The organism is Jiangella mangrovi, assembly GCF_014204975.1.
Taxonomy (GTDB): domain Bacteria; phylum Actinomycetota; class Actinomycetes; order Jiangellales; family Jiangellaceae; genus Jiangella; species Jiangella mangrovi.
The window spans coordinates 3,019,731-3,133,445 of the sequence record NZ_JACHMM010000001.1 but is presented as its reverse complement, the minus strand read 5'-3'; the positions used below and the strand labels follow the sequence as shown (position 1 = coordinate 3,133,445).

Annotated in this window: 104 protein-coding genes (2 of these 104 running past the window's edge); 47 read left to right on the top strand and 57 right to left on the bottom strand. The window is 72.9% G+C overall.

Features of this window, described 5'->3' with window-relative positions; genetic code table 11:
* The 6 genes from HD601_RS14665 to HD601_RS14640 form a co-directional block, all read right to left on the bottom strand.
* A protein-coding gene (locus tag HD601_RS14665; protein WP_221440991.1) for a CocE/NonD family hydrolase crosses the window boundary here: on the bottom strand, positions 1–582 show its 5' portion. Its footprint begins 1,164 nt before the window's first position; 582 of the gene's 1,746 nt are visible here — the first part of the coding sequence; it begins with the start codon at positions 580–582; its stop codon lies off the left edge, out of view.
* Positions 583–658: 76 nt separating this feature from the next.
* Positions 659–2,140, bottom strand: coding sequence for a glycoside hydrolase family 3 protein (locus HD601_RS14660; protein ID WP_184822985.1), 1,482 nt, complete (start codon positions 2,138–2,140; stop codon positions 659–661).
* A 1-nt stretch (position 2,141) separates the two neighbouring features.
* On the bottom strand, positions 2,142–2,981 hold the full coding sequence (locus HD601_RS14655) for a carbohydrate ABC transporter permease (protein WP_221440990.1): 840 nt from the start codon (positions 2,979–2,981) through the stop codon (positions 2,142–2,144).
* Entirely contained in the window at positions 2,978–3,835 is an 858-nt protein-coding gene (locus HD601_RS14650; RefSeq protein ID WP_246401199.1) for a carbohydrate ABC transporter permease, read from the bottom strand. Before HD601_RS14650 ends, HD601_RS14655 begins: the two co-directional genes overlap by 4 nt.
* Before the next feature lie 145 nt (positions 3,836–3,980).
* Positions 3,981–5,276 carry an extracellular solute-binding protein gene (locus HD601_RS14645; protein WP_184822981.1) on the bottom strand — a complete coding sequence of 432 codons (1,296 nt, stop codon included), beginning with the start codon at positions 5,274–5,276 and terminating at the stop codon, positions 3,981–3,983.
* A gap of 508 nt (positions 5,277–5,784) precedes the next feature.
* Positions 5,785–6,718 (bottom strand): IS5 family transposase gene (locus HD601_RS14640; protein WP_425503369.1). Its coding sequence is split into 2 segments (ribosomal slippage): positions 5,785–6,337 and positions 6,336–6,718, totalling 936 coding nucleotides; the frame shifts between segments, so codons are not numbered across the junction.
* A 306-nt stretch (positions 6,719–7,024) separates the two neighbouring features.
* Between HD601_RS14640 and HD601_RS14635 the strand changes: the two genes are divergently transcribed.
* On the top strand, positions 7,025–8,245 hold the full coding sequence (locus HD601_RS14635; protein ID WP_184818979.1) for an IS110 family RNA-guided transposase: 1,221 nt from the start codon (positions 7,025–7,027) through the stop codon (positions 8,243–8,245).
* A 431-nt stretch (positions 8,246–8,676) separates the two neighbouring features.
* On the opposite strand, the gene HD601_RS14630 is transcribed toward HD601_RS14635, so the two are convergent.
* Positions 8,677–9,876 (bottom strand): ROK family transcriptional regulator, encoded by a 1,200-nt coding sequence (locus HD601_RS14630; RefSeq protein ID WP_184822979.1) that lies wholly within the window; start codon positions 9,874–9,876, stop codon positions 8,677–8,679.
* Positions 9,877–9,954: 78 nt separating this feature from the next.
* On the opposite strand from HD601_RS14630, the gene HD601_RS14625 reads away from it, so the two are divergent.
* The 7 genes from HD601_RS14625 (at position 9,955) to HD601_RS14595 (ending at position 17,731) form a co-directional block, all read left to right on the top strand.
* Complete coding sequence (locus tag HD601_RS14625; RefSeq protein WP_184822977.1) at positions 9,955–10,674, top strand: SDR family oxidoreductase; 720 nt, start codon at positions 9,955–9,957, stop codon at positions 10,672–10,674.
* A gap of 43 nt (positions 10,675–10,717) precedes the next feature.
* Positions 10,718–11,923 (top strand): hypothetical protein, encoded by a 1,206-nt coding sequence (locus tag HD601_RS14620; RefSeq protein ID WP_184822975.1) that lies wholly within the window; start codon positions 10,718–10,720, stop codon positions 11,921–11,923.
* Between the two features lies 1 nt (position 11,924).
* Positions 11,925–12,473 carry a hypothetical protein gene (locus HD601_RS14615; RefSeq protein WP_184822973.1) on the top strand — a complete coding sequence of 183 codons (549 nt, stop codon included), beginning with the start codon at positions 11,925–11,927 and terminating at the stop codon, positions 12,471–12,473.
* A complete protein-coding gene (locus HD601_RS14610) occupies positions 12,470–13,150 on the top strand; it encodes a hypothetical protein (RefSeq protein WP_184822971.1) in 681 nt (226 codons plus the stop codon). The genes HD601_RS14615 and HD601_RS14610 overlap by 4 nt, the downstream gene beginning before the upstream one ends.
* Positions 13,147–16,197: a coiled-coil domain-containing protein gene (locus tag HD601_RS14605; RefSeq protein ID WP_184822969.1), complete on the top strand. Its 3,051-nt coding sequence runs from the start codon at positions 13,147–13,149 to the stop codon at positions 16,195–16,197. The genes HD601_RS14610 and HD601_RS14605 overlap by 4 nt, the downstream gene beginning before the upstream one ends.
* A complete protein-coding gene (gene pip / locus HD601_RS14600; RefSeq protein ID WP_184822967.1) occupies positions 16,194–17,165 on the top strand; it encodes a prolyl aminopeptidase in 972 nt (323 codons plus the stop codon). Before HD601_RS14605 ends, pip begins: the two co-directional genes overlap by 4 nt.
* Before the next feature lie 134 nt (positions 17,166–17,299).
* A complete protein-coding gene (locus HD601_RS14595) occupies positions 17,300–17,731 on the top strand; it encodes a CoA-binding protein (RefSeq protein WP_184822965.1) in 432 nt (143 codons plus the stop codon).
* On the opposite strand, the gene HD601_RS14590 is transcribed toward HD601_RS14595, so the two are convergent.
* Positions 17,728–18,534, bottom strand: coding sequence for a TrmB family transcriptional regulator (locus HD601_RS14590; RefSeq protein WP_184822964.1), 807 nt, complete (start codon positions 18,532–18,534; stop codon positions 17,728–17,730). The two genes, HD601_RS14595 and HD601_RS14590, sit on opposite strands and share 4 nt — an antisense overlap.
* Before the next feature lie 268 nt (positions 18,535–18,802).
* On the opposite strand from HD601_RS14590, the gene HD601_RS14585 reads away from it, so the two are divergent.
* Positions 18,803–23,221: a S8 family serine peptidase gene (locus HD601_RS14585; RefSeq protein ID WP_184822962.1), complete on the top strand. Its 4,419-nt coding sequence runs from the start codon at positions 18,803–18,805 to the stop codon at positions 23,219–23,221.
* 82 nt (positions 23,222–23,303) lie between these two features.
* Here HD601_RS14585 and HD601_RS14580 read toward each other — a convergent pair whose 3' ends face one another.
* From HD601_RS14580 to HD601_RS14565, 4 genes are all read right to left on the bottom strand, one after another.
* Positions 23,304–24,233, bottom strand: coding sequence for a serine protein kinase RIO (locus tag HD601_RS14580; RefSeq protein ID WP_184822960.1), 930 nt, complete (start codon positions 24,231–24,233; stop codon positions 23,304–23,306).
* A gap of 372 nt (positions 24,234–24,605) precedes the next feature.
* Positions 24,606–25,679, bottom strand: coding sequence for a type IV toxin-antitoxin system AbiEi family antitoxin domain-containing protein (locus HD601_RS14575; protein WP_184822958.1), 1,074 nt, complete (start codon positions 25,677–25,679; stop codon positions 24,606–24,608).
* A 312-nt stretch (positions 25,680–25,991) separates the two neighbouring features.
* Positions 25,992–26,516 (bottom strand): 5-(carboxyamino)imidazole ribonucleotide mutase, encoded by a 525-nt coding sequence (purE, locus tag HD601_RS14570; protein WP_184829870.1) that lies wholly within the window; start codon positions 26,514–26,516, stop codon positions 25,992–25,994.
* A 25-nt stretch (positions 26,517–26,541) separates the two neighbouring features.
* Positions 26,542–27,699, bottom strand: coding sequence for a 5-(carboxyamino)imidazole ribonucleotide synthase (locus HD601_RS14565; protein WP_221440986.1), 1,158 nt, complete (start codon positions 27,697–27,699; stop codon positions 26,542–26,544).
* Positions 27,700–27,827: 128 nt separating this feature from the next.
* On the opposite strand from HD601_RS14565, the gene HD601_RS14560 reads away from it, so the two are divergent.
* Positions 27,828–28,349, top strand: a complete 522-nt coding sequence (locus tag HD601_RS14560) for a GtrA family protein (RefSeq protein WP_221440985.1) — start codon at positions 27,828–27,830, stop codon at positions 28,347–28,349.
* A gap of 18 nt (positions 28,350–28,367) precedes the next feature.
* Here the strand turns inward: HD601_RS14560 and HD601_RS14555 are convergent, their stop codons facing one another.
* The 8 genes from HD601_RS14555 to HD601_RS14520 are packed head-to-tail and all read right to left on the bottom strand — an operon-like array spanning position 28,368 to position 36,216.
* A complete protein-coding gene (locus tag HD601_RS14555) occupies positions 28,368–29,276 on the bottom strand; it encodes a hydroxymethylglutaryl-CoA lyase (RefSeq protein WP_425503411.1) in 909 nt (302 codons plus the stop codon).
* The gene (locus tag HD601_RS14550) at positions 29,269–30,060 is read right to left on the bottom strand and encodes an enoyl-CoA hydratase/isomerase family protein (protein ID WP_184822957.1); all 792 of its coding nucleotides are present in this window, start codon (positions 30,058–30,060) and stop codon (positions 29,269–29,271) included. The genes HD601_RS14555 and HD601_RS14550 overlap by 8 nt, the downstream gene beginning before the upstream one ends.
* Before the next feature lie 22 nt (positions 30,061–30,082).
* Complete coding sequence (locus tag HD601_RS14545) at positions 30,083–30,811, bottom strand: nucleotidyltransferase family protein (protein ID WP_184822955.1); 729 nt, start codon at positions 30,809–30,811, stop codon at positions 30,083–30,085.
* Positions 30,812–30,821: 10 nt separating this feature from the next.
* Positions 30,822–31,226 carry an NUDIX hydrolase gene (locus HD601_RS14540; protein ID WP_184822953.1) on the bottom strand — a complete coding sequence of 135 codons (405 nt, stop codon included), beginning with the start codon at positions 31,224–31,226 and terminating at the stop codon, positions 30,822–30,824.
* Entirely contained in the window at positions 31,223–32,254 is a 1,032-nt protein-coding gene (locus tag HD601_RS14535) for an adenylate/guanylate cyclase domain-containing protein (protein ID WP_184822951.1), read from the bottom strand. The genes HD601_RS14540 and HD601_RS14535 overlap by 4 nt, the downstream gene beginning before the upstream one ends.
* Positions 32,251–32,760, bottom strand: a complete 510-nt coding sequence (locus HD601_RS14530; protein ID WP_184822949.1) for a PH domain-containing protein — start codon at positions 32,758–32,760, stop codon at positions 32,251–32,253. The genes HD601_RS14535 and HD601_RS14530 overlap by 4 nt, the downstream gene beginning before the upstream one ends.
* Before the next feature lie 46 nt (positions 32,761–32,806).
* On the bottom strand, positions 32,807–33,553 hold the full coding sequence (locus HD601_RS14525; RefSeq protein ID WP_184822947.1) for a biotin--[acetyl-CoA-carboxylase] ligase: 747 nt from the start codon (positions 33,551–33,553) through the stop codon (positions 32,807–32,809).
* Positions 33,554–33,558: 5 nt separating this feature from the next.
* Positions 33,559–36,216, bottom strand: coding sequence for a phosphoenolpyruvate carboxylase (locus HD601_RS14520; RefSeq protein ID WP_184822945.1), 2,658 nt, complete (start codon positions 36,214–36,216; stop codon positions 33,559–33,561).
* Positions 36,217–36,342: 126 nt separating this feature from the next.
* On the opposite strand from HD601_RS14520, the gene HD601_RS14515 reads away from it, so the two are divergent.
* From HD601_RS14515 to HD601_RS14500, 4 genes are all read left to right on the top strand, one after another.
* Positions 36,343–37,929 (top strand): acyl-CoA carboxylase subunit beta, encoded by a 1,587-nt coding sequence (locus tag HD601_RS14515; RefSeq protein WP_184822943.1) that lies wholly within the window; start codon positions 36,343–36,345, stop codon positions 37,927–37,929.
* Positions 37,930–38,007: 78 nt separating this feature from the next.
* Positions 38,008–38,946 (top strand): metallophosphoesterase, encoded by a 939-nt coding sequence (locus HD601_RS14510; protein ID WP_184822941.1) that lies wholly within the window; start codon positions 38,008–38,010, stop codon positions 38,944–38,946.
* An 18-nt stretch (positions 38,947–38,964) separates the two neighbouring features.
* On the top strand, positions 38,965–39,174 hold the full coding sequence (locus HD601_RS14505) for an acyl-CoA carboxylase epsilon subunit (RefSeq protein ID WP_184822939.1): 210 nt from the start codon (positions 38,965–38,967) through the stop codon (positions 39,172–39,174).
* A gap of 59 nt (positions 39,175–39,233) precedes the next feature.
* A complete protein-coding gene (locus HD601_RS14500; RefSeq protein ID WP_184822937.1) occupies positions 39,234–40,901 on the top strand; it encodes a DUF885 family protein in 1,668 nt (555 codons plus the stop codon).
* 529 nt (positions 40,902–41,430) lie between these two features.
* Here the strand turns inward: HD601_RS14500 and HD601_RS14495 are convergent.
* From HD601_RS14495 to HD601_RS14485, 3 genes are read right to left on the bottom strand one after another with little or no spacing between them, the layout of a single operon-like run.
* Positions 41,431–43,599: an acyltransferase family protein gene (locus HD601_RS14495; RefSeq protein WP_184822935.1), complete on the bottom strand. Its 2,169-nt coding sequence runs from the start codon at positions 43,597–43,599 to the stop codon at positions 41,431–41,433.
* A complete protein-coding gene (locus HD601_RS14490) occupies positions 43,596–45,752 on the bottom strand; it encodes a bifunctional polysaccharide deacetylase/glycosyltransferase family 2 protein (RefSeq protein ID WP_184822933.1) in 2,157 nt (718 codons plus the stop codon). Before HD601_RS14490 ends, HD601_RS14495 begins: the two co-directional genes overlap by 4 nt.
* Positions 45,749–45,913, bottom strand: coding sequence for a hypothetical protein (locus HD601_RS14485; protein ID WP_184822931.1), 165 nt, complete (start codon positions 45,911–45,913; stop codon positions 45,749–45,751). Before HD601_RS14485 ends, HD601_RS14490 begins: the two co-directional genes overlap by 4 nt.
* A 315-nt stretch (positions 45,914–46,228) precedes the next feature.
* Here HD601_RS14485 and HD601_RS36260 point away from each other — a divergent pair, with 315 nt between their 5' ends.
* From HD601_RS36260 to HD601_RS14475, 3 genes are all read left to right on the top strand, one after another.
* Positions 46,229–46,306, top strand: coding sequence for a putative leader peptide (locus tag HD601_RS36260; protein WP_425503483.1), 78 nt, complete (start codon positions 46,229–46,231; stop codon positions 46,304–46,306).
* A gap of 125 nt (positions 46,307–46,431) precedes the next feature.
* Positions 46,432–47,853, top strand: a complete 1,422-nt coding sequence (locus HD601_RS14480) for a dicarboxylate/amino acid:cation symporter (RefSeq protein ID WP_184822929.1) — start codon at positions 46,432–46,434, stop codon at positions 47,851–47,853.
* A gap of 130 nt (positions 47,854–47,983) precedes the next feature.
* Positions 47,984–48,667 (top strand): Maf family nucleotide pyrophosphatase, encoded by a 684-nt coding sequence (locus tag HD601_RS14475; RefSeq protein WP_184822927.1) that lies wholly within the window; start codon positions 47,984–47,986, stop codon positions 48,665–48,667.
* 778 nt (positions 48,668–49,445) lie between these two features.
* Here HD601_RS14475 and HD601_RS14470 read toward each other — a convergent pair.
* Both HD601_RS14470 and HD601_RS14465 read right to left on the bottom strand, forming a co-directional pair.
* Positions 49,446–50,975, bottom strand: a complete 1,530-nt coding sequence (locus tag HD601_RS14470) for a carboxyl transferase domain-containing protein (protein WP_184829862.1) — start codon at positions 50,973–50,975, stop codon at positions 49,446–49,448.
* Between the two features lie 25 nt (positions 50,976–51,000).
* Positions 51,001–52,167, bottom strand: a complete 1,167-nt coding sequence (locus tag HD601_RS14465) for an acyl-CoA dehydrogenase family protein (RefSeq protein ID WP_184822925.1) — start codon at positions 52,165–52,167, stop codon at positions 51,001–51,003.
* 87 nt (positions 52,168–52,254) lie between these two features.
* Between HD601_RS14465 and HD601_RS34805 the strand changes: the two genes are divergently transcribed.
* Positions 52,255–52,641, top strand: coding sequence for a MerR family transcriptional regulator (locus tag HD601_RS34805; RefSeq protein ID WP_184822923.1), 387 nt, complete (start codon positions 52,255–52,257; stop codon positions 52,639–52,641).
* Positions 52,642–52,653: 12 nt separating this feature from the next.
* Here the strand turns inward: HD601_RS34805 and HD601_RS14455 are convergent, their stop codons facing one another.
* Together HD601_RS14455 and HD601_RS14450 are read right to left on the bottom strand one after the other, a co-directional pair.
* Positions 52,654–53,988: a hypothetical protein gene (locus HD601_RS14455; RefSeq protein WP_184822921.1), complete on the bottom strand. Its 1,335-nt coding sequence runs from the start codon at positions 53,986–53,988 to the stop codon at positions 52,654–52,656.
* A complete protein-coding gene (locus tag HD601_RS14450) occupies positions 53,985–54,464 on the bottom strand; it encodes a SigE family RNA polymerase sigma factor (protein ID WP_221440982.1) in 480 nt (159 codons plus the stop codon). The genes HD601_RS14455 and HD601_RS14450 overlap by 4 nt, the downstream gene beginning before the upstream one ends.
* Before the next feature lie 240 nt (positions 54,465–54,704).
* Between HD601_RS14450 and HD601_RS14445 the strand changes: the two genes are divergently transcribed.
* Both HD601_RS14445 and HD601_RS14440 read left to right on the top strand, forming a co-directional pair.
* Positions 54,705–56,489 (top strand): ATP-binding protein, encoded by a 1,785-nt coding sequence (locus HD601_RS14445; protein WP_184829860.1) that lies wholly within the window; start codon positions 54,705–54,707, stop codon positions 56,487–56,489.
* Positions 56,490–56,576: 87 nt separating this feature from the next.
* The gene (locus tag HD601_RS14440) at positions 56,577–56,972 is read left to right on the top strand and encodes a PPOX class F420-dependent oxidoreductase (RefSeq protein WP_184822918.1); all 396 of its coding nucleotides are present in this window, start codon (positions 56,577–56,579) and stop codon (positions 56,970–56,972) included.
* Positions 56,973–56,975: 3 nt separating this feature from the next.
* On the opposite strand, the gene HD601_RS14435 is transcribed toward HD601_RS14440, so the two are convergent.
* Complete coding sequence (locus HD601_RS14435; protein WP_184822916.1) at positions 56,976–58,127, bottom strand: DNA glycosylase AlkZ-like family protein; 1,152 nt, start codon at positions 58,125–58,127, stop codon at positions 56,976–56,978.
* An 87-nt stretch (positions 58,128–58,214) separates the two neighbouring features.
* Here HD601_RS14435 and HD601_RS14430 point away from each other — a divergent pair, with 87 nt between their 5' ends.
* Both HD601_RS14430 and HD601_RS14425 read left to right on the top strand, forming a co-directional pair.
* Positions 58,215–59,453 carry a hypothetical protein gene (locus HD601_RS14430; RefSeq protein ID WP_184822913.1) on the top strand — a complete coding sequence of 413 codons (1,239 nt, stop codon included), beginning with the start codon at positions 58,215–58,217 and terminating at the stop codon, positions 59,451–59,453.
* 20 nt (positions 59,454–59,473) lie between these two features.
* Positions 59,474–59,947 (top strand): NUDIX domain-containing protein, encoded by a 474-nt coding sequence (locus HD601_RS14425; RefSeq protein ID WP_184822911.1) that lies wholly within the window; start codon positions 59,474–59,476, stop codon positions 59,945–59,947.
* Positions 59,948–59,956: 9 nt separating this feature from the next.
* On the opposite strand, the gene HD601_RS14420 is transcribed toward HD601_RS14425, so the two are convergent.
* Entirely contained in the window at positions 59,957–61,276 is a 1,320-nt protein-coding gene (locus HD601_RS14420) for a DUF222 domain-containing protein (protein WP_184822909.1), read from the bottom strand.
* A gap of 91 nt (positions 61,277–61,367) precedes the next feature.
* Positions 61,368–62,735 carry an NAD(P)H-quinone dehydrogenase gene (locus tag HD601_RS14415; RefSeq protein ID WP_221440980.1) on the bottom strand — a complete coding sequence of 456 codons (1,368 nt, stop codon included), beginning with the start codon at positions 62,733–62,735 and terminating at the stop codon, positions 61,368–61,370.
* A gap of 82 nt (positions 62,736–62,817) precedes the next feature.
* Here HD601_RS14415 and lspA point away from each other — a divergent pair, with 82 nt between their 5' ends.
* The 4 genes from lspA to HD601_RS14395 all read left to right on the top strand — a co-directional run bounded on the left by lspA (position 62,818) and on the right by HD601_RS14395 (position 66,080).
* Positions 62,818–63,348 (top strand): signal peptidase II, encoded by a 531-nt coding sequence (gene lspA, locus HD601_RS14410; protein WP_184822906.1) that lies wholly within the window; start codon positions 62,818–62,820, stop codon positions 63,346–63,348.
* A gap of 38 nt (positions 63,349–63,386) precedes the next feature.
* Positions 63,387–64,199, top strand: coding sequence for a purine-nucleoside phosphorylase (locus HD601_RS14405; RefSeq protein ID WP_184822904.1), 813 nt, complete (start codon positions 63,387–63,389; stop codon positions 64,197–64,199).
* 85 nt (positions 64,200–64,284) lie between these two features.
* Complete coding sequence (locus HD601_RS14400) at positions 64,285–65,262, top strand: ATP-binding cassette domain-containing protein (protein WP_184822902.1); 978 nt, start codon at positions 64,285–64,287, stop codon at positions 65,260–65,262.
* Complete coding sequence (locus tag HD601_RS14395) at positions 65,259–66,080, top strand: ABC transporter permease (RefSeq protein WP_184822900.1); 822 nt, start codon at positions 65,259–65,261, stop codon at positions 66,078–66,080. The genes HD601_RS14400 and HD601_RS14395 overlap by 4 nt, the downstream gene beginning before the upstream one ends.
* Here HD601_RS14395 and HD601_RS14390 read toward each other — a convergent pair.
* A complete protein-coding gene (locus tag HD601_RS14390; protein WP_184822898.1) occupies positions 66,049–69,261 on the bottom strand; it encodes an AfsR/SARP family transcriptional regulator in 3,213 nt (1,070 codons plus the stop codon). The genes HD601_RS14395 and HD601_RS14390 overlap by 32 nt on opposite strands.
* 64 nt (positions 69,262–69,325) lie before the next feature.
* Here HD601_RS14390 and HD601_RS14385 point away from each other — a divergent pair, with 64 nt between their 5' ends.
* Positions 69,326–71,020, top strand: coding sequence for a phospho-sugar mutase (locus tag HD601_RS14385; protein ID WP_184822896.1), 1,695 nt, complete (start codon positions 69,326–69,328; stop codon positions 71,018–71,020).
* Here the strand turns inward: HD601_RS14385 and HD601_RS14380 are convergent.
* The 4 genes from HD601_RS14380 to HD601_RS14365 form a co-directional block, all read right to left on the bottom strand.
* Positions 71,017–71,970 carry a fibronectin type III domain-containing protein gene (locus HD601_RS14380; RefSeq protein WP_184822894.1) on the bottom strand — a complete coding sequence of 318 codons (954 nt, stop codon included), beginning with the start codon at positions 71,968–71,970 and terminating at the stop codon, positions 71,017–71,019. The two genes, HD601_RS14385 and HD601_RS14380, sit on opposite strands and share 4 nt — an antisense overlap.
* A 67-nt stretch (positions 71,971–72,037) precedes the next feature.
* Positions 72,038–73,054 carry a LacI family DNA-binding transcriptional regulator gene (locus tag HD601_RS14375; protein ID WP_184822892.1) on the bottom strand — a complete coding sequence of 339 codons (1,017 nt, stop codon included), beginning with the start codon at positions 73,052–73,054 and terminating at the stop codon, positions 72,038–72,040.
* 5 nt (positions 73,055–73,059) lie between these two features.
* Positions 73,060–74,379: a histidinol dehydrogenase gene (gene hisD, locus HD601_RS14370; RefSeq protein WP_184822890.1), complete on the bottom strand. Its 1,320-nt coding sequence runs from the start codon at positions 74,377–74,379 to the stop codon at positions 73,060–73,062.
* Between the two features lie 94 nt (positions 74,380–74,473).
* Positions 74,474–75,418, bottom strand: a complete 945-nt coding sequence (locus tag HD601_RS14365; protein ID WP_221440979.1) for a formylglycine-generating enzyme family protein — start codon at positions 75,416–75,418, stop codon at positions 74,474–74,476.
* A gap of 42 nt (positions 75,419–75,460) precedes the next feature.
* Between HD601_RS14365 and deoC the strand changes: the two genes are divergently transcribed.
* The 3 genes from deoC to HD601_RS14350 are packed head-to-tail and all read left to right on the top strand — an operon-like array spanning position 75,461 to position 78,750.
* On the top strand, positions 75,461–76,423 hold the full coding sequence (gene deoC, locus HD601_RS14360; RefSeq protein ID WP_184822888.1) for a deoxyribose-phosphate aldolase: 963 nt from the start codon (positions 75,461–75,463) through the stop codon (positions 76,421–76,423).
* A 12-nt stretch (positions 76,424–76,435) separates the two neighbouring features.
* Complete coding sequence (locus tag HD601_RS14355; RefSeq protein ID WP_184822886.1) at positions 76,436–77,878, top strand: aldehyde dehydrogenase family protein; 1,443 nt, start codon at positions 76,436–76,438, stop codon at positions 77,876–77,878.
* Complete coding sequence (locus HD601_RS14350; RefSeq protein ID WP_184822884.1) at positions 77,878–78,750, top strand: aldehyde dehydrogenase family protein; 873 nt, start codon at positions 77,878–77,880, stop codon at positions 78,748–78,750. The genes HD601_RS14355 and HD601_RS14350 overlap by 1 nt, the downstream gene beginning before the upstream one ends.
* A gap of 126 nt (positions 78,751–78,876) precedes the next feature.
* On the opposite strand, the gene HD601_RS14345 is transcribed toward HD601_RS14350, so the two are convergent.
* Both HD601_RS14345 and HD601_RS14340 read right to left on the bottom strand, forming a co-directional pair.
* On the bottom strand, positions 78,877–79,947 hold the full coding sequence (locus tag HD601_RS14345) for an HAAS signaling domain-containing protein (RefSeq protein ID WP_184822881.1): 1,071 nt from the start codon (positions 79,945–79,947) through the stop codon (positions 78,877–78,879).
* Positions 79,944–80,279 carry a PadR family transcriptional regulator gene (locus HD601_RS14340; RefSeq protein WP_184822879.1) on the bottom strand — a complete coding sequence of 112 codons (336 nt, stop codon included), beginning with the start codon at positions 80,277–80,279 and terminating at the stop codon, positions 79,944–79,946. The genes HD601_RS14345 and HD601_RS14340 overlap by 4 nt, the downstream gene beginning before the upstream one ends.
* A gap of 66 nt (positions 80,280–80,345) precedes the next feature.
* On the opposite strand from HD601_RS14340, the gene HD601_RS14335 reads away from it, so the two are divergent.
* Positions 80,346–81,443, top strand: a complete 1,098-nt coding sequence (locus tag HD601_RS14335; protein WP_184822877.1) for a CapA family protein — start codon at positions 80,346–80,348, stop codon at positions 81,441–81,443.
* Here HD601_RS14335 and HD601_RS14330 read toward each other — a convergent pair.
* The 4 genes from HD601_RS14330 to HD601_RS14315 are packed head-to-tail and all read right to left on the bottom strand — an operon-like array spanning position 81,427 to position 85,221.
* Positions 81,427–83,658: a heavy metal translocating P-type ATPase gene (locus tag HD601_RS14330; RefSeq protein ID WP_184822875.1), complete on the bottom strand. Its 2,232-nt coding sequence runs from the start codon at positions 83,656–83,658 to the stop codon at positions 81,427–81,429. The two genes, HD601_RS14335 and HD601_RS14330, sit on opposite strands and share 17 nt — an antisense overlap.
* Positions 83,655–84,614, bottom strand: coding sequence for a hypothetical protein (locus tag HD601_RS14325; protein WP_184822873.1), 960 nt, complete (start codon positions 84,612–84,614; stop codon positions 83,655–83,657). Before HD601_RS14325 ends, HD601_RS14330 begins: the two co-directional genes overlap by 4 nt.
* Positions 84,615–84,638: 24 nt before the next feature.
* Positions 84,639–84,848: a heavy-metal-associated domain-containing protein gene (locus tag HD601_RS14320; RefSeq protein WP_184822871.1), complete on the bottom strand. Its 210-nt coding sequence runs from the start codon at positions 84,846–84,848 to the stop codon at positions 84,639–84,641.
* Between the two features lie 55 nt (positions 84,849–84,903).
* Positions 84,904–85,221 (bottom strand): metal-sensitive transcriptional regulator, encoded by a 318-nt coding sequence (locus HD601_RS14315; protein ID WP_184822870.1) that lies wholly within the window; start codon positions 85,219–85,221, stop codon positions 84,904–84,906.
* A 230-nt stretch (positions 85,222–85,451) separates the two neighbouring features.
* On the opposite strand from HD601_RS14315, the gene HD601_RS14310 reads away from it, so the two are divergent.
* Positions 85,452–86,054, top strand: a complete 603-nt coding sequence (locus HD601_RS14310) for a uridine kinase family protein (protein ID WP_184822868.1) — start codon at positions 85,452–85,454, stop codon at positions 86,052–86,054.
* 70 nt (positions 86,055–86,124) lie between these two features.
* Positions 86,125–86,340 carry a PspC domain-containing protein gene (locus HD601_RS14305; protein WP_184822867.1) on the top strand — a complete coding sequence of 72 codons (216 nt, stop codon included), beginning with the start codon at positions 86,125–86,127 and terminating at the stop codon, positions 86,338–86,340.
* On the opposite strand, the gene HD601_RS14300 is transcribed toward HD601_RS14305, so the two are convergent.
* Entirely contained in the window at positions 86,321–87,466 is a 1,146-nt protein-coding gene (locus tag HD601_RS14300; protein WP_184822866.1) for an adenosine deaminase, read from the bottom strand. The two genes, HD601_RS14305 and HD601_RS14300, sit on opposite strands and share 20 nt — an antisense overlap.
* Positions 87,467–87,528: 62 nt before the next feature.
* Between HD601_RS14300 and HD601_RS14295 the strand changes: the two genes are divergently transcribed.
* The 3 genes from HD601_RS14295 to pta are packed head-to-tail and all read left to right on the top strand — an operon-like array spanning position 87,529 to position 90,667.
* Complete coding sequence (locus tag HD601_RS14295) at positions 87,529–88,059, top strand: hypothetical protein (protein ID WP_184822865.1); 531 nt, start codon at positions 87,529–87,531, stop codon at positions 88,057–88,059.
* Positions 88,059–88,547: a DUF421 domain-containing protein gene (locus HD601_RS14290; protein WP_184822864.1), complete on the top strand. Its 489-nt coding sequence runs from the start codon at positions 88,059–88,061 to the stop codon at positions 88,545–88,547. The genes HD601_RS14295 and HD601_RS14290 overlap by 1 nt, the downstream gene beginning before the upstream one ends.
* A 53-nt stretch (positions 88,548–88,600) precedes the next feature.
* Entirely contained in the window at positions 88,601–90,667 is a 2,067-nt protein-coding gene (gene pta, locus HD601_RS14285) for a phosphate acetyltransferase (RefSeq protein ID WP_184822863.1), read from the top strand.
* Positions 90,668–90,690: 23 nt separating this feature from the next.
* Here the strand turns inward: pta and HD601_RS14280 are convergent, their stop codons facing one another.
* Positions 90,691–91,659: an LLM class flavin-dependent oxidoreductase gene (locus HD601_RS14280; protein WP_221440978.1), complete on the bottom strand. Its 969-nt coding sequence runs from the start codon at positions 91,657–91,659 to the stop codon at positions 90,691–90,693.
* Between the two features lie 44 nt (positions 91,660–91,703).
* Here HD601_RS14280 and HD601_RS14275 point away from each other — a divergent pair, with 44 nt between their 5' ends.
* The 4 genes from HD601_RS14275 to HD601_RS14260 all read left to right on the top strand — a co-directional run bounded on the left by HD601_RS14275 (position 91,704) and on the right by HD601_RS14260 (position 95,350).
* Complete coding sequence (locus HD601_RS14275; RefSeq protein ID WP_184822861.1) at positions 91,704–92,843, top strand: acetate/propionate family kinase; 1,140 nt, start codon at positions 91,704–91,706, stop codon at positions 92,841–92,843.
* Between the two features lie 98 nt (positions 92,844–92,941).
* Positions 92,942–93,085, top strand: a complete 144-nt coding sequence (locus HD601_RS14270) for a hypothetical protein (protein WP_184822859.1) — start codon at positions 92,942–92,944, stop codon at positions 93,083–93,085.
* Between the two features lie 97 nt (positions 93,086–93,182).
* Entirely contained in the window at positions 93,183–94,334 is a 1,152-nt protein-coding gene (locus HD601_RS14265) for a DUF5937 family protein (RefSeq protein ID WP_184822857.1), read from the top strand.
* Entirely contained in the window at positions 94,268–95,350 is a 1,083-nt protein-coding gene (locus HD601_RS14260) for an endonuclease/exonuclease/phosphatase family protein (RefSeq protein WP_184822855.1), read from the top strand. Before HD601_RS14265 ends, HD601_RS14260 begins: the two co-directional genes overlap by 67 nt.
* A 23-nt stretch (positions 95,351–95,373) precedes the next feature.
* Here HD601_RS14260 and HD601_RS14255 read toward each other — a convergent pair whose 3' ends face one another.
* Entirely contained in the window at positions 95,374–95,760 is a 387-nt protein-coding gene (locus HD601_RS14255; RefSeq protein WP_184822852.1) for a RidA family protein, read from the bottom strand.
* A 19-nt stretch (positions 95,761–95,779) separates the two neighbouring features.
* Complete coding sequence (locus HD601_RS14250) at positions 95,780–97,033, bottom strand: hypothetical protein (RefSeq protein ID WP_221440977.1); 1,254 nt, start codon at positions 97,031–97,033, stop codon at positions 95,780–95,782.
* A gap of 63 nt (positions 97,034–97,096) precedes the next feature.
* Here HD601_RS14250 and HD601_RS14245 point away from each other — a divergent pair, with 63 nt between their 5' ends.
* The 3 genes from HD601_RS14245 to HD601_RS14235 all read left to right on the top strand — a co-directional run bounded on the left by HD601_RS14245 (position 97,097) and on the right by HD601_RS14235 (position 99,070).
* Positions 97,097–97,930, top strand: a complete 834-nt coding sequence (locus HD601_RS14245; RefSeq protein WP_221440976.1) for a DUF427 domain-containing protein — start codon at positions 97,097–97,099, stop codon at positions 97,928–97,930.
* A gap of 102 nt (positions 97,931–98,032) precedes the next feature.
* On the top strand, positions 98,033–98,449 hold the full coding sequence (locus HD601_RS14240) for a helix-turn-helix domain-containing protein (RefSeq protein WP_184822849.1): 417 nt from the start codon (positions 98,033–98,035) through the stop codon (positions 98,447–98,449).
* 27 nt (positions 98,450–98,476) lie between these two features.
* Positions 98,477–99,070 (top strand): PIN domain-containing protein, encoded by a 594-nt coding sequence (locus HD601_RS14235; protein ID WP_184822847.1) that lies wholly within the window; start codon positions 98,477–98,479, stop codon positions 99,068–99,070.
* A gap of 62 nt (positions 99,071–99,132) precedes the next feature.
* On the opposite strand, the gene HD601_RS14230 is transcribed toward HD601_RS14235, so the two are convergent.
* Both HD601_RS14230 and HD601_RS14225 read right to left on the bottom strand, forming a co-directional pair.
* Positions 99,133–100,017 (bottom strand): phosphotransferase, encoded by an 885-nt coding sequence (locus HD601_RS14230; RefSeq protein ID WP_184822845.1) that lies wholly within the window; start codon positions 100,015–100,017, stop codon positions 99,133–99,135.
* The gene (locus tag HD601_RS14225; RefSeq protein ID WP_184822843.1) at positions 100,014–101,441 is read right to left on the bottom strand and encodes an NsdA family TPR-like regulatory protein; all 1,428 of its coding nucleotides are present in this window, start codon (positions 101,439–101,441) and stop codon (positions 100,014–100,016) included. The genes HD601_RS14230 and HD601_RS14225 overlap by 4 nt, the downstream gene beginning before the upstream one ends.
* Before the next feature lie 298 nt (positions 101,442–101,739).
* On the opposite strand from HD601_RS14225, the gene HD601_RS14220 reads away from it, so the two are divergent.
* Together HD601_RS14220 and HD601_RS14215 are read left to right on the top strand one after the other, a co-directional pair.
* Positions 101,740–101,901, top strand: coding sequence for a hypothetical protein (locus HD601_RS14220; protein WP_184822841.1), 162 nt, complete (start codon positions 101,740–101,742; stop codon positions 101,899–101,901).
* Between the two features lie 453 nt (positions 101,902–102,354).
* Positions 102,355–102,849 carry a hypothetical protein gene (locus tag HD601_RS14215; protein ID WP_221440975.1) on the top strand — a complete coding sequence of 165 codons (495 nt, stop codon included), beginning with the start codon at positions 102,355–102,357 and terminating at the stop codon, positions 102,847–102,849.
* 72 nt (positions 102,850–102,921) lie between these two features.
* Here HD601_RS14215 and HD601_RS14210 read toward each other — a convergent pair whose 3' ends face one another.
* Positions 102,922–103,062 (bottom strand): hypothetical protein, encoded by a 141-nt coding sequence (locus HD601_RS14210; protein WP_184822839.1) that lies wholly within the window; start codon positions 103,060–103,062, stop codon positions 102,922–102,924.
* A gap of 168 nt (positions 103,063–103,230) precedes the next feature.
* Positions 103,231–104,856: an amidohydrolase gene (locus tag HD601_RS14205; RefSeq protein WP_184829850.1), complete on the bottom strand. Its 1,626-nt coding sequence runs from the start codon at positions 104,854–104,856 to the stop codon at positions 103,231–103,233.
* Between the two features lie 141 nt (positions 104,857–104,997).
* Between HD601_RS14205 and HD601_RS14200 the strand changes: the two genes are divergently transcribed.
* Positions 104,998–105,660 carry an FMN-binding negative transcriptional regulator gene (locus HD601_RS14200; RefSeq protein WP_184822838.1) on the top strand — a complete coding sequence of 221 codons (663 nt, stop codon included), beginning with the start codon at positions 104,998–105,000 and terminating at the stop codon, positions 105,658–105,660.
* 283 nt (positions 105,661–105,943) lie between these two features.
* Here HD601_RS14200 and HD601_RS14195 read toward each other — a convergent pair whose 3' ends face one another.
* Genes HD601_RS14195 through HD601_RS14185 form a run of 3 tightly spaced genes read right to left on the bottom strand, consistent with a single transcriptional unit; the run spans position 105,944 to position 108,990 of the window.
* Positions 105,944–107,275 (bottom strand): aminotransferase class I/II-fold pyridoxal phosphate-dependent enzyme, encoded by a 1,332-nt coding sequence (locus HD601_RS14195; RefSeq protein ID WP_184822837.1) that lies wholly within the window; start codon positions 107,273–107,275, stop codon positions 105,944–105,946.
* 52 nt (positions 107,276–107,327) lie between these two features.
* Positions 107,328–107,681, bottom strand: a complete 354-nt coding sequence (locus HD601_RS14190) for a cupin domain-containing protein (RefSeq protein ID WP_184822836.1) — start codon at positions 107,679–107,681, stop codon at positions 107,328–107,330.
* Between the two features lie 10 nt (positions 107,682–107,691).
* Complete coding sequence (locus HD601_RS14185; protein ID WP_184822835.1) at positions 107,692–108,990, bottom strand: thymidine phosphorylase; 1,299 nt, start codon at positions 108,988–108,990, stop codon at positions 107,692–107,694.
* A 43-nt stretch (positions 108,991–109,033) separates the two neighbouring features.
* On the opposite strand from HD601_RS14185, the gene HD601_RS14180 reads away from it, so the two are divergent.
* Positions 109,034–109,669, top strand: coding sequence for a maleylpyruvate isomerase N-terminal domain-containing protein (locus tag HD601_RS14180; protein ID WP_184822834.1), 636 nt, complete (start codon positions 109,034–109,036; stop codon positions 109,667–109,669).
* Between the two features lies 1 nt (position 109,670).
* Here HD601_RS14180 and HD601_RS14175 read toward each other — a convergent pair whose 3' ends face one another.
* The 5 genes from HD601_RS14175 to HD601_RS14160 all read right to left on the bottom strand — a co-directional run.
* Positions 109,671–110,639 (bottom strand): hypothetical protein, encoded by a 969-nt coding sequence (locus HD601_RS14175; protein ID WP_184822833.1) that lies wholly within the window; start codon positions 110,637–110,639, stop codon positions 109,671–109,673.
* An 86-nt stretch (positions 110,640–110,725) separates the two neighbouring features.
* Complete coding sequence (locus HD601_RS14170; RefSeq protein ID WP_184822831.1) at positions 110,726–111,130, bottom strand: cytidine deaminase; 405 nt, start codon at positions 111,128–111,130, stop codon at positions 110,726–110,728.
* Complete coding sequence (locus HD601_RS33100; protein WP_221440973.1) at positions 111,127–112,419, bottom strand: ABC transporter permease subunit; 1,293 nt, start codon at positions 112,417–112,419, stop codon at positions 111,127–111,129. Before HD601_RS33100 ends, HD601_RS14170 begins: the two co-directional genes overlap by 4 nt.
* Positions 112,416–113,663 (bottom strand): ABC transporter permease, encoded by a 1,248-nt coding sequence (locus HD601_RS33095; RefSeq protein WP_221440972.1) that lies wholly within the window; start codon positions 113,661–113,663, stop codon positions 112,416–112,418. Before HD601_RS33095 ends, HD601_RS33100 begins: the two co-directional genes overlap by 4 nt.
* Positions 113,660–113,715, bottom strand: the end of a protein-coding gene (locus HD601_RS14160) for an ATP-binding cassette domain-containing protein (RefSeq protein WP_184822829.1). 1,621 nt of this gene lie beyond the right edge of the window; 56 of the gene's 1,677 nt are visible here — the last part of the coding sequence; its start codon lies beyond the right edge, outside the window; it ends in the stop codon at positions 113,660–113,662. The genes HD601_RS33095 and HD601_RS14160 overlap by 4 nt, the downstream gene beginning before the upstream one ends.

The following is a 113,715-nucleotide window of genomic DNA, read 5'->3' as shown; positions in this document are numbered from 1 at the left end:
CCCGCTGCTGAGCAGGCCGTTGTGGTAGGCCGCCTCTCGCAGCGACACGGTGACGTCGAACGGGAACACCGCACGCAGGTGCGGCGGCCGCTGCGACGTCGCGGCCAGCTGGGTCATCGCGTAGTAGCTGATGCCGATCATGCCGACGCCGCCGTCGCACCCGGGCTGGGCCGCGACCCACTCGACCAGGTCGTACAGGTCGCGCCGCTCCTGGGAGTCGAAGGCTCCCCAGGTGCCGCCCGAACCGACGGTGCCGCGCAGGTTGGCGATGACGTGGCCGTACCCGCGCGGAACCCAGAAGTCGCTGGCGCCGGCCTCGATCACCCCCGCCGGTGCGCCGAGGTCCTGGAGCTGGCGCGGGTACGGCGCCGCCGACAGCAGCGCCGGGAACAGCCCGCCGGACGCGGGCCGGCGGATGTCGGCCCGCAGCACGGTGCCGTCGCGCATCGGGACGCCGACGTCGTACTGCACCACCATGTCGTGTTCGGCCGTCGACAGGTTCCGGTACTCCCTGCCGGTCGTCTGCGGACCGTTGAGCTGCCGCTGGCCGGGCGCCGTCCCGGCCGCCATGGGGTGTGCCATGGCCCCTCCCCCGTCGGACCTCAGCACCACCGTACGGCCGGACGGCGGTGCTGAGGGGTGCGACGGGGGCCCGGTTTCAGCCCGCGGTGAGGCCGGTTGCCAGCAGCTCGGCCGCCGCCTCCGCCGTCACCCGCGCGGCCCCGTGCGTCAGCACGTAGTTCTGGCCCAGCACCTCGGGCAGCGGGTTGACGTCGTGGTCGACGACGATGAGGTCCGGCCGGGCGGCCCGGGCGGCCTCGACCACCGCGACCTGCCACGGACGCCGCCGGACCCCGCGGACGCCGACGATCAGCCGCCGTGACGGCAGCGCGGCGAGGACTGCCGGCAGGTCCGCCGTCGACTCCGTGACCCGCGCGAGCACCGTCCCCGGCAACCGGTCGACCAGGTGCCGGCCGATGCCCCACGGGATGGGGCCGGCGGCGATGGTGGGGTCGTCGTCGAGCTCGACGACCAGCGGCGGCCCGTCGAGGGTGACGTCGCCGTGGACGGTGACGGCGCGCCGTGCGGCCTCGGCCGCCGCACCGTGCACCACCGCCGACGGCGAGACCTCGCGCAACCAGCGGCGCAGCGCGTGGACCCGGCCGGCCGCCTCGGCCAGCCGCTCTTCGGGCAGCCGGCCCGACCGCACGGCCTCGATGATCGCCGCGACGATCGCCTCGAGCGGCTCCGGCGTGACGGTGTCGCCGCCGACGCACAGCGCGTCGACACCGGCGGCCAGCGCCAGCACCGCGCCCTCGGGGTGCCCGACGGTGTGGCTGATGGCGTGCATGTCCATGCCGTCGGTCATGACCAGGCCGTCGTAGCCGAGCTCGTCGCGCAGCAGGCCGGTGATGATCGGCCGCGACAGCGTGGCCGGGCGGTCGCCGTCGAGCGCGGGGAAGCGGATGTGCGCCGTCATGACGATCTTCACGTCGGCCTTGACGGCGGCCCGGAACGGCGGCAGGTCGCGCGCCTGGATGACGTCGAGCGCGTCGTCGATGGACGGGACGGTGAGGTGGCTGTCCTCGCTGGTGCCGCCGTGACCCGGGAAGTGCTTCGCCGTGGCCGCGACGCCCTGCGCCTGCTGCCCCGCGACGAACGCCGCGACGTGCCGGGCGACGAGGTCGGGGTCGAAGCCGAACGAGCGCACTCCGATGACGGGGTTCAGCGGGTTGGAGTCGACGTCGGCGACGGGGGCGAAGTTGAGGTCGACGCCGCAGGCCCGCAGCCGGGCGCCGACCTCGGCCGCCGCCCGCTCCGTCGCCTCGGGGTCGTCCAGTGCGCCGAGCGCGGCGTTGCCGGGCAGCGTCGACCCCGTCGAGACGTCGAGCCGGGTGACGTCGCCGCCCTCCTCGTCGATGCCGACCAGGAGGTCCGGGTTGGCCGCATGCAGCGCGCCGGTCAGTGCGGCCACACCGGCGTCACCGCGGGCGGGGTCGACGTTGCGGCCGAACAGGACGACGCCCCCGAGCCCCTCGGCCGCCATGCCGGCGAGCCAGGACGGCACCTCGTGGGCGCCCAGGAAACCCGGGAAGAGCGTGGCGAGCGCGAGCTCGCGCAGGTCGTGAGGGTGGTTCATGTCAGCCCTTCACCGCCCCGGACACCAGACCCGAGGTCATGCGGTGCTGGACGAGCAGGAAGAAGATCATCACCGGCACCGCCACCAGGACGGATCCGGCCATGATACCGGCCCAGTCACTGATGCGATTGGACTCGGTGAACGAGCGCAGCCACAGCGGAAGAGTCATGTTCTCCGGTCTCGTCATGATCACCAGCGACAGGGTGAACTCGTTCCAGGCCTGCAGGAACGCGTACACCCCGCTGGCGACGAGGCCCGGCGCCAGCAGTGGGAGGGTGATGCGGAAGAAGGCCTGCAGGCGGCTGCAGCCGTCGACCAGCGCCGCCTCCTCCAGGTCGCGCGGGACGCCGTTGACGAACCCGCGCAGCATCCAGATCGTGAACGGCACGACCGCCGCGATGTACAGCAGCGACAGCCCGATGACGCTGTTCAGCAGCTGCCAGCCCTCGAGCAGCTTGAACTGCGAGATGAACAGGCCCTCGGCCGGGATCATCTGGATGATCAGCACCGCCAGGATGAAGCTGCGCCGGCCCTTGAAGCGGAACCGCGACAGCGCCAGAGCGGCGAAGAACGCGAACAGCAGCGCCGCCACGACGGTGATGCCGGTGACGGTCGCGCTCACCCGCAGCGTGTCGAAGAAGTTGCTGTCGAACACGCGGCCGTACGCCGCCGCCGTCCCGTCCAGCGGGAAGAACGTGGGGTCGGCCGCCCGGATCCGGTTGTACGGCAGGAAGGAGCTGTTCAGCATCCAGTAGACCGGAAACATCCAGATCAGCGCGATGACGACGGCGACGACGCCGAACGTGCGCTGCCGGGTGCGGACGCGGGTGCGCGTACTCACAGCTCCTCCTCGCGGACCAGGACCCGGACGTAGTAGAGGCTCAGCGCGACGGTGAGCAGCAGGACGAACCACGACGCGGCCGCGGCCAGCCCGAACTCCCCTTCGCCCAGCCCGAGCCGGTAGATGTAGGTGCCGATGAGGTTCGTCTCGGCCGTGATGCCGCCGGCGTCCTGCAGCACGAAGATCTGGGTGAACACCTTGAGGTCCCAGATGATCTGGAGCAGCGCCACGATGAGCAGCACCGGCTTCACCAGCGGAACGGTGATCTGACGGAACCGCTGCCACGCCGTCGAGCCGTCGATCTCCGCCGCCTCGTACAGCTCGCCCGGCACCTGGGTCAGGCCCGCGTAGACCGAGAACGCGACGAACGGCACGCTCATCCAGACCACGATCACCGTCGCGACCGTGAAGAACGAGAGCTGGTCGATCAGCCACGAGTGCCCGGCGAACTGGTCCAGGCCCAGGTTCGTCAGCAGCCAGTTGATGACGCCGTACTGCGAGTCGAACAGCCACTGCCACACTGTCAGCGACGCCAGGTGCGGCATCGCCCACGCCAGCAGCAGCCCGATCTGCAGTGTCAGCCGCGGGCCGCGGCCGACCAGCGTCATCAGGACCGCCAGCGCCGTGCCGACCACCATGGTGATCGCGGCGTTGACGATGCAGAACAGCACCGACCGGACGATCACCGTCCACAGGTAGGAGTCGGTGACCAGCGTGACGTAGTTGTCCAGGCCCACCCACTCCGGCGGCTGCCCGAACTGCTGCGCCAGCCCGTACTCCTGGAACGACATGACCGCCTGGCGGTACAGCGGGTAGCCGAGCGCGGCGACCAGGACCGCCAGCGCCGGCACCAGGAGCACGTACGGGAGCGGCGAACGCTTCGGCCGTCGGGGCCGGCGGGGTGCGACGTCACCCGCCGGCCCCCGGCCGGTCCTCGTGGTGGGCGGAGTGGGCCGGCCGGGTCCCTGGTCCCGGCCGGCCTGCTCCTCCGCTCGGGCGTCAGCCGAGCTGGTCGGCGATGGTGGCATCGGCTTCTTCGGCCAGCTGCTGCACGTCGCCGCCGTTGGCGAGCGCGACGAACAGGTCCTCGAGGACGCGAGAGCCCTCGACGGTGGCCCAGTTGGCGGCGGCGGGCGTGAGCTTGGCGTTCGTGACCGCCTCGATGGTCGCGGCGGCGAACTCGTCGGTGCCCAGGCCCTCGGCCAGCGAGACCTTCGCCGGAGTGAGGCCGTTCTCCGCGTACTGGCTCTGGAACTCGTCGCTCATGATCAGCTCGAGCAGGCTCGCGGCCAGCTCCTGGTTCTGCGACGTCGCCGAGATGGCGATGTTCGAGCCGCCGAGCAGGACGGGGGCCGGCTCGCCGTCGGTGCCGGGCAGGGCGAAGACGCCGATGTTCGCCATCATGTCCGGGCAGCCGATCGCCGGGTCCTCCAGGCTGCCGCGCAGCCAGCCCGGACGCAGCATCATGCCGACCTCGCCGGCGCACATCGGGACGTGACCGTCGGCCTCGTTGCCGTCCTTCGGCGCGCCGGAGGCCTCGGTGAACAGGCGCTGGACCAACGCCAGGCCCTCCTGCGACTCCGGGCTGGACAGGGCGCCGGACCAGGTGCCGCCGTCCTCGACGGCGAAGTCGCCGCCCGCGTCCCACAGGAACGCCGCGCCGTCACGCCAGTCCTGGCCGGGCAGCCAGAAGCCGGAGAAGTTCGGCGTGGCCGCGTTGTCCTGCTTGAGCTTCACGGCCGCGTCGACGAACTCCTGCATGTTCGTCGGGACCTCGAGGCCCGACGCCGCGAGCAGGTCCTTGCGGTAGAAGATGTAGGACGAGCCGGCGTACAACGGGACGGCGTACGTCTTGCCGTCCGCGCTGCCGGCGTCGACGAAGCCCTGCAGCAGGTCGTCGCCGCCCAGGTCCGGCACCAGGTCGGTGATGTCGGTGAACGCCCCGACGGTGGTGAAGGTGGGCGCCTGCGTGTTCCCCACCTCGACGACGTCGGGCGTCTCCGACTCGCTGCCCAGCGACGTGGTGAGCCGGTCGACCAGGCCCTCCCACTGCTGCTCCTCGATGGTCAGCGTCGAGCCGGGGTTCTGCTCCTCGAACTCGGCGACCAGCCAGTCGCGCATCGACTGGGGCGTGTCCGGGCCGTTGAGCCACAGCCGCAGGTCGGCGGGCTCCGGCGTGCCGGCGCTCTCGCCACCGGCGGCGGGTTCGGTGCTGTCGTCGCCGTCGCCGCCGCATGCGGAGAGGGCGAGCGCCGCGGCGGCCAGGCCGGCGGTGAGGCGAAGTGCTCTGTTCACGGCGGTTCCTCCGGTTCGGCCCGAGCAGGGCGCTGACGGTGAACTGGAAGCTAACCTTCCAGTAATTGAGCCTACTGTAAGGTTTCTTGCCAGTCTTGTCCGTCACGGTTCCGTAACTTCGGGCCATGGAGGTCTGCCGGGGCGCTGAGGTTCTGCCGGGGTGATGAGGTCAGCTCCCCATCCCCTTGCCGCCCAGTCTCTTAGCCGCGGAATCGCGCCTCAAGCGGACCGAACGGGGCGCTTCGCGCCAAGGAGGACCGCTTGACCCGCGCTCCCGCGGCCAAGAACCTGGCAGCTATCAGGGGGACGGGGAGACCCTGGGCACGCCTCGCCGTTCTGCACCGGTTCCGCCGGGATCATGGATGTCCGCGGCCGCGTCCTGGTCTGGTGTCACGGCCACGGACCCCATTCGGCCGTTTCGCGTGACGGCAGACCAGCACGTGACACCAGACCAGGACCTACGGCCGCGACTTCACTACGCGGAGCCGACCTGACTAGAGCGTGTCTCCTATATGCGCGCCCATGTGATGCAGGCGGACAGCACGACGGCGGCGCGGTAGGTGATCGCGAGCTTGTCGTAGCGGGTGGCCAGTCCTCGCCATTGCTTGATCAGAGCGAAGGAGCGTTCGACGACGTTGCGCTGCTTGTAGGTCTGCTCGTCCAGGGCCGGAGGTCGCCCGCCGGCCGAGCCCTTGCGTTTGCGGGCGGCGATCTCGTTCTTCTTCTGCGGGATCACGGCCTTGATGTGCCGGGCTGCGAGCATCTGGCGGTTGACGCCGGAGGTGTAGGCGCGGTCGGCGATCACCGCGTCCGGGGTGGTGCGGGCCCGGCCCGGCCCCAGGCGAGGGACGCGGATGTCGGCCAGCACCTCGGTAAGCATCACGCCATCGTTGCGCTGCCCGCCGGTGATGACCGCGGCCAGCGGGCGGCCGTGTCCATCCACCGCAAAGTGGATCTTGCTGGTCAGTCCGCCACGCGACTTGCCGATACCGTGACCTGCAGGTTCACGTTCCCCGCCGATCGGGCTAGGAACGAACCCGTCAGGCTGACTCGTGTGATTCGCCCGCGCCCCCCGTGTCCCGCTCCGGGCGCGTGGTGTTCGTGGCGTGCTGGTGGGCACGGTTGATCGTGGCGTCCACCGACACCGTCCAATCGATCTGACCAGCGGCGTCCGCCTGGGCAAGCAGCCCGGCCAGCACCTTGTCCCAGGTCCCATCCTCGGCGTATCGGCGGTGCCGCTTCCAGACCGTCTTCCACGGCCCGAATGGCTCTCGGGGCAGGTCCCGCCACGGGATCCCGGTCCGGTACCGGTAGACGATCCCCTCCACCACCCGCCGGTTATCCCAGAACGGGTGGCCCCGCCGCCCCGCGTTCGACGGCAGCAACGGCTCGATCTGCTCCCACTGAGCATCGGTCAACGACTCAAACCGAGACGAACTCACACTGCGATCATGCAGCGCGACTCATCACAGATATGGGAGACACACCCTAATGGGGATCGACCGGCGTTTCTGCGTTGGCTGTTGTGCGTCGATGGGAAGGCTGGTCGTCGAGCCGCCGGCCGGTGAGCACTGCCACGCCTCGGAGATGGTTGATTCCTAGGGCTAGATCGTGCCCCGGCCGGTCGGTGAGGGCTGTCGTAGCGCTGATGGGGTGTCGTGCCGTGCGAGCACTGATCCATTAGGTCGCCGCCGAGGCCCTCGTGGCTCCGACCTGTGTCACGACATCGAGAGGGCTGAGGCGATGTGATGATCTTCGTGGGTGATGACTGGGCCGAGGACCACCACGACGTGCATGTCATGGACGAGGGCGGGACCCGGTTGGCGTCGCGGCGGCTTCCCGAGGGGCTGGCGGGCATCGGCGGGCTGCACGAGCTGATCGCCGGGTATGCCGACGAGCCGGGCGACGTGGTGATCGGGATCGAGATCGACCGGGGCCTGTGGGTCGACGCGCTGACCGCGGCCGGCTACCAGGTGTATGCGATCAACCCGCTGGCGGTGACCCGTTACCGCGACCGCCACCATGTGTCCGGTGCCAAGTCCGATGCCGGGGATGCCAAGCTTCTGGCCGATCTGGTCCGCACCGATCGGCACAACCACCGCCCGGTCGCCGGCGACACTGGCCAGGCCGAGGCGATCAAGGTGCTCGCCCGCACCCACCAGAGCCTGATCTGGGCGCGGAACAAGCACACCAACGCGCTGCGCTCGGCGTTGCGGGAGTACTACCCGGCCGCCCTGCAGGCCTTCGACGACCTGCATGATCGTGACGCGTTGGCGGTGCTGGGCCGTGCCCCGGCTCCAGCCGACGGCGCCCGGCTGACGATCGGTGCGATCCGTTCCGCGCTCAAGCACGCCGGGCGGCGCCGCAACCTGGACCAGCGGGCGGCGCAGATCCAGGCCGCGCTACGCACCGAACAGCTCACCGCGCCCGGCCCGGTGACGGCCGCGTTCGCTGCGACCACCCGCGCCACGGCCGGCATCATCGTGGAGTTGAACCGGCAGATCAGCGAGCTGGAAACCCAGCTCAACGACCATTTTGAGCAACACCCGGACGCCGACATCTACCTCTCCCTGCCAGGACTCGGTGATGTGCTCGGCGCCCGGGTGCTCGGTGAGTTCGGGGACGACCCCGACCGCTACACCACCGCCAAGTCTCGCAAGAACTACGCCGGCACGTCACCGTTGACCATCGCCTCGGGCAAGAAACGTGCCGTGCTCGCCCGCCACGTTCGTAACCGCCGCCTCTACGACGCGATCGACCAGTGGGCATTCTGCTCACTCAGCGCCAGCCCCGGATGCCGAGCGTTCTACGACCAGCACCGCGCCGCCGGGGACCTGCACCACCAGGCACTACGCGCCCTGGGCAACCGACTCGTCGGCATCCTGCACGGCTGCCTACGCCACCACACCCACTACAACGAACACACCGCCTGGGCCCACCGGGGCCAAGATCAACCAGAGGCCGCTTGACAAGTTACGCCCCTGGGATGTCTAGCCAGAACCGTCTTCCGCGCCCCAACGCGAGCTCAGAAGACGACTTCCGATAGTGAAGTCGGCTCTGCGTAGTGAAGTCGACCTACCGCGCCCACACCCTCCTGGGGGGTCTGACGCACGTCTTGGGTCTGCGCCGCACCAACCGGCCGAATCGGGCCCAGAAACGCGGCGCAAACCCAAGACGCCACACAGACCCAAGACCAAGCAGTCCGGCGACCACCCACCCGTCGCCAGACTCCCCCCGTCCGCCTGATAGCTGCCGAGTTCTTGGCCCCGGACGGGCGGGTCAAGCGGACCCCAACGGCGCGCAGCGCCCAAGGGTCCGCTTGAGGCGACCGGCCGGGGCTAAGACACTGGGCAGCAGGGGGACGGGAAACCCAACCCCACCCCACGAACCACAGCGAACCTCACTCCGTCGAAGTGAAGAGGGTCTGGCGAGCCAGGTCCACCGCGGTCAGCACGGCACCACGCAGCACCGGCGCGTCCGTCACCGTCGTGGGAACCACCTGAGGATTGACCGGGGCGATGCGCCGGACGTCCTCGCCGACCATCTCGCAGAGCCGTTCCCCGCCGGCCGCGCCGATCGAGCCGGCCACCACGACCAGCGCGGGATCGACGACGGTGCAGACGGCCGCGACGCCCAGCGCCAGCCGGTGCGAGAACACCTGCAGGAACGCCTCGGCCGCGGCACCTCCGCCGGCCAGCGCCGCACGCACCGCCGCGGCCGCGCCGTCGGCCGACACGCCGTGCTCACGCGCCAGCTCGTCGACCGCGCCGGCGCCGACCAGGCCCTGGAACGCGCCCTGCGCCGGCCGCTCGACCGTCGCCGGCGAGCGGACGCCGCGCACCGGCAGGTAGCCGATCTCGCCGGCCGCCCCGGTCGCGCCGCGGTGCAGGTGCCCGCTGAGCACCACCGCGAGACCGACGCCGCGCCCCACCCACAGCAGCACCATGTCGTCGACGTCGCGGCCGGCGCCCTCGGCCCGTTCGGCGACGGCGGCGAGGTTGACGTCGTTCTCGAAGGTGACCGCGCAGCCGAGGTCGTCGGCCAGTCGTTCCCGCAGGCCGCGGTGCCAGCCGGGCAGGTCGAAGGAGAGCTGGATGTCGCCGGTGGACGGTTCGACGACGCCGGGCATGCCGATGACGAGGTCGTCGACGTCGGCCAGCGCGATGCCGGCGTCGGACGCCGCGGCCAGCGCCATGTCGTGGATGAGCCGGCGCGCGTCGGCCCCGCCTGCGCCCATCTCGGCCGACACGTCCGCCGTCGCCGACCCGATGACCGCGCCGGTGACGTCGGCCACCGACGCCTTCGCGAGGTCGGGGTTGAGCTCGACACCGACGGAGTAGGAGCAGCCGGGCCGGACGGCGTACAGCTCGGCGTTGGGCCCGCGCCCGGCCGACCGCGTGCCGACCACCTCGACGAGGTCGCGCTCCTGCAGCCGCGCGAGCAGCTGCGACGCCGTCACCTTGGAGAGGCCGGTCATGCGGCCGAGGTCGACCCGTGTCAGCGGCCCGGCGGCGAGCAGCAGCTCGAGCGCGCTGCGGTCGTTGATCGCCCGCAGCAGGCTCGGAGTGCCAGGTCGTTGCGACACGTCTGCTCGCTCCATCCGGAAAGACGCCTTCCGATGAAAAGTATTACCGCATGCGCAAGCGAGGCGCGCGACACAACACCCTAGGGTCGCCGCATGACGCGACCCGTCCTGCTCATCACCGGCGCCTCGCGCGGCATCGGCGCGGCCGTAGCCCGGCGGGCCGCGGCGGCCGGCTACCGCCTCGTCCTCACGGCCAGAACAGCCGGCCCGCTCGAGCAACTCGCCGCCGAACTGGGCGACGACGGCGACGACGGCGGGGCCGACGGCGTCCTCGCCCGGACCGTCGACGTCACCGACTGGACGGCGCTGAGCGGCCTGGTCGCCGAGATCGAGGAGCGGCGGGGACGCCTCGACGCCGTCGTCGCGAACGCCGGCGTCAGCGTCCTGACGTCGTTCTTCGGCGACGGCGGCGCCCCGCCCGAGGAGTGGCGCGACCTCGTCCTCACCAACGTCTACGGGCCGGCGCTGACCGCCCGCGCGGCCCTCCCCGCGCTGCGCCGAACGAGAGGTCACCTCGTCCTCACCGGCTCGACCGCGGGCCGGGGCATCCGCAGCGGCAGCCTGTACTCGGCCACCAAGTGGGCGGTCACCGGGCTGGCGCAGGCGATCCACGCCGAGTGCGCCGGCACCGGCGTGCGCGTCACGCTCTTGCAGCCCGGCCTCACCGACACCGGGTCGATCCCGCCGTCGCGCGCGAACGACCCCCAGCTCGAGCCCGACGACGTCGCCGCGGCCGTCCTCTACGCCCTCGGCCAGCCCCCGCACGTCGACGTGACCGAGATCGTCGTTCGGCCGATCGGTCACCACCTCTGACTCCGTTGGACAGCGGGCCCACCTCGGATGGCATGCTGTCCCGATGACCGCCGGGCCCGAGCTGACGCTGGACCAGCTGGCCGGCGATGCCGCCGTCGAGCGGCTCTACCGGCAGGTCTTCGCCGTCCTGGCCCGCGAGTCCGGGGCCATGATCAGCGACGTCGAGCTGCTCGACGTCGACGAGGCGATCCTCGACGCGTTCGCCGACGCCGGGCGCGACGGCCTCACCGTCGACCAGGCGGTCGCGGCCTGCCGGCCCATCGACCCGGGGCTCATCCACCGCCGCTTCGAGGTCCTGCGCGACTACGGCGCCATCAGCAAGGTCGTCGAGCGCCCCAACGAGCGCTTCCACCGGGCCGCGTTCGCGCCGTACGTCATGCTGCTGTTCCTGCGCCGGCTGGCCGAGCAGGGCGGCCAGGCCGAGCTGCACCAGCTGCTCACACTCGAGCACGTCAGCGTCACCGCGCCCGACGCCGAGCCCGAGACCGGGCAGACCACGATCAGCCGGCTGACCAGGATCTTCCGGCACCTCGGCAACGAGCTGGCCATCCTCGCCGCCGGCAGCACGGCCGAGCAGCTCGGCGACCACGCGCAGCTGCTCTGGGGCAACAAGGGCCTGATCAGCCAGGCCGAAGAGGTCCACACCGTCGTGCTGACCCGCTGGCCGCAGCTCGACCGCGAGTGCACCGCGCTGCGCATCGCCCTGGCCGCCTACGGTGACGCCGTCGAGAAGGCGGCCGGCCGGCTCATCGAACAGGCCGGCACGACGCGGGCGCTGGGACTGCTGTCGGTCGAGGCCTGGCTGAGCTTCGCCCGCTCGGCCTCCGAGGACGACCTCGCCGGCGTCCTCGACACCTTCGTCTTCGACGCGCCGGCGCCCTGGTTCTCGCCGAACCTACTCACCGAGGCGGTCGAGAGCGGCCGCAGCGCGACCACCGTCCGGCAGCCGCCGCCCCGGCCCGAGGGTGCGACGGCGCCGCCGCCCGACGACGTCCGCCCGGCCGACGACGCGACGACCTTGCGCGAGACGGCGGAACGACTCCTGAACGACGGCGACAGCGTGCCGGTCGCCGCTGTGCTCGACGGCGCCGGCGACTGGCTCGCAGCGCGGCGGGTGCTGGCCGACCTCACCGCCATCCACCACCATGCCGACCTGGAGTACGAGCTGACCTGGTCCGACGGGTTCCGGGTCGACCCCGAGCGCAGCCCGGCGTGGGCCTCCGACGGAACGTTCCGCAGGACCGCCTGACATGACCAGCGACGACGACACCACCCTCTGGTGGGCGCGCTACCGCGCGGCCGGACCCCAGCGCATCAGGCCCGCCGACGCCTACCCGGCCGGCATGACCCGCCTGGTCGAGCCCGACGCGAGCGCCGTCTGGCTGCTGCCGGAGCTGCCCGACAACGCCCGCCCCGACGTGCTCGACGAGCTGGGCCTGGCCGGGGTCGCCGTCGACCAGCCCAACGACACCGCCCGCGTGCTCGCCGCGTGCCTGCGCTGCTGCTGGGCCGAGCCCAGCGGCCCGGTCTGGCCGGCCGTGGCCGCGCCGTACGACCAGGTCGTCGGCGTCTTCCGCGGCATCACGGGCAACCGCGACGAGCGCGCACTGCACGCCGCCGCCATGGGTGCGGTCCGCCGCCTCGCGGGCGCCGGCTGGGTGCTGTTCGACGAGGACGCCCGCGTCGTGCGGCTCGGCCCGCGGGTCGCGTCGTGGAGCGCCGCCGAGCTGAGCACGCTGCGCGAGCTCTGGCGCTCGATGCCCCCGCCATCGGCCCCGCCGGCAGGTGGCGCGGCATGAGCACTCTCTTCGACACTGTCCTCGCCGACCTCAACGAGCGCCACCGCGACGAGGTCATGGCCGCGTTCGCCGCGCTCGAGCACGGCCGCGAACCGGTCCCCGAGGCGCACCTGCTGGCGCTGCGCGACGCGACCGTCCGCCGCGACCTGCAGCGACTCCTCTATCGCATGGGCCGCACGCTGGTCCGCGTCGGCAGCACGCACTGGACGTCCGGGTTCCGCGATGACGTCGCCGCGCAGCTCGCCGCCGAGGGCGCCACGGCCCAGTCCCGCATAGACCGCGCGGTGCTGGTGCTGGTGCTCGTCCACTCGGTCGCCATTCCGCGCAGCCAGGGGCTCATCGGCGGCGACTCGTGGACGTCGGGCCACCCGACCTCGGTCGACGAGCTGACCCGGTACACGCAGCTGCCACGCGGCGAGATCCGCCCGGCGCTGCAGCGGCTGCGCGCCGCCGGGCTGGTGCAGATCGCCCCGGCGCGCGGCCGGACCACCACGACCGACGGGCCTGCCTACCTGCCCGGGCCGGCGCTGCACCGGCTGACCAAACCGGCCCGCGAGCGGCTGGAGCACGAGCTGATCCTGGCGGCCGCGCCGGACAGCCCGCTGGCGGCGGCCATCCGCGCCCGCCGCCCGGCACCCGCACCGAGTACCACCGTGGAGAGGAACGACGACACGTGAGCGCAGCCTTCGACGTCGTCGGCGAGCGCGTGCTCGTCGGCGTCCAGGTCGTCGACATCTCCCGGCTGTCCACCCACCCGGTCCCGATGATCGGCCAGGGGCTGGTCACCGTCGCCGGGCAGGGGCCCAAGGACTCCAACGGCGCCGGGAAGTCGTCGTTCATCGCCGCGCTCAGCCTGCTGCACGCCGACGAGCAGTGGCGGCTGGCCAGCGGGGCGGCGGGGGCGGCCGAGCTGCTGTTCACCGCCGAGCTGGCCGCCCAGGAGGGCCGCTGGTCCAACGTCGACCGCGGCTACGTCATCGGCGTGTTCGCGACCCCCGGGACGGCCTCGCTCACGGAGCTGACCAGCGACGTCATCACCGTCTGGCTGCGCGTCAACCGCAAGGCGCCCTACCTCGACCTGCGCTGGACCGCCGGACTGCATGTCCCCTACGGCGCGACGGAGTCCGAGCGGGCCGCGCGGGTCGACGAGCTGTGGCAGGAGCTGCCGCGCAGCAACGGCCGCACCGACTTCCACGCCGGCCAGCTGTCGCGGGTGCTGTTCGGGCAGAACGCGCGCTGCGTGTCGTTCCTGTCGACGTCGGTGCGCGCCAGCCAGGCGGCGAACCTGCTGGCCCAGCCGCTGAACGACCTGCCGCCGCACCGCATCTTCGACGCCATCGCGACGCTCACCGGGCTCGACCGCGAGCTCGAGCACGAGCAGGTCCTGCGCACGGCCGAGCACCGCCACCGCAGCGACGTCCTCGACGCCGAGCGCGACCTCGCCTCGTGGGAGAGCGAGATGGCCGTCGTCGAGGCCGGCATCGCCCGCCGGCTGGCGGCGCGCGAGCTGCTCGACGAGGCGCGCTCGGCCTGGCGCTCGCGCTGCGCCCGGCATCTGCTCGACGGCGTCGAGCGGGCGTCGGAGCTGCGCCAGGCGCTGGCCGAGCTGGACGAGACCGAGGCGGGACTGAAGCAGGAGATCGAGGCGGCCGAGGACCGGCTGGCCGCGCTGACCGACGACGACGAGTCCGCCCGCCGGTTCGAGGCGGCCCAGCGCAGCCGCAACGAGCTGATCGCGCGCGACCGCGAGCTCGAGGCCGCCCAGCTGGCCGCGGCCCAGCACATTGAAAGACTCAGCTCGGCTGTCCGATCGCTCACCGACGAGGCCCGCGGCGCCGACGGCCGCACCCCGCCGGTCGCGGCGGCCGAGCTGGACGACGCCCGGACGGCGCTCGAGGAGGCCATCGCCGCGCAGGCCCTCGCCCGGGCCGCCGCCACCGAGGCCCGCCGCAAGGTCACGGCCGCCGAGTCCGGCGACGACGTCGCGGCCGAGCAGGTCGAACGGCTGCGGGCGGCCAAGATCGAGGCCACGGCGCTGGTCGACGTCGTCGCCGTCGACCCCGGCGAGCGCGACGTGTGGGAGCCGCGGCTGGCCCCGTACCGCGAGGCCGTCGTCGTCGGGCGCAAGGACGCCGCGAAGGCGGCGAAGGCGCTGGCCGGGCTGCCCGGCTCGCTGCTGGTGCTGGCCGACGAGAAGAAGGGCGCGCCCGACCTCACGGCGTTCCTCGACGCCGTCGCCGCGCGAGCCGGGGCCGACCCCGTCGTCGATGAAGCGGCCGGAGTGCTGGCCATCGGCGGGTTCGCCGAGCCGATCACGGGTCAGCCCGCGCGCGTCGCCGCCGCCGAGGAGGCACACCGCGAGTCGACGACGGCGCTCGAGGCGGCCGCCGCGGTGGTCGAGCAGGCCCGGACGGCGCTCGCGCGGGCCGACGCCCGGGCCAAGGCCGCCGACGCCGCCGAGCGCGCCGACGCGATGCAGAAGGAGATCGGCGAACTGCGCGAGGCGAACACCGACCGGCAGGACCGCCGCGAGGCGCTCGCCCCCGACCTCGCCGCCGCCGAGGACGCCTACGCCCGCGAGCTGGGCGTGCACAACTCCCGCGAGGAGCGGGTGACCAGCCTGCGCGACACCCGAAAGCGGCTCACCCAGACGCTGCGCGAGAGGGAGGCGGAGCGGTTCGCGCTGACCGAGGAGCGCGACGGGCTCGTCCTGCTCGACCGCGAGAAGGCGTGGGGCGACTCCCCCGACGCCGCCCGCCGTCACCTCGTCTCGCTGCCGGACGAGGTGCAGACGCGGACCACCGCCGCCTGGGACGACGACGCCACGCGGCTGACCAACGAGGTCGCCGTCCGCTGCTTCCCGCCCGGCACGCCGCCCGAGGAGCTGACCGCCGAGCTGCGCGAGCTGCTGGTCACGCAGAACTGGACCGGCGGGACGCTCGAGACCCGGGTGACGCTGGTCGCGCCGCTGCTGCGGGCGCTCGACACGCACCTCGAGGACACCGAGGAGCACGATCAACACCAGCTGAAGCAGATCACCGAGCAACGCTCGCGGCGCACCGCGGACCTCTCCGCCGCCCGGCTCGGGCACGGCGAGGCCGAGCAGACCGCGCGAGCCCACCGCACCTCGCTGGCGTCGGGCATCAAGGCGATGCTCAAGAAGGTCGCGGCGGAGTTCGACCGGCTCGACCAGGAGTACGGCGGCTACGGCGCCGGCCTCGACTATCCCGAGCCGGAGCCGCCGTCGGAGCCGGACAAGCCGTGGCGCTGGACCGTCAGCCCCAAGTGGCGTCGCGCCGAGGGCCAGCGGATGTCCGCGTACACGCTGCGCAGCAACACCGCGCAGATGGACGAGAAGGCGGTCAAACTGGTCTGCGCCGCAGCGCTGGCCCGCGGCGGCGACCGGCCGCTGCTGCTGATCCTCGACGAGCTCGGCCGCAACCTCGGCAAGCAGCACCGCCGCGAGGCCGTCGCCCTGTTCGAGCGCATCGGCAACGACCACAACATCACCGTCGTCGGCGCCCTCCAGGACGACATGGAGCGCTACGCCATCGAGGCGTCCGGCCTCTACGTCAAGCTGCGCCGCCGGTCGGACACCATGGCGTACAACGAGGAGCCCGTGGTGGTCGGCAACGACGCGAACGCCGCCCGGGTCGAGTTGCTGCGCACCTGGATGACGTCGTTCCGCCCCGGCACGCTCGACGTCGAGTCCGGGGTCGCGTGATCGAGCCGTACGCGCACGGGCTGCTCGACGTCGGCGACGGGCACCGCGTCTACTGGGAGGAGTGCGGCAACCCGGCCGGTCAGCCGGCCGTGGTGCTGCACGGTGGGCCGGGCGCCGGCTGCGGCCCCGGTCACCGGACGCTGTTCGACCCGGACCGCTACCGGATCATCCTGCTCGACCAGCGCGGCTGCGGCCGGAGCACGCCTCGCGCGGGTTCTGACGCCGGGTTGGCCGCGAACCACACCTGGGCGCTGGTCGACGACCTCGAGCGGTTGCGGGCGGACCGCGGGATCGAGCGCTGGCTGGTGCTCGGCGGTTCGTGGGGCAGCACGCTCGGGCTGGCGTACGCGCAGGCGCATCCGTCGCGGGTGACGGCGCTGGTGCTGGCCAGCATCGCGCTGCTGCGCCGCGACGAGGACGACTGGCTCTACGGCGGCGGCGCGGCCCGGTTCTTCCCGGAGGCGTGGGCGGCGTTCAGCGCGGTCGTTTCGGACGCAGACGGCGCGGACGGCGCGGACGCCGCCGGCGGCGCCGCGGCCGTCTTCGAGGCGTATCACCGGCTGCTGCAGGACCCCGACCCCGCCGTGCGCGACCGGGCGGTGGCGGCCTGGTGCGCCTGGGAGACGGCGACCGTGAGCCTGCACCCGGACCCGCACGCCGCCGACGCGTTCGCCGACCCGGACTTCGCGGCGACGTTCGTGCGGATCGTGGTCCACTACTTCCGCCACGGCGGCTGGCTCGAGGACGGGCAGCTGCTGCGCGACTCCGGCCGGCTGGCCGGCATCCCCGGCGTGCTGATCGCCGGCCGCGGCGACGTGCAGACCCCGGTGCGGACGGCGTGGGACCTCGCCCAGGCCTGGCCCGACGCCCGCCTCGTCGTCGTCGAGGATGCGGGCCACGTCTCCGCCGACTCCGGCCTCGCCACCGAGCTCCGCCGCGCGACCGACGCCCTCGCGGAGCGAGGATGAACACGTCGAAGGTGTAGACGCTGATGCCAACAGCAGTTGGCGTCAGTGTCTACACGTCCGAGTTGGACATTCTCGCCCCGTCGCCGCGCGTCGGTCAGGGGGCGCGCAAGCCGTGACGGGCATACGCTCGAAGGGTGACCACGCACGTGAACGACCCCGGCACCGTTCGCCGGCTGCTGACCACCCGCGCCACCTGGGCGGTCGTCGGGCTGTCGGAGAACCGGGCGCGTGCTGCGTACGGGGTCGCGCGGTTCCTGCGCGACCGCCTTGGTATGGCGATCGTGCCGGTGAACCCGCGCGGCGAGGGCGCCCACGACGCCGTCGGCCACAAGAAGCTGGCCGACGTCCCGGGACTGGTCGACGTCGTGGACTGCTTCGTGAACAGCCGGCGGGTCGGTGAGGTCGTCGACGACGCCATCGCCGAGAAGGACCGGTTGGGCATCACGGCCGTATGGCTGCAGCTCGGCGTCGTCGACGAGGCCGCGGCCGAACGCGCGAAGGCGGCCGGGCTCGAGGTCGTCATGGACACCTGCCCGGCCATCGAAGCCCCTCGCCTCGGCCTCTAGTACGACCGCGCCGCCACCACGTCGTCGAGCGAGCGCGCCTGCGACCACAGGCTCTCGAACGCGATCTTCAGGGTCGCCGCCAGCGCTTCGTGCTGCACGACGAGCGTGGTGACGGAGCCGTCGCCCTCGGCGGGGTCGGGCATGTTGAACGCCACCGACCGGCCGTCGACGATGGTGAGCTTCAGCGGCAGCTCCGTCGTCAGCCGGATCTGCTCGCCCAGCGCCGCCCAGGTGCGCACCCGCTCGGCCATCTCGGCGTCGTCGAGGATCGACGTCTCATAAATCGAGCGCTGCACGATGCCGGCCGGCACCTCGGAGTTCGACGGCGTCGACGCGCCCAGGTAGGGCGGGTGGACGAACGTCAGTACCTCGTGCCGGGCGTCGGTCCAGAGGCGTTGCACCCGCTCGACGGCGTGCTCGCGGTCGCGCAGCACCTCGACGAAGTCGAACGGGTTCCCGTGGTCCTGGCCGCGCTGGTACAGCGAGCGTAACTGGCCCACCATGTCGGTGGTGGTGCGGGCCAGCCGCTCCAGCTCGCGCCGTCGCACCGCGATGAGCAGGTCGGTGACCTGGTCCGGCGGCTGGGCGCGGTAGCGCACCGCCTGCCCCGGCACCTGCTGGACAAGGCCGCGCTCGGACAGTGAGGCCAGCACGTCGTAGGCGCGCTGCCGCGGGATGGACGCCATGCGCGCGATCTCGGCGGGCGTGGCGTCGCTGCGGCCGATGAGCGCCAGGTAGGCCCGCGCCTCGTACCTGGTCAGGCCGAGATCGACCAGGCCGGCGACGTTCGCGGACGTGTCCATGCGGCTCACTTTAACCCCCTTGTCACCATTGACAGTGGTGACAGGGTTCGTCTAGTTTCACCGGGTACCGGGTGGCTCATGACAATGTGCATCTCCGCACGTCATCTGCCCGGGAACGCACCGCTTCGGGGAGGCCGGTGATGCCGACGCCATCGCGTTGTCACCGCGGCTGCCGCACCCCTGGAGCCGCCCGCAGTTCGTGCGAACCGCAGACCCGCCGCCACCACACCCCGGAGTGGCTGGCGGGTTCGTCGTTGAAGGAGCCCGCATGTTGCGTCGCAGCCTGACCCTCACGGCGGCGGTGGCCCTGGCCCTGGGACTCACCCAGGGCGCCGGCGCCGCTCCCGTGGAGTCGCCGAGATCCGATCCGCTCGAGGCGGTGACCGACCTCAGCCTGCATCAGCAGGAGAAGGGCGTCGCCCTCCGCCTCGGCACGGCGGCCGCGCCCGAGCTGTACATCGTCCAGCTCGAGGACGCCGCCGTTCCCGCCTACGACGGCGGCATCGAGGGTCTCGCCGCCACCGGCCCCGAGGCCCGCGGCGCCGCGCCGCTCGACGCCGGCAGCCGGGCCGCGCAGGCCTACGCCGGCCACCTCGAGCAGGAGCAGGCCACCCTGGTCGAGCAGATCGACGAGGAGATCGGCCGCACCCCCGAGGTCCGGTACACCTACACCTACGCGCTCAACGGCATCGCCGTCGAGCTGACGAAGGACGAGGCGCTCGCCGTCTCGGAGCTGCCGGGCGTCACCTCGGTGCTGGTCGACCAGATGCGCGAGCTGCACACCGACCGCGGCCCGGCCTGGATCGGCGCACCGGCCATCTGGGACGGCTCCGGCACGCCCGACACGAACGACACCGGCACCAAGGGCGAGGGCATCGTCGTCGGCGTCATCGACACCGGCATCAACCCGGCCAACCCGTCCTTCGCCGACGTGGTGCCGACCTCGGCCGGCGGCGACGGCTACGACCACACGAACCCGCGCGGCGCCGGCGTCTACGTCGGTGTCTGCGACCCGGCCAACCCCGGCTACATCGCGAACTGGGGCTGCAACGACAAGCTGATCGGCGCGTGGGACTTCGCCACCCCCGACGGCCCGAACCCGTACGACAACGACGGCCACGGCAGCCACACCGCCAGCACGGCGGCAGGCAACAAGACCGACGCCACGGTCTACAGCGCCGAGGGCACCGAGCACGAGTTCAGCGTCACCCGCAACATCCAGGGCGTCGCGCCGCACGCGAACGTCATCGCCTACGACGCCTGCGCCGCCGGCTGTCCCGGCGCCGCGACGCTCGCCTCGATCAACCAGGCCATCGCCGACGGTGTCGACGTCATCAACTACTCGATCGGCAGCCCGGACGCCTCGCCCGACCCGTGGACCGACACCGACGCCGTCGGCTTCCTGAACGCCCGCGCGGCCGGCATCTTCGTCGCGCAGTCGGCCGGCAACGAGGGCCCGGGCGAAGCCACCGTCGGCTCCCCCGCGGACATCCCGTGGACCACGTCGACCGCCGCCGCCCAGCACAACCGGCAGTGGCAGGCCGAGGTGCAGAACGTCACCGCCGACGGCGGCGCCACGCACGAGCCGGTCCGCGGTCTCGGCTTCAGCGCCCCGACCACCGGCGCGTTCCCGATCGTCTACGCCGGCGACCTCGGCAACCCGCTCTGCCTGACCGGCGCGTTCCCGGCCGGCACCGACTTCACCGGCGACATCGTGGTCTGCGACCGCGGCAACAACGGCCGGGTCGAGAAGGGCCAGATCGTCGCCGCGCTCGGCGCCGAGGGCATGATCCTCGCCAACGACGCCCCCAGCGGCGACTCGCTCAACGCCGACGCCCACGTCCTGCCGACCGTGCACATCACGTTCGACGACGGCGTCGAGCTGAAGGCGTGGATGGCGTCGGTCACCGGCGAGAAGGCGTCGTTGTCCGGCGGCATCGAGGTCGTCTCCGACTCCCTCGGCGACATCATGGCCTCGTTCTCCAGCCGCGGCCCGAACCGCGCCGTCGAGATCGTCTCGCCCAGCATCACCGCGCCGGGCGTCGACATCATCGCCGCCAACGGCACCGGCAACGAGACCAGCTGGGGCTTCATCTCTGGCACCTCGATGGCCAGCCCGCACATGGCCGGCTCGTACGCCCTGCTCAAGTCCGTCCACGGCGACTGGACCCCCGCCGAGGCGCAGTCCGCCGCCATGACGACGTCGAAGACCACCGTCACCGACAACGACGGCACCGTGGCCGACTGGTTCGACATGGGCTCCGGCCGGGTCGACCTCAACGTCGCCGCGAAGGCCGGCCTGGTCCTCGACGTCACGCCGGCCGAGTACGAGGCGGCCAACCCGGCCGAGGGCGGCGACGTCAAGGACCTCAACCTGCCGAGCATGGCCGACCGCCAGTGCCTGCAGACCTGTGAGTGGACCCGGACCGTCACCGGCACCTCGACCGGCGCCGGCACCTGGACGGTCAGCACCGAGTCCCAGAGCGACGGCATCACCGTCACCGCCGAGCCGTCGACCTTCACCATCGCCGAGGGCGAGGACGTCGAGCTCACCATCACCGCCGACGTCGCGGGCGCCCCGACCGACGCGTACCTGTTCGGCTCGGTCGTCCTGACGCCGGAGGCGGGTTCCGAGGCGCCGGCGGCGCACCTGCCCGTGGCGGCGCTGCCGTCGACCGGCGTGCTGCCCGACGGCATCGACATCGACACCCGCCGCGACGCCGGCTCGCAGGAGTCCGCGCCGATCGAGGCGATCGAGATCGAGGACTTCACCGCGACGGTGTCGGGCCTGGTCCCGGTGCAGGAGCAGCAGCTCTCGATCCCCGAGGACACCACCAACACCGACCCGTACGACGGCAACGGCACCCAGACGATCCTGGTCGACGTGCCCGAGAACGCCGCACGGCTGATCGCGGACCTGTCCGACTCGACGGCGCCGGACCTCGACCTGTTCGTCGGCACCGGCAGCACGCCGAGCGCCGCGACCGAGGTCTGCTCCAGCGCCACCGGCACCGCCGACGAGTTCTGCGACGTCGGCAGCCCCGAGGCCGGCACCTGGTGGATCCTGGTGCAGAACTGGGACGCCTCGACGCCGGGCGGCACCGACACCGTCACGCTGGGCACCGCCGTCGTGACCAGTGGCCAGGGCAACCTGACGGTCGAGGGCCCGGAGACGCAGCCGGCCGGCGAGCCGTTCACCGTCCGCGCCTTCTACGACGAGGACGACCTCGACCCGGGTGAGACCTGGTACGGCGCCATCGCGCTGGGCTCCGCGCCGGACTCGCCGGGCGACATCGGCGTCATCCCCGTCACCGTCGAGCGGCACGCCGACGACGTCACCAAGACGGCCTCCGTCGACACCGCCGGGCCGGGCGACACCATCCGGTACACGCTGACGGTCGCGCCGAACGTGACGCCCGAGGACCTCGCCTACACGATCACCGACACCCTCCCCGAGGGCACGACGTACGTGGAGGGCTCGGCGACCGAGGGCGCCACCGTCGAGGACGGCGTGCTGACGTGGGAGGGCACCCTGCCCACGCCGGTCGGCGCGGAGGGCTCGTACAGCATCACCACGAGCGCCACCGACGCCCAGTGCGTCAACCCGTTCACCGGGACGCAGGAGTACACGAACCTGCAGGACTTCGGCATCCTGGCGCAGGCCGGACTCGAGGGCGACGGCATCGTCGTCACCGCGCTCGGCACCCGCACCTACGGGTTCTACGACCGGCCGTACGCCGGTGTCGGGCTCGCCGACGACGGCTTCCTCGTCTACGACTGGGCCAACAACGACGGGCCCCGCCCGGCCACGCCGCAGACGCTGCCGTCGGCGACGCGACCGAACAACCTGGCCGCGATGCTCTGGCAGGACATGGAGATCGTCTACGACCAGGCCGCCAACTCCGGTCTCTCGGTCGCGACCGCCGGTGCCGCGCTCGCCGTCGTCGAGTACGACGACCTGCGGCTGGCCGGCGACCCGACCGGTGCGCAGGGGACGTACGACATGGAGGCGTTCCTCATCACCGGCAGCAACGACCTGGTGTTCGCCTACGACAACCTCACCGGGCCGCTGGCCGGGCCGATCACCGTCGGCACCGAGAACGCCACCGGCACGGCGGCGTCGTCGCTGGTGAACGCGGGCAGCGCGGCCGGTGTCATCGCCAACGACACCATCGTCTGCGCCAGCTACGAAGGTCCGGACCTCGACCCCGTCGTCATCACCTACGACGTCACCGTCGACGGCGACGTCGCGGACGGCACGGTGCTGACGAACTCGGCGGTACACGTCACCGACAACCCGGGTGCGAAGGAGGTCACCGTCACCGACAGCGTGACGGTCTCGCTGCCGGCCATCACGGTGGCGGCGACGGCGGACGCGGTCGAGCCGGCGACGGACGGCACGCTCACCTTCACCCGCCCGGCGGGGTCGGTGGCAGGCTCGCTGACGGTGAACTACTCGGTGGCGAACAGCCGGTACACCAAGCCGGGTCGCGACTACGAGGCGCTGGACGGCACGGTCACGTTCGCGCCCGGCCAGGCCACCGCCGTCGAGACCGTGGGCGTCATCGACCGACGCGGGCCCAGCCCCCAGCCGCGTTCGGTGACGGTCACGATCGAGGACGGGGCCGGCTACCAGGTCGGTGACCCGGCCTCGGCCACGGTCGACATCGTCAGCGACGGTCGCTGACGGGTCTGATCCGCAGTAGCGCCGGCGCGGCGGGCTCCCTCCAGGGGTCCGCCGCGCCGGCGTTCTTCGTGTTGCGGGTGTGTCAGGCGAGGCGGGCGTCCCGGGCGAGGGCGTCGCTGAGGTCGTCGACCCGGGCGGGGTCGAGGCCGCGGGCGACGAACCAGGCGCCGACGTTGCGGACGTCGCGGTCGAGGAACTCGCGGCCGTGCGGGTTCCCGACGACGTCCACGATCTGCGGCACGTCGATGACCACCAGCCGGCCGTCCTGCACCAGCAGGTTGTACGCCGACAGGTCGCCGTGGGCGAAGCCGGCCAGCGCCAGCAGCTCCAGGTTGTGCGCCAGCTGGTCCCAGAGGTCGTCGCGCTCCTCCGGTTCCGGCCGCAGCTGGGCCAGTCGCGGCGCCGCCACCCCGTCGCCCTCGCCGATGAACTCCATGAGCAGCTCGGTGCCGAGGATCTGCACCGGGTACGGGACGGCGACGCCTGCGGTCCACAGGGCGTTGAGCGCGTCGAACTCGGCGCGCGCCCACTGCCCGGCGACCGCCTCGCGACCGAACGCGCTCCCCTTGGCCATGGCCCGGTTGACCCGCGACTCGCGGTCGCGGCGGCCCTCGCGGTAGCCGTCGTCGCGGTGGAACATCCGGTGCTTCGGGTCGCGGTAGCGCTTGGCGGCCATGATCGTGCCGCGGTCCTCGTTCGGGACCGAGCGCTCGACCAGGAAGACGTCGGCCTCCTTGCCGGTCTTCAGGATGCCGAGCTCGGTGTCGACGGCGCCGAGCTCGGTGACGACCCAGTCCGGGTACGGCTGCGGGCCGCGTTCACCGGCGGTCGAGTCGTCCCAGGTGGTCCACCGATCCCCGTACGGCGGGTCGTCGGTGACCGCTTCCTCTCCAGGGGGCGTGAGGCCGTACTTGGCGGCGTAGTAGGCGAACGTGTCGTCGCCATGGCGGTTGGCGACGAGTGCTGCGCGGTCCTCGCGGGTGCGTTGGCCCGGGCGTCCGCGGGTGCGCATGGGTTGGAACTCATCGTGGTTCGGCACTGCGGTGGTCTCCTGACGAGGAGGTCCCCACCGCGGCCGGTTGCCGGTCGTTCGGATTCAGGCGGTGGGAACGGGAAGGTGAGGTCGCTGTGGCGCGCACGCGAAGTCGCGCCGCCTCGAGTCGGCAGCCATCGGGTCACGCCTCCCTTCACCAACGCCGGGCACCTCATGGGCTCCGGCACACCTGTGCGTCGTCCAGCCAACCGGTTGCCGGCCGTGCATCGCAACCGAATTTCCGCGGTCGCGACGCCCCTGATTCCGGCTGACGCTCGGGAATCCGGCGCTTGGCGAGCGTTCCGGCCCCGGACGCGTCGGTTTCCCGAGCGTCGACCTGATTCCCGGGCGTCAGCGGTCCCACCCGGCCGGCAGCACGATCCCCACCGATCCCGGCGACGGCCAGTCCGCCGGCTCGGGGTCGACGGCGCCTCTGCCCGGAACGTGCTTCCACCAACGGATCGGCCCCTCACGCCGCGCGCTGTTCCGCAGCAGAGCCGCGAACCGCGCGGCCAGCTCGGGACGGTCACGCCAGGCCAGGTCCCACCCGAACCGCACGATATCCAGGCCCATGCGCCGCAGCCGCCACTCGCGCTCACCCTGCCGCGCCACGATCTGCGAGGCGTCGGGCCGGTTGTCGTACTTCAACGCACCATCGGCCTCGAACGCGGCGTGGTGATACGGCCACAACCCATCGACCCGATACTCGGGTTCACTCTCACCCACCCACGCGTTGCAGACCGGCAGCGGCAGATCGAACTGCAAGCAGGTGAACCGGCCCAGCGTCTCCAGCGGCGACTCCGCACCGGCATCAGCATGCTCGGCCACCCACCGCGCCCGCGCCACCCCCGGCCAGTGCCGCATCTGAGCAGTCGCCCCGTGGACGTCGAAGCCGGCTCGGGCGACCGCGTCGGCGACCATCAACGCTTCGACGACCGGCGCCGTGCGGGCGACGTCGGCCGCGGCCCACGGCTGGCTGACGACAGGGACCGCGGCCGCACGACGTCGATGAGCCGCGGGCACCTCGGCCACCAGGACGCGACCGAACGCCATGACCGTCGGCCCCAAACCGGGTGCCTTGCGCCGCACGACGATGGGCAGCCGCGGCGGCACGCGGATGGTGGGCAACGCCCAGGCCCCAACCGCGGACCAACCGGTCAGCATCGCCTCGTCATCGCCGCACGACAATGCGAAGGCTCGGGCACGGAGCAGGTGCCCGGTCCAGTCGTCGGCGGCGGCCAGCTGCTGCGCCGATGCGTAGACGCCGGCCGCGACCCGAACCAGCTCGCCGGCATCGACCAGCCGGAGCAGCCGGTCGATGCCGACGCCGGCCGCCCTGGCCGACTGCACGTCGATCAGGCCGTCGCCTCTGTGCAGCAGGTCGACGATGGCGGCCGGTAGCGCGCGAGCTCGGAGGATCGTCACATCACCAGCGTCCGCGATCGCCCGCCCCGGGCGAGGGGCCGACTCCACGATTTGTGGACAACTGAGCCAACTCGGCCAGCCTGTGGATGCCGCCGCCTGACCGACTTCGATGGCGTCAGCCGTCTTCAATAGCGCCAGCCGTCTTCTGCGGAGATTTCCGGGCGCAGAAGACGGTTCTCGCTATTGAAGACGGCTCGCGATGTTGAGGACGGCTGACGCCATCCAAGACGGCTCGCGGTATCGAAGTCGGGTCGCGGAATCGAAGGCGGCTGGGGCTAGTGAAGACGGCTCGCGGTATCGAAGGTGGGTGGGTCAGGGCTCGGGGGTGGTGAGTTGGGCGCGGAGGGCGGCGCCCTTGTCGGTCGCGGCCTGTTCCAGGGAAGCGCGGAAGGCGTCGAGGCGCTCGCGCAGAGCCACATCCGAGGCGCCGAGGATGCGGGCAGCCAGGAGCCCCGCGTTCCGCGCCCCGCCCACCGACACCGTCGCGACGGGGACGCCGGCCGGCATCTGGACGATCGACAGCAAGGAGTCCATGCCGTCCAGGTACTTGAGCGGCACCGGGACCCCCACCACCGGCAGCGAGGTCACCGAGGCGAGCATGCCGGGCAGGTGCGCCGCCCCGCCCGCCCCCGCCACCAGCACGCGCAGCCCCCGCCCGGCCGCCGCCGAACCGTACGCCAGCATCGCCTGCGGCATCCGGTGCGCCGACACGACGCCGACCTCGTAGGCCACGTCCAGTTCGTCCAACGCACCAGCCGCCGCCGACATGACCGGCCAGTCGGAGTCGGAGCCCATGACGATGCCGACCAGCGGCGTCCCCGAACCCCGCGCCGTCACCAAGTCGCCGACGCCGGCGCCGCCGTCACTCATCGATGTCCCCTCGGATGTAGTCCGCTGCGTGCCAGGCCCGCGACCGCAGGTCCTCCACGTCCGCCCCATAAGCCGTCACGTGCCCCACCTTCCGGCCCGGCCGGACGCCCTTGCCGTACCAGTGGACCTTCAGCTCGGGGTCGCGCGCCATGATGTGCCGGTAGGTCGAGTAGACCTCGGGCAGGTCGCCGCCCAGCAGGTTGACCATGACGGTGTACGGGGCGCGGGCCGCCGGCGAGCCGAGCGGGAGGTCCAGCACGGCCCGCAGGTGGTTCTCGAACTGGCTGGTCACGGCACCGTCGATGGACCAGTGACCGGAGTTGTGCGGCCGCATCGCGAGCTCGTTGACCAGCAGCCGCCCGTCCGTGGTCTCGAACAGCTCGACCGCCAGCACCCCGACCACGTCCAGAGCGGCCGCCACCGTCAGCGCCAGCCGCTGCGCCTCGACCGCCAGGTCGCCGGCCAGCCCCGGCGCGGGCGCCACCACCTCGACGCAGATGCCGTCGCGCTGGACCGACTCGACGACGGGGTAGGCGACGGCCTGGCCGTGGGGGGAACGGGCGACGACGGCGGACAGCTCACGCGCGTAGTCGACCCGCTCCTCGGCCAGGACGGGGACGCCGGCGCGGAACGGCTCCGCGATCACCTCGGCGGGCGTGTCATCGGAGACCAGCCAGACGCCCTTGCCGTCGTAGCCGCCCCGTGTCGTCTTGAGGACGACGTCGCCGCCTGCCGACGCGGCGAACGATGCGACGTCGGACGGCTCCGGCACCACCGCCCACCGCGGGCACGGAATCCCGAGAGCAGTCAGCCGCGCCCGCATGACGCCCTTGTCCTGGGCGTGCAGCAGCGCGGAGGAGCCGGGCCGCACCAGGACGCCGTCGGACTCCAGCGCCTCGAGCCAGGCGGGCGGCACGTGCTCGTGGTCGAACGTCAGGACGTCGCAGCCGGCGGCGAACGCGCGCAGGTCGGCCAGCGCCTTCTCGTCGGCGATGACGGGGTCGTTCACCACCTGTGCCGCCGACTCCGTGGGCGACGCCGCGAGAACCTTCAGCCGCACGCCGAGGGCCACCGCCGCCGGCTGGGTCATTCGGGCCAGCTGTCCGCCGCCGACCATGCCCACCACGGGCCACGTCGCTTCATCACCCACGAGCCACGAGCGTACGGCACCGCCCGGCGGCACCCGCACAGCCACGTCGTGAGACGAACGATCAACCGCTGACCTGGGGAAACACGGTGGAATGCGACGATCCGGGCAGCGTGCCTTACCCTGGGGCCGTGCTCGATACCGCACCACAGAAGCGCCGCACCCCGCGTCTGCCGGGTGCGGTGTCCCGACTCTGGTACGGGTTGCACCACCTGATCCGCGAGGCCGCCAAGTTCGCCACGGTGGGCGGCATCGGCTTCGTCGTCGACCTCATCATCTTCAACGCGCTGCTGTTCTGGGGCGACGACGGCATCGGCCCGCTGCACGACTCCCCGCTGTGGGCCAAGACCATCGCCGTCGTCGGCGCCACCTCGGTCACTTACACCGGCAACCGGCTCTGGACCTTCCGGCACCGCGCCCGCACCGGCCTGGCCCGCGAGTACACGCTGTTCTTCGTGCTCAACGGCATCGGCCTCGGCATCGCGCTGGCGTGCCTCGGGTTCTCGCGCTACGTGCTGGGGCTGTCCGGCCCGCTGGCCGACAACATCGCGGCCAACGTGGTGGGGCTGCTGCTGGGCACGCTGTTCCGGTTCTGGTCGTACCGCACCTGGGTCTTCCCGGCGCACGCCCAGCCCCAGCAGCAGACGACGTAAGCCCGCGCAGACCAGCCCTCAGCGCACCGCCGGCCCGGCCCGCAGCACCTGCGAGTCCAGCTTCCGGCCGACCAGCTGCTCGGCCAGGCCCGCGGCCCCGATCATCGCCTGCAGGTCGATGCCGGTGTCGATGCCCATGTCCTCGAGCAGGTAGACGAGCTCCTCGGTGGCGATGTTGCCGGACGCGCCCGGGGCGTACGGGCAGCCGCCCAGTCCGCCGACCGACGCGTCGAAGTCGTCGACGCCCAGTTCCAGCGCCGCGTAGACGTTGGCCAGCCCGGTGCCGCGGGTGTTGTGGAAGTGCAGTCCCAGCGGCAGCTCCGGGTGCGCCGTCCGCGTCGCGCCGACCAGCCGCGTCACTCGCGGCGGCGTCGCCATGCCGGTGGTGTCGCCGTAGACCAGCGAGTCGACGCCCGCGGCCACCCCGGAGTCGACGACCGACAGCACCCGGTCGACCGGCACGTCGCCCTCGTACGGGCAGCCCCACGCCGTCGACACGATCAGCTGCAGGGTCCCGCCGGCCCCATGCACCAACGACGCCAGCGCGGGCAGCTCCGCCAGTGACTCCGCCGTCGTCCGGTTGATGTTGCGCTGGTTGTGGGTGTCCGACGCCGACACGACGACTTCCAGCTCGGTGAAGCCGGTCGCCAGCGCCCGCTCGGCGCCGCGCAGGTTCGGCACCAGCGCGGAGTACCGCACCGACGGGTCGCGCGTGACCTTCGCCCACACCTCGTCGGCGTCGGCCATCTGCGGGATCGCCTTGGGGTGCACGAACGAGACGGCCTCGATGCGCCGCACGCCGGTGCGCGACAGCGCGTCGATGAGCTCGACCTTCGCGACGGTGGAGATCGGGTCCTCGTTCTGCAGCCCGTCGCGCGGCCCGACCTCGCGCACGCTCACGCTCGTGGGGAACGACACGTCACTCACCTGGCCAATCCGGGCGCCGTTTCTCGTTGAACGCCGCGACGCCCTCCTTTCTATCCCCGCTGAACGCGGTGGCGCGCCAGGCGGCGTCCTCGATGTCGAGCCCGGCGGCCAGCGGGGCGTCGAAGCCCTGCCGCATGGCCCGCTTGGCGTTGTGGACGCCGACCGGCGAGTGACCGGCGATCGTCGTGGCCAGCTCCAACGCGGCCGCCCGCGCCGCGCCCGCCCCCGCCGGCACCAGCCGGTCGGCCAGCCCCAGCCGGTACGCCTCGGCGGCGTCGAGCCGGCGGGCGGTGAAGATCAGGTCGGCGGCCCGGCTCCAGCCGAGGCGACGGGTGAGCAGCTGCGTCCCGCCGCCGCCCGGGATGACGCCGACGGAGACCTCGGGCAGCCCGACGACGGCGGTCTCCTCCAGGACGATCAGGTCGCACGAGAGCGCCAGCTCCAGCCCGCCGCCCAGCGCGTACCCGTGCACCGCCGCCACCGTCGGCACCGGCAGCTCGAGCAGCCCGGTGAACATCGCCCGGAAGACCACCCGCTGCGCGCGCAGCCCGTCGTCGTCGATGTCGTTGCGCTCCTTGAGGTCCGCGCCGACGCAGAACGCCTTCGGCGAGGACGACGAGAGCACGACGGCGCGCACCTTCGGGTCCGCGGCCAGCTCGCCGACGGCCGCGACGATCTGCCGCGCGTGGTCCGTGGAGAGCGCATTGTGCGCCTCGGGCCGGTCCAGCACCAGCTCCATGACACCCGGGGCACCATCCGGCTGGTTGATCGTCACACTGCCCATGCGCACAACCTACCGGGCGCGCTCAGTCCCCCAGCGACGACCGCAGCGCCTCGAGCTCCTTCGCCGCCTCGGCGAGGTCCTTGGCGGTGTCGATGGCCCGCCAGTACCCCTCGATGGGGTAACCGGCCAGCAGCCGCTCCTTGGCCAGCGACGGGAACGTGGTGCGCTCGTGGTCGCCGACGTCGGGCAGGAGGTCGAGGATGCGCGGCGAGAACGCGTAGACGCCGCCGTTGATGGGGTACGGCGACGGCGGCGACTCCACGAAGTCGGTGACCCGGCCCAGCTCGTCGAGCTCGACGACGCCCCACGGCATGCGCGGCCGGGCCAGTCCGATGGTGGCGACGGCCTGCCGCTCGCGGTGGTACGCCGTCATGCCGCGCAGGTCGAAGCGGGTCCAGATGTCGCCGTTGAGCGCGTACCAGCCCTCGTCGGGGGCGGGCAGCTGCTTGCCGGCGTACTTCAGCCCGCCGCCGCGGCCCAGCGGCTGGTCCTCGACGACGGTGCGCACCCGCACCGGCAGCTCGCGCGAGGACAGGTGGTCGATCAGGACCTCGCTGAGGTGCCCGGCCGACACGACCACGTCGGTGACGCCGGCCTCGGCCAGCCAGTCGAGCTGGTGGTCGATGATGCACCGGCCCGAGATCTCGATCATCACCTTGGGCACGGTGTCGGTGTACGGCTTGAGCCGCGACCCCTGCCCACCGGCGAGGATCACAGCCTGGCGCACGATCACCGCGCTCGAGCTGCTCATGGGGCGGACCCTACACGCCAGGGGTGACGAGAACGCGGCGCAGCAGCTCTGGGTAGCGCGGGTCGGGCAGCGTCAGCTCCAGCGCCTCGGTGAGGCCGAACCAACGCACGTCGTCGTGTTCCTCGGGGGCACAGTTGGACGGCGTGCCGGTCCAGCTCAGCAGCTGGATGAAGGTGATGTCCTCGTCGCCCTCGACCCAGCGCGCCAGCTCGCGGTGCGCCGCCCCCGCGTCGATGCCGAGCTCCTCGCCGCACTCGCGCCGGGCGCAGTCGGCCACGGTCTCGCCGTCCTCGATGTGCCCGCCCGGGAAGTCCCACACGTCCGGGTACCAGGTGCGGTCGGCGCGACGGTGGCACATCAGCACGCGGTCATCGCGCACCAGCACGGCGACCGCGACCCGGTGCTCGACCGTCATGCCGGCGACGCCGGCGACGGCGGTTCGCGCCGCGGCGAGACGGTGAACGCGTTGACGGTGCCGAGGCCGCGCACCGTCGTCGGCGGCAGCGCCCGCAGCAGGAACTCCGGGGTGTCGGCCAGCTCCTTCGCGGTCAGGTCGTCGACCAGGACGGTGTTGCGCTCGGCCAGCGCGGTCAGCCGGGCGGCGAGGTTCGTCGGGGTGCCGAAGACGTCGCCCAACCGGGCGACCACCGGGCCGGTCGCGATGCCGACGCGGATGTCGGGCAGGTCCTCGTCCTCGCCGATCTCCTCGACCAGCCGGCAGCCGATGCGCGCCGCCGTCTCGGGGTCGTCGGCGGTGAACACGACCTCGTCGCCCAGGGTCTTGATGACCCGCCCGCCGGTGCCGAAGATGACGTCGTTGGTGGTGGCCTCGAACTGCTCGACCAGCTGGCCGAGCTCGTCGACGCTCAGTCCGCGGGACAGCCGGGTGAACGAGACCAGGTCGGCGAACCCGACCGACGCGGGCGCGGCCAGCAGCGGCGCCTCGCCGATGCGCCCGATGGCGACCAGCCGGTTGACCGACGCGCCCAGCTTGCGCCGCCACGCGTAGATGAGCAGCCGCTCGAACTCCGGCAGCAGCTTCTGCGCCACGAGGTAGGCCGACGTCAGCCGGCTGCCGGTGCCGCGGCCCTCGGCCTCGTTGTCCTCGATGATCTCGGCGAGCGTCTCGACGTGCCACTCGGCCAGACGGCCGGTCATGCGGCCCAGCGCCCGCACCATCTGCACCGCGGTGGCCTCGTCGACCACCTCGTCCTGGACCAGCTCGGTGACGCCGCGCAGCGCCTCCATGTCCCAGACGGTGAACGCCTGCTCCTCGCCGACGTCGGGGAAGCCGAGCGCCCGCCAGTACCGCGTGACCTCGTCGACGCTGAGGCCGGCCCCCTCGGCGATCTGCTCACGGGTGTACCGGCGGGACGCGCCGAGCAGCAGCCGCTCGAGCTCGTCGGCGGTGGGTCGCCGCGGCGGCTCGGGCGGCAGTGTCACGCGCGCTCGTCCAGGTCGTGCGCCTCGCGCACGAGCTCGCTCAGCCGCAGCTGGACCTGGTGGACCCGCGGGACGTCGTGCAGGCGCACCTGGCCCTGCTCGCTGGCGGCCGAGACCACCAGCGTGCCGCAGCGCAGGATGCGGTCGGTGAGCTGCATCTCGTACGCGACGTCGTTGATGACGGTGTGCGGGATGTCGCGGCCGGTGCGGGTGATGATGCCCTGCCGCGTGATCAGCCGCTCGCTGGTGATGGTGTACGTCGTGGTCAGCCAGGTGAGGAACGGCCAGATGACCCAGACGCCGAGCACCACGACGCCGACGATGACGATGGCCCAGCGCCCGACGGTGCCGACGAGCTCGCCGTCGGGCAGGGCGCTGAGCCCGAAGCCCACCCCCGCGGCCAGGACCAGCAGCACGAGCACGGGCACGATCAGCGCCTTGACGTGCGTGTGCAGGTGGTAGATCACCTGCTCGTCGTCGCTGAGCTGCTTATCGGAAAACCCCATGGCGTGAATCCTGGCACGTCATGCCACAGGAGAGAACCAGGCTCTCTCACCGCGGACGCAGATGGACGACGTCTCCGGCGCCGACGGCGACGGGGTCACCGCCCGCCGGGGTCGCGATGAGCAGCCGCCCGGACCCGTCGACGCCGGTCGCTCTGCCCTCGACGGCGTCGCCGCCGGGCAGCTCGGCCCGCACGTCACGGCCGACGGTGTCGCAGCGGCTCGCGTAGTCGGCGGCCAGCCCGCTGGCGAGCGGATCGCCGCCGGCCGCGCGCCAGCCCGCGTAGCGCTCCCCCAGGGCGGGGGCGACGGCGTCCAGCACGGCGTCGGGCGCGGCCCCCGCGCCCGCGGACGCCAGCGAGACCCCGCCCGGCGGCAGCTGGTCCGCCGTCTGCAGGACGTTGAGCCCGATGCCGACGACGGCGGCCGGTCCCGACGGCGTGTCGACCCGCTCGGTGAGGATGCCCGCCAGCTTGCCGCCGTCGAGCAGGACGTCGTTGGGCCACTTGAGGACGGCGGACGCCCCGGCCGCGGCAGCGACCGCCTCGACGACCGCGACCCCGGCCAGCAGCGGCAGCCACGGCCAGCGCGCCACCGGGACGCCGTCGGGCCGGAGCAGGAACGACATCGCCAGCGCCGTGCCGGGAGGGGCCTCCCAGCGCCGGTCGAGCCGCCCGCGGCCCGCGCTCTGGTGGTCGGCGACGACGACGTAGCCCTCAGCGGCGCCGGACCGGGCCGCCGCCGCGACGTCGGCGTTCGTCGACCCCGTCGTGGCGACCCGGTGAACGGTCCACACGAGCGTCAGCCGGTGTTCTGCAGGCCCGCGGCGACGCCGTTGACGCTGATCTGCAGCAGCCGCCGGGTGGCCGCCTCGTCGGCCGAGCCGGACTCGACCTCGTCCTGGCGCAGCGCCCGCAGCGCGCGGACCTGCAGGTACGACAACGCGTCGACATAGGGGTTGCGCAGCGCCACCGCGCGGCCCAGGACGTGGCGGTCCTCGAGCAGCCGCGTGTGGCCGGTGACGTCGAGGACCCAGCGCGTGGTCAGCGCGTGCTCGTCGAGGATCTGCCGGGTCAGCTCGGGCCGGTCGCCCAGCGCGAGGTAGCGCGCGGCGATGCGGCGGTCGGACTTCGCCAGCGACATCTCCGCATTCTCCATCATGACCGTGAACAGCGGCCACTCGTCGTACGCGCGACGCAGCAGGTCGAGGTCGCCGACGGCGGCCAGCCCGGAGCCGAGGCCGTACCAGCCGGGCAGCGTGACGCGGGTCTGCGACCACGAGAACACCCACGGGATGGCCCGCAGGTCGTCCAGCGACGACACCGTCAGCCCGCGCCGGGCCGGGCGCGAGCCGATGGGCAGCGAGCCGACCTCTTCCAGCGGCGTGACCCGGGCGAACCACTCGGGGAAGCCGTCGGTGCGGACCAGCGCGTGGTACGTCTCGCGGGCGGCGGCGTCGAGCGTCGCCGCCACGCCCTCGAACTCGACGGCGGCCGCGCGGGCCCGCTCCTCGACCGCCGGCGTGGACGCCAGCAGCACGGCCGACGCGACCTGCTCGATGTGCCGCCGGGCGATGGCGGGGTCGCCGTAGCGGGCGAAGATGACCTCGCCCTGCTCGGTGAGCTTGAACCGGCCGTCGACCGAGCCCGGCGCCTGTGCCAGCACCGCCCGGTTGGCCGGCCCGCCGCCTCGTCCCAGCGCCCCGCCGCGGCCGTGGAACATCGTCAGCGTGATCTCGTGCTCGTGCGCCCACGCGGTGAGCCGGTCCTGCGCGTCGTACAGCGCCAGCGTGGCCGACACCGGGCCGACGTCCTTCGCGGAGTCGGAGTAGCCGAGCATGATCTCCATGCGCCGGCCGGTCTCGGCCAGCCGCGAGCGCACCTCGGGCAGCTCGAGCACGCCGTCGAGGATCGTCACGCAGGCCGCGAGGTCGGCGCCGGTCTCGAAGAGCGGCACGACGTCGAGCTCGACCGGCCGGCCGTCGAGGGCGTACCGGGCCAGCTCGTACACCGCCGCGACGTCGTCGGTGGACTGGGTGAACGAGACGACGTAACGGCGGCAGGCGTCGGGGCCGAACCGGGCCTGGATCTGCGCCATGACCCGGATGGTCGCCAGGACCTCCTCGGTGCGGTCCGACAGCACGCCGCCGGCCCGGATGTCCTCCAGCGCCGCCCGGTGCACGGCGCTGTGCTGGCGGACCTCGAGCTCGGCGAGGTGGAAGCCGAACGACTCGACCTGCCAGATGAGTCCCTGCAGCTCGCCGTAGGCCTGCCGCGCGGCGCCGGCCTCGGCGAGGCTGGCCTGGACGGCGCGCAGCTCGGTCAGCAGCTCGCCGGCCGACGCGTAGGAGAGGTCAGCGTCGCGCCGGCGGGTGGCGCCGATGCGGGCGGCCGCGTACAGGACGGCGATGCGGTGCGGCTCGTTGGGCGAGCGCGAGGCCAGCTCGGTGTAGAGCTCGGGCTGGGCGGCGCGGGCGTCGGCCAGGATGCGGCGCAGCTCGGTGGCCGGCGGCGTGGACGCGGCGTCGAGCGTGAGCCCGCGGCCGACGGCGGCAGCGGCCGCCTCGAGCGCTCGCAGCACGTGGTCGGACTGGACGGTCATGGCCTGACGGGTGACGGCGCTGGTGACGTGCGGGTTGCCGTCGCGGTCGCCGCCGATCCAGGAGCCCAGCCGGACGAATGCCGGCACCTGCGGCGCTGCCACCGTCTCGGCACCGCCGGCCAGCGCCATCTCAGCGCGTCGGTAGACCTGCGGCACCACGTGGAAGAGCACGTCGTCGAAGGCCGACATGGCGGTGCGGACCTCGTCGAGCGGACCGGGGCGGTCGACCCGCAGCGGGGCGGTGCGCCACAGCACGTCGATCTGCTCGAGCAGCATGCGCTGCGTCTCGGTGTCCTCGGACGCGCCCAGACGGGGGTCGTCGCGCCGCTCGAGCAGGCCGGCGATGCGCCGGATGGACGTGACGACGGCGCGGCGGCGGGCCTCGGTGGGGTGCGCGGTGAGCACCGGGCGGAACTCGAGGCCGTCGAGCAGGTGCTTGGCCTTGTCGTGGCCGGCGAGGCGGGCGACGTCCTCGACGGCCTTGGCGACGGTGCCGGCCAGCGGGTGGTCGGCGCGGTCGCCGGCCCGCAGCGACCGGACCCGGTGGTACTCCTCGGCTGCGTTGACGAGATGGAAGTAGACGGTGAACGCCCGGGCGACCTCGTCGGCCCGGTCGAGCGTCCACGACGCCACCAGCTGCTCGGCCTGGGCGGCGGCGTCGTCGGCGACGGTCTGGTCCTCATGGTGCGAGGCGATGGTCAGCTCGCGCAGCCGTTCGACGTCGGCCAGCAGGGCGTCGCCGCCGTACTCGCGCAACACCTGGCCGAGCGCGTCGCCGAGCTGCCGGACGTCGGCACGCAGCCGTTCGGGCATCTCGAAGCGGGCCGCCTCGCGGGATCCGGTGGCAGTGGAAGCCATGCGCCCAGCGTAGACAGCGGACATGGAACGCCGGGCCCGCGCCCCACAGTGCGAGACGCGTGTCACTGCTGCTTCGTCCGGTGTGCTCTACCCTGCTAGGGCTTCACCCGACGACGGAGGCCACGCATGACGACGCACGACGTTCCGGACATCCACACGACCGCGGGCAAGCTCGCCGACCTGCGGCAGCGGATCGACGACGCCGTGCACGCCGGCTCCGAGCGGGCCGTCGAGAAGCAGCACGCCCGCGGCAAGAAGACCGCCCGCGAGCGCATCGCCATGCTGCTCGACGAGGGCTCGTTCGTGGAGTTCGACGAGCTGGCCCGGCACCGCTCCACCACGTTCGGCATGGAGAAGAACCGGCCCTACGGCGACGGCGTCGTCACCGGCTTCGGCACGGTCGACGGCCGCCAGGTCGCGGTGTTCGCGCAGGACTTCACCGTCTTCGGCGGGAGCCTCGGCCAGGTGTTCGGCGAGAAGATCGTCAAGGTCATGGACTTCGCGCTGAAGACCGGCTGCCCGATGATCGGCATCAACGACTCCGGCGGCGCGCGCATCCAGGAGGGCGTCGTCTCGCTGGGGCTCTACGGCGAGATCTTCCGCCGCAACGTGCACGCGTCGGGCGTCATCCCGCAGATCTCGCTGATCATGGGCCCGTGCGCGGGCGGCGCGGTGTACTCGCCGGCCATCACCGACTTCACCGTCATGGTCGACCAGACGTCGCACATGTTCATCACCGGCCCCGACGTCATCAAGACCGTCACCGGCGAGGACGTCGGTTTCGAGGACCTCGGCGGCGCACGGGCGCACAACACCAAGAGCGGCAACGCCCACTACATGGCCGGCGACGAGGCCGACGCCGTCGACTACGTCAAGGCGCTGCTCTCGTACCTGCCGCAGAACAACCTCGACCCCGCGCCGTCGTTCCCCGACACCGTCTCGCCGCTCGAGGTCAGCGACGACGACCGGGCGCTGGACACGCTGGTGCCGGACAGCGCGAACCAGCCGTACGACATGCACACCGTCATCGAGGCCGTGCTCGACGACGGCGACTTCCTCGAGGTGCAGCCGCTGTTCGCGGGCAACATCATCGTCGGCTTCGGCCGCGTCGAGGGGCAGTCCGTCGGCGTCGTCGCCAACCAGCCCATGCAGTTCGCCGGCACCCTCGACATCGACGCGTCGGAGAAGGCGGCCCGGTTCGTGCGCACCTGCGACGCGTTCAACATCCCGGTGCTGACCTTCGTCGACGTGCCCGGCTTCCTGCCCGGCACCGACCAGGAGTGGAACGGCATCATCCGGCGCGGCGCCAAGCTCATCTACGCCTACGCCGAGGCGACCGTCCCGCTGGTCACCATCATCACACGCAAGGCCTACGGCGGCGCCTACGACGTCATGGGCTCCAAGCACCTGGGCGCCGACGTCAACCTCGCCTGGCCGAGCGCGCAGATCGCCGTCATGGGCGCCCAGGGCGCGGTCAACATCCTGTACCGGCGCGAGCTCGCCGACGCCGAGGACCCCGCCGAGCGGCGCGCGCAGCTCGTCACGGAGTACGAGGACACGCTGGCCAACCCGTACGTCGCGGCCGAGCGCGGCTACGTCGACGCCGTCATCGAGCCGTCGCGAACCCGGGTGTCGATCGTCCAGGCGCTGCGGGCGCTGCGGACCAAGCGCGAGACGCTGCCGCCGAAGAAGCACGGCAACATCCCGCTCTGACCCGGAGTCATCCCGAGTTCATACGGCGTTCCCGCCGGCTTCCGCCGTCCGCCCGGTCGGCTCGGTTGGCTGATCGACATGACCGAGACGACTTCCGCGCGGCTCAGCCGCCGAGGCTTCCTGGGCGCGTCCGCAGCCGGCGCCATCGCCGTCCCCCTCGCACTGGGCGGGACGGCGACAGCTGCGGCCGCCCGCGACGACCTGTTCCGGTTCGGCGTCATCGCCGACTGCCAGTACGCCGACTTCCCCGACACCGGCACCCGCTACTACCGCTCGTCGATCGCCAAGCTGGCCGAGGCCGTCGACACGTTCAACAACGCCGACCTCGAGTTCATCACCCACCTGGGCGACTTCGTGGACCGCTTCGAGCGCAGCTTCGCCGAGCTGCTGCCGACGTTCGAGAAGGCGCGGCGGGCGAAGTACCACGTCCTGGGCAACCACGACTTCCAGCTGCCCACGGCCGAGCTGCTCGACGTGCTGGACATGCCGGCGCCGTACTACCACTACCGCCGTCGCGACTGGCGCTTCGTCGTGCTCGACACCAACGACGTCAGCACCTACGCCAACCCGGCCGGCTCGGAGAAGCACGCGCTGGCCCAGGAGATGTACGCGGAGCTGGTCGCCGCCGGCGCCCCGAACGCGCAGACCTGGAACGGCGCCGTCGGCCAGGAGCAGCTGGCCTGGCTGCGCACCGTCCTGACCAACGCCCGGCGCCGCGGCGAGAAGGTCGTGCTCAGCTCGCACCACCCGGTCTTCCCGAAGAACGCGCACAACGCCTGGAACGACGACGAGCTGCTCGAGCTGATCGACGGCTTCGACAACGTCATCGCCTACGTCAACGGGCACAACCACGCCGGCAACTACGGCTTCCGCAACGGGGTCCACTACGTGACGTTCCGCGGCATGGTCGAGCTGGACACCAACGCCTTCTCGATCGTCGAGGTGCACCCCGATCACCTCCGCGTCGACGGCTACGGCCGCGAGCCCGACCGGCTGCTGCCGTTCCGGTCGCAGTGACGCGTTAGGGTCGACGGCGTGAGCGATGCGCCGCCGCTGTTCCGGGTCGTCCGAGGGACGCCCACCGACGAGGAGCTGGCTGCCCTCGTCGTCGTGCTGACGGCGAAGGCGGCGGCCGGGCGCGCGCCGTCGGCCCCGGAGCGCTCGTCGTGGGCGTCGTACTGGAACCACCGGGCACCGCTGGCGCCGGGCGCGGGCGCGTGGCGGGCCAGCGCGCTGCCGCGTTGACGAAGATCTGCCTGTCAACTGTCCTTCTCGCCGCAAAGGTGCCCGGATAGGGTCGCCGGGTGACGACCCAGCAGCCACCGCGCGCCGTCGACGAGATCGCTGACGCCTACGTCGACGAGTACGCCGCCCTCGACCCCTACACCGCCACCTACGCCGGGCTGAGCGGCTACGACGCCCTCAGCACCGACCTGTCGCCGGACGGGTTCGCCGAGCGCCGGGCGCTCGCCGAGCGGACGCTCGCCGCCCTCGGGACGGCCACCGCCGCCGACGAGCGCGAGCGGGTCGCGGGCGAGGCGATGCGCGAGCGGCTGTCGCTCGACCTCGAGATGGACGACGCCGGGCTGAACCGCAACCTCAACGTCATCGAGAGCCCGTTCCACTGGGCCCGCGAGACGTTCGACCTCATGCCCACGGACACCGAGGAGCAGTGGGCGAACATCGCCGCCCGCATGCGCGCCGTCCCTACGGCGCTGGAGCAGTACCGGCACACCATGGACGCCGACATCGCCGCCGGCCGCCCGTCGCCGCGCCGCCAGGTGCTCGCCGTCGCCGATCAGGCCGGGCGGGTCGCCGGCACCTTCTTCACCGGGCTGGCCGCCACCGGGCCCGAGTCGATGCGCGCCGAGCTCGACGCGGCCGCCGCGGCGGCGTCCGAGGCGTACCGCGCGTTCGGCGGCTACCTCACCGAGACCGCCGCACCGGCGGCGCGCGAGCAGGACGCCGTCGGCCGCGACGCCTACGCTGTCGCCTCGCGGTACTTCCTCGGCGCGGCCGTCGACCTCGACGAGACCTACGACTGGGGCGTCGCCGAGCTGGCCCGCATCGAGACGCAGCTGGCCGAGGTCGCGCAGGACATCGTCGCCGGCGGCGCCGTCGACGACGCCGTCGCCGCCCTCGACGCCGACCCGGCCCGCAAGATCACCGGCACGGCCGGACTGCAGTCGTGGATGCAGAAGCTCTCCGACCGCACCATCGAGGCCATGAACGGCGTGCACTTCGACATCCCGGAGCCGATCCGCCGGCTGGAGTGCCGCATCGCCCCCACCAAGGAGGGCGGCATCTACTACACGCAGCCCAGCGAGGACTTCACCCGCCCGGGCCGCATGTGGTGGTCGGTTCCCGAGGGCGTCGAGGAGTTCTCGACCTGGCGCGAGACCACGACGGTGTTCCACGAGGGCGTGCCCGGCCACCACCTGCAGGTCGCGCAGGTCATCTACCGGCGCGAGGTGCTCAACCGCTGGCAGCGGCTGCTGTGCTGGGTGTCCGGCCACGGCGAGGGCTGGGCGCTCTACGCCGAGCGGCTCATGGCCGACCTCGGCTTCCTCGACGACCCCGGCGACCGCCTCGGCATGCTCGACAGCCAGTCCTTCCGCGCCGCCCGCGTCGTCGTCGACATCGGCATCCACCTGGGCAAGGAGGTCCCGGCGTCGCTGGTCGCCTCCGACGGGCTGCCGACCGGCGTCTGGACCCCGGAGTCGGCGTACACGTTCCTGCGCAAGCACTGCCGCATGCCCGACGAGTTCCTCCGCTTCGAGCTCGACCGCTACCTCGGCTGGCCGGGCCAGGCGCCGTCGTACAAGATCGGCGAGCGCATCTGGCTCGCCGCCCGCGACGACGCCCAGCGCCGCCAGGGCGACGCGTTCGACCTGCGCGAGTTCCACCGGGCGGCGCTCGACCTCGGCTCCATCGGCCTCGACCCCCTCCGCGAGGCACTCGCCCGATTGTGACGGCTCACCGGACGTCGTCGCTGCGCGATTGGTGTGGCACAACTGTCGCCCCAACGACAGCTACGCCACACGGATCCGGCAGTGATGCCCCACCGTCGCGGGCGAACCCCGCCATCGGCGAAACGATCCAGGATCAGTGGGTCAGGACGCCAACCATCCTGGATGATCATGGCGGACCTGCCCACCGGGCCGCGCCGGAACGGTGCGGCATTGCTGCGCGATCGGTGTGGCATTGCTGCGGGATTCGTGTGGCACAACTGTCGCCCCAACGACAGCTACGCCACCCGGATCCGGCAGTGATGCCCCACCGTCGCGGGCGAACCCCGCCATCGGCGAAACGATCCAGGATCAGTGGGTCAGGACGCCAACCATCCTGGATGATCATGGCGGACCTGCCCACCGGGCCGCGCCGGAACGGTGCGGCGTTGCTGCGCGATTGGTGTGGCACAACTGTCGCCCCAACGACAGCTACGCCACACGGATCCGGCAGTGATGCCCCACCGTCGCGGGCGGACCGGCTGGCCGGCGGTCAGGGGGCGTCGTCGAGGACGTCCCAGAGCGTCGGGTCCTCGCCGCCCACACGCCAGAGGAACACGCCGCCGAGCCGCTGCTCGGCGGCCACCTCGAGCTTGGCGGCGAGGCTAGGCGCGTCCTCGAACCAGACGGCGCGCACCTGGCCGTCGTCGTCGGCATAGGAGAACCACGGGGTCTGGGCGTCGTTGCTCCACTGCACCTCGCGCCCGTGCTCCTCGGCGACGGCGATCGCGTCGGCGTACATGAGGTCCTGACCGCCGCCCTCGGCGCCGGAGCCGGGGTCCGGCCAGTCGTACCCGTGCGCCGCCAGGCCGAGCACGACCCGCTCGCGCGGCACGTACGTCACGACGTGCGCGACGGCGTCCTCGACCCAGTCGACGGGTGCGATCGGGCCCGGTCCGGAGCCCTCCCAGGCGTAGTCGTAGGCCATGACCCGGACCTCGTCGACCACGGCGCCGGCCAGCCGGTAGAGGCGCGCCAGCTCCGGCCGGTCGGCCGCCGTCCCGGCCGGCAGCGCCACCGTCAGGCGACGTCCGTCGGCGTGCAGCGCCGCGGCCAGGTCGTTCAGAAACACCCCGAATGCCGCGTAGTCGGCCGGCTCCAGCGCCTCGTAGTCGATGTCGATGCCGTCCCAGCCCTGGTCGCGGGCCGTCTCGGCGATCGCCGAGACGTGCGCGGACCGCAGGGCCGGCGAGCCGATCAGGCGGCGGACCAGCTCGGCGTCCCACTCACCCGAGCGGAAGTTGCTGATGGACGGCACGACGTCGAGGTCCAGCGCCCGCACCCGGGCCGCGACCGGCTCGACGGGCGAGTCGTCGTTGCGCACGAGGGCGCCGTCGTCGGCGGGCGTGTACCAGACGGGGCTGACGGCGCTCAGCGGTCCCGCGGCGGCGGGCAGCGAGGCCAGGCCGCGGTCGAGGTCCCACGGGACGAGGTAGGCGCTCACGGTCCAGGGCCGGTCCGACGCCACCGGCGTGCGGTCCGCCGCGGGCGCCGTCACCCATGAGGCCAGCACGACGGCGGCGAGCGCGGTCAGCCCGACCCGGCCGAACACCAGGCCGATGGCGCGCGCCCCCACCGGGCGGCGGGTCGCGGCCCGGCGCCGCAGCAGCCCGGGGAGCAGCCGCACCGGCCGCCGCGCGGCGAGGTCCTCGGCCCAGCCGAACAGCATGGTGGCCAGCAGCGTCAGTGCCGCCGCGACGAGGCCCGCCGCCCAGACGGCGGACACCCCGGCCCGCTCGCACAGCACCCAGGCGAGGTCGATCGCCGGGTTGTGCCACAGGTAGAGGGTCACGGCGCGCGCCGTGATGAAGTCGACCAGCCGGCCGAGCCCGGGCACGCGGTCCACCCCGCCCATCGGCGGCGCCCAGCGCAGGAGCAGCAGCACCACGCCCAGCGACCAGAGCGCCTGCGCGAGCGGGATCTCGTTGAGGTCGTAGCCGAAGTCCTCGGACGGGTGCGTCAGCGCCCACCACAGCCCGGTGGCCATCGCGGCGGCCGCGACCGCCACCGCGGCCGCGAGCGGCAGCCGGCGCAGCTGCCCGGTGCGGTGCGCGAAGCCGAGCAGCCAGCAGGCGCCGTACGTGGCGAAGTCGCGGACGGCGTCGCCCGGCGCGCCGAGGGCCTCCAGGTCCACCAGCCCGGTCCCGGCGGCCGCCACGACGACGAGCGGCACCAGCAGCGTCCGCACCGGCCACCGGCGGAACGCCCACATCAGCAGCGGCGAGAGCAGCACGAACCACAGGTAGGCGCGCACGTACCAGAGCGGCGCGACGATGTTCTCGGCCCAGCTGCCCCCACCGGCCGCGACGTCGCCCGGCGGGTCCGCCACCGGCACGATCCAGTGGATCAGCTCGCGCCACCGGCCCACGACGGCGCCGAGGCTGCCGCCGTCGACGATGATCATGCCCGTCACGACGACGGCGCCGAGCAGCCACAGCGGCGGCAGCAACCGGCGCAGCCGGCCGGCGACCACGTCGAACGCCGGCCGGCGCTGCAGCGAGCGCGCCGTCAGCGAGCCGGCCACGGCGAACATCACGCCCATGGCGGGGAAGGCGATCGACAGCCAGGCCCAGCCGGCCAGGTGGTAGATCATCACCCTGACCAGCGCGACCGCGCGGTACACGTCGATGTACCGCTCGCGCTCGGGGACGACGACGGTCATCGCCCGGCCCTCACCACGTCTGGCGCATCGCGCGCATCAGCGCCCTCCCCGATGCGCCGCAGCTTCTGCCAGCGCAGCCGGATCCCCACCAGCGCGGTGACGATCGACTGGATCACGACGGCGTACATGAGCTGCCGGTACACCAGCTGCTGGAGCGGCAGCAGCCACAGCCCGCGCATCGACTCGCCGTCCAGCCGGCACGCGTAGGCGCCGGCCACCAGCTGGCTGAGCACCAGTGCCAGCCAGCCGAGGACCGTGCGCACCGGGTCGAGGAACAGCAGACCGTAGATCAGGAACACGTCCATCAGTGGCGCCAGCAGCGGCAGCGCGACCTGGAACAGCGCCAGGTGCAGGATGCCGCGGCGGCCGAAGCGGCCGGCCCGGCCGGGCTCGAGGACGGCCCGCCGGTGCTTCCACATCGACTGGATGGTCCCGTAGCTCCACCGGTACCGCTGCCGCCAGAGCTGGCCGAGGTCGGTGGGGACCTCGGTGCGCGCGACGGCCTCCGGCTCGTACACGATGCGCCAGCCGGCCCGCGAGATCGCCATGGTGAGGTCGGTGTCCTCGGCCAGCGTGTCGGAGCTGACGCCGCCGGCGCCCCAGAGCGCGCGCCGCCGGAAGGCTCCGACCGCGCCGGGCACCGTCGGAATGCACTCGAGCACGTCGTAGGCGCGGCGGTCGATGGCGAACCCGACGACGTACTCGATGTGCTGCCAGGCGCCCAGGACGCCGGACCGGTTGGCCACCTTGGCGTTGCCGGCGACGGCGCCGACGCCCGGGTCGGCGAACGGCTGCACGAGCCGGCGGACGGTGTCGCGGGCGAACACGGTGTCGCCGTCCATCATGACGATGAGGTCGTGCTGGGCCTGCGCGATCCCGGTGTTCAGCGCCGCCGGCTTGCCGCCGTTGGGCCGCCGGAACACCGTCACGCCGGGCAGCCCGAGCCCGCGGACGACCTCGGCGGTCGCGTCCGTGGAGCCGTCGTCGACGACGATCACCTCGACCGGGTGGTCGCTGGCGACCAGGGACCGGACCGTCCGGGCGACGCAAGCCTCCTCGTTGTAGGCGGGCACGATCACCGACACCGGCTCGGTCACCGGCGGGCGGACGGGGGCGGAGCGGCCCCACGACGAGCCCTGCCGCGCGTGCCGGCGCGCGAGCACGACCAGCAGCAGCAGCCGCGAGATGACCAGCGCGCCGGTCACGCCCACCAGGACGGCCAGCACCGACGTCGCCGCCGTCGCGCCGCGCACCAGGATCAGCAGGGTGTCGCCGCGCAGCCGCTCGGACGGGTCGGCCGGCACGGTCACCGGCTCGCCGACGACGTCGCCGACGGTGCCGAACCGGTAGCCGCGGGCGCGCAGCTCCGGGATGAGCCGGTCCAGCGCCTCGACCGTCTGCGACCGGTCGCCGCCCGCGTCGTGCATGAGGATCACGCCGCCGGCGCCGTCCTCGGGGATGGCCCGGCGGACGATCTCGTCGGCGCCCGGCCGGGACCAGTCCTGGGTGTCGTGCGTGGTCAGCACCGTGACGTAGCCGGTGCGGCCCAGGTCGCGGACCGACGGCCAGCTGATGTCGTCGATCGCCTCGGCCGCCGACGAGTACGGCGGGCGCACCAGCGTCGACGTCACGCCCGCGGCGCCGGCGACGACCAGCTGGGTCTGCGAGAGCTCGAGCTCGCGCCGCCACGCCGGCACGTAGGCGAGGTCGGGGTGGGTGAACGTGTGGATGCCCAGCTCGCCGCCGGCGTCGTGGATGCGGCGGACGAGGTCCGGCCGCTGCGCCGCGAGGTTGCCGACGACGAAGAACGTGGCGGGCACGCGGTGGCGTTCCAGCACCTCGAGGATGCGGGGCGTCCAGACCGCGTCCGGACCGTCGTCGAAGGTCAGCACCACGGTGCCGTCGGGGACGTGCAGGGTCCGGGCCGTGCCGTGGCGCAGGTCGATGATCGGCCGGCCGGCCCGCACGACATCCGGGACGGTGTGCGCGTCCGTCGGCGCCGCGACCCGGTGGTCGGCCCCGAACTGCGCCATGACCAGGCCGTTCACCAGCAGCACGACGGCGAGGACGACGAGCATCAGGCTGAGCAGGAGCCAGTGCAGGCGAGGCGCTGTCGCGCGCGCGGCTCCGCGTCCGCGGCGCACGGTGGTCATTCGGGCGCGTCCGCCCCGGCGGGTGGGCCCAGATCGGCGGGCGGGCCCACGTCGGCCGGCTCCGATCGATCGGGCCGGACGGGCTCGGCCGCCAGGCTCGCGGTGAGCAGGGCGACGTAGAGCAGACCCAGACAGGCGACCAGCAGGCCCCAGTAGGTCATCCAGCGGCGTCTTCGTCCACGCCGGTCGACGAAGACCGGTGTGCCGGGCCTGTTCTCGTGTGGCGGGCGCGCCGCTCCCGCCGCGGCGAACTCGTGCATCATTCCCCCCAGAGAGCACGACTTCCGCTTTCGCACACCGCGCCGGGGGCCCACGACGGCGTGCGGTGAATACCGACGATGCTAGGCGCGGATCCGCGCCCCACTTAGGGTCGATGGTCCCGAGACTGCCCATTTCGCCCGATGTGACCCAGATCACCACGCGGTTCCGGGAGGACGGGAATACGGTCCGGTTCGCCCGCCGTTGGGCTCGACGGCATGGTGAACATCTGGGGCCTCACCGAGCGCCTGCACGTCGATCTGCGACGGCAGGCCAGCGCTGCCTGTCCGGCCTAGGACCGCAGCACCCGCGATCGCCCGGCACCCCCGTCACCAGCCTCTCTCTTGGCCGCCCGGTCGTGGTTCAGCGCGCTCGCGCCCTCTCTCTCGTTCCCTTCTTCCCCCGACCGGAAGGTCTTCGCATGTCCGAAACCGCGACCGCCGACGCGCCCGCGTCCCGCCGGCTGCGTCTGCCCTCGTTCTCCGTCCAGGTCCTCATCGGCCTGGCGCTGGGCGTCGTCCTCGGCCTGATCGCCCGCGAGCTGGGCCCGGCCGCCGACGGCAACCCGAACTGGCTCACCAGCACCCTCGACACCGTCGGCGGTCTCTTCGTCGACCTGCTGCGCGCCGCCGTCATCCCGCTGATCTTCACCGCGATCGTCGCGAGCATCGCGAACCTGCGCAACGTCACCAACGCGGCCCGCCTGGCCGGCCAGACGCTGCTGTGGTTCGCGATCACCGCCTTGATTGCGGTCGCCATCGGCATCGCGCTCGGCCTGATCCTGCAGCCGGGCGACCACACGTCCGTCACCCAGGACCAGGCGGCCGAGCCCGGCCGCACCGGCGACTGGTGGGCGTTCCTCACCGGCCTGGTCCCGACCAACTTCCTCGCCCTGACGGCGTCGACGTCCGTCGACCCCGAGTCCGGGGCGGCCGCGACGAGCCTGTCGTTCAACGTGCTGCAGTTCGTCGTCGTATCGGCCGCCATCGGCATCGCCGCGCTCAAGGTGGGCGAGAAGGCCGAGCCGTTCCTGGCCTTCAACCGGGCCGCGCTGTCGATCATCCAGAAGGTGCTCTGGTGGATCATCCGGCTGGCCCCGGTCGGCACTATCGGCCTGCTGGGCTACGCCGTCGCCGACTACGGCTGGGACGCCATCGGCTCGCTCGGCCGCTTCACGCTGGCCATCTACATCGGCCTGGCGCTGGTGCTGTTCGTCGTCTATCCGATCCTGCTGCGCGCGCACGGCCTGAACCCGGTCAAGTTCTTCACCGGCGCCTGGCCGGCCATCCAGCTGGCGTTCGTGTCGCGCTCGTCGGTCGGCACGCTGCCGGTCACCGAGCAGGTCACCGAGCGCAACCTCGGCGTCTCGCGGTCGTACGCGTCGTTCGCGGTGCCGTTCGGCTCGACGACGAAGATGGACGGCTGCGCCGCGATCTACCCGGCGATCGCCGCGATCTTCGTGGCGCAGTTCTTCGGCCTCGACCTGTCGGTGTCGGACTACCTGCTGATCGCGCTGGTCTCCGTGGTCGGCTCGGCCGCGACCGCCGGCACCACCGGCGCGACCGTCATGCTCACGCTGACGCTGTCGACGCTGGGCTTGCCGCTGGCCGGCGTGGGCCTGCTGCTCGCCGTCGACCCGATCCTCGACATGGGCCGGACGGCGGTCAACGTCGCCGGGCAGGCGCTGGTCCCGACCATCGTCGCCAAGCGCGAGGGCCTGCTGGACCTGGCGATCTACAACTCCGACCGGCGCGGCGACGTGTTCGCCGACGCCGGCGAGGACCGTCCGGCCACGGCCCCGGCCACGGCGACCCTGGCGCCGGCCCCGGTGTCCGCCCACTGAGCCATGACCGAGACACGGTGACCGACCACGGGTTAACCTCTCCGTGACCATGATCACCCCATGATCGTCGGCGGCCGATGCTGTTCCAGGCATCGACCGCCGATGATCATTTTCGGTAACGTGAGGTCTCGTGGTGCGCCTGCTGCTCGCTTCCCAGTCCCCCGCCCGGCTGGCGACCCTGCGTTCCGCCGGCATCGAACCGGTGGTCCAGGTCTCCGGCGTCGACGAGGACGCCGTGCTGGCCGACGCGCTCGCCCGCGGGCCGATCACCCCGCACGACGTCCCGCTCCTGCTCGGCCGGGCCAAGGCCGAACAGGTCGCCGGGCGCACGTTCGCGGGCATGATCGTCCTCGGCTGCGACTCCGTCCTCGAGATCGACGGCGAGATCCACGGCAAGCCCGCCGACTCCGTCGACGCGGTGCGACGCTGGCGGCGCATGCGCGGCCGGTCGGGCATCCTGCACTCCGGCCACTGGCTCATCGACCTGCGCGACCCTGAGGACGGCGGCACCGGCCGGGCCATCGGCGACACCGCCAGCACCACGGTCCACTTCGCCGACCTCTCCGACGCCGAGATCCGCGCCTACGTCGCCACCGGCGAGCCGCTGCGCGTGGCGGGCGCCTTCACCATCGACGGCCTCGGCGGCCCGTTCGTCACCGCCATCGACGGCGACCACCACGCCGTCGTCGGCCTGTCGCTGCCGTTGTTGCGGGTCCTGCTCGGCCGGTTGGGGGTCTCGATCACCGAACTGTGGCGCACCGACCCCGACCACGAGCCCGTCCGCCGCCGCGCCCGCCGAGCCGCCTCGTCCTGAGATTCTGCGGGGGTTCTGCCGGGGTGGTGAGGCGGGCTCCCCGTCCCCCTGCTGCCCAGTCTCTCAGCCGCAGGCACCCGCCTCAAGCGGACCGATGGCGCTTCGCGCGAAGGGGACCGCTTGACCCGGCCACCCGCGGCCAAGAACCTGGCAGCTATCAGGGGGACGGGGAGACCCTGGGCACGCCTCGCTGGCTTGGTTGCGGTCCGCCGGGACTGTGGACAGCGATGATCATCAACGATCCGCTACATCACCACGATTACCCGAGCCCCAACACGATTGCAGGCGTGTCGAGGCTCGGGTAATCGTGGTGGGCGGCCCAGCAAACACCCCCAAATCCCACATCGTGGACCCCACGGGTGGTCAAGGAAGAGTTACTACCGCCAGAGCAGCAGTAGCTCGCCCACGACACACGTCAGGAGGGAGTTCTCCCCGCCATAGCGGGAAGAAGTCCCTCCCCGCACCGCCACATCCTGGGTCTGACGCGCGTCCTGGGCGTGACGCGCGCGAAACAGCCGAATCAGCCCCGACAGCGCGACTCACACCCAGGACGCGCGCTCAACCCAAGACCAAGCAGGCCCCGACCACCCACCCGTCGCCAGACTCCCCCCGTCCCCCTGATAGCTGCCAGGTTCTTGGCCGCGGAGCCGCGGGTCAAGCGGACCCCCACCGGCGCGCAGCGCCCCAAGGGTCCGCTTGAGGCGCGGATACGCGGCTAAGAAAATGGGCAGCAGGGGGACGGGGAAACCCAACGCAACCACGCGAGACCCGTAAAACCTCACACCGGCGGAACGCCGTGGCGCCGCTCGGAAAACCTGCGGTCCTTGCCCGCAGCCGCCGCCAAGCGAGCGACCAGCTGGCCACGTAGCTCCTCGGGCTCGACGATCGCGTCGATGACCAGGTCCGACGCCAGCCGCAGGATGTCGATGTCGGCCTCGTACTCCAGCCGCAGCCCCGCGACGTACGCAGCCCGCTCCGCCTCGTCCGCTATCGCCGCGATCTTGTTGAAGTAGACGGCGTTGATCGCGGCCTCCGGGCCCATGACGGCGATCTTCGCGGTCGGCAGGGCGAGGCAGGCGTCGGGCCCGAAGCCGGGGCCGCACATCGCGTACAACCCGGCGCCGTAGGCCTTGCGGACGATGACCGACACCGTCGGCACCGTCGCCTCGGCGACGGCGGTGATCATCTTGGCGCCGTGCCGGATGATCCCCTCGCGCTCCACCACCGATCCGATCATGAAGCCGGGCACGTCGGCCAGGTAGATCAGCGGCACGTTGAACGCGTCGCACAGCCAGATGAACCGGGCCGCCTTGTCCGCGGAATCGGTGAACAGAACGCCACCCTTGACCGCGGGCTGGTTGGCGACGACGCCGACGACCTGGCCCTCGAGCAGGCCGAAACCGGTGACCAGCTCGGCCGCGAACAACGGCTTGACCTCGAAGAACGAGTCGTCGTCAACCAGCGCGTCGATGACGTCGTGGATGTCGTACCCCTGCGACTCCTCGGCGGGGACGAGGTCGCGGGTGAACTCGCGGGCCGCGGTGCCCGACTCGTACGACGGCGGCGGCTGGCGCCACGAGCCAGGCAGGTAGGAGAAGAACGCCTTCGCCTGCTCGATCGCCTCGGCGTCGTCGGCGGCGAGGTTGTCGCCGCAGCCGGACACCGTCGCGTGCATGCGGGCGCCGCCCATCTCTTCGAGCGACACCTTCTCGCCGACGACCATCTCGGCCATGCGGGGGGAGCCGAGGTACATCGACGCGTTGCCCTCGACCATGATCACGACGTCGCAGAACGACGGGATGTAGGCGCCGCCGGCCGCGCTGGGCCCGAAGAGGCAGCAGATCTGCGGCACCCGGCCCGACAGCGCGACCTGGTTGTGGAAGATGCGCCCGGCGCCGCGGCGGCCGGGGAACAGGTCGACCTGGTCGGTGATGCGGGCGCCGGCGGAGTCGATGAACCAGAACACCGGCAGCTCGTCGCGCAGCGCGGTCTCGGTGACCCGCACGATCTTCTCGACGGTGCGCGCGCCCCACGAGCCGGCCTTGACGGTGGGGTCGTTGGCGACCACCAGCGCGGGCCGGCCCTCGACCAGGCCGCGGCCGGTGACGACGCCGTCGGCCGGCAGCCCCGTCGCCAGTGAGTTGGCCAGCTGGCCGTCCTCGACGAACGTCCCGGTGTCGAAGAGCAGGCCGAGGCGGTCGCGGACGTAGAGCTTGCCCTGCGCGGCGAGCTTGGCGGCACCGGCGTCCGACGGGACCTCGGTGGCCTTGCGCGCCGCGTCGACTTCGGCGTAGTGGTCGCGCCCCACGTCGTCCCCTTCCCTCACACGCCGATCATGCCTGAACCGGCAGGCCCAGCCCGCGAGCCAGGACGAGTCGCTGGATCTCACTGGTCCCCTCGCCGATCTCGAGGATCTTCGCGTCGCGGTAGAAGCGCGCCACCGGGTACTCCTCCATGAACCCGTAGCCGCCGTACACCTGCGTCGCGACCCGGGTGGCGGTGACGGCGGACTCCGTCGCGTAGAGCTTGGCCGACGCGGCCGCCTGCTTGACCTGGTCGGCGGGGGCGCCGGCGTCGCGCAGGGCCGCGGCCCGGTAGGTGAGCAGCCGGGCGGCCTGCGCCATGACGTGCAGGTCGGCGATCTGGAACGCGACGGCCTGCTTCGCGCCGATGGGCACGCCGAACGACGTCCGGTCGTGCGCGTACTCGAGGGTGGCGTCGAGCATGGCCTGGATGCAGCCGACGGCGAGCGCGGAGATCGCGATGCGGCCGTCGTCGAGCGTCGCCAGGAACTGCGCGAACCCGTGACCGCGCGCACCCAGGAGGTGGTCGGCCGGCACCCGCACGCCGTCGAACGTCAGCGGGTGGGTGTCGGACGCGTGCCAGCCGAGCTTGTCGTAGGCCGGCTCGACGATGAACCCGGGCGTTCCGGACGGGACGATGATCGCGGAGATCTCGGCGCTGCCGTCAGGCCGCTCACCGGTGCGCGCCGTGATGGTGACACAGCTGGTCAGCTCGGTGCCGGAGTTGGTGATGAACTGCTTGGCGCCGTCGACGACCCACTGGTCGCCGTCGAGGACCGCGCGGGTCGCCGTCGCGCCGGCGTCGGACCCGGCACCGGGCTCGGTGAGGCCGAACGCGGCGAGCGCACGGCCGGCCACGAGGTCGGGCAGCCAGCGGTCCTTCTGCTCCGCGGTGCCGTAGGACAGGATCGGCGTGATGCCCAGCCCGACGGCGGCCTCGAGCGTGATGCCGAGCGACTGGTCGACGCGCCCGATCTCCTCGATCGCCACGCACAGGCTGGTGAGGTCGCCGCCCGCGCCGCCGTACTCCTCGGGCGCCGTCAGGCCGAACAGCCCCAGCTCGCCCATGGCCCGCACGACGGGGACCGGGAACTCGTGCTTGCGGTCCCACTCCGCCGCGTGCGGAGCGATCTCCGCCCGGGCGAAGTCGCGGACGACCTGGCGGAACTCTTCGTGTTCCGCGGAGAGCTCGAACATCGTCGTTCCCGCTTTCCGTAGTGCTCGGTACTTGACGCTTACGTTAACGTAAGTTTTGGACCCGCACCAGGAGAAGGAGACGCCGAGGTGGTCGACGAGCGCACGTGGAGCATCGCCGAACTCGCCGAGGAGTACGGCGTCACGCTCCGCACCATCCGGTTCTACGAGGAGCAGGGGCTGCTGACGCCGGCCCGCAACGGCACCCGGCGCATTTTCGCCGACGGCGACCGCGTGCGGCTGGGACTGGTGCTGCGCGGGAAGCGGCTCGGGTTCCCGCTGGACGAGATCAAGAAGATCATCGGCATGTACGACGCCGAGCCCGGCGAGGTCGGCCAGCTCCGCTACCTGCTCGACCAGATCGAGCAGCGCCGGGCCGAGCTGGAACAGCGCCGGCGCGACATCGACGCCACCCTGTCCGACCTCGTCGAACTCGAGCGCCGATGCCGTGCCGACCTGGACCGGCTCGCCGGCTGAGGTCGCGCCGGGTCAGCAGCCCCATCCGCCGTCGAGCATGACCTGCACGACGACGTCGCCGCCCGCGGTGCGGAACACCCAGTACGTCCGGGAACCGGCCGCTGCCCGCGCCTGCTCGGCGGACACCTCCAGGTTCGGGTGGACGAGGCGGACCTGGTCGAGCGGCGTGCCCTGCCGGACCCCCTCCGGCGTCTGCAGCGGCCGATCGGAGGTGATGGTCGTCACCTGGAGCGTGTCGTCGAAGATCTCGCCGGTGTCCGGGTCGCGGCGCACCGAGACCGAGCCGTGGACGTCGCCGTAGGTGAACGATCCGTGGCACGTGGCGCTCTGGTCGCTGGTGTCCATGGTGACGCCGTCGACGTCCTCCAGCTCGGTGACGCTCATGCCGATCCGGATCGGGCCGTAGCCGTCCGCGGTGATCACCGGCACGTCCGGGTCGGGCGTGGGGCCCTCGACCGGCGGCGGGTCGACACCGCAGTTGTGCCTGCCGTCGTGGGCGATCCGGGTGACCAGGCCGTCGACGACCTGGAACTCCCAGGACGACATCACCCCGGCCAGCCCGTGGATCACGCTGCCGAGGTCGCCGTTGTCCTCGGCGTACGTCTCCGGGTAGGCCGCCCGCACGTCGGCGGCGGAGCTGCCCACGCCGATGCCCTCGGGCGTGCGCACCGGGACGTCCGCCACCAGCGTCGCGACCTCGTAGGCGCCCATGAGGTCGTCCGGCGGACTGCCGATCGCGCCGCGCAGCGAGATGTAGCCGTGAGCGTCGGCGGTGCGGAACTCGCCGTAGCAGAGCTCGGGCGAGTCGGTCTGGGCCCGCAGCCGGGTGATCTCGACGCCGGGGACCTGCTGGAGCTGGGCCAGCGGCATCCGCACCTGGACGCCATCGAACGGCGCGGCCGGATCGAGCAGCGGCAGCGTCGAGACGTCCACCGGGTCGAGCCCGCCGGGCGGCGTGTCGCCGGCCGGGTCACCCGTGCCGGACGATCCCCCAGCCGGGTCGCCGCCGGAGTCGCCGGTGGGGTCGCCCGTCGGGTCGGCCGTGGGGTCCGGCGTCGTCGTCGGGGTGGCCGGGTCCGGGGTGAGCTCCGGGCCGGGGAGCACCGTCGGCGACACAGCCGGCTGCGGATCGTAGTCGGGCGCGGCGGTGAACTGGCCGCTGACGGCCATCGAGCCGATCGCCACCGCGGCCACCAGGCCGACCGATCCGGCCGCCGACGCCACGACGCGGACGGTCCGCCGGCGGTGGGCGCCCTTGACGATCCGCCCGACGGCGTCGGCCTGCGGGGTGAGCCCGAGCCGCTCGTCGCCGAGGATCCGGCGCAGTTCGTCGTCGAAGTCGTTCATCGGTCTCGTCCCTCCACGGCGGACACGTTCGCCCGCAACTTCGCCAGCGCCTTGCTCGCCTGGCTCTTCACGGTGCCCTGGCTGATGCCCAGCGCCGCGGCGATCTCCGCCTCGGACAGGTCCTCGTAGTAGCGCAGCACCAGCACCGCCCGCTGCCGCGGCGGCAGCTCGGCCAGCGCCTGCCACATCGGCTCGCCGTCGAGACGGTCCGGAGGCGACACGCCCTGGTCGGGGAACACGTCGACCAGCACCTCACGGCGTCGTCGCCGCCAGCGGCTGACGTGGGCGTTGGCCATGGACCGCCGTACGTAGGCGAGCGGCTCGACGTCCTGCCGCATGATCCGCGTCCACCGCGATCCGACCTTCTCCAGCACCGTCTGGACGAGGTCGGCCGCGTCGTGCGGCGAACCCGTGAGCGCGTGGCCGTAGCGCAGCAGCCCGGGCAGACTCGCCCGGACGAACTCCTCGAAATCCATCGTCGCCTCGTCCGGCTCGGAGCGGCCCGCATACACCGTCGCGCCCACGGCCGGTGCGGCTTCACCGTCAGGGGACTGTATAAGCATCACGACCCCGCTTCCCCCTGTCTTGACTCGTTGTCGTGAACACGCTGGAGACGGTGCACGGGTTGCCTCGCGACGATGCGTCAGACGGAGTTCACCTGGCAGTCCCCTAGACTCGCTGCAGTTCTGGGAGGAGAGAGCGTGGAGTACCGCCGGATCAGCAAGGTTCTCGTGGCCAACCGCGGCGAGATCGCGGTGCGGGTGATTCGGGCCTGCCGCGACGCGGGCCTGGGCAGTGTCGCCGTCTACGCCGACGGCGACCGCGACGCCCCGCACGCCCGGCTCGCCGACGAGGCCTACGCGCTGGGCGGCGAGACCGCCGCCGAGACGTACCTGGTCATCGCGAAGCTGCTCGACGTCGCCGCGCGCTCCGGCGCCGACGCCGTCCACCCCGGCTACGGCTTCCTGGCCGAGAACGCCGAGTTCGCGCAGGCCGTCCTCGACGCCGGGCTGGTCTGGATCGGGCCGCCGCCGGCCGCCATTACCGCGCTCGGCGACAAGGTCAGCGCCCGGCACATCGCCGCGCGCGCCGGCGCCCCGCTCGTCGCGGGCACCTCCGACCCCGTCACCAGCGCCGACGAGGTCGTCGACTTCGCCAAGGAGCACGGCTTGCCGGTCGCCATCAAGGCGGCCTACGGCGGCGGCGGGCGCGGCCTCAAGGTCGCGCGCACGCTCGAGGAGATCCCGGACCTCTACGAGTCCGCCGTGCGCGAGGCGGTCGCGGCGTTCGGCCGCGGCGAGTGCTTCGTCGAGCGCTACCTCGACCGGCCGCGCCACGTCGAGACCCAGTGCCTGGCCGACCGGCACGGCAACGTCGTCGTCGTGTCCACGCGCGACTGCTCACTGCAGCGGCGGCACCAGAAGCTGGTGGAAGAAGCCCCCGCTCCGTTCCTCTCCGAGGAGCAGAACGCCGAGCTGTACCGCGCGTCCAAGGCGATCCTGCGCGAGGCCGGCTACGTCGGCGCCGGCACCTGCGAGTTCCTGGTCGGCACCGACGGCACCATCTCCTTCCTCGAGGTCAACACCCGGCTGCAGGTCGAGCACCCGGTCACCGAGGAGGTCACCGGCCTCGACCTCGTCCGCGAGATGTTCCGGGTCGCCGAGGGCGAGGAGCTCGGCTTCGACGACCCCGTCGTCCGCGGCCACTCCATCGAGTTCCGCATCAACGGCGAGGACCCGGGCCGCAGCTTCCTCCCCACGCCCGGCACCGTGGCGACGTTCAAGCCGCCGTCGGGCCCGGGCGTTCGGGTTGACGCGGGCGTCGAGCCGGGCAGCGTCGTCGGGCAGAACTTCGACTCCCTGCTCGCCAAGCTGGTCGTCACCGGCGCCTCGCGGCGCCAGGCGGTCGAGCGGGCCCGGCGCGCGCTGGCCGAGTTCGAGGTCGGCGGGCTGGCCACCGTCATCCCGTTCCACCGCGCCGTGCTCGACGACCCCGCCTTCGTCCCCGCCTCCGACGGCGAGGCGTTCACCGTCCACACGCGCTGGATCGAGACCGAGTGGGACAACCCGGTCGCGCCGTTCGAGGGTTCCACGGCCGACGGGTCCGACGGCGAGGGCGTCGGGCGCGAGCGGGTCACCGTCGAGGTCGGCGGCAAGCGGCTCGAGGTCGTGCTGCCGGCCGGGTTCGGGGCGGGCGCGGGCGGCGGCACGGCCGCTGCCGGCGCGGGCGCGGCCCGGCGGCCGGCGCGGCGCACCGCGGGCCGGGCCGGGGCGGCCGCCGTCAGCGGCGACGCCCTCACCTCGCCCATGCAGGGCACCATCATCAAGGTGGTCGCCGAGGACGGGCAGAGCGTGGCCGAGGGTGATGTCGTCGTCGTCATGGAGGCGATGAAGATGGAGCAGCCCATCACGGCGCACAAGGCCGGCACCGTCACGGGGCTGAGCGCCGAAGTGGGCGCGACCATCGGCAACGGCGCGATCATCTGCACCATCGAGGATTGACGGGACTACGGGAAGCTCGCGCGCACATCCGGCGTTGTCGAACGTGGAACGTTTGACACGTCAACTTTTTGTGAAGGATGTACGCGCATGCCCGCTCTGACCGACAACGCTCGTGACCTGTTCTCCCAGCCGATCCCGGCCTGGGCGACGGTTCTGGACGCCGACGGCCACCCGCACAACTCGATCGTCTGGGTCGACGTCGAGGGTGACGGCGTCATCTTCAACACCGCCGCCGGCCGCGTGAAAGAGCGCCGTCTGCGCGAGAACGACGTCGTGTCGCTCAGTGTGCTCGACCCGGAGAACCCGTGGCGGTGGGCCAGCGTGACCGGCCGCGCCACGCTGAGCGTCGAGGACGGCGACGAGGTCATCGACCGGCTCGCGAAGAAGTACCTTGACGCCGACAGCTACCCATTCCGCAAGGAGGACGAGCAGCGGGTGACGGTGCGCGTGGCCGTCGACCAGGTGCGTGGCGAGGCGGCCTGAGCCTCACCCCCAGGTGAGCTGCGGCTCGGCGTCGAACAGCGCGCCGTAGCGCTGGGCGGCGCCGGCCGTGGCCTTCTTCGTGGCGGCCGTGACCTTGGCGAACGGCTCGACGGTGACCGTGAGGGTGCCGTTCTTCAGCTCGTGGCTCCACACCCCGCGCACGACGCCGTCGACGACGAGGACCGGTGAGATCCAGCCGGCGGCGCGCGAGACGCGGTCGACGAAGCCGTCGGGGATGGTCCAGGCCCGGTGGCCAATGGGCGCGATGACGTAGGGGTCGAACCCCGGCAGCAGGTGCACCCCGGTGGCGGCGCCGGCCTGGTCGACGCTCTGGTCGCCGCTCTGGTCGACGAGGTCGTCGAGCACCGCCGGCGTGGTCCAGCAGGCGATGCCGTCGAGGTCGACCTGGACCATGACCTCGGCGTACTCCTTGAACAGGCGGCGCGCCTTGGCGGCGTCGACGCCCCACCAGCGGCTGAAGTCCTCGTGCGTCGCCGGGCCGTACACGTCGAGGAACCGCTCGAGCACGGCTGTCATGGCGGTGCGGTGGTCGGGCTGCCGGTCCCACGCGACGTCGGGCAGCCAGGTGCGCGGGCTGGTGAACGTGACGTTGCGGTCGCGCTCGGGGCCCGAGCAGAGCAGACCGCCCGCCGCGGCCGGCTTGAACATCTGGCCCCAGCCGGAACGCACGGCCTCGGCCAGTCCGGGCGCCTTGACGACGGCGGCGATCTCGGTCAGCAGCTCCTCGCGGGTGAGCACCTGGCCCGGGAGGACCTCGCCGATGACCTCGGTGATCTGCTGGAGAGCGGCGAGGTTGATGCCGTGGTAGCGCTCCCAGGCGGCGTTGACGTTCGGGAACTGGCGGTGCTTCCACGCCGAGACGAGCAGCGGCAGCTCGGCGGCCGGGAACAGGTGCAGCGTGCCGCGCATGCCCCACGTCTTGACCAGCGTGCGGTCGGTCCAGAGCGCGGTAGCGGCGTCGCCCAGCTGGTACGACGGGGTCCGCGCCGCCGCGATGAGCTCGCCCGTGGACGCCACCTGCGCATGCACGCCGATGAGCCGCTCGGCGGTCTCGACCAGGCCGGGCGACGGGTCGGTGACGTGCAGGTGCTGCAGCCGGCGGCCGAGCACCTGGGCCCAGGTGACCTTGTCCACGGGACCATCGAACCATCCACCCCCGACAACGTCGATCACGCCGGACCTGCTCGTGGCACGATCCGCCGGACCGTGGATGATGGGTATATGTCGAGCGCGTACGAGGCAGCCGCCGAAGCCCTCCGCAACTCGCGGCTGTACGTCGACCCTGACGCCGAAACTGAGCTGGAGGCCGAGGGCCGGCCGTTCAGCGACGGCGAGCGGTCCGCAGCCGAGCAGACGTTGTCTGGCGCCTCGACGCCCATCTTCGTCGCTGTCCTGCCGGCCGCCGCCGCCTCGGATCCAGATGGATTGGCCACCATTGCACAGGCGGTGGGTGAGCAGGGGACCTACGTCGCGGTCCTACCCGACCTCCGCGTCAATGCGGACTCGATGACCATCGATTCCACAACGGTGCGCGACACGGCCATCAACGTCGCTGACGCTTCCAGTGACGTTTCGGAGTTCATCGAGAGCTTCACCCCGCAGGCGGAGGATCTGGCGGCAGGCGGCGGTGGGTCTGGAGATGCGACAGGTTCGTCGGGCGACGGTGGCGGTGGGCTACTCCCGCTCGCGATCCTGGCGGCCGCCGGCGGTGGCGGGTTCCTCCTGTACCGGCGCAACAAGCGCAGCAAGGAGCGTGCCCAGCTCGAGCAGGTCCGCGGCGCCCTCGACGAGGACATCACCAAGTACGGCGAACGACTCTCCGAGCTCGACCTCGACCTCGGCAAGGATTCCAAGGTCCCGATCGAGGCCCGCAACGAGTACGGCCGCGCCCTCGACCTCTACGAGAACGCGAAGACCTTCGCCGACCGCGCCGAGAAGCCCACAGACCTCAAACCGGTCACCACCGCGCTCGAGGAGGGCCGCTGGCTGCTGGCCTGCGTCGATGCCCGCAGCAAGGGCGAGCCGATCCCGGAACGCCGCCTCCCTTGTTTCTTCGACCCTGGCCACGGTCCGTCCGTCGAGGACGTCGAGTGGGCCCCAATGGGAGGCGCGCCGCGCACCGTTCCGGCCTGTGCCGCCGATGCGATGCGGGTCAAGGCCGGTGCCGATCCCGAGACCCGTATGGTCCCGGTCGGTGACGGTGAACGCCGTCCGTACTACGACGCCGGCCCGGCCTACGGCGGTTGGGCGGGCGGCTACTTCGGCGGCCTGCTGCCCGGCATGCTCATCGGCACCATGCTCGGCTCGGCCATGTCCAGCCCGGTCTACATCGAGGGCGGCGGAGATGGCGGCGGTGGTGGTGACTTCGGCGATGGCGGCTTCGGCGGCGGCGATTTCGGCGGCGGTGGCTTCGGCGGCGGCGACTTCGGCGGGGGCGACTTCGGCGGCGGGTTCGAGTGACCCCAGCGGGCCGCTGACCCGTGCCGACTCCTGAGTTCATCCTGGCGCTGCGCGAGCAGGTGGGCCACGACCTGCTGTGGCTCACCGGCGTCACCGCGGTCATCGTCGACGACGAGGGGCGGGTACTGCTGGGCCAGCGCTCGGACACCGGGCGGTGGGCGCTGATCTCCGGCATCCTCGAGCCCGGCGAACAGCCAGCTGTCGCCGTCGTGCGCGAGGCGTTCGAGGAGACCGGCGTCCACATCGAGGTCGAGCGCATCAGCAGCGTCGTCACCGGCCCGCCGGCCGCCTACCCGAACGGCGACCGCGTCCAGTTCATGGACGTCGCGTTCCGGTGCCGTCCGGTGAGCGGCGAGGCGCGCGTGAACGACGACGAGTCGCTCGCGGTCGGGTGGTTCGCGCCCGACGAACTGCCGCCGCTCGACGACGAACAGCAGGAGCGGCTGCTGCAGGCGCTGAAGGACGAGCCGGCCGCCTACTTCGTCCGCCCCTAGCCGGTCCGACTAGCCCGCTCGTGCCGGTGGTGTGAGGTAGCGATGGCCGGTGGGGCTGGTCCAGACGGTGGTGCCGTTGGGCAGGGTGGTGCAGTGCCAGTGTCCGTGGTGTTTGAGCAGGTGGTGGGTCTCGCACAGGCACTGGCAGTTCGCCGTTGAGGTGGCCCCGCCGTTCTGGTAGGGGTCGCGGTGGTCGATGTGGCAGTAGCGGGCGGGGCGGTGGCAGCCGGGCATGCGGCAGGTCCGGTCGCGGGCGATGATGAAGTCGGCGAGCGCCTTGGTGGGCCGGTACGTGGTCCGGCCGAGATCCATGACCCGCCCGCTGCCGGGATCGGTGGCCAGCCATCGCCATACCCCTTCGGCGGCGAGCTTGCGGGCGATGTGGGCGGGTATGGGTCCGTAGCCCTCGAGCTCACCCGGCTCCTCGCTCAGCCCGGACAGCGACCCGAACGGGATCGTGACGTGCACGCTCACGGACCGGGTCGGGCCCGTCCCGAGTGCGGCGAGGGCGTCGGCGCGGCGCTGGTCGTGGGTCCGGGCCGGTGCACCGGCCGCGGCGTCGGCGCGTTTCAGATCGGCGGCGTCGGCGTTCGACCTCGCGTTGAGGGCGATGGCGTCCTCGGCGCGCAGCCGGGCCTCGAGGTGGGCCATCCCGTCCGATGCGGGCATCACCGACACGTAGCGTTCTTCGCGGGCGGCCCGGTGCCGCTCCGCGACCGTGACGGGGGCGAGTTCGTGCAGCAGCCGCTTGATCAGCTTGCGCAGCGCGACGGAGTCCAGGTGCGGCGTCTGCGGCAGCACCGCCGCTTCCACCCGGGAACGCACATCGGGGTCCTGGCCGCCGAGCTCGTCCATGATGGCGCGGACCCGCCGCCAGTCGATCAGCCCGGCCCACCAGGCGGCCCAGGTGTCGGGGAAGTCGCGTAGCAGTTGGACTGCGGGTCCGACCATGCCTTCGGCCTGTTTGGTCGTCAGCTGGCATCGTCCGGCCACCACGACGGCGGTGTTGGTGACGGGGTTGACCGACCGATACCCGGTCTCGGCGGGTCGCAGCTCGACCCGGGCGGCCAACGCCGCGAGCGCCCGGGCCAGCCCGGCCTCGGCGTGGGCGACCTGCCGCGCCCACCCGGCGACCAGTTCGACCACGTCGTGGGCGTCGCCGGCGGCAGCGGGGTCGCGCTCGGTCAGCAGCGCCGCCAGCTCCGGCCCCACCGCGGCCGCGTCGATGTCCAGCTCCGCCGCCGGAACAGCCGCATACGACGCTGCCAACCCCTCCAGCAGGGCCCGCGTGTCGGCGTCGGACGGCTCCGCCCAACCCACATCCTCCACCGGACCAAAGTCCGGCGGAGCCTCAGGCGGAGCAGCGAATTCGAACATGCAAATGATCTTACCCGCACCCACCGACAAGGTCGGCGGAGGTTCAGTCGCGGCGGTGCAGCTGCCTTGCCGCCTCGGCGACCGAACCACTCAACGACGGGTAGACGGTGAAGGCGCGCGCCATCTGGTCGACGGTGAGGGACGCCTCGACGGCCATGGAGATGGGGTGGATCAGCTCGCTGGCCCGCGGCGCCACCACGACGCCGCCGACGATGATGCCCGTCCCCGGCCGGCAGAACAGCTTCACGAAGCCGTCGCGGATGCCCAGCATCTTCGCCCGCGCGTTGGTGGCCAGCGGCAGTTTGACGGCGACCGCGTCGATGTCGCCGGAGTCGACGGCGGCCTGGGACCAGCCGACGGTCGCGATCTCGGGGTCGGTGAAGACGTTCGCGGCGACCGTCTTGAGGTTCAGCGGCGACACCGCGTCGCCCAGCGCGTGCCACATGGCGGTCCGGCCCTGCATGGCCGCCACCGAGGCCAGCATGTTCACGCCTGTGACGTCGCCGGCCGCGTAGACGCCGCGGGCCGACGTGCGCGACACGCGGTCGACCTTGATGAAGCCGTGGTCGTCGAGCGCCACCGAGCACTCGGACAGCCCGAGTCCCTCGGTGTTCGGCACCGACCCGACCGCCATGAGGCAGTGCGAGCCGCGCACCGTCCGCCCGTCCGTCAGCTCCACGACGACGCCGTCGCCGGAACGCCGCACCGACGCCGCCCGCGACTTCGACAGCACGGTCAGCCCGCGCCGCGCGAACACCTCTTCCAGCACGTACGCGGCGTCGGCGTCCTCGCCGGGGAGGACGCGGTCGCGCGACGACACCAGCGTGACGTCGGCGCCGAGGGCGCTGTAGGCGCTGGCGAACTCCGCGCCCGTGACGCCGGACCCGACGACGACCAGGTGCTCCGGCAGCTCGTCGAGGTCGTAGACCTGCTCCCAGGTCAGGATGCGCTCGCCGTCGGGCTCCGCCTCGGGCAGGATGCGCGGCCGCGCGCCGGTGGCCAGCAGCGCGACGTCGGCGACGAACTCATGGGCGCCGTCGTCGACGACCACACGGTCGCCGGGGGCGAGCCGGCCGGTGCCGCGCAGGATCTGCACGCCGGCCTTCTCGACCGCCGCCGTGGTGTCGGCCGACTGCGCCTTGGCCAGCGCGAGCACTCGCTGGTTGACGCGGCGGAGGTCGACGCCGACGGTGTCGTGGCCCAGCTCGACGCCCAGCTCCGCTGACTCGGCGGCGTCGGTGACGACCTCGGCCGTCGCGATGAGGGTCTTGCTGGGGACGCAGTCGGTGAGGACGGCCGAGCCGCCCACGCCGTCGCGGTCGACCAGCGTGACCTCCGCCCCGAGCTGCGCCGCGACGAGCGCCGCCTCGTAACCGCCGGGTCCGCCGCCGAGAATCGCCACACGTGTCACGTGGCCATTGTCCCGCACGACGGCGGCACCTGCGGCACGCCCGGTGGTCACCTGCGTGAACCCGGCATGGCACCCTAGCTCCGTGCCGACCACACCCGACGACGAGGCCACACCGCCCGCGCCGACCAACTGGCGCCTCATCAGCCGGCTCGCCGTCATCGCCGTGCTGGTGACCGCCGTCGACCAGCTGACGAAGTGGTGGGCCGAGAACGAGCTGACCGGGCGCGAGCCGATCGAGATCGTCGGCGACCTGCTGCAACTGCGGCTGCTCTACAACTCCGGCGCGGCGTTCTCGATCGCGACCGGGATGACCTGGGTGCTCACGCTCATCGTCGTCGTGGTGATCGCGGTGGTCATCCGGGCGTCGGCGAAGCTGGGCTCGCGCGGCTGGGCGGTCGCGTTCGGCCTGCTGCTCGGCGGCGCGTTCGGCAACCTCATCGACCGGCTGTTCCGCGACCCCGGCTTCCCCGAGGGCCATGTCGTCGACTTCATCGACTACGGCGGCCTCTTCGTCGGGAACGTCGCCGACATCGCCATCACCGCCGCAGCCGTCCTCATCGCCGTCCTGACCTGGCGTGGTGTGAGCGTGGACGGGATCCGGCACCACCGCTGATCCGCCCCCTTGGCAGGCGAGAGCGATAGGGTCGCCCGGTGACCGAGCTGCTGGACGACCCGCGCGGCGCCGCCCAGGCCGCGGCCGAGTACATCGCCACCGCCACGGGAGTGGAGCGGCACGACATCGCACTCGTGCTGGGCTCCGGGTGGGGCGGCGCGGCCGACCTCATCGGCGAGACGGTGGCGGAGCTGCCGAGCACCGACGTGCCGGGGTTCGGCAAGGCGGCCGTCGTCGGGCACGTGGGCACCCTCCGCTCGATCCGCGTCGCAACCAGCGGCAAGCACGCGCTCGTCCTCGGCGCCCGCACCCACCTCTACGAGGGTCGCGGGGTGCGCGCCGTCGTGCACGGGGTGCGGACGGCGGCAGCGGCCGGTGCAGCCACGCTCGTACTGACGAACGGGTGCGGCGGTCTTCGCGAGGAGTGGGCGGCCGGCAGGCCGGTGCTGATCAGCGACCACATCAACCTCACCGCGACATCGCCGATCGAAGGCGCGAACTTCGTCGACCTCACCGACCTCTACTCCAGCCGCCTCCGCAGCCTCGCCCGCGAGGTCGACCCCTCCCTGCCCGACGGCGTCTACGTCCAGTTCCGCGGGCCGCACTACGAGACCCCCGCCGAGGTCCGCATGGCCCAGCGCATCGGCGGCGACCTCGTCGGCATGTCGACGGCGCTCGAGGCGATCGCCGCGCGCGAGGCCGGGCTCGAGGTGCTCGGCGTCTCGCTGGTCACCAATCCCGCGGCCGGCATCAGCTCCACACCGTTGAGCCATGCCGAGGTCATCGAGGCAGGTCAGGCCGCCGGTCCTCGCATCAGCGCCCTGCTCGCGGAGGTCGTCGCCAAGCTCTGACACGACGCCGTCAGCGGACTGTCAGCGGTCGGTCAGCCGCGCCCCTGAAGCTGACTCCTGAGCACATCGAACTCAGGAGGAACGCATGAACGAACTGGCCATCGAGGCGCACGGCCTGGTCAAGGCGTTCGGCGAGAACCGCGCCGTCGACGGCGTCGACCTCGCCGTGCGCGCCGGGACCGTCTACGGGGTCCTCGGGCCGAACGGCGCCGGCAAGACCACCACCGTCCGCATGCTCACCACCCTGCTGCGGCCCGACGGCGGCAGCGCCCGGGTCCTCGGGCACGACGTCGTCGACGACGCCGACGAGGTGCGCACGTTCATAGGGCTGACCGGGCAGTACGCCTCGGTCGACGAGGACCTCACCGGCACCGAGAACCTGGTCCTGCAGTCGCGGCTGGTCGGGCTGAGCCGCTCGCAGTCGAAGGCCCGGGCGGCCGAGCTGCTCGAGAGCTTCGACCTCACCGAGGCCGCGAGCCGGCCGGTCAAGCACTTCTCCGGCGGCATGCGCCGGCGCATCGACCTGGCCGCGAGCATCGTCGTCACGCCGGACGTGCTGTTCCTGGACGAGCCGACCACCGGCCTGGACCCGCGCAGCCGCGGCCAGGTGTGGGACATCGTCCGCGACCTCGTCGCCGGCGGCACCACCGTCCTGCTCACCACCCAGTACCTCGACGAGGCCGACCAGCTGGCCGACCGGATCGCCGTCATCGACCGCGGCACCGTCATCGCCGAGGGCACCAGCACCGACCTCAAGGCGTCGGTGGGCCGCAACTCGCTGCACCTGCGCCTGGCCGACGACACCCAGCGCGAGGCCGCCGAGCGGCTGGTCGCGCAGGTCCTCGACACCACCCCGCACCGCACCCCGGAGGCCGCCGTCATCACCGCGCCGGTCGCTGACCCGGACGCCGTCGCCGATCTGATGATCCGGCTGCGCGCCGAGGGCGTCGGCATCGACGAGATCGGGGTCCAGCGCCCCAGCCTCGACGAGGTCTTCCTCACCCTGACCGGCCACGCGGCCGAGGACATCCCGGCCGAGAACACCGAAAGGAGCGCCGCATGAGCACCACCACTCTCGAGCGGCCCGTCCGCACCGTCGCCACTCGGGTCGAGCGGCCCACCCCGCCGAGCGCGCTGTCGGCCAGCCTGACGCTGGGCTGGCGGAGCGTGCTGAAGATCCGGCGCATCCCCGAGCAGCTGTTCGACGTGACGTTCCAGCCGGTGATCTTCATCTTGATGTTCGTCTACCTGTTCGGCGGCGCGGTCTCCGGCAGCACGCAGGAGTACCTGCAGTTCGTGCTGCCGGGCATCCTGGTGCAGACCGTGGTCATGGCGTCGCTGTACACCGGCATCTCGCTGAACACCGACATCGGCAAGGGCATCTTCGACCGGTTCCGGTCGCTGCCGATCTGGCGGCCGGCGGCCCTGCTCGGCGCGCTGCTGGCCGACGGCATCCGCTATGTCGTGGCGGCCGTGGTCTGCCTCGGCGTCGGCATGGCGATGGGCTTCCGGCCCGACGGCGGCGTGCTCGACGTGGTCGCCGCCATTCTGCTGGTGCTGGTGTTCGCGTTCTCGCTGAGCTGGGTCTTCGCGCTCCTCGGCCTGGTCATGCGCTCGGCCGGGGCCGTTCAGGGCGTCAGCATGCTCGCGATGTTCCCGCTGACGTTCGCCAGCAACGTGTTCGTCGACCCGTCGACGATGCCCGGCTGGCTGCGCGCCTGGGTCGACGTCAACCCGGTGTCGCACCTGGTGACGGCGGCCCGCGGGCTCATGGCGGGCAACCCGCAGGCCGGCGACGTCGGCTGGGCGCTGATCGGCTGCGTGGTCCTGGTGGCGGTGTTCGCGCCGCTCACGGTGCGGGCCTACCGCCGGAAGTCCTGATGTCCTCATCGGGCCGGACGAGCGCCGCGATCTCCCGCACGACGGCGGGGGCGGTCAGGTCGCGGACGCGGTCCCGCTCGGCCCCCAGCAGGCGCTCGTCGGGCTCCGGGAGCTCGGCGAGCGCCGGGTGCGTGATGTCGCCGAGCAGCTCGATCGCGCTGAGCCGGCGGCCGAGCGCGATCAGCCGGGCCGCCCGGGTGGCGTCGCCACGGGCCTGGGCGATCCGGCCGTACGCGACGGCGACCAGCCCGATGACCGGGCGGTCGCCGTCGGCGATGGCGAAGCCGAACGCGTCGTCGAGCAGGTCGTCGACGTCCTCGTCGCCGGTGCGCAGGCGGGCCATGGCGGCGCCGGCCAGCGCGACGACGCGCAGCTGCAGCGGCCCGGTGGGCTCGGGCGCCCGGGCCGCCGCCACCGCGTCCTCGTAGTGCGAGAGCATGGCCACGGGGTCACCCATGCGCGCCGCCGCCTCGCCCAGCCCGCTCTCGGCCAGCGTGACGACCCCGGAGTCGCCCGGGTAGGCGTCGAGCAGCTCGGTCAGCTCGGTGACCCCGCGGGCGACGTCGCCCGCCCGGATGCGCACGATGGCCCGCAGCAGCTCCACCTGCCTGCCGTCCATGCGCGCGCCGAGAGCCTCGAAGCTGCGCACCGCCTGGTCGAGCAGCCCGACCGCCACGGAGCCGTCGCCGCTGACCGCCTCGTTCATGCCGAGGGTCATCGCGGCCATGCCGACGCCCCACTGGTCCCCGATCTCGGAGAACCCTTCGAACGCCGTGCGGCCCAGCCGGCGCGAGTCCTCAGGCCGGCCGTCGTTGTCGGCGGTGAAGCTGTCGAACAGCGTCAGCGCGCTCTCGATCCACGGGTCGTCGGCCGCGGCGACGGCGGCACGGACCCGTTCCTGCCGCTCCGGCCGGGGGTTCATCGCGCCGAGGATCATCTCGCCGAGGGCCCGGACGACGGGGTCGAGCACGCGGCCGGACGACACGATGCGCCGCAGCCGGAGCATGGTCGCGCCGCTGTTGCGGTCGGCGCCGTGGATGAGCAGGTTCGGGATCGCCACCGAGCACAGCACCACGACGGTGTCGTCGTCGACCGGGCCGGTCAGCTCCAGCACCTGCGCGGCCCAGGCGGACACCTCGGAGTGCAGCCCCTGCACCGCCCAGTACCAGCACATGGTCGCCGCGATGGTGTACGCGGCCTGGCTGTCGGCGCCGTCGATGGCGGCACGCAGCCCGGCCACCAGGTTGTCGTGCTCGCGGGCGAGAGTGCCGGCCCAGGTCACCTGGCCCGGCCCGCGCAGGTGCGGCCTGGCCTCGGCCGTCAGCTCCGCCGCCCAGGCGACCAGCGCGTCGGTCGCGGCGGCCCGCTCGCCGGCAGCCAGAAGCTCGGCGTCGGCGAACTCGCGGACCGTCTCGAGCAGCCGGAACCGGACGACGCCGCCTGACTCGTCGACGACCAGCAGCGACTGGTCCACCAGCCCGGCCAGCGCGGGGTCGACGAGGACGCCGTCGTACCCGCACACCGCGGCCGCGGTCGCCGCGTCGGCGCCGCCGGGCAGGACGGACAGCCGCCGCAGCACGGCCTGCTCGCCCTTGTCGAGCAGCTCCCAGCTCCAGCGGACGACGGCGAGCAGCGTCCGGTGCCGCTCGGGCGCGGTGCGGGGACCGTCGACCAGTAGCCCGAACCGGTCGTCGAGCCGCGCGGCGATCTGCTCCACCGACATCGACCGCACCTTCGCGGCGGCCAGCTCGATGGCCAGCGGCAGCCCGTCGAGGTGCCGGCAGACGTCGGCGACGACGGCCGGGTCGAGCAGGACCGCGGGTCGGGCGGCCCGGGCGCGGTCGTGGAACAGCCGGACCGCCGGATAGCCCAGCTGGTCCACGCCGTCGGGCGGTAGTGCGAGGGCGGGCAGCGGGTGGACGACCTCGCCGTCGACGGCGAGCGGGGTGCGGCTGGTCGCCAGCACGCGGACCTCGGCCGACGCCGTCACCATCTCGTGCACCACGGGCGCGACCGCCTCGACCAGGTGCTCGCAGTTGTCGACGACGAGGAGCGCGTCGCTGTCGGCCAGCGCCTCGCGCAGCCGCTCGACCGGGCTCCGGACGACGGGGTGAGCGCTGCGGTCGATGAGGCTGACCTCGCGCACCCCGAGCGCCGTGAGCACCGCCGGCAGCACGTCCTCGGCGGCGCGCAGGCCTGCCAGCTCGACCAGGTGGACGGGGCGGCCGGTGCGGTCGACGCGGCGCAGCGCGACCTCCGTGGCGAAGCGGGTCTTGCCGACGCCGCCGGGGCCCAGCAGCGTCACCAGCCGGGCGTCGCCGAGCAGTGCCTCGACGGCGGCCAGCTCGTCGTCGCGGCCGAGCAGGGGGGTCGCCGACCGGCGCAGCCGCAGCGGTGTCGCCGTCGGCGCGGGGCGGACGCCGTCGCCCGCCGCCGTCGTGCCCAGCCGCAGCGCGGACCGATCCTGGTTCAGCACCGCCAGGTGCACGGCGCGCAGCTGCGGCCCGGGGTCGGCACCCAGGGCGTCGGCCAGCCGCTCGCGCCCGGCCTCGTACGCCGCCAGTGCCTCGGCCGGCCGCCCGGTCGCCACCAGCGCCCGCATCAGCTGCACCAGCAGCGCCTCGTCGAGTGGGTGGTCGTCGGCCAGTGCGGCCAGCTCGGCGGGGAGGTCGGCGTGCGCCCCGCGGCGCAGGTCGGCCTCGACCCGGGTGCGGCGCAGGTCCAGGCGCAGGGTCGCGAGCCGGGTCGCCTCGGTCGCGGCGAACGGCGCGTCGCCGACGTCGGCCAAGGGCTCGCCCCGCCAGAGGTCCAGCGCCCGGCCCGCGTCGGTGGCAGCCGCCGGCGCGTCACCGGCCCGCAGCGCCGCCGTCGCGGCCGCCAGCAGCGACTCTGCCGCTGTCGCATCGATGTCCTCGCGGCCGACCGCGAGGCGGTAGCCGCCGGCCACCGCCTCGACCACGACCGGATGGCCGTTCAGCGCCTTGCGCAGCCGCGACACGACCGCCTGCACGGCGTTGGCGGCGTTGGCCGGGCGGTCGGTCCAGAGGTCGTCGACGAGGGTCTCGGCCCCCACCACGCGCCCGGGCGCCAGCGCCAGCCGGGCCAGCAACGCGCGCACGCCGGCGCCCGGGACGACGCCGGCCGGCCCGACGCGCACCGGTCCGAGGATGCACACCTGCATGCTCCTAGGATCTCCTGTACGCGACGCGGCGCCCGGCCCGCCCCGCGAGAAGGGATGGCTCGCGATGACCGACGTGCTCGACCAGGCCCGCGCCTGGCTGGCCGACGACCCCGATCCGGCGACGCGCCAGGAGCTGCAGACGGTGCTCGACGGCGCCGCCGGCGGTGACGACGCCGCGCTCGCCGACCTCGCCGACCGGTTCGCCGGAATCCTGCAGTTCGGCACCGCCGGCCTGCGCGGCGCCATCGGAGCAGGCCCCAACCGCATGAACCGCGCCGTCGTCATCCGCGCCGCCGCCGGTCTGGCCGCGTACCTGCGCGACACCCGCTCTCCGGCGAACGGTTCGCGCCACCGCGTGGTCATCGGCTTCGACGCCCGCTACCGCTCCTACGACTTCGCCGTCGACACCGCCGCCGTCATGACCGCGGCCGGCATCGAGGCGCTGGTCATGCCGCGCACGCTGCCGACGCCGGTGCTGGCGTTCGCGGTGCGGCACCTGGCGGCCGACGCCGGCGTCATGGTCACGGCCAGCCACAACCCGCCGCAGGACAACGGCTACAAGGTCTACCTCGGCGGGCCGGACGGCGGCTCGCAGATCGTCGATCCCGCGGACGTGCAGATCGCCGCGCGCATCGACGCGGTCCCGTCGGTGGCGTCGGTGCCGCGAGCCGAGTCCGGCTGGGCCGAGATCGGCGAGGAGGTCGTGACGGCGTACCTCACCGCGGCGGCCGAAGTGGCCGAGGAGGGCGGACCGCGCGACCTGCGCATCGTGCACACGTCGCTGCACGGCGTCGGCGGCGTCACCGTCGGCGAGGCGCTCATCAGGGCCCGGTTCACCGACGTCCACGCTGTCGCCGAGCAGGCCGAGCCCGACCCCGACTTCCCCACCGTCGACTTCCCCAACCCCGAGGAGGCCGGCGCCATCGACCTCGCGCTGGCTCTCGCCGAGCGGGTCGGAGCGGACATCGTCATCGCCAACGACCCCGACGCCGACCGGTGCGCGGTGGCGCTGCCGGTCCGCGCATCCGACGGCGACGGCTGGAAGATGCTGCACGGCGACGAGGTCGGCGCGCTGCTGGGCTCGCACCTCGCGGGGCGCGGCGCTCGCGGCGTGCTGGCGAACTCGATCGTGTCGTCACGGCTGCTCGGGCGCATCGCCGCGGCGCACGGCCTCGAGCACTCGGAGACGCTGACGGGGTTCAAGTGGATCTCGCGGGTGCCCGGCCTGGCCTACGGCTACGAGGAGGCGCTCGGCTACTGCGTCGACCCCGAGTCGGTGCGCGACAAGGACGGCATCTCCGCCGCCGTCCTGGTGGCCGAGCTGGCGGCGCTGACGAAGGCGGCCGGGCGCACCTTGTGGGACGTGCTCGACGATCTCGCCGTCGCGCACGGCCTGCACGCCACCGACCAGCTGTCGGTGCGGGTCGACGACCTCTCGCTGATCGGCGCCGCCATGGCGCGGCTGCGGTCCGCGCCGCCGTCGTCGCTGGGCGGGTCCGCGGTCGAGGTCGCCGACGACCTGCTGGCCGGCGACGGCGGACTCCCGCCCACCGACGGCCTGCGCTACCTGACCGCCGACTCCACCCGCGTCGTCGTCCGGCCCAGCGGCACCGAGCCGAAGCTCAAGTGCTACCTCGAGGTGGTCGTCCCGGTCGACGGCGACGCCGGCGCCGGCGTGTCAGCCGCCCGCACCGTCGCCCGCGAGCGGCTGGCCGCCGTCCGCGCCGACGTCGCCGCCGCGCTGGGACTGGAGGGTTAGGGCTCGCAGGCCGGGTCCACCGTCAGCGTGATCGTGTTGCTGAACGCTGACGCGTTGCCGGAGCCGTCGACGGCGCGCACCGTGAGCCGGTTGGCACCGAGGTCGGGCAGCCAGACGGTGGCCGCCCCGGCGCCGCGGGCGACGGAGATCAGCCGGCCGTTGCCGAACACCTCGTAGTCGATGCCGGCGGCGGCCTCCCGGTCGTCCGTCGACGGCGTCCACGTGAGCGACGCGTTGTCGCAGGTGTAGCGGACGATCCGGCCGGCCAGCGCCGCGGGAGCGGTCGGCGGCGTCACGTCGGTCGTCGTGGGCGTCGTCACGGCCAGCGTGTTCGACGGCGCGGACAGGCCGCCGCTGCGGAGGGCGCGGACGGTGTACGCGTGGGCACTGCCCGGGGCCAGCTGCCGGAGCGTCACCGTCGCCGTCGGCTGCGCGAACGGCGCGGCCGCCGACCCGACCAGCGTCGGCCCGTCGAAGACCTGGTACGCCCACACGTCGAACTCGTCACCCGGCCGGTCGAACTCCAGGGCGACCCGCGCCGGCGACACCTCGGTGGCCCGCAGGCCCGACGGCGCGCCCGGCTGCACACCGGGACCGCGGGTCGTGACGGTGATCGTGCGGGTCGGCGCGGCGACGTCGCCGCCGGTGTCCACGGCGACGATCCGGTAGCTGTACGTCTGGCCCGGCACCAGGTTCCGCGCGACGTAGGCGCTGCCGAGGCTCGTGGTCACGAGCACGTCGTTCTGGTAGACCCGCCACCGGGTCGGCTCGGTGATGTACCCGGGCGACCACTGCATCGAGACCTGCGTGGCGGTGACGTTGTTGACGTAGAAGTTGAACGGGGTCGGCGGCGCGGACCCCGCGGTCGCCGTCGCGGGCCCCGTCAGGCCCAGGAACGCCGCGGCGGCCAGCCCGGTGGCCAGTGCGATGAGACGCCTGCGGACATGCATGTCGAACCTCCTCGGTCGAGCTGCGTCGCGTGGAGTACGCAGGAATCGGCCGCGGGGATTGCGCGGCTCAGGAGTGGGCTGGACCCGTCGTCCCGCGCACGACGAGGTTCGCCGGCAGCACCTCGCGCCGCGGCGGGAGGCCGGGGTCGGCGATCCGCTCGTTCAGCAGCTCGACCGAGCGCGCCGCCATGCCCGCGAGCGGCTGGCGCACCGTCGTCAGGCCCAGGGTCGGCCAGGACGCCTGCCGCACGTCGTCGAAGCCGACGACAGAGAGCCGCTCCGGCACCGGCACGCCCAGCGCGGCGGCGGCGTTGAGGGCGGCGAACGCCAGCAGGTCGTTCTGGCCGACGATCGCCGTCGGCGGCTCCGGTCCGGTGAGCAGTGCCGTCGCCGCGCGGACGCCGTCGTCGTAGTGGAAGTCGGCCGGCACGACCCGCGCCGGCGGCAGCCCCAGTGCCGCGAGCCGGCGGCGGAACCCGTCGAGCCGCTGCTTCGACGTGCTCGCACCCGGCGTGCCCGCGAGCACCGCGATGGTGCGGTGCCCGAGGTCCGCGAGATGGTCGACGACGGCGGCGGCCCCGGCCGCGTTGTCGCCCTCGACGGCGTCGCAGCCGGCGTCGGTGACGCGGTTCGCGAGCACCACCGGGAACCGGCGCGCCACCAGGCCGGCGACCGCCTCCGACCCCTCGACCGCGGCCGTGAAGACGATGCCGTCGACCCGCTGTTGCAGCAGCAGGTCGACGGCGTCCACCTCGTCCCCGCCGGCGGCGTTCTGCAGCAGCATGTGCTGCCGGCGAGCGCCCAGGCAGGCGGCGATCTCTTCGAGGAACTCCGGGTAGAACGGGTTCGTGATGTCCGAGACCACCACGCCGACCAGGCCGGTGCGGCTGGTCACCATGGCGCGAGCGGTGGCGTTCGGGGTGTAGCCGAGCTCGCGGCTGATGGCCAGGATCCGCTCGCGCGTGGCCGCCGCGACCCGGCCGCCGTTGAGCGCCCGCGACACCGTCGCCTGCGACGTCCCCGCCGCCCGGGCGATGTCGACGCTGGTGGGCGGACGGTGCGCGGCGCCCGCGGGCTTCGGCATGCGGGTCAGTCTCGCACGGGGCCGAACGCGTGGTCGGTCCACTCCGGGGAGACGCCGGTGTGCGCGGCCGCGCGGATGTCGCCGGAGCGCGCGTGCCCCTCGAACAGCTCGACCCGCGACGCCCGGCCGCAGACCTCGCCGAGCAGCGCGCTGGACGCGGCGTCGGTGATCTCCTGGTACGTGACCGTCTTGAGGTACTTCCCGACCCAGAGCCCGCCGGTGTAGCGGGCCGCACCGCGCGTCGGCAGCACGTGGTTGGTGCCGATGACCTTGTCGCCGAACGACACCGTCGTGCGCTCGCCGAGGAACAGGCTGCCGTAGTTGCGCAGCCGGTCCAGCGCGGCTCGCGGGTCCGCCGTCAGCACCTCGACGTGCTCGAACGCCCGCTCGTCGGTCAGCGCGTACGCGTCCTCGAGGGTGTCGACGACGTGCACCTCGCCGTGGTCGCGCCACGCCGGCTCGGCCATGTCCTTCGTCGGCATGCCGGGCAGGATCTCCTCGACGTGCGCGATGGCCCGGCGGGCGAGCTCCTCGCTGGTGGTGATGAGGACGGCGGGCGAGTCCGGCCCGTGCTCGGCCTGCGAGAGGAGGTCGACGGCCACGGTGAACGGGTCGGCCGTCTCGTCGGCGAGCACCAGGATCTCCGTCGGCCCGGCGAACAGGTCGAGCCCGACCCGGCCGTAGAGCTGCTTCTTCGCCTCGGCGACGTAGGCGTTGCCCGGCCCCGCGATGAGGTCGACCGGCGGGACCGACTCGGTGCCCAGCGCCAGCGTGCCGATGGCCTGGACGCCGCCGAGCAGGTAGATCTCGTCGGCGCCGGCCAGCGACATCGCCGCGATGGTGGCGGCCGGTATCTCGCCCCGGATCGGCGGCGTGCACGCGGCCACCCGGCCCACGCCCGCGACCTTCGCCGTCACGATCGTCATGTGCGCCGACGCCGTCAGCGGGTAGCGCCCGCCCGGGATGTACGCGCCGACGCTCGCGATGGGGATGTGCTTCTGGCCCAGGTGGACGCCCGGCATGGTCTCGACCTCGAACTCCTGCATCGAGGCCAGCTGCCGCTCGGCGAAGTTGCGGACCTGCGCCTGCGCGAACCGGATGTCCTCGATCGCCTGCGCCGGCACCGTCGCGACGATGCGCTCGATCTCCTCGTCGCTCAGCCGGAACGACGGCGGCGACCACGAGTCCAGCTCCTCGGAGTACTTGCGCACGGCGCCGTCGCCGCCGGCCTCGATGTCGGCCAGGATGCGCGCGACGGTCGCCGTGACGGCGGCGGCCTCGGCGGTGCGGTCCACGGCGGCGGAGCGGTCCTTGAGCGTCTTCATCGCGAGCCCTTCCCGGTGGTGGAGACGTGTGTATACGTATACACCGTGCCGCGCGGAGCGTTCCATGTCCAGGGGTGCGGCCGGGATCAGCGCCTCACACGGCGGCGGCGCAGCGGAAGCCGATGTTGCCGGCGGAGCTGTCGGGCGTGTTCGAGCTGCGGGCGTCGACGCGGTACCGGAAGCAGTAGCTCTCGTGGCACAGGTACGAGCCGCCGCGCATGACCTTCGCGTCCGTCCGCGGCGGCCCGGCGGGGTTGACCCGCGGCGCCGCGGCCGACCCCGGCCACGTCGGGTGGAACCAGTCCGAGCACCACTCCCAGACGTTGCCGGTCATCTCGTGCAACCCGTACCCGTTCGGCGGGTACGCACGGACCGGCGCCGTCCCCAGCCACCCGTCCGCCAGCGTGTTCGTCGTCGGGAAGGTGCCCTGCCAGACGTTCATCCGGTGCTCGCCGCCCGGCTCGCGCTCCGAGCCCCATGGATAGCGCGCCTGTACCAGGCCGCCCCGCGCGGCGTACTCCCACTCGGCCTCGGTGGGAAGCCGCTTGCCGGCCCACCGCGCGTACGCCCGCGCATCGCGCCAGGTCACGTGGACGACGGGGTGATCAATGCGCTCCGCGACGCTCGAACCGACCCCTTCCGGACACCGCCACGACGCCCCCGGCACCTCGCGCCACCACGGTGCCGCCGCCACCGCGCGGGTCGGCGGGTGGTCGTCGGGGAGCAGTCCGGCGAAGACGAAGGACGTGCCGAACCGTTCGGCCAGCGTGACCCAGCCGGTCGCGTCGACGAAGTCCGCGAAGGCCGCGTTCGTCACCGTCGTCGCGTCGATGCGGAACGGGTCGACCGTCACCTCGCGGACCGGGCCCTCGCCGTCGGCGGGATAGCCGTCGGCCGCGTCGGTGCCCATGAGGAACGGCCCGCCCGGCAGCAGGACCATGCCCTCCGTATCGACGACGGCGGCAGCATGCGGCTCCGCAACCACCCCCGTCGTGACGTCGGGACGGTGCGGAGCGCAGCAGGCGTCGCCCCCGGACATCGCGATCAGCCTATCTCCGGATCGTCGCCTTAGACTCGGTGCGTGACCACGCTCGACGACGCGCGCAGCTCGCTCCCCGACATCACCTCCTCCGAGGCGTCGCTGCACCGCTTCCTGCACGGCCTGCCCGGCGTCGACCAGGCCGGCGCCGAGGCGCGGGCGGCCACGCTGGCCACGCGGTCCATCAAGACCACGGCCAAGCAGTACGCCATCGACCTCGCCATCTCGATGATCGACCTCACCACGCTCGAGGGTCAGGACACCCCCGGCAAGGTGCGGGCGCTGAGCGCCAAGGCGCTGCGCCCCGATCCCTCCGACCGGACGGTCCCGCAGGTCGCGGCGGTCTGCGTCTACCCCGACCTCGTCGCGACGGCGGTCGAGGCACTCGGCGGCGCGCATCGCACCGTCAAGGTCGCCAGCGTCGCCACCGGCTTCCCGTCCGGGCGCACCAGCCTGGCGGTCAAAGAGGCCGACACCCGCGACGCGGTCGCGGCCGGCGCCGACGAGGTCGACATGGTCATCGACCGCGGCGCGTTCCTGGCCGGACGCTACGGCGAGGTGTTCGAGGAGATCGTGGCCGTCAAGCAGGCGGCCGGCGACGCCCACCTCAAGGTGATCCTCGAGACCGGCGAGCTGGCCACCTATGACAACGTCCGGCGGGCGTCCTGGCTGGCCATGCTGGCCGGCGGCGACTTCATCAAGACCAGCACCGGCAAGGTCGCGCCGGCCGCCACGCTCCCCGTCACGCTGGTCATGCTCGAGGCTGTCCGCGACTTCCGCGAGGCCACCGGCCGCCAGGTCGGCGTCAAGCCCGCCGGCGGCATCCGGACCAGCAAGGACGCCATCAAGTACCTGGTCCTCGTCAACGAGACCGTCGGCGACGACTGGCTCGACCCCGACTGGTTCCGGCTCGGCGCGTCCAGCCTCCTGAACGACCTGCTCATGCAGCGGCAGAAGATCGCCACCGGTCGCTACGCGGGCCCCGACTACTTCACGCTGGACTGAGGCGGCACCACCATGACGAAGTTCGAGTACGCCCCCGCGCCCGAGTCGCGGGCCATCGTCGACATCAAGAGCTCGTACGGCCTGTTCGTGAACGGCGAGTTCGTCGAGCCCACCGACGGGTCGATGTTCAAGTCGGTCAACCCGGCCACCGAGGAGGTGCTGGCCGAGATCGCGTCGGCCGGCGCCGAAGACGTCGACAAGGCGGTCCAGGCCGCCCGCCGCGCCTACGAGCGCACGTGGTCGAAGCTGTCCGGGCGCGACCGCGGCAAGTACCTGTTCCGCATCGCGCGGATCATCCAGGAGCGCGCCCGCGAGCTGGCCGTCCTCGAGTCGATCGACAACGGCAAGCCGATCCGCGAGTCGCGCGACGTCGACATCCCGCTGGTCGCCGCGCACTTCTTCTACTACGCCGGCTGGGCCGACAAGCTGGGGTACGCCGGGGCCGGGCCCGACCCGAAGCCGTACGGCGTCGCCGCCCAGGTCATCCCGTGGAACTTCCCGCTGCTCATGCTGTCGTGGAAGATCGCCCCCGCGCTGGCCGCGGGCAACACCGTCGTGCTCAAGCCGGCCGAGACCACGCCGCTGACGGCGCTGCTGTTCGCCGAGATCTGCCAGCAGGCCGGCCTCCCGCCGGGTGTGGTCAACATCGTCACCGGCGCCGGCGACACCGGCCGCGCGCTGGTCGAGCACCCGGGTGTCGACAAGGTCGCGTTCACCGGCTCCACCGAGGTCGGCAAGCAGATCGCCCGCAGCGTCGCCGGCACCGCCAAGAAGGCGACGCTCGAGCTGGGCGGCAAGGCCGCGAACATCGTGTTCGACGACGCCCCCATCGACCAGGCCGTCGAGGGCATCGTCAACGGCATCTTCTTCAACCAGGGGCACGTGTGCTGCGCGGGCTCGCGGCTCCTGGTGCAGGAGTCGGTGTACGACGACGTCCTGGCCCGGCTCAAGCGGCGGCTCGGCACGCTGCGCGTCGGCGACCCTCTGGACAAGAACACCGACATCGGCGCCATCAACTCCGCGGAGCAGCTGACCCGCATCCGCGAGCTGTCCGAGGTCGGCGAGGCCGAGGGCGCCGAGCGCTGGTCGCCCGAGTGCGAGCTGCCCGAGCGCGGCTTCTGGTTCCCGCCGACGGTGTTCACCGGCGTCAGCCAGGCGCACCGCATCGCGCGTGAGGAGATCTTCGGCCCGGTCCTGTCGGTGCTGACGTTCCGCACCCCGGCCGAGGCGGTCGAGAAGGCCAACAACACGCCGTTCGGCCTGTCCGCCGGCGTCTGGACCGACAAGGGCTCGCGCATCCTGTGGATGGCCCAGCAGCTACGCGCCGGCGTCGTCTGGGCCAACACGTTCAACCGGTTCGACCCCACGTCGCCGTTCGGCGGCTACAAGGAGTCGGGCTACGGCCGCGAAGGCGGCCGCCACGGTCTGCTGGCGTACCTGAAGGGCGAGCACTGATGGCCGAGCGTCTGGCTGTGAAGAAGACCTACAAGCTCTACGTCGGCGGCAAGTTCCCCCGCTCCGAGTCCGGCCGATCCTACGAGGTCACCGACGCCAAGGGTACGTTCCTGGCCAACGCGGCCTGGGCCTCGCGCAAGGACGCCCGCGACGCCGTCGTCGCCGCCCGCAAGGCTGTCGGCGGGTGGTCCGGGGCGACGGCGTACAACCGCGGCCAGGTGCTCTACCGCGTCGCCGAGGTCATGGAGGGCCGCCACTCGCAGTTCGTCGACGAGGTCGCGGCCGGCGAGGGCCTGTCCCGCCCGAAGGCGACGGCGGCCGTCGACGAGGCCATCGACCGCTGGGTCTGGTACGCGGGCTGGTCGGACAAGATCGCCCAGGTCGTCGGGTCGAGCAACCCGGTCGCCGGGCCGTACTTCGACTTCTCCGTGCCCGAGCCCACCGGCGTCGTCGCCGTGCTGGCGCCGCAGCAGTCGTCGCTGCTCGGCCTGGTCTCGGTGCTGGCGCCGGCCATCGTCGGCGGCAACACCGTCGTGCTGACGGCGTCGGCGGAGCGCCCGCTGCCGGCCATCACACTGTCCGAGGTGCTGGCGACGTCCGACGTCCCCGGCGGCGTGGTGAACATCCTCACCGGCCCGCTGGGCGACACCGCGCCGATCCTGGCCGCGCACATGGACGTCAACGCCGTCGACCTCGCGGGCGCGGCCGGCGACGCCGAGCAGGCGCGGTCGCTGGAGCTGGCCGCCGCCGACAACCTCAAGCGTGTCGTGCGCGCGCCCGAGGCCGAGCCCGACTGGATCGCCGAGCCCGGCCTCGACCGCATCGCCGCCTACCTCGAGACCAAGACCGTCTGGCACCCGGTCGGCATCTGAGGCGTCACTTCAGCGGATCGGCCGACGGCGTCCCCGTCTCCGTCGGCTGCGTCCCTGGGAGTTGCGGCCCGAACGGGGCGTCCAGGAGCGGCGGCTCGCACCGGCCGTCCGGCGTCACCTCGACCGTCAGCCGCGGGAAGACGTGGTCCCCCACGGATTGGCGGCGGCGAACGACTGCTCGTCGTAGGCGCCGTCGTAGCACTCCTCGGACCAGCCGAGGTCGATGGGCCTGCCGTCCTGGTCGTAGAGCCGGACGTTCTCGAGCAGGGTGCCGTCGGCGCCGTACGGGAAGATGTTGGTGATCTGCGCGCCGTTCTGGTCGTAGAACCCCGGGCCCGGGTAGTCGTAGCTGTAGCCGCCGTCGACGTACTGCACGTGGTCGCCCGCGGCGAAGCTCGCGGCCGAGCCCACGGCCACGAGCCCGCCGATGGCCAGCGCGGCGTTGGCGACCTGCACCGCCAGCAGCCGGCGGCCGCGGACCTCGCCAGCCGCCGTCCGCCGGCCCAGCCACACGGAACCGATGACCGCGCCGAGGAACACCACCAGGCCGAACGGGACGCTGCCGGTCACGAGCGCGACGACCAGCCCCAGCGCCACCGCCCGGGCGATCCACCAGGCCGGTCGCAGCGACGTCACCAGCTCGATGGCCGGCCGTCCCCACGGCATGCTGCGGACCCACTCCTCGACCTGCGCCAGGATCGGCGCCGTCGGGACCTGCCGCAGCTCCGCGACGGGATCGTCGCGCCCGGTCACCAGCAGCAGCGCGGCACCCACCGCGACGACGGCGGCGACCAGCGCGGGCACCGCGAAGATCGCCGGCGCTCCGCTCAGCCCGAACAGCGCGTCGACGAACGCCACCGCACCCAGGCCGACGGCGCCCCAGCCGAACAGCGCGACCATCAGCCGCAGCAGCGACCGCACGAAGCCGGTCCTCGTCGGCTCCGGCGTAGGTTCGGGCTCGGGCAGCCCGGCCGCCGACCGCAGCTCGGCCGCGTACGCCGCCGGCGCGCCGAGCCGGTCGATCAGCGTGCCGACGGTGACGTCGTCGCCGTACTCGGCGGCGACGTGGTCGAGGTGGTCGCGGACGTCCTCGGTGATCTCGGCGAGCTCGTCCGGCGGCAGGTCTCCGAGCTCGTCGCGGACCGCGGCGACGTACGTCGCGACGGCCGGGTGCGCGGTGCGTCGCGTGGTGGTCACGCTGCCTCCTTGGTGGCGGTGTCGACCAGCTCCGTCAGCACCCCGGCGAACTCGCGCCAGGTCTTGGCCGACCTCCGCAGCAGGTCGCGCCCGGTGCCGTTGAGGCTGTAGTACTTGCGATGCGGGCCCTCCTCCGAGGGCACGACGTAGGTGGTCAGCGCGCCGGCGTGGTACAGCCGCCGCAGCGTCCCATAGACCGACGCGTCGCCGACCTCGGTCAACCCGGCGTTGCGCAGCCGCCGGACCACGTCGTAGCCGTAGCCGTCCTCGTCGCGCAGCACGGCGAGCACGGCGAGGTCGAGCACACCCTTGAGGAGCTGACTGGTGTCCATGGCGCACTATTCTGCATCACGCAGTACCGCGGATCGCGCGACACGCCGTCACCGTAGGCTCGGGACATGCGCGGACGCGGGATCCTGCTGGTGGCGGCCCTGCTCGCGGGCTGTGCGGGCGACGACGGGGTCGGCTTGCCGTCCGCGGCACCCACCTCGGCGCCGCCGGCGCCCACCGCGAGCGCGACGCCGTCGCCCACACCGTCACCCATGCCGCCGCCGTCCCCCGTCACGCTGGCGTTCGCCGGCGACGTCCACTTCGAGGGCGCCCTCCGTGCGCGGCTGGAAGACCCGGCGACCGCGCTCGCGCCGATCGCCACGCAGCTGGGCGCGGCCGACCTCACCGTCGTCAACCTCGAGACGTCGGTGGGGACCAGCGGCACGCCGGAGCCGGGCAAGCGGTTCACCTTCCAGGCGCCGCCGTCGGCCCTGACCGCGCTCCACACAGCCGGCGTCGACGTCGTGACCATGGCGAACAACCACGCGATGGACTTCGGGCCGGACGGGCTGACCGACACCCTCGCGGCCACGGCCGCCGCCAGGCCCGAGAACCTCGACGTCGTCGGGGTCGGCGCGAACCTCACGGAGGCGTTCGCGCCGGCGCTCCGCAACGTCCGCGGCACGACGGTCGCGGTCATCGGGGCGAACGTGCCCGACGACCCGGGCGCGGACCCGACCGCCCACTGGGCCGCGAGATCGAGCACTCCGGGTGTCGCGACCGCCCTCGACCCGGCGCCGCTGCTCGCCGCCGTCACCCAGGCCCGCGCAACCGCCGACGTCGTCGTGGTCTACCTGCACTGGGGCGTCCAGGGCGAGAGCTGCCCGAGCCCGTCGCAGACCGCCCTCGCGTCGGCCCTCGCCGGCCAAGCGGACATCGTCGTCGGCAGCCACGCGCACCTGGTCCAGGGTGCCGGGCTCGCGCCCACCACCGACACCTACGTGGCGTACGGGCTGGGCAACTTCGTCTGGTACACGCCGACCGAGGCGACCGGAATGCTCACGGTGACCGTCGAGAACGGGGCAGTGACGGCGGAGAGCTGGTCGCCGGCGACCATCGGCGCCGACGGCCTCCCCTCTTTCACCGACGAAGGCGACGCGGCCGACGACATGTTCGCCGACCGCGCCGCCCTGCGCGAGTGCACCGACCTCAGGCCGCTGCCCTGAACCGGCGCAGCCGCAGGCTGTTCGTCACCACGAACACCGACGAGAACGCCATGGCGGCGCCGGCCAGCATCGGGTTCAGCAGCCCGGCCGCCGCCAGCGGCAGCGCGGCGACGTTGTAACCGAACGCCCAGAACAGGTTGCCCTTGATGGTCGCGAGCGTCCGCCGCGACAGCCGGATCGCGTCGGCCGCCGCGTGCAGGTCGCCGCGGACGAGCGTGAGGTCGGAGGCCTCGATGGCGACGTCGGTGCCGGTGCCCATGGCCAGGCCGAGGTCGGCCTTAGCGAGCGCGGCGGCGTCGTTGACGCCGTCGCCGACCATCGCGACGACCTTGCCCTCGTGCTGCAGCCGCTTGACGACGTCGACCTTGTCGGCCGGCAGCACCTCGGCGACGACCTCGGAGATCCCGACCTCGCGCGCCACGGACCGAGCCGTCGCCTCGTTGTCGCCGGTCAGCAGGATCGGCGTCAGCCCCAGTCCGCGCAGCCGGGCGATCGCCGCGGCCGACGTCGGCTTCACGGCGTCGGCGACCACCAGCACGCCGCGGGCGGCGCCGTCCCACGCCACCGCGACCGCCGTCCGGCCCGCCGCCTCCGCCTCGGACATGGCCTCCACCAGCGACGACGGCAGCGACACCGACCAGTCGGCCAGCAACCGCGGCCGCCCGGCCAGCACCCCGTGACCGTCGACGACGCCCTGGACGCCCAGGCCCTCGACGTTGCGGAAGTCCTCGACGCCCGGCAACGAGCCCAGCCGCATGCGAGCGCCGTCGGCGACGGCCCGGGCGATCGGGTGCTCCGACGCGTCCTCCAGCGCCCCGGCCAGCCGCAGCACGTCCTCGTCCGCCACGCCAGGAACCGCCACCACGTCGACCAGCGTCATCGTGCCCGTCGTCACCGTGCCGGTCTTGTCGAGCACGACGGTGTCGACGCGGCGGGTCGACTCGAGCACCTGCGGGCCCTTGATGACGATGCCGAGCTGCGCCCCGCGGCCGGTGCCGACCAGCAGCGCCGTCGGCGTCGCCAGGCCCAGCGCGCACGGGCAGGCGATGATCAGCACGGCGACGGCCGCACCGAACGCCGTCGCCGCCCCGCCGCCGGTGCCGAGCCAGAAGCCCAGCGTGGCGACGGCGAGCCCGATGACGATCGGCACGAAGATGCCCGAGACGCGGTCGGCCAGCCGCTGGACCTCGGCCTTGCCGCTCTGCGCGTCCTCGACCAGCTGGGCCAGCTGCGCGAGCTGGGTGTCGGCGCCGACCCGCGTCGCCCGCACGACCAGCCGGCCGTGCGCGTTGACGGTGGCGCCGGCGACCTCGTCGCCCGCTCCGACCTCGACCGGGACGGACTCGCCGGTGAGCATCGACCGGTCGACCGCCGACGCGCCCTCGGTGACGACGCCGTCGGTCGCGATCTTCTCGCCCGGCCGGACGACGAAGTGGTCGCCGACGGCGAGCGAGTCGGCCGGCACCCGCACCTCGACCCCGTCGCGCAGGACGGAGACCTCCTTGGCGCCGAGCTCGAGCAGCGCGCGCAATGCCGCGCCGGCCCGCCGCTTCGACCGGGCCTCGAAGTACCGCCCGGCCAGGATGAACGTCGTGACGCCCGCGGCGACCTCGAGGTAGATCTCGCCGGCCGCGCTGCCGCGGGCGATGGTGATCTCGAACGGGTGCGTCATGCCGGGCATGCCGGCGGTGCCCCAGAACAGTGCGTACACCGACCAGCCGAGCGCGGCCAGCGTGCCCATGGAGATCAGCGTGTCCATGGTGGCGGCGCCGTGGCGCAGGTTGGTCCAGGCCGCCTTGTGGAACGGGAACCCGGCGCCGAGCACGACGGGGGCGGCCAGCGTCAGCGACAGCCACTGCCAGTAATCGAACTGCCAGGCCGGGACCATGGCCAGCACGATCACCGGCACGCTGAGGACGGCGGACAGGATCAGCCGGTCGCGCATGGTGCGGACGGGGTCGGCTGCGGGCTCGCCGTCGTCCGAGGAGCCGGTCGACGACGGCGCCGGCTGCGGCACCCGTGCGGTGTAGCCGGCCGACTCGACCGCCTCGATCAGCTGGGCGGTGCCGACGCCGTCGCCGTACGACACCCGCGCCTTCTCGGTCGCGTAGTTGACGGTGGCGGTGACGCCGTCGAGCTTGTTCAGCTTCCGCTCGACGCGGTTGGCGCACGACGCGCAGGTCATGCCGCCGATCTCGAGGTCGACGGTGCTCATGGGTGCTCCTCCGCGACGATGGTGAACTCCGCCGTCCGCACCACGCCGTCGTGCTGGAAGTCGAAGAAGAGCCGGTGCACGCCGCCGGATGCCGGGGTGACGGTGAACGCGACGCCCGGGCCGGGCTGCGTGACGCCGTCGCCGGGTTCACCCTCGGGGTGGACGTGCAGGTAGGCGAGGTCGTCGTCGCGCAGCGCCACCAGGTGCCCGTAGGCGCCGAGGTACGGCTCGAGGTCGGTGACGGGGACCCCGTCGCGGCTCACCGAGACGGTGACGTCCGAGCCCACGCCGGCGTCCAGATGACCGTCGAGCGTGACGGTGTAGCCGTCGACCTCGGCGGTGGTGGTGGGCTCCGGCAGCGGCTCCGGCCGGTAGTCGCCGGGGACGGAGAGGTCGGTGCCGAGCGTGAGCGCCGTGCCGTGGGTGGAGAAGTCGGCGAACACCTTCCACTCGCCGGGCGTGAGGTCCAGCGGGATCGACCAGGTGCCGTCGGCGCCCCGGGTCGGGTGGACGTGCTGGTAGCCGGTGAAGTCGCGGCGGACCGCGATGAGGTGCAGCTCCTGCTCGTGCTCGACGTCGTACTCGGTGACGGCGCCGTCGGGCCCCTCGATGGTGAAGCTGAGCGGCTGCGCCGGACCGGCCGGCAGCGTGTCGGCGGTCAGGGCGAACGTGTAGCCCTGGTCGGAGACCATCAGGCCGCCGGGCAGGTGACCGGCGCCGTCGCCGCTCGACCCGCCGGACTCGCCGTGGCCGCCTTCCTCCTCAGCAGCGTCGCCGGCCGGTTCGTCGCCGTGGCCGGCCATGCCGTCCTCCTGCGACTCCTGCTGCGACTCCGCGGCGGCGGGCGCGGTCTCGTCGTCGCCAATGGGGCCGACGATGCTGCCGACTCCGGCCGCGAGACCGAACGCGCCGGCGAGACACAGCGCGTAGACGCCGAGCTTGGCCGGTGTGTTCATGTCACTACCTCCAGGGACGGTGAATCAGGCGCCGGCGAGCTGGTAGCCGGCCTCTTCGACGGCGGCCTTGACGGCCTCGGCGCTGAGCGGCGCCGCGCTGGTCACGTCGACGTTGCCGGTGGCGATGTCGACGTCGACCCGGCTGACGCCGTCGATGCCGCCGATCTCCTCGCGGACCGAGGCGGCGCAGTGGCCGCAGGTCATGCCGACGACGGAGTACGTGGACGTGGTCATGGCGAAGCCTTCCCTGGAGCGTGTGGTGCGTTCGGGTGATGTGGTGGGCGCGAGATCAGGACCGGACGAGCCGCGCGATGGCGTCGGACGCCTCCTTGACCTTCTTGTCGGCCTCGGGGCCGCCCTGCCGGGCCGCCTCGACGACGCAGTGGGCCAGGTGCTCCTCGAGCAGGCCGAGGGCGACCGACTCGAGCGCCTTCGTCATGGCCGACACCTGGGTGAGGATGTCGATGCAGTACTTCTCCTCGGCGACCATGCGCTGCAGTCCCCGCGCCTGACCCTCGATGCGGGTGAGCCGCTTGAGGTAGTCGTCCTTGCGGTGGATGTAGCCGTGGTGGCTGCCCGCCTGGTCGTCACCCGTGGTCTCGGTCATGTGATCCTCCCTGCTCGACGCCTCTCCGTACACGGTACCCCGGTGCGGTATTGGCGTCTGCACCATTCATACACTACCCCCCTAGGGTATGTCGAGCCGTTCGTGAGAATGCCCACGGTCGCGCGGACATGGTTGAGGGATCGGTGTCGCCCTAGCGACACCGATCCCTCAACCATCGAGCGGCAGGTGCGGAGGACCACCCGGTGATAGCCGTGAGAGACTGTGCGTCCGTGCACCGAGTCGTCCTCCTCGCCGGCCCGTCGGGCAGCGGCAAGTCGCGCCTGGCCCGCGAGAGCGGGCTCCCGGTACTCAACCTCGACCACTTCTACCGCGACGGCGACGACCCGGGCATGCCGCGGCATCCGGAGCTCGGGATCATCGACTGGGACGACCCGCGGTCGTGGGACGGTGAGCGGGCCGTCGACACCCTCGTGCAGGTGTGCCGCACCGGCAGCGCGCAGATCCCGGTCTACGACATCGCCCACGATCGCACCGTCGGGACGGAGCTGTTCACCGTCGGCGCCACGCCGGTGTTCGTCGCCGAGGGGCTGTTCGCCGCGGAGATCGTCGAGGAGTGCCGGGCCCGCGGGATCCTCGCCGACGCCATGGTGCTGCGGCGCAAGCCGTGGAAGAACTTCCTGCGCCGGCTCACCCGCGACCTCGCCGAGCACCGCAAGCCGCCGCTGACGCTGCTGCGCCGCGGCCGGACCCTCATGCGGCTCGAGCGGGCCATCGTCGAGCGGCAGCGTGCGCTCGGTGCCCGGCCGGCCGATGCCGAGGAGGTCCGGGACGCCCTCCGGGGTGCCGCTGAGACGCCCTCCGGGATGCCCTGACCTCCGCACTCCGGGGCGGACCATCCGCGAGACGGACGTCCGCGGCGGCCCTGCGGCCTACCGTTGAGGTATGAGCACAAGCAGCAGTTACTACCCCGAGGCCCGCAGCGGCCTGGTCCGCCCGCACGGCAACCGGATGATCGCCGGTGTCTGTGCCGGCCTGGCCCGGCGGTTCGGCATGAAGACCCGCACGGTGCGGCTGCTCTTCCTGCTGTCCTGCCTGCTGCCCGGCCCGCAGATCCTGGTCTACCTGGCGCTCTGGATCATCATGCCGAGCGAGGACTGACCCGTTCGCCGGTGGCTCCGGCCGTCCGGACGCGGTCGAACGCCCGCTGGGCGCCCAGCGCGGCGTAACCGGGCTTGACCACGTCGTTGATCAGCGCGAGCCTCTGGTCGAACGGGATGAACGCGCTCTTCAGAGCGTTGACCGTGAACCACTCGAAGTCCGGCAGGTCGTAGCCGAAGGCGTCGGCCAGCAGGGCGAACTCGCGGGACATCGAGGTCCCGCTCATCAGCCGGTTGTCGGTGTTGACGGTGACCCGGAACCGCAGCCGCGCGAGCAGCCCGATGGGGTGCTCGGCGATGGACCCGGCCGCGCCGGTCTGGATGTTCGAAGACGGGCACAGCTCCAGCGGGATCCGCTTGTCGCGGACGTAGGCCGCCAGCCGCCCCAGCGAGACCGAACCGTCAGGCGACACCGTCACGTCGTCGATGATGCGCACGCCGTGCCCGAGCCGGTCGGCGCCGCACCACTGCAGCGCCTCCCAGATGGACGGCAGCCCGAACGCCTCGCCCGCGTGGATGGTGAAGTGCGCGTTCTCGCGGCGCAGGTACTCGAACGCGTCGAGGTGGCGGGTGGGCGGGAAGCCGGCCTCGGCGCCGGCGATGTCGAAGCCGACGACGCCGGCGTCCCAGTTCCGCACGGCGAGCTCGGCGATCTCGCGCGACCGCGCGGCGTGGCGCATGGCCGTGAGCAGCGTCGCGACGCGGATGGGCCGGCCGGCCGCGGCCGCCCGCGACTCCCCCAGCCGGAACCCCTCTTCGACCGCCGCGACCACCTCGCCGAGCGAGAGGCCGCCGGCGAGGTGCTGCTCCGGCGCGTAGCGCACCTCGGCGTAGACGACGCCGTCGGCGGCGAGGTCCTCGGCGCACTCGGCGGCCACCCGCACGAGCGCCTCGCGGGTCTGCATGACGGCGACGGTGTGCTCGAACGTCGCCAGGTAGCGCTCGAGCGAGCCGGAGTCGGCGGAGTCGGTGAACCACCGCCGCAGGCCGTCCTCGTCGTCGGCCGGCAGCTCGTGTCCGATGCCCGCCGCGAGCTCCAGCACGGTGGCCGGCCGCAGCCCGCCGTCGAGGTGGTCGTGCAGCAGCACCTTCGGGGCGGCGAGGATCTCGGCATCGGTCGGTCGCATGATCCGAACCTACCCCGGCGCGGCACTCTCGGAGCCGGCGCCGTCGCAGGTAGAACGGGGACGTGGCCCAGCACATCGCGACGCTCCCGAGCAGCCGCGACTCCGCCGCCGCGCGGCGCGGCCGGAACCTGCGCCGCATCGGCATCGTGCTGCTGTGCGCGCTCGTGGCGGCGGCCCTCCTCGGCGCGCTCGGCCCTCGCGCCGGAACGACGACGGCGTCGGCCGACGGCTACGAGCTCACCGTCCGGCACGGCCAGATCACCCGGCCGAGCATCCCCGTGCCGCTGGAAATCACCGTCGAGCGGGCGGGCGGCTTCGACGGGCCCGTGACGCTGTCGATCAGCAAGGACCTGGTCGACCGGCTCGACTTCAACAACTGGTACCCGAACCCCGACGGCGAGGCGACAAGCGGGCCGGACCGGGTGGAGTACGAGTTCACCCCGCCGAGCGGCGAGGTCTTCCACGTCCTGCTCGACGCCCGGACGGCGCCCGGCCAGCTGCCCAGCGCGGACCGGTACGCCGTCGCCGTCGTCGATGGGCAGACCGGACGGATGCTGGTCGAGGCGGACTTCCGGATGGCGGTGCTGCCCTGATGGACATCGTGATCCGCGCCGCCATCGTCTTCGCGCTGCTCTGGTTCGTGCTGCGGGTGTCCGGGAAACGGCAGGTCACGCAGCTGTCGGCGTTCGAGCTGATCCTGCTGGTCACGCTCGGCGACCTGATCAGCCAGACCGTCCTGCAGGAGGACCTCTCGCTGACCGGCGGCGCCCTGGCGGTGGCGACGTTCACGCTGCTGTCGGTGCTGCTGTCCTGGCTGAGCTGGCGGTTCCGGCGCTCGCGGCGGCTGCTCGAGGGCGAGCCGACCATCATCATCAAGGACGGCCACGTCGACGACGACGTCCTGCGCTACGAGCGGCTGCCGATGGACGACATCCTGGCGGCGGCGCGCGAGCACGGCATCCGCGACCTCGCCGACGTCGACCTCATGGTGCTCGAGGCCGACGGCACGTTCTCGGTGTTCACCCGGTCGGAGTCCAGCGGGAGCGAGGACCAGCCACGACGGGGCTCGCAGACCTCGTGACTCGCCGGGCCCGTCGCCGTCGCGCGTACAGGTTCGCGATATAGCCTCTGCGGGTGGCTCGCAGCGTCTACGTGGCATCCGTGACGGGCGAGACCGGGAAGTCGACGGTCGCGCTCGGCGCGCTGGAGGCGCTCACCCGCCGACTGGGCCGCGTCGGTGTCTTCCGGCCGGTGGTGCGCTCCGGCGACCAGCCCGACTACGTGCTGGAGCTGCTGCTCGAGCACGACGGCGTCGACCTGCCGTACGACGTGTGCGCGGGCGTCACCTACGAGGACGTGCACGCCGACGCCGACGCCGCCATGAGCACCATCCTGAGCCGGTACCGCGCGGTCGCGGCGCAGTGCGAGGCGGTCGTGGTGGTGGGCAGCGACTACACCGACGTCGACAGCCCGACGGAGTTCTCCTTCAACGCGCGGGTAGCGGCCGACCTGGGCGCGCCGGTGGTGCTGGTGCTCAACGGGCACGACCGCTCGCCGGGCGACCTGCGCGCCGTCGCCGAGATGGCGAGCGCCGAGCTGACCGCGAACTACGGCACGCTGGCCGCGCTGGTGGCCAACCGGGTGCCGGTGCCGTCGCTGGCCGCCGCCCGCGAGGCGCTGAGCGGGCTCGGCCCGGCGTACGCGCTGCCCGAGGAGCCGCTGCTGTCGGCGCCGACCATGGGCGACCTCGTCGCGGCCGCCGGGGGCGAGCTGTTCCGCGGCGACCCGTCCCGGCTCGGCCGCGAGGTCGGCGGGCTGGTCATCGCCGGCATGACGCTGCCGCACGTGCTCGACCACCTCTTCGACGACGCCGTCGTCATCACGCCCGCCGACCGCAGCGACGTACTGCTCGGGGTTCTGGCGGCACACGCCTCGAAGACCTTCCCGACGCTGGCCGGTGTCGTGCTCAACGGGGGCTTCCCGCTGCGCCCGCAGGTCGTGCGGCTGATGGACGGCCTCGACGTCGGGCTGCCGATCGTGACCGCACCGGGCGACACCTTCGGGACGGCGACGGCGCTCGCCGCGGTCCGCGGCCGGCTCACCTACGACGCCACCCGCAAGGTGCAGACGGCGCTCGCACTGTTCGACCGGCACGTCGACGCCGGCGACCTGCTGGACCGCCTCGACGTCACCCGCAGCGGCGCCGTCACCCCGCTGATGTTCGAGCACGACCTCGTCGACCGGGCGCGCTCCTCGCGGCGGCACATCGTCCTCCCGGAGGGGACGGAGGAGCGGATCCTGCGCGCCGCCGACACCGTGCTGCGCCGCGGCATCGCCGACCTCACGCTGCTCGGCCCGCCCGCGGAGGTCCGCGCCGCCGCCGATCGGGTGGGTGCGGACATCTCCGCCGCCGACATCGTCGACCCGCGCGAGAGCGAGCTGCGCGGCCGGTTCGCGCACGAGTACGCCCGGCTGCGCGCGCACCGCGGCGTCACCCAGGAGGCCGCCTGGGACACCGTCGCCGACGTGTCCTACTTCGGCACGATGATGGTGCAGCTCGGGTTGGCCGACGGCATGGTGTCCGGCGCCGCGCACACGACGGCGCACACCATCAGGCCGGCGTTCGAGGTCATCAAGACGCTGCCCGGCGTGACCGTCGTGTCCAGCGTGTTCTTCATGTGCCTGCGCGACCGCGTGCTGGTCTACGGCGACTGCGCGGTGAACCCCGACCCGACGGCGGAGCAGCTCGCCGACATCGCGATCTCCTCGGCCGAGACAGCGGCGCAGTTCGGTGTGGCGCCGCTGGTGGCCATGCTGTCGTACTCGACCGGCGCGTCCGGCTCGGGCTCCGACGTCGACAAGGTGCGGACCGCGACCTCGCTGGTGCGCGAGCGCCGGCCGGAGCTCGAGGTCGAGGGGCCGATCCAGTACGACGCCGCCGTCGACGCCAGCGTGGCCCGGGCGAAGCTGCCCGGCAGCGAGGTGGCCGGCCGGGCGACGGTGTTCGTCTTCCCCGACCTGAACACCGGCAACAACACCTACAAGGCGGTGCAGCGCAGCGCCGGCGCCGTCGCGGTCGGGCCGGTGCTGCAGGGGCTGCGCAAGCCGGTGAACGACCTGTCCCGTGGCGCGCTGGTCCGCGACATCGTCAACACCGTCGCCATCACGGCGATCCAGGCGCAGTCGGTGACGGCCCCGTGACCGCGGCTGTCGCCGGTGCTCTGTCAACGCTTGGCGAGTGCGAGCACGTCGGGGAGCTGGTCGCGCGCTGCGCCGACCTCGGGGAGCGGGTACATGCCGATGCCCTGGACCCCGGCGTCCTCGAGCGCCTGCAGATGCGCGGCGGCGTCGTCCATGGTCCCGATGGGAGCGAGCTCGGTCCACCACTCCGACGGCATGGTGACCAGGCCGTCGAGGCCCTTGTCGGCGTGGCGAGCGACGAGGTCGTCGTAGAACGGCAGCGTGGTGAGGTTGGTGCGGGCGCCGCTGAGCTGGTGAGCCAGCCACGGCGCCATGGTGCGGTAGGCCTCGGTGCGGTCCTTCTTCACGCAGACCACGCCGAAGACCGCCACGTGGAAGTCGGGGTCGCCGGCGCTGCGCCCGGCCTGCTCGAGCGACCAGCGCACGTAGGTGGGGCTGGCCGGTTCGGCGAGCAGCACGCCGCCGGCGACGCGGCCGGCCAGCGCCAGCGACCTGGGCCCGTAGACGCCGGCCAGCAGCGGCGGCGGGTCGGCCGGCGGCTGGTCGAGCCTGACGGCGTCGAGCGTGACGTACTGGCCCTGGCTGGTGACCTCTTCGCCCGCGAGCAGCCGGGTGACCGCGACCATGACCTCTTCGAGTGCGGTGAGCGGCGAGGCCGGCCGCACGCCCATCTGCCCCATCCACGACTGCACGCCGTGCCCGATGCCGGGCAGCAGCCGCCCCGGGCCGAACCCGTACAGCGTCGCGATCTCCATGGCCGTGACGGGCGCGGTGCGGGCGACCGCCGGCAGGATCCCGACCCCCACCGTGAGCTGCTCGGTGACCGCCAGCGCGGCGGCCGCCAGGCTCGGGCCGGTGGTGTAGAAGCAGTCCTCGATGACCCAGAGCTGCTGAGCACCGCCGTCCTCCAGCGCGCGGGCCACCTCGGTGACGAACGCGGGCGGGAAGACCTTGTCGAAACACATTCCGACCTGCAGGCGGTTGGTAGGCATGGGCGCAGCGTAACGGCACCCTCCGACAGGAACGGAAGCCCCCGATGACCGTCCTCGTCCTCAACTGCGGCTCGTCGTCCATCAAGTACCAGCTGATCGATCTCGCGGGCCCGTCGCGCCTGGCCAAGGGCCTGGTGGAGCGCATCGGCGAGGACGACGGCGTCGCCGACCACGCGGCCGCGCTGCGTCGGGTCGTCGGCGAGCTGGAGGCCGAGTGCGGCCCGCTCCCGGAGCTGGGCCTGACCGCCGTCGGGCACCGGATCGTCCACGGCGGCGACCGGTTCGCCGAGCCGGTCCTCGTCGACGACGGCGTCGAGCGGGCCATCGAGGAGCTCGCCCCGCTGGCGCCGCTGCACAACCCGCCCGGCCTGACGGCGCTGCGGCTGGCCCGCCGCGAGCTGCCGGACGTGCCGCACGTCGCCGTCTTCGACACCGCGTTCCACCAGACGCTGCCGCCCGTCGCGTACACCTACGCGCTGGACCGTGCGGTGGCCGGCCGGTACGGCGTGCGCCGCTACGGCTTCCACGGCACGTCGGTGTCGTACGTGAGCCGGGCGGCCGCCTGGCTGCTCGACCGCGACCCCGCCGACACCAACCTCATCGTGCTGCACCTGGGCAACGGGGCGTCGGCGACGGCGGTGCGCGGCGGCCGGTCCGTCGACACCTCCATGGGCCTGACGCCGCTGGAGGGCCTCGTCATGGGCACGCGCACCGGCGACATCGACCCCGGCGCGCTGTTCTACCTGCACCGCGAGGCCGGGCTGTCGGTCGACGAGATCGACACGCTGCTGAACCGGGGCAGCGGACTACTCGGGCTGGCCGGCGCCAACGACCTGCGCGAGGTGCACCGGCGGGCCAAGGCCGGCGACGAGGCGGCGCAACTGGCGCGCGAGCTGTACTGCTACCGGATCCGGCACTACGTCGGCGCCTACCTGGCCGTGCTGGGGCGGACGCACGCGATCGTCTTCACCGCCGGGGTCGGCGAGAACGACTCGTGGGTGCGGTCGCACTCGCTGGCCGGCCTGCGCCACCTCGGCGTCGAGGTCGACCACGTCCGCAACTCCTTCGCCTCCAGCCGGGCCCAGGTCATCTCGCCCGACGAGGCCGATGTGGCGGTCCTGGTCGTCCCGACCGACGAGGAGCTCGAGATCGCCCGGCAGGCGTCGGAGCTCGTCGCGCGCTGAGCCCTCACGGCCCTTCGGCCGGGACCGAATGGTTCCGGTCCCGGTCGCCGTCCGGCCAGCATGGGTCGCTTCCATCGCTGTGACAGGAGGTGACACGCATGCGCACACGTCTCGTTCGCCGGCTCGCGGTCGGCGCCGGGCTGCTGCTGACCGCACTGGTCGGAATCGCCGCGCCCGCCCAGGCCGGCTGGGAGGTCGGCTCGACGCCCGACGGCTGGGAGGAAGGTGGCGTCACCTGGTAGGCCGCCCCGCCGATGCCGACGCCGTACCCGCCCGCCGCCAGGATTCGGCCACGACCGCATCCTGGCGGCGGTGCGGCGCCACCCCTATCGTGGCCGGATGCTGGAGTTCAGGCTCAGCGTCGAGGCCCTCGGGAAGACGAGGTTCGCCTACTCCCCGCTGGCCGAGGTCGGGTCGAGCCTGCGCCTGCTGGGCACCGCCCACCCCGGTCATCTCATGTCGCCGTGGCTGCGCGAGACCGCCGGCACCGTCGACCGCCGGGACCTCGCTCTGCTGCGAGCACTCGCCCCGCCGGGCCGGTTCGCGCCGAGCCTCTTCTTCGCCTGGTCCACCGATCCCGCCGTCGGCATCGGCGCCCAGCTGCAGGCGCTCGCCGAACACCCGGCCGAGCGGTTCCGGGCCGACTGCGAGCAGGTGCACGGCGGCGACCGGCTGCCGCCCGTCCTGCGCGAGCTGGTCGCCTCGCCCGACTGCGGCCGGATCGTCGCCGACACCGTCGGGCGGTACTGGGAGGCCGCGCTCGCGCCGTACTGGACGCGGATGCGCTCGGTCATCGACGACGACATCGCCTACCGGGCGTCGCGCATGCTGTCCGGCGGCATCTACGACCTGCTCGGCGACCTGCATCCCGAGGTCGCGCTCGGCAACGGCGGCATCTACATCGACAAGCCGCAGCACGCCGACGCCGTCTACGCGCAGGCCGAGCTGAGCCTGCTGCCGTCGGTGTTCGTGTGGCCGAACCTCATCGTCGCCCATGACACCCCCGAGTACTTCCAGCTCATCTACGCCGCGCGAGGCGTCGGCCGGGTCTGGGAGAGCCTCGGCGACACCGCCGCCAACACGTCGCTGGCGGCGCTGGTCGGCCGCGGCCGGGCCGCCATCCTGACCGCCCTGACCACGCCGATGACGACGACGCAGCTGGCCCGCGAGCTCGGGCAGAGCGCCGGCACCGTGAGCGAGCACCTGTCCGTGCTGCGGCGCAGCGGCCTGCTCACGTCGTGGCGGACGGGGCGCAGTGTCCTCTACCGCCGCACGCCTCTCGCGGCGTCGATCGTCGCGGCCACGGAGTGCGACGAGGACGAGGCCGGCTCGCGCGCTGACGCCGTCGGGCCCGGCGGGCAACCTCGGCCGGGCGCGGTGCCTCTCTCGGGTGACGACGATCTTCGTCTCCCGGAAGGATCACGATGTTCCGCAGACTCCGTCGCGCGGCGCTGTTCTCGGCGCTCGCGGCCGCCACCGTCCTCACGCTGACACCGTCCGCCACCGCTGCCGGTGACCGTGCCGGCCTCCCGCCGATCTTCGCCGCCGACGTCGCCACCTACAACGTCTATCTCGGCGCCACGCTCGACCCGCTGTTCACCGCGACCACCCCGCAGGAGCTGGTGCGCCTCGCCGGCGAGGTCTACGCCGGCGTCGAGGCCACGAACTTCCCCGAGCGGGCCGGCGCCATCGCCGACCAGATCGCCGAGCACGGCCCCGAGGTGGTCGGGCTGCAGGAGGTCGCGCTCTGGGAGAAGGGCCCGCTGGGCGGACAGCTGCAGGTCAGCTACGACTTCCTCGACCTGCTGCTGGACGAGCTGGCCGAGCGCGGCCACCCGTACCGCGCCGTCGCGACCAACTGGAACTTCGACGGGACGCTGCCGATCTCGGCGACGGAGCAGGCCCGGTTCCGCGACCGCGACGTCGTCATCGTCCGCGCCGACCTGCCGCGGGCGCTTCTGCAGGTGACGAACCCGCAGTCCGGCACGTACGGCGCGGTGCTGGAGATCCCGACGGCGATCCCGGGGCTGACGTTCGAGTCGCCGCGCGGGTGGTCGACGGTGGACGTCCGGCTGCTGGGGGTGCGGTTCCGGTTCGCCAACACGCACCTCGAGGCGTCTGGGCCGGCCGCCATCCGCAACGCGCAGGCGACGGAGCTGGCCGGTCTGCTCGACGCGTCGCCGCTGCGGACGGTGCTGGTCGGCGACCTCAACTCGCGGCCGGCCGACACCGCGGGGGCGTACGGCATCCTCACCGGCGCCGGCTTCGGTGACGCCTGGCTCGCGACCGGCGGCGACCCGGCGACCGGCTTCACCGCCGGCCAGACCGCGACGCTGCTCGACGAGAACCGGCTGCGCAGCCGCATCGACTACGTCCTGGCCGGCGCCGGCGTCCGCGCCGTCCGGACGGAGATCATCGGCGACGAGGAGGCCGACCGCACCGTGCCGACCGGGCTCTGGCCCTCCGACCACGCCGGCGTGGTGGCCAAGCTCCGCTTCACCCGCTGACGCTCCGTCCGCGGCGATCCCGCTCAGCCCGCCGCGACCACCTCGATCTCGACCAGCCAGGCGGGGTCGAGCGTGGTCGCGACGATGGCCGTGGTCGGGACCCGGCGGTCGCCGAGCGCGGCGACTCGGGCCGCCGCGTTGGCCTCGGCGTAGGCGGGATCGCGCAGATAGCTGGTGAGCCGCACGATGTTGTCGACGGTCATGCCGGCCGACGCGAGGATGGTGCGGAGGTTCGCCCAGATCAGCTCCAGCTGCTCGCCCAGGTCGGCGCCGGGCGTGCCGAAGTGGTCCAGGCCCATGGTGCCCGAGACGAACAGCAGCCGGTCGGCGCCGCGGACCTCCAGGGCGTGGACGTAGTCGTCGGTCGACGGGTAGACGCCGTCGGCGGGGTCGTGCGGGACGAGCTCCATCGGGTGTCCTCTCCGTCGGTCATGGCTTGCGGCGGATGTGGTAGCGCAGCACCAGGAACGGCAGGCCGAACAGCGAGAACGCGTGGTCGGCACGCAGCTCGCCGCCGTCGGACCAGACCTGCAGCTCCTCGCCGAACCCGGGCACCGCGAGCGTCGTCAGGTCGCCGGTGTCCGGGTCGACGACGCTGAGGTAGTGCCCGGCGTCGATGGCGGCCCCGGTGCTGCTGAGCGTCAGCCCGCCGCCCGCACGCAGCCGTGGCTCGAGCGTCGCGGTGAAACTGCCGCCGGGCAGCGGGAAGCCGACGCTCACCCACCCCCGGCCGTTGCGCCGGTACGTCGTGTAGATGCCCACGTAGATCGGCTCGTCGTCGTCGGCGTAGGAGCGGATCCAGCCGCGCACCCTCGGGCCGTCGGGCTGGTCGACGGTGTCGATGCGGCTGACGACCCCGCGCTGCGCCTGCCGCAGGTTCATCGGCACGTTGGCCTGGCCGAGCGGCCGCGCGAGCGCCGTCCGGTACAGCAGGTAGCCCGGCCGGACCCAGGACCGCCACTCGGGCGTGATGTCGAGCGCGAACCGGGTCGTGTGCTCGTAGAACTCGCGCACCAGCGGGTCGACCGCGGCCGGGTAGAAGTCGCCCCCGACCAGTTCGTCGAGCGACGCCACGATGCCGACGTCGGCGGCGTCGCGCACGTAGTCGCCGTCGAGCTGCTCGGCCAGGGTCCGCACGAAGTCGGTGCCGACGTAGCGGCCCTGCGCGGCCAGCGGCACCACGAACGGCAGGTCCTCGGGCGCGGCCCGCTCGGCCAGCAGCGACACCTGCGCGTCGCGGAACAGCGCGGCCGCGGCCACCCGATAGGCGACGACGGCGACCGCTGCGGCCTGCGCGGGGGTGCGGCGCGCGACGATCGGGCGCACCGCCAGCCCGACCGCCGGGCCCAGCGCCACCTTCTGCGGCCGCACGCCGAGCCCGCCCGCCACGCCACCGGCCGCGACGGCGACCCGCCAGGCCGGTTGCCCGGTCAGCCGGCCCGCCGCCCAGCCCAGCGGCGCGGCCAGGGCACCGGTGGCCAGGATGCGGTGCGGCAGCGCCGGGATCTCGTCCGGCCGCTGCCGGCGCCGCGCCACGTACTCCGAGGCGGCGAGGACCGCGGCGCCCGCCACCGCCGCCAGCCCGGCCGCACGCTTCCCCCGTCCGGCCCCCAGAGCCGCGCCCGCCAGCGCGCCCAGCACGGACGCCGTCCCCATCTGCTCGGTCAGTTTCGCGCGCGCCACGATCACCCCTCCGTCGTTGACGTCGCCATTCTCGCGCGCGGATAGTGATCCATGGGCATCAGGATGAGCGCTCTCGTCATGGGCGCACTGCCGGAGCTGCGGTTCGAGCCGACGCGGAAGCGGGTCCGCGCGCTGGTCGGCGGCGAGACGTGGGCCGACACCGTCGCCGCCATGGTGGTGTGGGAGCCGCGGCGGATCGTGCCCGGCTACGCGGTCCCCGTCGCCGACCTCGACGCCGAGCTGCTGCCGGCCGGGCCCGCCCCGCAGGCCGAAGCGCACGCCGTCGCCGTCAATGCGGAGATCGGCGACGTGCTCGACCCGCGCTCGCCGTTCTCCGTGCGCACCACCGCGGGTGAAGCGGTGTCGCTGCGGCGGCGTCGTGCCCGGGGTTCGATGGTGCTCGACGGCGCCGGCTTCCGTCCCGCCGACCCCGACCTCGACGGCTACGTCATCCTCGACTGGTCCGCCTTCGACCAGTGGCTCGAGGAGGACGACGAGATCTTCGCCCACCCCCGCGACCCGTTCAAGCGCATCGACGTCCGGTCCTCCAGCCGGCACATCGTCGTCTCCGTCGACGGCGTCGTGCTCGCCGACTCGACGAGGGCGCGGCTGCTGTTCGAGACGCACTTGCCGACGCGGTCGTACCTCCCCCGCGACGACGTACGGCTGGAGCTGCTCGAGCCCAGCGACAGCGAGTCCTGGTGCGCGTACAAGGGGCACGCGCGGTACTGGTCGGCGAGGGTGGGCGGCGAGCTACACCGCAACGTCGCGTGGAGCTACGAGGAGCCGCTGTCCGACGGGGTCGAGGTGAAGGACCGCATCACGTTCTTCGACGAGAAGGTCGACGTCACCGTCGACGGCAAGCCGGTGCCGCGCCCGGTCTCGCCGTGGTCGTGACGCTCGCCGCCATGGCCGGGCCGCTGAATGCGGAACGGTAATCTCCTTGCACATATAAGTGAAGACGTGGACACTCATAGGTGTAGACCACGGGAGGTCGCCATGTCCACCCTCACGGTGACGAAGCACCAGGAGCAGCTGGCTCGCGATTTCGTCGCGCAGACTCCGGAACCTCGTTTCACCGCGGCCAGCGGGAAGACGAAGCCGCGAGAGGTGCCGGCCGAACTGACCGCTCTCCTGCGTCAGGTGCTGGAGGCGGTAGCCAGGGGCGACGTCGTGACATTACGGACCTTGCCGAGTGAGCTCAGCACGACGGAGGCCGCAGACCTCCTCGGCGTGTCGCGCCCGACGCTCATGCGAATGATCCGCGATGACGAGATCGCAGCTCACAAGGTGGGAACCCATCACCGGCTCAAGCTGTCCGACGTCCAAGACCTCCGCCGCGCACGCCTCGAGCGCCAGCGCGCCGCGTTCGCGGAGCTTCGCCAGCTCGAAGACGATCTCGGCATCGAGCAGTAGTCGTCACCCGCGGCTACCCTGCGGTGGGTGACGACTCGCGCACTCGTGGACGCCAACGTCTTGTATTCCAAGACGCTACGTGACTGGCTGATCATGATTCAGCTGGAATCGGGCGGCGGGCTCTACGAGCTGTGCTGGACGGAGGACATCCTGGCCGAGACCCTCTACAGGTTCCGCAAGGATCACCCCACTGTCGACGGTGGAGTGATTGCCCGCCTCCACGACATCATCGCCACCACCTTGGAGGGTGGCCGGATCCACGATTATGTGATCGACGGCTCGTTCTCCGGCAGCGATCCGCACGATCAGCACGTCCACGCAGCAGCGATCGCGGCCGGCGCGACGTACCTCATCACCGCGGACGGCGACTTCACCTCGCCGGGTATCGACCTCGACAGCCTTCCGTACGAGGTGCACGGTCCCGACAGTTTCCTGATGCTCGTCGACGACTCCGCTCCGCATCGCGTTCGAGCGGTCACCAAGAAGCAGGAACGCTACTGGGACCAGCGGCGGCGTTCGAAGACCCTGTCTCAGGCACTACGGGACGCCGGATGCCCGGGCTTTGCCCAGCGGGTACTCCAGCACCTATGTCATCTACCGGCTGACGACGCGAACACCTGACCGGGCAGTCCGACCACGCCAGGCCGTCCGCACCAGACGCGCCGTCAAACCCTCCTGACCGCTCAGACGATGCGCCGCCAGCCCCACGGCCGGTCGCCGGACCGCCCGCGCAGGCAGGCGACCCGGCGCTCGGCCTCGGCGCGGGCGGCGTCGCTGCCGCCGGCGTGCTGCAGCATGTACGAGCAGGCGCGCAGTTCGCGGATGTCGCGCAGCGTCGCGTAGCCCGGCCAGCCGGTGACGTCGTGGCCGTACGCGGCGCAGAACCGTGCGTACTCGCCGGCGTCGAGCGTCCCGAACGAGGTCATGCGCACCGCCGTCGACACCAGGTCCCACTCCGGCGGGCCGACGGAGAATCGCTCCAGGTCGAGCATCCAGACGGTGCCGCCGTCGTCGACCGCCAGGTTCCCCGCCCAGGCGTCGCCGTGGACGACGGTCGCCTCCAGGCCGGCCGGCAGCTCGGCCAGCCGCACCTCCAGCTCCGTGAGGTACCCGAGCAACCACGCGCGGTCCGCGGCGGACACCGTCGGCGCCCCCTCGATGCGCTCCCGGACCCGCACGAACGGCGCCAGCTCCGGCAGCGCGAAGCCGTCCGGCGGATCCAGCGCGTGCAGCCGCCGCAGCACGCCCGCCACCTGCGAGTCGGCGGCGTCGCGGTGCGGCGGCAGCGCCCGCCAGAACGTGACCGGGACGCCGTCGACGTCGACCGGCTGCTCGACGCCGGGCAGCACGCGGACGGCGGGCAGGCCGGACCGCTCCAGCCAGCGGGCGACCCGGATCTCCTTGCCGGCCGCCGCGGCCTGGCCGGACCGCCCGACCCGGGCGACCACCTGGCCGGGCAGCGCGAAGACGGCGTTCTCGGCGCGCCGGACCAGCTCGGCGGAGGCGGCGTCGAGCCCGGCGCGGCGGCAGGCGTGGTGCAGAACGCGGTGGGTGTCGTCGTCCGTCACGACGCCAGTGCGGTGGCGAGCCGATGCCGCAGCTCGGCCACCTGGGGGACGCCGGCGTGCCGGCCGGCGTAGGACCGCAGTTCGGCGAGGTCCATCGCGGCGCGGCGCGAGCGCAGGCGCCCGGCGTCGGCGACGGCCGTCATGCCGATGTGGACGGCCTCGTCGGGGTCGCCGACCGCCATGGTCAGCGACGCGAGCTTGGTCTGCGACATGGCGCGCGAGCGCACGTAGTCGGCGGTGTGGCCGTCGATGGCGGTCTGCAGCCGGGACGCCGCCTCGGTGCGGTGCCCGTGCACGGTCAGGTCGAACAGCGCGTGGCCGGTGTCGCCCGCGTGCTGGGCGGCGTCGTAGTAGGCCATCCACGGCGGGTCGCCGGCCGGATCGGCGAACGCGAACGCCTCGTCGGCCTGGCCGACGGCGCGCAGGGTGTCCTGCTGGCGGCCGAGCTTGGCCAGCGCGCGGGCGCGAGCCGTGTGCAGCATGGCCTGCTCCGTCGCCGTCAGTCGGTCGGAGCGGACCAGCGCCAGCTCCGCGTACGTCAGACCGGCATCGGCCTCGCCGCGCCAGATCTCCTGCCGGGCCATGGACGAGAGCACCTTGGCCCGCAGGTGCCAGCTGCCGACCTCTTCGGAGCAGGCCAGCGCGAACTTGAAGATCTGCTGGGCGTCGTCGTACGCGCACGCGTCGAACGCCATGTGCGCCGTCGCGTGGCCGAGCAGGCCGACCGCCTCGTGCAACTCGACCCGCACCTCGGCCGTCGACTGGGCGTTGAGCAGCTGGGCGAACCAGCGCAGCTGTGCGTTCGCTGCCTCGCGCACCCCGGCGCCGCCGTGGCTGTGCCCCCAGCTCACCAGCAGGTCGGCGGCGCCGCGCACCTGCTCGATCTCGCCGCGGCCGACCCGTTTCGGCGCATCGCTGGGCCGCAGTGGCGCCAGCAGGTCGAGCAGGGTGGACGGCGACGCCAGCAGGCCGCCGACTCCGACGAAGGCAGCGCGGAGGAACTCCTGCCGCCTCACGTCCGACTCACCCACTGGGTCGGCGTGGCCGTGCACGTCGGCGTGGCCGGACAGGAGCTGCGGATGCGGCGGGTGGGCGTCGACGAGTCCGGGCTGGAGTGCCGATGCCAGCCGCACGACGGGCGCCGTCGCGAGCCGCCGGGTGTTGACGAAGCCGAGCTGGCCATCCGTACTCGCGCCGAGGACGTCGCGCAGGGCCTGGCGGTACGACGCCTGCGGCCAGCGGATGATGCCGCGCTCGAGCTTGCCGATGTAGTTGTCGTCGAGCTCGTGCAGCCGGCCGGTCCGCTCGAAGAGGACGGCGTTGACGCGGTCCGCCAGCTCCTGGCGGGACATCGCGGTTCCGGGCACGTCGGCCGACGGAGAGCTCTCTCGGGCCAGTCGCAGGTGCTCGTTCGGTTCGCGCACGATGTCTCCACATACGTGGGGAGGAACATAATGGCATTCTCGGCGGATTGCTGTCAGGTGATCCGGAGAATCCCGAACCATCCCCTCTCGCCTCCCCCGATGATCCCACCTCGACGCCCTACTGATCACCCAATTCCGGCGAAAGGATCGAAACACGAGTCATGGCCGGTGCCTTTCTCCCGATTCGACACCGATCATGGATGCCGTGACTTGAGGCGGGTTGCCGGAATCCACCCCGACCCGGCAACCCGCCGAGACTTCCCGGGGGACCCGCCAGGGGATTCAGGAGGGCTCGACCATGCTGCGCCGCGACACGGAGTACGTGCTGACCTGGAACGCCGCCGACCACGCCTGGGAGGCTCGCCCCATCCGGCGTGAGGGCCGGCGCATCGTCCCCCTCGGACCCGACGGCGCCGCCGGCCGGCTGCCATCGACCCTCCCGGGCACGGCGGGAGACTGAGCGATTCGTCCGAATTGTTCCGCAATTCGGGCGAGGCCAGAATCAATCACACGGATGCAATTCGGACATCCTCCGGAATTGTCCAGTCGGCCGTTCGGTCGATGCGGAGATAGGGCGTTCGGCCGCACTGGGGAGTAGGCCGCAACGCCGCACGACTCGCACGACGGGGATCCACGGGGAAAGGGCCGGGGGATCCGGGCGAAGGCAGCGCCCGGATCCCCCGGCCTCTTCGCGTGCCCCCTACTCCCCTGAGTGCCGCCTGCACTCCCGTACGTCGCCTGCCGTAGGCGCGAGATACGCCCGCCGGCCGACGTGCGAGCACGAGACGCCTTCGTAGCGTGAGGACCACTCCCAGACGGGAGTCGGTGAAGGACCGCCGGAGCGGCAACTCCGGCGGTCCGCCGAGAAGGACAGTCCAAGCCGCGGACCCCTCTCAACGAAGGATGGTAGATCATGTCCACCACAGCGCCCGTCCGGCCGATGACCCCCGCCCCCACCCGGCGCGACCCGGTCGCCGTCGCCGCCCGCTGGCTCGCGGCACATGGCGTCCAGCTGCTGCAGATCAGCCTCGGCACCGTGTTCCTCGCGTTCGGCGTCCTGAAGTTCTTCCCGGGTGCGAGCCCGGCGGAGCCGCTGGTCATGCGGACCATCGACACCCTCACGCTCGGCCTGGTGAGCGGCCAGACCGCCGTCGTGATGACCGCCGTCATCGAGACGTTCATCGGGCTCACGCTGGTCACCGGCAAGTTCCTGCGGACCGGCCTGGTGGTGCTGGCCGGCGCGCTGGCCGGGATGATGTCGCCGCTCGTGCTGTTCTTCGGCGACATGTTCCCCGGCGGCACCCCGACGCTCGAGGCGCAGTACGTCTTCAAGGACATCGTGTTCGCCGCGATCGTCCTGGTACTCGGCGCGAAGGCGCTGGGCGCGCGCACGGAGTCGCGACTCTAGGCCGCGCATCCTCTGACCGGCGAGAGCGCCGGGCTCGTCCCCCGCGAGCCCGGCGCTCTCGTCTGTGCGTCCCTAGGAGCGGGAACGCTCACGCTCGTTCTCTTCCATCTCTTCCGGCGACGACGGCGTCAGCTGCGGTTCCGCGTCGGGTTCCGTCGCCCCGGGCGGCGCCCCGACGAGGAACGCGCCCGCCGTGAGGGTCCTGAACACCATGACTCCACGGTTCCAGCCGGGCGACGGCGACACATCGGCCCAAGTGCCGAGCCGCCGCCTACGTCGCCAGGCGTAGGGGCGGTCCCGTAAGGGGTACTCCGAGCGGAGCTGAGTCACCTTTCCGTCGTGGGACTCGCCGCCGCGTGAGACCTTGCGGTCGGCTTCGAGCTAGATGGCCCCGTGGACGACCTCGCCGCCGAGCACCGTCGCGACGATCGGGATGTCCGCGATGGCCGACGGCGCCACCTCGCGCGGGTCGGCGCCCAGGACCACGAGGTCGGCCAGCGTTCCGGCGGCGAGCCGGCCGGCGACGTCGTCGATGCGGCAGGCGTAGGCGCTGCCGGTGGTGTAGGCGGCCAGCGCCTCGTCGACGGTGACGGCCTCGTCCGGGCCGACGGGGGCGCCGGACGAGCTGGCCCGCTCGACCATGAACTGGATCGCCCGCAGCGGCGCGCCGTCGGCGACCGGGCGGTCGGAGCTGCCGGCGACCGCGATACCGTGGTCGAGGAACGCGCGGCCGCGGTACATCCAGCCGCTGCGCTCGGGGCCCATGATCGCGGTGTAGTCGTCGCCGAAGGCGTGCAGGAAGGTCGGCTGGACGACCACGGTCAGGCCGGCTTCTGCGAGTCGGGGCAGCTGGTCGGGGCGGACCAGCCCGCCGTGCTCGACCCGGTGCCGGGCGTCGGGGCGCGGGTGGGCTCGCTGGGCGGCGGTGACGACGGCGATGGCCTGGTCGACCGCTGCGTCGCCGATGGCGTGGATGGCGAGCTGCCAGCCGGCCCGGTGGGCGTCGAGGATGAGGCTCGCGAGCTCGTCGTGGTCGAAGGCGAGCTGGCCGGTGCCTCCGTGGCCGACGCTGCCGCCGGTGGCCCCGTCGGTCGTGAGGTACGGCGCCGTCAGTGCGGCGGTGCGGGCCATCATGCCACCGTCGAGCCAGAGCTTCAGCGCGCCGACGGACAGCCGGTCGTCGCCGAGCCCGGTGCGCAGGCCGAGGTCGATGGCGCGTGCGATGCCGTCGCCGGGCGCCGCGCCGGAGGGGCGCAGCATGGCCGCCGGGACCATCGCCTGGACCCGGACCGGCAGCCGGCCCTGCTCGCGGGCGACCTGGTAGGCGGCCAGCTCGACCGGCGACGACCCGGCGAGGTCGGTGACGATGCCGGCCTCGGCGACCGTGGTGATGCCCTGCGCCAGGCACTCGCGGCCCGCGGTCTCGATGGCGGCGACGATCTCGTCCAGCCCGTACGGCAGCCGGCGGGCGCGGGCGATGGCCATGGCGCCCTCTTCGAGCAGGCCGGTCGGCCGGCCGGTGGCGTCGCGGACGACCCCGGGGGCGTGCGCCGCGAACTCGTCGTCGGTGACGGTGGCCAGCACGGCGTCGGACACCAGGCAGGCGTGACCGGAGATGTGCCGGACGTAGACCCGGCGGCCGGGCGCGGCTCGCTCGAGGTCGTCGCGGGTGAGGTGGCCGCCGAGCGGTCGCTGGTCGTAGCCGGCGAGGTCGACCCAGGCCTCGCCTCGGCCGTCGCCGGCGGTGGTGCCGGTGGTGGCGTCGGCGGCGCGGCGGATCGCGTCGAGGACGGCGTCGCGGGTGCGGCACGCCGACAGGTCGACCAGGACGGCCGCCATGCCGGTCCAGGCCAGGTGACTGTGCGCGTCGACGAACCCGGGCAGGACGGTGGCGCCGCCGAAGTCGATCGTCCGCCGGGCCCGCAGCCCGTCGACCTCCTCGTCGAGGCCGGCCACGCGCCCGCGCCAGACGCCGAGCCGGGTGGCGGCGGGACGAGCGGGATCCATGGTCGCGATCCGGGCTCCGGTCACCAGCAGGTCGAGCTCCACCGCACCTCCAGCAGGTCGTTCCGGCCGGGCCGAGTCTGGCAGTTCGACGACTGTTACGTTACGGTCGCAGCAACCGTACCAGTACAGTTGGGAGCCGCGATGCACACGCCTCGGCACTACCGCGCCGACCTGCCCGAGCGCGAGGGACGCCTGGTCCGCGAGAACCCGTTCGGGCTGGTCATCTGCGGCGTGGGCGCTTCGGCTGCTCCGGTGGCGACACACGTGCTGATGCTGCGTCGACCGGGCGCGGACGGCCCGCCGGTCGACGACGAGCCGCTGCTCGGCGCGACGGTCATCGGGCACCTGGCGCGGACGAACCCGCAGGGCGCGGCGCTGCGGGCGGCCGGGTACGCGCTGGCGGTGTTCCTCGGGCCGGACGGCTACGTATCGCCGACGCTCTACGATCCGTCGCAGCCCCAGGCGCCGACCTGGAACTACGCCGCCGTGCACCTGAGCGGCCCCGTTCGCGTGGTCGACGACCGGGACGAGGCGCTGGCGATCATGCGGGCCAGCATCGACGCCACGGAGTCCAACGCCGGCACCGGCTGGGACCCGACGTCGTCGCTGGACTACATCGAGAAGCTGCTCGCCGGCATCACGCCGTTCGAGATCACCGTCGAGGACGTCCGCAGCACGTTCAAGCTCAGCCAGAACAAGACGCCCGAGACCCAGCGCCGGGTGCACGACTCGTTCGCCGCCAGCCCGTCCGGCCGCGACCGCGAACTGGCCGCCCTCATGGCCGACGTCCTCCGCCTCGCCTGACCGCCGCCCAGCCGTCCTCACTGGCGCGGCTCGTCTTCAATAGCGCAGGCCGTCCTCGATCGCGCAGGCCGTCTTCACTAGCGCAGGCCGTCTTCACTAGCGGGAACCGTCCTCTGCGGCCCGGATCGCGCGCAGAAGACGACTCTCGCTAGTGAAGACGGCTGACGCTATTGAAGACGACCCTCGCCATCGAGGACGGGCCTCGCCATCAAGGACGGGCCACACCATCAAAGACGGGGCACACCATCGAAGACGGGCCGGGGTCGTCGTGCGGGTGTGGCGGTCAGGCGAGGCGGGTGCGGCCGGGCCGCCCGAGCACGGCGGCGAGATCCCCAGCGAACCGCTCGGCCTCGTCGGACCCCAGGGTCGCCGTCGTGATGCGGACGAACGGCTCGCTGTGGGTGCGGTGCGGCTCGCCGGCCCGGACCGCCCAACCACGATCTTGCAGGGCCTGCACCACCGGCACCTCGTGCGGCACCGGCACCCAGACGTTCAGGCCGGAGCGGCCGCGCGCCGCGATCCCCCGCTCGGCCAGCCGGCCCAGCAACGACTGCCGCCGCGCCCGGTAGAGGTCGCCGGCCAGCCGCATGCCGGTGCGGACATCGTCGTCGGACAGGAGGCGTACCACCAGGTGCTGCAGCACGTGGCTCACCCAGCCGGCCCCGACCAGCTGCCGCTCCGCGACCCGGCGGGCGGTCCGCGGGTCGGCGAGCAGGAAACCGGTGCGCAGGTCCGGCCCGAGCACCTTGCTGGTCGTCCGCACGACCGCCCACGACCGCCGCCCGGCGCTGACCGAGACGTACGGGGCGCCGGCGATCAGCGACGCGTGGTCGTCCTCGACGACCAGCACGTCCGGGTGGGCGTCGAGCACGGCGCGGAGTTCGCGGGCCCGCGCGGCGTCGACGGCGGCACCGGTGGGGTTCTGCGCACGCGGCGTGACGACGACCGCCGCCACCCGCGTCTCGAGTGCGGCCGCGAGCGACGACGGCACCGGCCCGGAGTCGTCGACGGCGACCCCGACGGGGACCATGCCCATCGACCGCACCAGCTCGAGCACGCCCGGGTAGCCGGGGTCCTCGACGGCGATGCGGTCGTTCGGCCGGGCCCGGCTGGCGAGCACCCGCTCGACCCCGTCCATGGCCCCGCCGACGACGGCGACCGGGCCGGCCTGCGAGCGCAACGACGCGGGAAGGTCGCCGAACTGGTCCAGTGCGATCTCCGCCAGCTCGGGCAGGACGGCCGGCGCACCGTACAGGAACCGCGGGACCTCGAGCCCGCCGAGCGCCGCGGCCACGTCCGGCAGCATCCGCGGATCGGGGTTGCCGTCGCTGAGGTCGCGCAGTCCCGGCGCCACCGGGCCGAACTGCTGCGCCCGGCTGACCGGCCGCACCCCGACCCGCGTGACCCGGCCCGCCTCGCTGGTGACGACGCCGCGCAACCGCAGGTCGCGGTAGGCGGCGGACACCGTCGTCGGGCTGACGCCGAGCCGGGACGCGAGCCCGCGCACCGACGGCAGCGGCTCGGCCTCGACGAGCCGCCCGGCCTCGACGGCCGCCTCGACGCTGTCCGCGATGTCACGCGACGTGCGGCCGGCGATCAGGTCCTCGGCTGGCATCCCGCAACTGTACTGGTACAGCTGGTGGACGCTGTACCAGTTGGTGTGCCGATCAGTCCTCGCGGTGGGCGAGATCCGGGGCGAACGCCGGCAGGCAGACGGCGACGTAGTCGGCGCCGTCGGGTCCCGCGGTGTACCGGACCCGCTCGCCCGCCGTCGTGAACAGCGCCTGCCCCGCCGCGACCGTCGTGCTGCCGCCGTCGTGCTCGACCACCACGCTGCCGCTCAGCACGACCGTGATCTCGTCGAACTCCGGGGTCTGGGCCGGCTCGTCCCACCCGGCCGGCGCCTGCATGCGGGCCACCGAGACGGCGCCGTTCTGCGTCGCGACCCGGCCGACGTACTCGTCGATGACCTTGCCGCCGGGCACGGGGATCCGTGCCGGCGCGTCGATCAGTCTCACCATCACTCTTCCTTCAGCCGATGCGGTCGATGACCAGTGCGGGGAGGTCCGGCCGGCTGCCCTCGGGCGCGATGAGGTACCCGCCGTCGAGCGCCTCGAGCGCGCGGTCGAACCGGGCCGGCTCGTCGGTGTGCAGGGTGAGCAGCGGCTCGCCGGCCCGCACGAGCGCGCCCGGCTTGGCGTGCAGCTCGACCCCGGCGCCGGCCTGCACCGACTCGTCCTTGCGGGCCCGGCCGGCGCCGAGCCTCCAGGCCGCGACGCCCACCTGGTACGCGTCGAGGCGGGCCAGCACGCCGGACGCCGGCGCCAGGACGGTGTGCGTCTCACTCGCCGTCGGCAACGGCGCCGAAGGGTCGCCGCCCTGTGCCGCGATCATCCGCCGCCACACGTCCATGGCCGAGCCGTCCTTCAGCGCGTCGGCCGGGTCCTTTCCGCCGGAGAGCCCGGCCGCGGCCAGCATCTCGCGCGCCAGCGTGACGGTGAGCTCGACGACGTCCTCGGGGCCGCCGCCGTCGAGGACCCCGACCGACTCGCGCACCTCGAGCGCGTTGCCCGCCGTCAGCCCGAGCGGCGTCTCCATGTTCGTCAGCAGCGCGACGGTCCGCACCCCGGCGTCCGAGCCGAGCGCGACCATGGTCGACGCCAGCTCGCGCGCCGACGGGACGTCCTTCATGAACGCACCGGACCCCACCTTGACGTCGAGGACCAGCGCGCCGGTGCCCTCGGCGATCTTCTTGCTCATGATCGACGACGCGATGAGCGGGATCGCCTCGACGGTGCTCGTGACGTCGCGCAATGCGTACAGCTTCTTGTCCGCCGGGGCGAGGTCGTCGCCGGCCGCGCACACGACGGCGCCGGTCGAACGCAGCACGTCGAGCATCTCCGACGCCGACAGCGACGCGCGCCAGCCCGGGATCGACTCGAGCTTGTCCAGCGTGCCGCCGGTGTGGCCGAGCCCGCGCCCGGACAGCTGGGGCACCGCGGCACCGCAGGCTGCCACCGTCGGCGCCAGTGGAAGGGTGATCTTGTCGCCGACGCCGCCGGTGGAGTGCTTGTCGGTGGTGGGGCGCTCGACGGCGGACCAGTCCATGCGCCGGCCGGTGCGGATCATCGCCTCGGTCCACCGGGCGATCTCGCGCCGCTGCATGCCGTTGAGCAGGATCGCCATGGCCAACGCCGACATCTGCTCGTCGGCGACGACGCCGCGCGTGTACGCGTCGACGACCCAGTCGATCTGCCCGTCGGAGAGCTCGCCGTGATCGCGCTTGGTCCGGATGACGTCGACGGCGTCGAAGGGTTCGGGTGCTGCCATGGTGGGATCATCGCACTTCCGCCGCGCCCGTAGGCTGACGGGCATGACGACGGTGCGGCAGACCTATCTCGACGCGGCGGCGACGGCGATCGCGCTGCTCCGCGACCCGGCGGTTGCACGCCATTGGGACGAGCCGAGCGCCCTCGAGGAGTTCACGGTCGCCGGGCTCGCCGGGCACCTCGCCGGGCAGGTCCTCGGGCTGCCGGACGTGCTGGCGACGCCGGTGCCGGACGTGCCGCCCGCCGCACTGCTCGACCACTACACCCGGTCCACCTGGATCGACACCGGCGTCGACTCAGCGACCAACGTGAAGATCCGCGCGGGCGGCGACGCCAACGCCGCCGATGGTCCCGATGCCTTGGTGGAGCGGACGACGGCGACGCTGGCGGCACTACGCACGGCCCTCGCCGCCGAGCCGGCCGACCGCGTCGTGCACCTGACCGGCCGCTGGTCGCTGAGCCTCGACGACTACCTGACGACGCGGCTGCTCGAGATCGCCGTCCACGACGACGACCTCGCCGTCAGCGTCGGCATCGAGACGCCGGAGCTGCCCGACGTCGCACTGGCACCGGTGTTCGCCCTGCTCACGACGTTGTCGGCGCGCAAGCATGGCACGCCGGCCGTGCTCCGGGCCCTCGCCCGGGCCGAGCGGGCGCCGTCGTCGATCACCGCGATCTGACTCAGGCGAACCGCACGCCCAGCTTCTCGAGCACCGTGCCGATGGGGTTGCAGTAGGTCAGCCCCTGGCCGTCGGGGCCGCCGGTGTCGCTGCCGGCGAAGAGCAGGCCGACGGCCTGCATGGTGTCGGGGCGGTAGACGACGGACCCGCTGTCGCCGCCGGACGAGAACCCGTCGCGCCCGCCACCGGTGACCTCGATCTGGTCGTCGAACTCGAGGACACCGGACGGGTACTGCACGCTGATGCCGTCGATCTCGATGGCGCTGACCCGGCCCTGGGTGAGCCCGGTGGTGCGGCCGGCCTTCTCGACGGCGACGTCGTCGGTGACGGCGACCCAGCCGGTCAGCGGGCCGCCGGGGTAGTCGGCCGACATCTCGACGCCGTCGTCGAGCCGCGCCGTCGCCGCGTCGACGAGGTTGGGCGCCACCTCGTCGAGCGCCACGACGCCGTCGAGCACACCGATGCGGTCGGCCGCCGGCGCGCCGCCGTCGGCCACCCCCGGCTGGACGATGACGTCGCCTGGCCGGCCGCGGTCGGAGTCGGCCAGCACGTGGTTGTTGGACAGCACGAGGACGCCGCCGCCGTCGCCGTCGGACGCGGGAACGACGAAGCCGCCGATGGTGCCCGCCGTGACGTCGAGGTGCGACACCGACAGCCCGGGCCGCAGTGGGCGGTGCCGTTGCTGCAGGTCGGCCGGGTCCCATTGCTGGGTGACGGTGTGCGCGCGGACGACGCCGACGTCGCGGACGTCGCACTGGTCGCCGGCGAGCTCACGCCCGGCCTCGACGACCGCCTGAGCCAGCTCGGACGTGCCGAACGTCCGCACGGCGACCCCGTAGGTCCGCGGCCCGACGACGCACACGCCGACGGCGACCCCTCCGGTGGGCGTGTGCGGACGGGGCGGCGCGGCCAGCGCGGTGGTGCGCCGGCGCAGTTCGGCCTTGATCTCGCGCGCGGTCTGCAACTCCATGAGCGACTCCCGGGGACGGTCGCGGACGGGGGCGGACCCCACCTTACGGGCGGGCGGCGAGGCAGGCCCGCGGCCGCCGGCAAGACCTACGGGTGCGGGTCCGGCAGGTCCTCGGGGCCGAACGCCTGCGGCAGCACCTGGTCCATGGTCTGCACGCCGAGCGGCGTCTCGACCAGCAACGCGGCCCCGCCGTGCTCCCACAGCAGTTGCCGGCACCGTCCGCAGGGCATGATCAGGTGCCGGTCCTCCCCGCCCACGCAGGTGAAGGCGACCAGCCGTCCACCCCCGCCGGCGACCAGCGACGACACCAGCCCGCACTCGGCGCAGAGGGTGACCCCGTAGGCCGCGTTCTCGACGTTGCAGCCGACGACGACGCGCCCGTCGGAGACCAGCGCCGCCGCGCCGACCGGGAACCCGGAGTAGGGCGCGTAGGCGTGCGCGGCCACCTCGGCGGCGGCCGCGCGCAACGCAGCCCAATCGACGGACGTCACGACTTCACGTACGGCTCGCCGTCGGCGGCCGGTGCGCGGACCCGGCCGACCAGCCCGGCGACCGCGAAGATCGTCAGGATGTACGGCAGCATCAGCATGAACTCGCTGGGGATCGGCGTGCCGATGATGCCCAGCAGGCTCTGCAGGTTGTTCGCGAACCCGAACAGCAGCGCCGCCCCGAGCGCCCCCAGCGGGCTCCACCGGCCGAAGATCATGGCGGCCAGCGCGATGAAGCCCTGCCCGGCCGACATCTCCCGCGAGAACGCGCCGACGTTGCCGAGCGTGAAGAACGCGCCGCCGAGACCCGCCACCGCGCCGCCCAGCAGGACGTTGCGGAAGCGCACCTTGTTGACCTGGATGCCCAGGGTGTCGGCCGCCTTCGGGTGCTCGCCGACGGCGCGGACGCGCAGGCCCCAGCGGGTGCGGAAGAGCGCGATCTGCACCAGGATCACCGTCACGTACATGGCGTAGACGACGATGGTCTGCTCGAACAGCACCGGCCCAATGACGGGGATCTCGCTGAGCAGCGGGATCTCGATGCGCGGCAGCGTGCCGGGGCTGTTCCAGGTGGCCGCCTCGGGCGCCAGCAGCTGCCCGTACAGGAAGTTCGTGACGCCGATGACCAGCACGTTCAGCACGACGCCGACGATGATCTGGTTGACGATGTACTTGATCGCGAACACGGCCAGCACGAACGCCACCAGCAGGCCGGCCACGATCGCCGCGATGAGCCCCACGTAGAGGCTGCCGGTCAGCGTCGCGACCACAGCGGACAGGAAGGCGCCGGCCAGCAGCTGGCCCTCGATGGCGATGTTGATGACGCCGGCCCGCTCGCACAGCACGCCGGACAGCGCACCGAACACCAGCGGCACCGACAGCGCCAGCGCGCCCTGCAGCAGCGACGTGAACGAGATCTGCTCGCCGGCCACCGCCCACACGAGGAACGCCAGCACGAACGCGACGGTGAACAGCACCGTCAGCCACATCGGCACGGCCTGCCCGGCCCGCACCAGCCAGGCCGAGTACGCGGCGATGACCACGCACACCAGCGACAGCCCCAGCGCCACCGGCTGCGACGAGAGCGCCAGCGGGTCGATCTGCCAGGCGTCGGAGCCGGTGGAGATGCCGAACGTGCTGGTCTGCCCGGACTCGCCGAGGATGCCGAACGTGATGAGCGCGACCAGCGCCAGCACGCCGAACACGATGGGCGTCTTCCAGCTCGGCCGCAGGGCGAGCTCCTCGGGCGAGACGGCCGCGGGCGGCGGCGCCTGAATGGTCGGCGCGCTCACGCGCCCCACCCCCTCTGCAGCCCGGCGACGGGTTGGCCGGCCGACCGGACGGGCACCCGGAAGATGGCGCGAACCAGCGGCGGCGCCGCGATGAACAGGACGATGAGCGACTGGATGACCAGGATGATGTCGATGGGCGTGCCGGTGCCGGCCTGCATGGGCACACCGCCGGCGCGCAGTGCGCCGAACAGCAGCCCGGCGGCCACCGTCCCCCACGGACTCGCGCGGCCGAGCAGCGCGACGGTGATGGCGTCGAACCCGATGCCGGCGGAGATGCCGGCCGTCAGGTACCGCTCCGTCCCGAGCACCTGCATGACGCCGGCCAGGCCGGCCAGGCCACCGGCCAGCAGCATCACCCAGATGTAGGTGCGGCTGACCGACATGCCGGCCGTGCGCGCGGCGTTCGGGTTGGCGCCGACGGCGCGGAACTCGAAGCCCATGGTGCTGCGCTCGAGCAGCCACCAGACGCCGAACGCGGCCAGGAGGACGAGCACGAACCCGAGGTGCAGCCGGGAGTCGTCGAAGAACCGCGTCAGCTGCGCGGACTCGTCGACGATGGGGCTGACGGGGTTCGACGCGCCTGGCCGCTGGAAGGCCGCCGTCGTCAGCAGGTAGGCGATGAAGAACCGCGCCACGTAGTTGAGCATGATCGTGACGATGACCTCGTGGGCGCCCGTCCGCGCCTTCAGCACACCGACGATGCCGCCCCAGATCGCGCCGCCGACGATGCCGGCCAGCACGCCGACGATCAGGTGCAGGCCGGTCGGCAGGTGCATCCCGAAGCCGACGTAGCCGGCCAGGATCGCGCCGAGGATGATCTGGCCCTCGGCGCCGATGTTGAACAGGCCGGCCCGGAACGCCAGCGCGACGCCGAGGCCCGCGGCGATGAGCGGTGCGGCGTTGGTCGCGGTCTCGGCCAGCGGGCGCAGCGCCCGGCCGACGGTGTACTCGTTGATGTCGATGATCGATCCGGTGAACAGGGCGCTGTAAGCGCTGCTCACGGAGTCCCAGGCAGCCGACAGGGTGTCGCCCGGCCGCGAGAAGAAGTACTTCGCCGGCTCCTGCACCTCGGGGTCCGACGCGGCGATGAGGATGGCGCCGATGAACAGCGCCAGCACCACCGACAGGATCGTCACCAGGATGCTGCCGCTGGTCAGCTCGCGCATGAACCGCTGGCCGAAGCTCTCTTCGGCGGGCGGCTTCGCCTGCTGCTCCTCGGGCGCGGCCGGCTGGGTGTCGGTCACGACTGTCCGTCCTTCGGGTCATCGGCGACGGGGTCAGCGGTGCGGTCGCCGA

Bases quoted from the DNA above. Each gene is read 5' to 3' on its own strand.
- HD601_RS14660 (WP_184822985.1), bottom strand. From the start codon at position 2,140: ATGAACCACCCTCACGACCTGCGCGAGCTCGCGCTCGCCACGCTCTTC.
- HD601_RS14635 (WP_184818979.1), top strand. From the start codon at position 7,025: ATGATCTTCGTGGGTGATGACTGGGCCGAGGACCACCACGACGTGCAT.
- HD601_RS14630 (WP_184822979.1), bottom strand. From the start codon at position 9,876: ATGGAGCGAGCAGACGTGTCGCAACGACCTGGCACTCCGAGCCTGCTG.
- HD601_RS14625 (WP_184822977.1), top strand. From the start codon at position 9,955: ATGACGCGACCCGTCCTGCTCATCACCGGCGCCTCGCGCGGCATCGGC.
- HD601_RS14620 (WP_184822975.1), top strand. From the start codon at position 10,718: ATGACCGCCGGGCCCGAGCTGACGCTGGACCAGCTGGCCGGCGATGCC.
- HD601_RS14615 (WP_184822973.1), top strand. From the start codon at position 11,925: ATGACCAGCGACGACGACACCACCCTCTGGTGGGCGCGCTACCGCGCG.
- HD601_RS14610 (WP_184822971.1), top strand. From the start codon at position 12,470: ATGAGCACTCTCTTCGACACTGTCCTCGCCGACCTCAACGAGCGCCAC.
- HD601_RS14590 (WP_184822964.1), bottom strand. From the start codon at position 18,534: ATGGACACGTCCGCGAACGTCGCCGGCCTGGTCGATCTCGGCCTGACC.
- HD601_RS14585 (WP_184822962.1), top strand. From the start codon at position 18,803: ATGTTGCGTCGCAGCCTGACCCTCACGGCGGCGGTGGCCCTGGCCCTG.
- HD601_RS14580 (WP_184822960.1), bottom strand. From the start codon at position 24,233: ATGCGCACCCGCGGACGCCCGGGCCAACGCACCCGCGAGGACCGCGCA.
- HD601_RS14550 (WP_184822957.1), bottom strand. From the start codon at position 30,060: ATGGGCAGTGTGACGATCAACCAGCCGGATGGTGCCCCGGGTGTCATG.
- HD601_RS14545 (WP_184822955.1), bottom strand. From the start codon at position 30,811: ATGAGCAGCTCGAGCGCGGTGATCGTGCGCCAGGCTGTGATCCTCGCC.
- HD601_RS14540 (WP_184822953.1), bottom strand. From the start codon at position 31,226: ATGACGGTCGAGCACCGGGTCGCGGTCGCCGTGCTGGTGCGCGATGAC.
- HD601_RS14530 (WP_184822949.1), bottom strand. From the start codon at position 32,760: ATGGGGTTTTCCGATAAGCAGCTCAGCGACGACGAGCAGGTGATCTAC.
- HD601_RS14520 (WP_184822945.1), bottom strand. From the start codon at position 36,216: ATGGCTTCCACTGCCACCGGATCCCGCGAGGCGGCCCGCTTCGAGATG.
- HD601_RS14515 (WP_184822943.1), top strand. From the start codon at position 36,343: ATGACGACGCACGACGTTCCGGACATCCACACGACCGCGGGCAAGCTC.
- HD601_RS14510 (WP_184822941.1), top strand. From the start codon at position 38,008: ATGACCGAGACGACTTCCGCGCGGCTCAGCCGCCGAGGCTTCCTGGGC.
- HD601_RS14495 (WP_184822935.1), bottom strand. From the start codon at position 43,599: ATGACCGTCGTCGTCCCCGAGCGCGAGCGGTACATCGACGTGTACCGC.
- HD601_RS14490 (WP_184822933.1), bottom strand. From the start codon at position 45,752: ATGACCACCGTGCGCCGCGGACGCGGAGCCGCGCGCGCGACAGCGCCT.
- HD601_RS14485 (WP_184822931.1), bottom strand. From the start codon at position 45,913: ATGACCTACTGGGGCCTGCTGGTCGCCTGTCTGGGTCTGCTCTACGTC.
- HD601_RS36260 (WP_425503483.1), top strand. From the start codon at position 46,229: ATGGTGAACATCTGGGGCCTCACCGAGCGCCTGCACGTCGATCTGCGA.
- HD601_RS14480 (WP_184822929.1), top strand. From the start codon at position 46,432: ATGTCCGAAACCGCGACCGCCGACGCGCCCGCGTCCCGCCGGCTGCGT.
- HD601_RS14465 (WP_184822925.1), bottom strand. From the start codon at position 52,167: ATGTTCGAGCTCTCCGCGGAACACGAAGAGTTCCGCCAGGTCGTCCGC.
- HD601_RS14455 (WP_184822921.1), bottom strand. From the start codon at position 53,988: ATGAACGACTTCGACGACGAACTGCGCCGGATCCTCGGCGACGAGCGG.
- HD601_RS14450 (WP_221440982.1), bottom strand. From the start codon at position 54,464: ATGGATTTCGAGGAGTTCGTCCGGGCGAGTCTGCCCGGGCTGCTGCGC.
- HD601_RS14440 (WP_184822918.1), top strand. From the start codon at position 56,577: ATGCCCGCTCTGACCGACAACGCTCGTGACCTGTTCTCCCAGCCGATC.
- HD601_RS14430 (WP_184822913.1), top strand. From the start codon at position 58,215: ATGTCGAGCGCGTACGAGGCAGCCGCCGAAGCCCTCCGCAACTCGCGG.
- HD601_RS14400 (WP_184822902.1), top strand. From the start codon at position 64,285: ATGAACGAACTGGCCATCGAGGCGCACGGCCTGGTCAAGGCGTTCGGC.
- HD601_RS14395 (WP_184822900.1), top strand. From the start codon at position 65,259: ATGAGCACCACCACTCTCGAGCGGCCCGTCCGCACCGTCGCCACTCGG.
- HD601_RS14390 (WP_184822898.1), bottom strand. From the start codon at position 69,261: ATGCAGGTGTGCATCCTCGGACCGGTGCGCGTCGGGCCGGCCGGCGTC.
- HD601_RS14385 (WP_184822896.1), top strand. From the start codon at position 69,326: ATGACCGACGTGCTCGACCAGGCCCGCGCCTGGCTGGCCGACGACCCC.
- HD601_RS14380 (WP_184822894.1), bottom strand. From the start codon at position 71,970: ATGCATGTCCGCAGGCGTCTCATCGCACTGGCCACCGGGCTGGCCGCC.
- HD601_RS14375 (WP_184822892.1), bottom strand. From the start codon at position 73,054: ATGCCGAAGCCCGCGGGCGCCGCGCACCGTCCGCCCACCAGCGTCGAC.
- hisD (WP_184822890.1), bottom strand. From the start codon at position 74,379: ATGAAGACGCTCAAGGACCGCTCCGCCGCCGTGGACCGCACCGCCGAG.
- HD601_RS14365 (WP_221440979.1), bottom strand. From the start codon at position 75,418: ATGTCCGGGGGCGACGCCTGCTGCGCTCCGCACCGTCCCGACGTCACG.
- HD601_RS14355 (WP_184822886.1), top strand. From the start codon at position 76,436: ATGACGAAGTTCGAGTACGCCCCCGCGCCCGAGTCGCGGGCCATCGTC.
- HD601_RS14350 (WP_184822884.1), top strand. From the start codon at position 77,878: ATGGCCGAGCGTCTGGCTGTGAAGAAGACCTACAAGCTCTACGTCGGC.
- HD601_RS14340 (WP_184822879.1), bottom strand. From the start codon at position 80,279: ATGGACACCAGTCAGCTCCTCAAGGGTGTGCTCGACCTCGCCGTGCTC.
- HD601_RS14335 (WP_184822877.1), top strand. From the start codon at position 80,346: ATGCGCGGACGCGGGATCCTGCTGGTGGCGGCCCTGCTCGCGGGCTGT.
- HD601_RS14330 (WP_184822875.1), bottom strand. From the start codon at position 83,658: ATGAGCACCGTCGACCTCGAGATCGGCGGCATGACCTGCGCGTCGTGC.
- HD601_RS14325 (WP_184822873.1), bottom strand. From the start codon at position 84,614: ATGAACACACCGGCCAAGCTCGGCGTCTACGCGCTGTGTCTCGCCGGC.
- HD601_RS14320 (WP_184822871.1), bottom strand. From the start codon at position 84,848: ATGACCACGTCCACGTACTCCGTCGTCGGCATGACCTGCGGCCACTGC.
- HD601_RS14315 (WP_184822870.1), bottom strand. From the start codon at position 85,221: ATGACCGAGACCACGGGTGACGACCAGGCGGGCAGCCACCACGGCTAC.
- HD601_RS14305 (WP_184822867.1), top strand. From the start codon at position 86,125: ATGAGCACAAGCAGCAGTTACTACCCCGAGGCCCGCAGCGGCCTGGTC.
- HD601_RS14300 (WP_184822866.1), bottom strand. From the start codon at position 87,466: ATGCGACCGACCGATGCCGAGATCCTCGCCGCCCCGAAGGTGCTGCTG.
- HD601_RS14290 (WP_184822864.1), top strand. From the start codon at position 88,059: ATGGACATCGTGATCCGCGCCGCCATCGTCTTCGCGCTGCTCTGGTTC.
- HD601_RS14280 (WP_221440978.1), bottom strand. From the start codon at position 91,659: ATGCCTACCAACCGCCTGCAGGTCGGAATGTGTTTCGACAAGGTCTTC.
- HD601_RS14275 (WP_184822861.1), top strand. From the start codon at position 91,704: ATGACCGTCCTCGTCCTCAACTGCGGCTCGTCGTCCATCAAGTACCAG.
- HD601_RS14270 (WP_184822859.1), top strand. From the start codon at position 92,942: ATGCGCACACGTCTCGTTCGCCGGCTCGCGGTCGGCGCCGGGCTGCTG.
- HD601_RS14265 (WP_184822857.1), top strand. From the start codon at position 93,183: ATGCTGGAGTTCAGGCTCAGCGTCGAGGCCCTCGGGAAGACGAGGTTC.
- HD601_RS14260 (WP_184822855.1), top strand. From the start codon at position 94,268: ATGTTCCGCAGACTCCGTCGCGCGGCGCTGTTCTCGGCGCTCGCGGCC.
- HD601_RS14255 (WP_184822852.1), bottom strand. From the start codon at position 95,760: ATGGAGCTCGTCCCGCACGACCCCGCCGACGGCGTCTACCCGTCGACC.
- HD601_RS14245 (WP_221440976.1), top strand. From the start codon at position 97,097: ATGAGCGCTCTCGTCATGGGCGCACTGCCGGAGCTGCGGTTCGAGCCG.
- HD601_RS14240 (WP_184822849.1), top strand. From the start codon at position 98,033: ATGTCCACCCTCACGGTGACGAAGCACCAGGAGCAGCTGGCTCGCGAT.
- HD601_RS14220 (WP_184822841.1), top strand. From the start codon at position 101,740: ATGCTGCGCCGCGACACGGAGTACGTGCTGACCTGGAACGCCGCCGAC.
- HD601_RS14215 (WP_221440975.1), top strand. From the start codon at position 102,355: ATGTCCACCACAGCGCCCGTCCGGCCGATGACCCCCGCCCCCACCCGG.
- HD601_RS14210 (WP_184822839.1), bottom strand. From the start codon at position 103,062: ATGGTGTTCAGGACCCTCACGGCGGGCGCGTTCCTCGTCGGGGCGCCG.
- HD601_RS14205 (WP_184829850.1), bottom strand. From the start codon at position 104,856: ATGGATCCCGCTCGTCCCGCCGCCACCCGGCTCGGCGTCTGGCGCGGG.
- HD601_RS14200 (WP_184822838.1), top strand. From the start codon at position 104,998: ATGCACACGCCTCGGCACTACCGCGCCGACCTGCCCGAGCGCGAGGGA.
- HD601_RS14195 (WP_184822837.1), bottom strand. From the start codon at position 107,275: ATGCCAGCCGAGGACCTGATCGCCGGCCGCACGTCGCGTGACATCGCG.
- HD601_RS14190 (WP_184822836.1), bottom strand. From the start codon at position 107,681: ATGGTGAGACTGATCGACGCGCCGGCACGGATCCCCGTGCCCGGCGGC.
- HD601_RS14185 (WP_184822835.1), bottom strand. From the start codon at position 108,990: ATGGCAGCACCCGAACCCTTCGACGCCGTCGACGTCATCCGGACCAAG.
- HD601_RS14180 (WP_184822834.1), top strand. From the start codon at position 109,034: ATGACGACGGTGCGGCAGACCTATCTCGACGCGGCGGCGACGGCGATC.
- HD601_RS14175 (WP_184822833.1), bottom strand. From the start codon at position 110,639: ATGGAGTTGCAGACCGCGCGCGAGATCAAGGCCGAACTGCGCCGGCGC.